The organism is Candidatus Bathyarchaeota archaeon, from assembly GCA_018396705.1.
Taxonomy (GTDB): Archaea; Thermoproteota; Bathyarchaeia; order Bathyarchaeales; family Bathycorpusculaceae; genus DRVP01.
The window spans coordinates 1-111,719 of record JAGTQZ010000001.1 but is presented as its reverse complement, the minus strand read 5'-3'; the positions used below and the strand labels follow the sequence as shown (position 1 = coordinate 111,719).

At 43.7% G+C, this 111,719-nt stretch carries 135 protein-coding genes, 2 tRNA genes and 1 pseudogene (1 of these 138 running past the window's edge); 70 read left to right on the top strand and 68 right to left on the bottom strand.

Annotated features, from left to right (window positions below):
- From KEJ24_00690 to KEJ24_00665, 6 genes and pseudogenes are all read right to left on the bottom strand, one after another.
- Positions 1-29 carry the 5' end (the start) of a helix-turn-helix transcriptional regulator gene (locus KEJ24_00690; protein ID MBS7646345.1) on the bottom strand. 340 nt of this gene lie to the left of the window's left edge, so only the first 29 of its 369 coding nucleotides appear in the window; its start codon is at positions 27-29; the stop codon falls past the left edge of the window.
- A gap of 97 nt (positions 30-126) precedes the next feature.
- Positions 127-717, bottom strand: coding sequence for a hypothetical protein (locus KEJ24_00685; protein ID MBS7646344.1), 591 nt, complete (start codon positions 715-717; stop codon positions 127-129).
- Between the two features lie 14 nt (positions 718-731).
- Positions 732-1,072 (bottom strand): annotated as a pseudogene (locus tag KEJ24_00680) (ferredoxin family protein).
- Complete coding sequence (locus KEJ24_00675) at positions 1,069-1,329, bottom strand: thioredoxin family protein (GenBank protein ID MBS7646343.1); 261 nt, start codon at positions 1,327-1,329, stop codon at positions 1,069-1,071. The pseudogene KEJ24_00680 and the gene KEJ24_00675 overlap by 4 nt, the downstream one beginning before the upstream one ends.
- Positions 1,330-1,332: 3 nt before the next feature.
- The gene (locus KEJ24_00670; GenBank protein MBS7646342.1) at positions 1,333-1,593 is read right to left on the bottom strand and encodes a thioredoxin family protein; all 261 of its coding nucleotides are present in this window, start codon (positions 1,591-1,593) and stop codon (positions 1,333-1,335) included.
- A 15-nt stretch (positions 1,594-1,608) separates the two neighbouring features.
- Entirely contained in the window at positions 1,609-1,920 is a 312-nt protein-coding gene (locus KEJ24_00665; GenBank protein MBS7646341.1) for a winged helix-turn-helix transcriptional regulator, read from the bottom strand.
- Positions 1,921-2,005: 85 nt separating this feature from the next.
- Here KEJ24_00665 and KEJ24_00660 point away from each other — a divergent pair, with 85 nt between their 5' ends.
- From KEJ24_00660 to KEJ24_00645, 4 genes are read left to right on the top strand one after another with little or no spacing between them, the layout of a single operon-like run.
- Positions 2,006-2,278, top strand: a complete 273-nt coding sequence (locus KEJ24_00660; protein MBS7646340.1) for a thioredoxin family protein — start codon at positions 2,006-2,008, stop codon at positions 2,276-2,278.
- A gap of 13 nt (positions 2,279-2,291) precedes the next feature.
- Positions 2,292-3,350: a permease gene (locus KEJ24_00655; GenBank protein MBS7646339.1), complete on the top strand. Its 1,059-nt coding sequence runs from the start codon at positions 2,292-2,294 to the stop codon at positions 3,348-3,350.
- Between the two features lie 2 nt (positions 3,351-3,352).
- On the top strand, positions 3,353-3,565 hold the full coding sequence (locus KEJ24_00650) for a hypothetical protein (protein MBS7646338.1): 213 nt from the start codon (positions 3,353-3,355) through the stop codon (positions 3,563-3,565).
- Positions 3,562-3,939: a ferredoxin family protein gene (locus KEJ24_00645; GenBank protein MBS7646337.1), complete on the top strand. Its 378-nt coding sequence runs from the start codon at positions 3,562-3,564 to the stop codon at positions 3,937-3,939. Before KEJ24_00650 ends, KEJ24_00645 begins: the two co-directional genes overlap by 4 nt.
- Before the next feature lie 115 nt (positions 3,940-4,054).
- On the opposite strand, the gene KEJ24_00640 is transcribed toward KEJ24_00645, so the two are convergent.
- The 6 genes from KEJ24_00640 to KEJ24_00615 form a co-directional block, all read right to left on the bottom strand.
- Positions 4,055-4,143 (bottom strand) — tRNA-Ser (locus KEJ24_00640).
- 156 nt (positions 4,144-4,299) lie between these two features.
- On the bottom strand, positions 4,300-4,767 hold the full coding sequence (locus KEJ24_00635; protein ID MBS7646336.1) for a response regulator: 468 nt from the start codon (positions 4,765-4,767) through the stop codon (positions 4,300-4,302).
- Positions 4,719-8,570, bottom strand: a complete 3,852-nt coding sequence (locus tag KEJ24_00630; GenBank protein ID MBS7646335.1) for a PAS domain S-box protein — start codon at positions 8,568-8,570, stop codon at positions 4,719-4,721. The genes KEJ24_00635 and KEJ24_00630 overlap by 49 nt, the downstream gene beginning before the upstream one ends.
- Before the next feature lies 1 nt (position 8,571).
- Entirely contained in the window at positions 8,572-8,892 is a 321-nt protein-coding gene (locus KEJ24_00625) for a hypothetical protein (protein MBS7646334.1), read from the bottom strand.
- A 103-nt stretch (positions 8,893-8,995) separates the two neighbouring features.
- Complete coding sequence (locus KEJ24_00620; protein MBS7646333.1) at positions 8,996-9,331, bottom strand: hypothetical protein; 336 nt, start codon at positions 9,329-9,331, stop codon at positions 8,996-8,998.
- 63 nt (positions 9,332-9,394) lie between these two features.
- Entirely contained in the window at positions 9,395-9,610 is a 216-nt protein-coding gene (locus tag KEJ24_00615; GenBank protein MBS7646332.1) for a ribbon-helix-helix protein, CopG family, read from the bottom strand.
- An 89-nt stretch (positions 9,611-9,699) separates the two neighbouring features.
- Here KEJ24_00615 and KEJ24_00610 point away from each other — a divergent pair, with 89 nt between their 5' ends.
- The 28 genes from KEJ24_00610 (at position 9,700) to KEJ24_00475 (ending at position 26,719) form a co-directional block, all read left to right on the top strand.
- The gene (locus KEJ24_00610) at positions 9,700-10,119 is read left to right on the top strand and encodes a hypothetical protein (protein ID MBS7646331.1); all 420 of its coding nucleotides are present in this window, start codon (positions 9,700-9,702) and stop codon (positions 10,117-10,119) included.
- 6 nt (positions 10,120-10,125) lie between these two features.
- On the top strand, positions 10,126-10,941 hold the full coding sequence (locus KEJ24_00605; protein ID MBS7646330.1) for a hypothetical protein: 816 nt from the start codon (positions 10,126-10,128) through the stop codon (positions 10,939-10,941).
- A 19-nt stretch (positions 10,942-10,960) separates the two neighbouring features.
- The gene (locus tag KEJ24_00600) at positions 10,961-11,206 is read left to right on the top strand and encodes a hypothetical protein (protein MBS7646329.1); all 246 of its coding nucleotides are present in this window, start codon (positions 10,961-10,963) and stop codon (positions 11,204-11,206) included.
- Between the two features lie 177 nt (positions 11,207-11,383).
- On the top strand, positions 11,384-12,583 hold the full coding sequence (locus tag KEJ24_00595) for a hypothetical protein (protein ID MBS7646328.1): 1,200 nt from the start codon (positions 11,384-11,386) through the stop codon (positions 12,581-12,583).
- Between the two features lie 15 nt (positions 12,584-12,598).
- On the top strand, positions 12,599-13,018 hold the full coding sequence (locus tag KEJ24_00590; GenBank protein MBS7646327.1) for a DUF2190 family protein: 420 nt from the start codon (positions 12,599-12,601) through the stop codon (positions 13,016-13,018).
- Positions 13,019-13,033: 15 nt separating this feature from the next.
- On the top strand, positions 13,034-13,990 hold the full coding sequence (locus tag KEJ24_00585; protein ID MBS7646326.1) for a phage major capsid protein: 957 nt from the start codon (positions 13,034-13,036) through the stop codon (positions 13,988-13,990).
- Positions 13,991-14,002: 12 nt separating this feature from the next.
- Complete coding sequence (locus tag KEJ24_00580; protein MBS7646325.1) at positions 14,003-14,260, top strand: hypothetical protein; 258 nt, start codon at positions 14,003-14,005, stop codon at positions 14,258-14,260.
- Positions 14,253-14,492 (top strand): hypothetical protein, encoded by a 240-nt coding sequence (locus tag KEJ24_00575; protein MBS7646324.1) that lies wholly within the window; start codon positions 14,253-14,255, stop codon positions 14,490-14,492. Before KEJ24_00580 ends, KEJ24_00575 begins: the two co-directional genes overlap by 8 nt.
- 1 nt (position 14,493) lies before the next feature.
- On the top strand, positions 14,494-15,717 hold the full coding sequence (locus KEJ24_00570) for a hypothetical protein (GenBank protein ID MBS7646323.1): 1,224 nt from the start codon (positions 14,494-14,496) through the stop codon (positions 15,715-15,717).
- A gap of 121 nt (positions 15,718-15,838) precedes the next feature.
- Positions 15,839-16,078: a hypothetical protein gene (locus KEJ24_00565; GenBank protein MBS7646322.1), complete on the top strand. Its 240-nt coding sequence runs from the start codon at positions 15,839-15,841 to the stop codon at positions 16,076-16,078.
- Between the two features lie 13 nt (positions 16,079-16,091).
- On the top strand, positions 16,092-16,328 hold the full coding sequence (locus KEJ24_00560) for a hypothetical protein (GenBank protein ID MBS7646321.1): 237 nt from the start codon (positions 16,092-16,094) through the stop codon (positions 16,326-16,328).
- A 53-nt stretch (positions 16,329-16,381) separates the two neighbouring features.
- Complete coding sequence (locus tag KEJ24_00555; GenBank protein ID MBS7646320.1) at positions 16,382-16,873, top strand: hypothetical protein; 492 nt, start codon at positions 16,382-16,384, stop codon at positions 16,871-16,873.
- Positions 16,874-16,890: 17 nt separating this feature from the next.
- Complete coding sequence (locus tag KEJ24_00550) at positions 16,891-17,250, top strand: hypothetical protein (GenBank protein MBS7646319.1); 360 nt, start codon at positions 16,891-16,893, stop codon at positions 17,248-17,250.
- The gene (locus KEJ24_00545; protein MBS7646318.1) at positions 17,241-17,528 is read left to right on the top strand and encodes a hypothetical protein; all 288 of its coding nucleotides are present in this window, start codon (positions 17,241-17,243) and stop codon (positions 17,526-17,528) included. The genes KEJ24_00550 and KEJ24_00545 overlap by 10 nt, the downstream gene beginning before the upstream one ends.
- On the top strand, positions 17,525-18,316 hold the full coding sequence (locus KEJ24_00540) for a hypothetical protein (GenBank protein MBS7646317.1): 792 nt from the start codon (positions 17,525-17,527) through the stop codon (positions 18,314-18,316). Before KEJ24_00545 ends, KEJ24_00540 begins: the two co-directional genes overlap by 4 nt.
- Before the next feature lie 2 nt (positions 18,317-18,318).
- Positions 18,319-18,678: a hypothetical protein gene (locus KEJ24_00535; protein MBS7646316.1), complete on the top strand. Its 360-nt coding sequence runs from the start codon at positions 18,319-18,321 to the stop codon at positions 18,676-18,678.
- Positions 18,679-18,728: 50 nt separating this feature from the next.
- Positions 18,729-19,640 (top strand): zinc dependent phospholipase C family protein, encoded by a 912-nt coding sequence (locus tag KEJ24_00530; protein MBS7646315.1) that lies wholly within the window; start codon positions 18,729-18,731, stop codon positions 19,638-19,640.
- Between the two features lie 139 nt (positions 19,641-19,779).
- Entirely contained in the window at positions 19,780-20,133 is a 354-nt protein-coding gene (locus KEJ24_00525; GenBank protein MBS7646314.1) for a hypothetical protein, read from the top strand.
- A 4-nt stretch (positions 20,134-20,137) separates the two neighbouring features.
- Positions 20,138-21,526: a hypothetical protein gene (locus KEJ24_00520; protein ID MBS7646313.1), complete on the top strand. Its 1,389-nt coding sequence runs from the start codon at positions 20,138-20,140 to the stop codon at positions 21,524-21,526.
- On the top strand, positions 21,526-21,969 hold the full coding sequence (locus KEJ24_00515) for a hypothetical protein (GenBank protein ID MBS7646312.1): 444 nt from the start codon (positions 21,526-21,528) through the stop codon (positions 21,967-21,969). Before KEJ24_00520 ends, KEJ24_00515 begins: the two co-directional genes overlap by 1 nt.
- Positions 21,970-21,975: 6 nt before the next feature.
- Positions 21,976-22,845 (top strand): hypothetical protein, encoded by an 870-nt coding sequence (locus KEJ24_00510; protein ID MBS7646311.1) that lies wholly within the window; start codon positions 21,976-21,978, stop codon positions 22,843-22,845.
- On the top strand, positions 22,845-23,315 hold the full coding sequence (locus tag KEJ24_00505) for a hypothetical protein (protein ID MBS7646310.1): 471 nt from the start codon (positions 22,845-22,847) through the stop codon (positions 23,313-23,315). The genes KEJ24_00510 and KEJ24_00505 overlap by 1 nt, the downstream gene beginning before the upstream one ends.
- A gap of 6 nt (positions 23,316-23,321) precedes the next feature.
- Positions 23,322-23,741, top strand: coding sequence for an HK97 gp10 family phage protein (locus KEJ24_00500; GenBank protein ID MBS7646309.1), 420 nt, complete (start codon positions 23,322-23,324; stop codon positions 23,739-23,741).
- Positions 23,738-24,283: a hypothetical protein gene (locus KEJ24_00495; protein ID MBS7646308.1), complete on the top strand. Its 546-nt coding sequence runs from the start codon at positions 23,738-23,740 to the stop codon at positions 24,281-24,283. Before KEJ24_00500 ends, KEJ24_00495 begins: the two co-directional genes overlap by 4 nt.
- Positions 24,280-25,890 carry a hypothetical protein gene (locus KEJ24_00490; protein ID MBS7646307.1) on the top strand — a complete coding sequence of 537 codons (1,611 nt, stop codon included), beginning with the start codon at positions 24,280-24,282 and terminating at the stop codon, positions 25,888-25,890. The genes KEJ24_00495 and KEJ24_00490 overlap by 4 nt, the downstream gene beginning before the upstream one ends.
- Positions 25,891-25,909: 19 nt before the next feature.
- The gene (locus KEJ24_00485) at positions 25,910-26,113 is read left to right on the top strand and encodes a hypothetical protein (protein ID MBS7646306.1); all 204 of its coding nucleotides are present in this window, start codon (positions 25,910-25,912) and stop codon (positions 26,111-26,113) included.
- 118 nt (positions 26,114-26,231) lie between these two features.
- Positions 26,232-26,450, top strand: a complete 219-nt coding sequence (locus KEJ24_00480; GenBank protein MBS7646305.1) for a ribbon-helix-helix protein, CopG family — start codon at positions 26,232-26,234, stop codon at positions 26,448-26,450.
- Positions 26,450-26,719, top strand: coding sequence for a type II toxin-antitoxin system RelE/ParE family toxin (locus tag KEJ24_00475; GenBank protein MBS7646304.1), 270 nt, complete (start codon positions 26,450-26,452; stop codon positions 26,717-26,719). The genes KEJ24_00480 and KEJ24_00475 overlap by 1 nt, the downstream gene beginning before the upstream one ends.
- Positions 26,720-26,812: 93 nt before the next feature.
- Here the strand turns inward: KEJ24_00475 and KEJ24_00470 are convergent, their stop codons facing one another.
- Both KEJ24_00470 and KEJ24_00465 read right to left on the bottom strand, forming a co-directional pair.
- The gene (locus tag KEJ24_00470) at positions 26,813-27,244 is read right to left on the bottom strand and encodes a PIN domain-containing protein (GenBank protein ID MBS7646303.1); all 432 of its coding nucleotides are present in this window, start codon (positions 27,242-27,244) and stop codon (positions 26,813-26,815) included.
- Complete coding sequence (locus KEJ24_00465; protein ID MBS7646302.1) at positions 27,210-27,437, bottom strand: VapB-type antitoxin; 228 nt, start codon at positions 27,435-27,437, stop codon at positions 27,210-27,212. The genes KEJ24_00470 and KEJ24_00465 overlap by 35 nt, the downstream gene beginning before the upstream one ends.
- A gap of 360 nt (positions 27,438-27,797) precedes the next feature.
- On the opposite strand from KEJ24_00465, the gene KEJ24_00460 reads away from it, so the two are divergent.
- The 6 genes from KEJ24_00460 to KEJ24_00435 all read left to right on the top strand — a co-directional run bounded on the left by KEJ24_00460 (position 27,798) and on the right by KEJ24_00435 (position 31,879).
- Positions 27,798-28,184, top strand: coding sequence for a hypothetical protein (locus KEJ24_00460; GenBank protein MBS7646301.1), 387 nt, complete (start codon positions 27,798-27,800; stop codon positions 28,182-28,184).
- Entirely contained in the window at positions 28,177-28,407 is a 231-nt protein-coding gene (locus tag KEJ24_00455; protein ID MBS7646300.1) for a hypothetical protein, read from the top strand. Before KEJ24_00460 ends, KEJ24_00455 begins: the two co-directional genes overlap by 8 nt.
- Positions 28,408-28,421: 14 nt before the next feature.
- Positions 28,422-28,820, top strand: coding sequence for a hypothetical protein (locus tag KEJ24_00450; GenBank protein MBS7646299.1), 399 nt, complete (start codon positions 28,422-28,424; stop codon positions 28,818-28,820).
- On the top strand, positions 28,768-30,126 hold the full coding sequence (locus KEJ24_00445) for a terminase family protein (protein ID MBS7646298.1): 1,359 nt from the start codon (positions 28,768-28,770) through the stop codon (positions 30,124-30,126). Before KEJ24_00450 ends, KEJ24_00445 begins: the two co-directional genes overlap by 53 nt.
- On the top strand, positions 30,123-31,586 hold the full coding sequence (locus KEJ24_00440) for an ATP-binding cassette domain-containing protein (GenBank protein MBS7646297.1): 1,464 nt from the start codon (positions 30,123-30,125) through the stop codon (positions 31,584-31,586). The genes KEJ24_00445 and KEJ24_00440 overlap by 4 nt, the downstream gene beginning before the upstream one ends.
- Before the next feature lie 80 nt (positions 31,587-31,666).
- Positions 31,667-31,879: a hypothetical protein gene (locus KEJ24_00435; protein MBS7646296.1), complete on the top strand. Its 213-nt coding sequence runs from the start codon at positions 31,667-31,669 to the stop codon at positions 31,877-31,879.
- A gap of 10 nt (positions 31,880-31,889) precedes the next feature.
- Here the strand turns inward: KEJ24_00435 and KEJ24_00430 are convergent, their stop codons facing one another.
- Complete coding sequence (locus tag KEJ24_00430; protein ID MBS7646295.1) at positions 31,890-32,555, bottom strand: dolichol kinase; 666 nt, start codon at positions 32,553-32,555, stop codon at positions 31,890-31,892.
- Positions 32,556-32,718: 163 nt separating this feature from the next.
- On the opposite strand from KEJ24_00430, the gene KEJ24_00425 reads away from it, so the two are divergent.
- The 9 genes from KEJ24_00425 (at position 32,719) to KEJ24_00385 (ending at position 39,759) form a co-directional block, all read left to right on the top strand.
- Positions 32,719-33,249 carry a hypothetical protein gene (locus tag KEJ24_00425; protein MBS7646294.1) on the top strand — a complete coding sequence of 177 codons (531 nt, stop codon included), beginning with the start codon at positions 32,719-32,721 and terminating at the stop codon, positions 33,247-33,249.
- On the top strand, positions 33,156-33,659 hold the full coding sequence (locus tag KEJ24_00420) for an SPFH domain-containing protein (GenBank protein ID MBS7646293.1): 504 nt from the start codon (positions 33,156-33,158) through the stop codon (positions 33,657-33,659). The genes KEJ24_00425 and KEJ24_00420 overlap by 94 nt, the downstream gene beginning before the upstream one ends.
- 89 nt (positions 33,660-33,748) lie before the next feature.
- Positions 33,749-34,090: a hypothetical protein gene (locus tag KEJ24_00415; GenBank protein ID MBS7646292.1), complete on the top strand. Its 342-nt coding sequence runs from the start codon at positions 33,749-33,751 to the stop codon at positions 34,088-34,090.
- Between the two features lie 74 nt (positions 34,091-34,164).
- Positions 34,165-34,239 (top strand) — tRNA-Pro (locus KEJ24_00410).
- 485 nt (positions 34,240-34,724) lie between these two features.
- Positions 34,725-34,952 (top strand): hypothetical protein, encoded by a 228-nt coding sequence (locus tag KEJ24_00405; protein ID MBS7646291.1) that lies wholly within the window; start codon positions 34,725-34,727, stop codon positions 34,950-34,952.
- Positions 34,953-35,500: 548 nt separating this feature from the next.
- Positions 35,501-36,025, top strand: a complete 525-nt coding sequence (gene nuoE / locus KEJ24_00400; protein ID MBS7646290.1) for an NADH-quinone oxidoreductase subunit NuoE — start codon at positions 35,501-35,503, stop codon at positions 36,023-36,025.
- An 18-nt stretch (positions 36,026-36,043) separates the two neighbouring features.
- Complete coding sequence (locus KEJ24_00395; protein MBS7646289.1) at positions 36,044-37,954, top strand: 4Fe-4S binding protein; 1,911 nt, start codon at positions 36,044-36,046, stop codon at positions 37,952-37,954.
- A gap of 11 nt (positions 37,955-37,965) precedes the next feature.
- Positions 37,966-38,523 (top strand): (2Fe-2S)-binding protein, encoded by a 558-nt coding sequence (locus tag KEJ24_00390; GenBank protein MBS7646288.1) that lies wholly within the window; start codon positions 37,966-37,968, stop codon positions 38,521-38,523.
- Positions 38,524-38,625: 102 nt separating this feature from the next.
- Entirely contained in the window at positions 38,626-39,759 is a 1,134-nt protein-coding gene (locus KEJ24_00385; GenBank protein ID MBS7646287.1) for a trypsin-like peptidase domain-containing protein, read from the top strand.
- Between the two features lie 11 nt (positions 39,760-39,770).
- On the opposite strand, the gene KEJ24_00380 is transcribed toward KEJ24_00385, so the two are convergent.
- From KEJ24_00380 to dapA, 14 genes are all read right to left on the bottom strand, one after another.
- Entirely contained in the window at positions 39,771-40,943 is a 1,173-nt protein-coding gene (locus tag KEJ24_00380; GenBank protein ID MBS7646286.1) for an MFS transporter, read from the bottom strand.
- Between the two features lie 105 nt (positions 40,944-41,048).
- Positions 41,049-42,047 carry an adenylosuccinate synthetase gene (locus tag KEJ24_00375; GenBank protein ID MBS7646285.1) on the bottom strand — a complete coding sequence of 333 codons (999 nt, stop codon included), beginning with the start codon at positions 42,045-42,047 and terminating at the stop codon, positions 41,049-41,051.
- Positions 42,048-42,382: 335 nt separating this feature from the next.
- Positions 42,383-42,520, bottom strand: coding sequence for a hypothetical protein (locus KEJ24_00370; GenBank protein ID MBS7646284.1), 138 nt, complete (start codon positions 42,518-42,520; stop codon positions 42,383-42,385).
- Between the two features lie 124 nt (positions 42,521-42,644).
- Positions 42,645-43,190, bottom strand: coding sequence for a metallophosphoesterase (locus KEJ24_00365; GenBank protein MBS7646283.1), 546 nt, complete (start codon positions 43,188-43,190; stop codon positions 42,645-42,647).
- A 290-nt stretch (positions 43,191-43,480) separates the two neighbouring features.
- Entirely contained in the window at positions 43,481-44,788 is a 1,308-nt protein-coding gene (locus tag KEJ24_00360) for an ABC transporter permease (GenBank protein ID MBS7646282.1), read from the bottom strand.
- Positions 44,781-45,512, bottom strand: coding sequence for an ABC transporter ATP-binding protein (locus KEJ24_00355; protein MBS7646281.1), 732 nt, complete (start codon positions 45,510-45,512; stop codon positions 44,781-44,783). Before KEJ24_00355 ends, KEJ24_00360 begins: the two co-directional genes overlap by 8 nt.
- 68 nt (positions 45,513-45,580) lie before the next feature.
- Complete coding sequence (locus tag KEJ24_00350) at positions 45,581-46,759, bottom strand: glycosyltransferase family 2 protein (GenBank protein MBS7646280.1); 1,179 nt, start codon at positions 46,757-46,759, stop codon at positions 45,581-45,583.
- Between the two features lie 81 nt (positions 46,760-46,840).
- On the bottom strand, positions 46,841-47,398 hold the full coding sequence (locus KEJ24_00345; GenBank protein MBS7646279.1) for a CBS domain-containing protein: 558 nt from the start codon (positions 47,396-47,398) through the stop codon (positions 46,841-46,843).
- Between the two features lie 97 nt (positions 47,399-47,495).
- The gene (locus KEJ24_00340) at positions 47,496-48,662 is read right to left on the bottom strand and encodes an aminotransferase class I/II-fold pyridoxal phosphate-dependent enzyme (GenBank protein ID MBS7646278.1); all 1,167 of its coding nucleotides are present in this window, start codon (positions 48,660-48,662) and stop codon (positions 47,496-47,498) included.
- A gap of 13 nt (positions 48,663-48,675) precedes the next feature.
- Complete coding sequence (locus KEJ24_00335) at positions 48,676-49,509, bottom strand: diaminopimelate epimerase (protein ID MBS7646277.1); 834 nt, start codon at positions 49,507-49,509, stop codon at positions 48,676-48,678.
- A complete protein-coding gene (gene lysA, locus KEJ24_00330) occupies positions 49,506-50,789 on the bottom strand; it encodes a diaminopimelate decarboxylase (protein MBS7646276.1) in 1,284 nt (427 codons plus the stop codon). The genes KEJ24_00335 and lysA overlap by 4 nt, the downstream gene beginning before the upstream one ends.
- Before the next feature lie 19 nt (positions 50,790-50,808).
- The gene (locus KEJ24_00325; GenBank protein ID MBS7646275.1) at positions 50,809-51,987 is read right to left on the bottom strand and encodes an aspartate kinase; all 1,179 of its coding nucleotides are present in this window, start codon (positions 51,985-51,987) and stop codon (positions 50,809-50,811) included.
- 31 nt (positions 51,988-52,018) lie between these two features.
- Positions 52,019-52,810 carry a 4-hydroxy-tetrahydrodipicolinate reductase gene (dapB, locus tag KEJ24_00320; GenBank protein MBS7646274.1) on the bottom strand — a complete coding sequence of 264 codons (792 nt, stop codon included), beginning with the start codon at positions 52,808-52,810 and terminating at the stop codon, positions 52,019-52,021.
- Entirely contained in the window at positions 52,803-53,834 is a 1,032-nt protein-coding gene (dapA, locus tag KEJ24_00315; GenBank protein MBS7646273.1) for a 4-hydroxy-tetrahydrodipicolinate synthase, read from the bottom strand. Before dapA ends, dapB begins: the two co-directional genes overlap by 8 nt.
- Positions 53,835-53,966: 132 nt before the next feature.
- Here dapA and KEJ24_00310 point away from each other — a divergent pair, with 132 nt between their 5' ends.
- The 4 genes from KEJ24_00310 (at position 53,967) to KEJ24_00295 (ending at position 57,977) form a co-directional block, all read left to right on the top strand.
- Positions 53,967-54,377: an Lrp/AsnC family transcriptional regulator gene (locus KEJ24_00310; protein MBS7646272.1), complete on the top strand. Its 411-nt coding sequence runs from the start codon at positions 53,967-53,969 to the stop codon at positions 54,375-54,377.
- Positions 54,378-54,456: 79 nt separating this feature from the next.
- Positions 54,457-55,509 carry an aspartate-semialdehyde dehydrogenase gene (asd, locus tag KEJ24_00305; protein MBS7646271.1) on the top strand — a complete coding sequence of 351 codons (1,053 nt, stop codon included), beginning with the start codon at positions 54,457-54,459 and terminating at the stop codon, positions 55,507-55,509.
- A 634-nt stretch (positions 55,510-56,143) separates the two neighbouring features.
- Positions 56,144-57,241: a DUF917 domain-containing protein gene (locus KEJ24_00300; protein ID MBS7646270.1), complete on the top strand. Its 1,098-nt coding sequence runs from the start codon at positions 56,144-56,146 to the stop codon at positions 57,239-57,241.
- A 25-nt stretch (positions 57,242-57,266) separates the two neighbouring features.
- Positions 57,267-57,977, top strand: a complete 711-nt coding sequence (locus KEJ24_00295; protein ID MBS7646269.1) for an aspartate/glutamate racemase family protein — start codon at positions 57,267-57,269, stop codon at positions 57,975-57,977.
- A 4-nt stretch (positions 57,978-57,981) separates the two neighbouring features.
- On the opposite strand, the gene KEJ24_00290 is transcribed toward KEJ24_00295, so the two are convergent.
- Together KEJ24_00290 and KEJ24_00285 are read right to left on the bottom strand one after the other, a co-directional pair.
- The gene (locus tag KEJ24_00290) at positions 57,982-58,632 is read right to left on the bottom strand and encodes a hypothetical protein (GenBank protein ID MBS7646268.1); all 651 of its coding nucleotides are present in this window, start codon (positions 58,630-58,632) and stop codon (positions 57,982-57,984) included.
- 67 nt (positions 58,633-58,699) lie between these two features.
- A complete protein-coding gene (locus KEJ24_00285; GenBank protein ID MBS7646267.1) occupies positions 58,700-59,446 on the bottom strand; it encodes a hypothetical protein in 747 nt (248 codons plus the stop codon).
- A gap of 175 nt (positions 59,447-59,621) precedes the next feature.
- Between KEJ24_00285 and KEJ24_00280 the strand changes: the two genes are divergently transcribed.
- A complete protein-coding gene (locus tag KEJ24_00280; GenBank protein ID MBS7646266.1) occupies positions 59,622-60,563 on the top strand; it encodes a metallophosphoesterase in 942 nt (313 codons plus the stop codon).
- An 8-nt stretch (positions 60,564-60,571) separates the two neighbouring features.
- Here the strand turns inward: KEJ24_00280 and KEJ24_00275 are convergent, their stop codons facing one another.
- Complete coding sequence (locus KEJ24_00275; protein ID MBS7646265.1) at positions 60,572-62,131, bottom strand: APC family permease; 1,560 nt, start codon at positions 62,129-62,131, stop codon at positions 60,572-60,574.
- 238 nt (positions 62,132-62,369) lie between these two features.
- On the opposite strand from KEJ24_00275, the gene KEJ24_00270 reads away from it, so the two are divergent.
- Positions 62,370-63,407 (top strand): aminopeptidase, encoded by a 1,038-nt coding sequence (locus KEJ24_00270; GenBank protein MBS7646264.1) that lies wholly within the window; start codon positions 62,370-62,372, stop codon positions 63,405-63,407.
- An 87-nt stretch (positions 63,408-63,494) separates the two neighbouring features.
- On the opposite strand, the gene KEJ24_00265 is transcribed toward KEJ24_00270, so the two are convergent.
- The 8 genes from KEJ24_00265 to KEJ24_00230 all read right to left on the bottom strand — a co-directional run bounded on the left by KEJ24_00265 (position 63,495) and on the right by KEJ24_00230 (position 68,218).
- The gene (locus KEJ24_00265; GenBank protein ID MBS7646263.1) at positions 63,495-63,806 is read right to left on the bottom strand and encodes a hypothetical protein; all 312 of its coding nucleotides are present in this window, start codon (positions 63,804-63,806) and stop codon (positions 63,495-63,497) included.
- A 1-nt stretch (position 63,807) separates the two neighbouring features.
- Complete coding sequence (locus tag KEJ24_00260) at positions 63,808-64,350, bottom strand: nitroreductase family protein (protein MBS7646262.1); 543 nt, start codon at positions 64,348-64,350, stop codon at positions 63,808-63,810.
- A gap of 314 nt (positions 64,351-64,664) precedes the next feature.
- Positions 64,665-65,237 (bottom strand): RNA-processing protein, encoded by a 573-nt coding sequence (locus KEJ24_00255; GenBank protein MBS7646261.1) that lies wholly within the window; start codon positions 65,235-65,237, stop codon positions 64,665-64,667.
- Complete coding sequence (locus tag KEJ24_00250; GenBank protein ID MBS7646260.1) at positions 65,224-65,952, bottom strand: serine protein kinase RIO; 729 nt, start codon at positions 65,950-65,952, stop codon at positions 65,224-65,226. The genes KEJ24_00255 and KEJ24_00250 overlap by 14 nt, the downstream gene beginning before the upstream one ends.
- Positions 65,953-66,039: 87 nt before the next feature.
- The gene (eif1A, locus tag KEJ24_00245; GenBank protein ID MBS7646259.1) at positions 66,040-66,345 is read right to left on the bottom strand and encodes a translation initiation factor eIF-1A; all 306 of its coding nucleotides are present in this window, start codon (positions 66,343-66,345) and stop codon (positions 66,040-66,042) included.
- A gap of 55 nt (positions 66,346-66,400) precedes the next feature.
- Positions 66,401-67,426 carry a radical SAM protein gene (locus tag KEJ24_00240; GenBank protein ID MBS7646258.1) on the bottom strand — a complete coding sequence of 342 codons (1,026 nt, stop codon included), beginning with the start codon at positions 67,424-67,426 and terminating at the stop codon, positions 66,401-66,403.
- A gap of 67 nt (positions 67,427-67,493) precedes the next feature.
- Positions 67,494-67,790 carry a DUF424 family protein gene (locus KEJ24_00235; GenBank protein ID MBS7646257.1) on the bottom strand — a complete coding sequence of 99 codons (297 nt, stop codon included), beginning with the start codon at positions 67,788-67,790 and terminating at the stop codon, positions 67,494-67,496.
- Positions 67,791-67,801: 11 nt separating this feature from the next.
- The gene (locus KEJ24_00230; protein ID MBS7646256.1) at positions 67,802-68,218 is read right to left on the bottom strand and encodes a translation initiation factor IF-2 subunit beta; all 417 of its coding nucleotides are present in this window, start codon (positions 68,216-68,218) and stop codon (positions 67,802-67,804) included.
- A gap of 274 nt (positions 68,219-68,492) precedes the next feature.
- Here KEJ24_00230 and KEJ24_00225 point away from each other — a divergent pair, with 274 nt between their 5' ends.
- Entirely contained in the window at positions 68,493-68,780 is a 288-nt protein-coding gene (locus KEJ24_00225; GenBank protein ID MBS7646255.1) for an iron-sulfur cluster assembly protein, read from the top strand.
- Between the two features lie 380 nt (positions 68,781-69,160).
- Positions 69,161-69,580, top strand: a complete 420-nt coding sequence (locus KEJ24_00220; GenBank protein ID MBS7646254.1) for a hypothetical protein — start codon at positions 69,161-69,163, stop codon at positions 69,578-69,580.
- Here KEJ24_00220 and KEJ24_00215 read toward each other — a convergent pair.
- On the bottom strand, positions 69,577-69,903 hold the full coding sequence (locus KEJ24_00215; GenBank protein MBS7646253.1) for a hypothetical protein: 327 nt from the start codon (positions 69,901-69,903) through the stop codon (positions 69,577-69,579). The two genes, KEJ24_00220 and KEJ24_00215, sit on opposite strands and share 4 nt — an antisense overlap.
- Before the next feature lie 10 nt (positions 69,904-69,913).
- Positions 69,914-70,669 (bottom strand): hypothetical protein, encoded by a 756-nt coding sequence (locus KEJ24_00210; GenBank protein MBS7646252.1) that lies wholly within the window; start codon positions 70,667-70,669, stop codon positions 69,914-69,916.
- 230 nt (positions 70,670-70,899) lie between these two features.
- Between KEJ24_00210 and KEJ24_00205 the strand changes: the two genes are divergently transcribed.
- A complete protein-coding gene (locus KEJ24_00205) occupies positions 70,900-72,285 on the top strand; it encodes an NADP-dependent malic enzyme (GenBank protein ID MBS7646251.1) in 1,386 nt (461 codons plus the stop codon).
- A 92-nt stretch (positions 72,286-72,377) separates the two neighbouring features.
- Positions 72,378-72,815 (top strand): helix-hairpin-helix domain-containing protein, encoded by a 438-nt coding sequence (locus KEJ24_00200; GenBank protein MBS7646250.1) that lies wholly within the window; start codon positions 72,378-72,380, stop codon positions 72,813-72,815.
- A 22-nt stretch (positions 72,816-72,837) separates the two neighbouring features.
- On the opposite strand, the gene KEJ24_00195 is transcribed toward KEJ24_00200, so the two are convergent.
- Positions 72,838-73,104 carry a hypothetical protein gene (locus tag KEJ24_00195; GenBank protein ID MBS7646249.1) on the bottom strand — a complete coding sequence of 89 codons (267 nt, stop codon included), beginning with the start codon at positions 73,102-73,104 and terminating at the stop codon, positions 72,838-72,840.
- Between the two features lie 107 nt (positions 73,105-73,211).
- On the opposite strand from KEJ24_00195, the gene KEJ24_00190 reads away from it, so the two are divergent.
- A complete protein-coding gene (locus tag KEJ24_00190) occupies positions 73,212-73,637 on the top strand; it encodes a DNA-binding protein (protein MBS7646248.1) in 426 nt (141 codons plus the stop codon).
- Here the strand turns inward: KEJ24_00190 and rimI are convergent.
- Together rimI and KEJ24_00180 are read right to left on the bottom strand one after the other, a co-directional pair.
- Positions 73,629-74,081, bottom strand: a complete 453-nt coding sequence (gene rimI, locus KEJ24_00185) for a ribosomal protein S18-alanine N-acetyltransferase (protein MBS7646247.1) — start codon at positions 74,079-74,081, stop codon at positions 73,629-73,631. The two genes, KEJ24_00190 and rimI, sit on opposite strands and share 9 nt — an antisense overlap.
- 33 nt (positions 74,082-74,114) lie before the next feature.
- The gene (locus KEJ24_00180; protein MBS7646246.1) at positions 74,115-75,194 is read right to left on the bottom strand and encodes a flippase-like domain-containing protein; all 1,080 of its coding nucleotides are present in this window, start codon (positions 75,192-75,194) and stop codon (positions 74,115-74,117) included.
- Between the two features lie 206 nt (positions 75,195-75,400).
- On the opposite strand from KEJ24_00180, the gene KEJ24_00175 reads away from it, so the two are divergent.
- Positions 75,401-75,952, top strand: a complete 552-nt coding sequence (locus tag KEJ24_00175; GenBank protein ID MBS7646245.1) for an HDIG domain-containing protein — start codon at positions 75,401-75,403, stop codon at positions 75,950-75,952.
- A 9-nt stretch (positions 75,953-75,961) separates the two neighbouring features.
- Here the strand turns inward: KEJ24_00175 and KEJ24_00170 are convergent, their stop codons facing one another.
- Positions 75,962-77,587 (bottom strand): CTP synthase, encoded by a 1,626-nt coding sequence (locus KEJ24_00170; GenBank protein MBS7646244.1) that lies wholly within the window; start codon positions 77,585-77,587, stop codon positions 75,962-75,964.
- A 229-nt stretch (positions 77,588-77,816) separates the two neighbouring features.
- Between KEJ24_00170 and KEJ24_00165 the strand changes: the two genes are divergently transcribed.
- The 4 genes from KEJ24_00165 to KEJ24_00150 all read left to right on the top strand — a co-directional run bounded on the left by KEJ24_00165 (position 77,817) and on the right by KEJ24_00150 (position 80,321).
- Positions 77,817-78,446 (top strand): TatD family nuclease-associated radical SAM protein, encoded by a 630-nt coding sequence (locus KEJ24_00165; GenBank protein MBS7646243.1) that lies wholly within the window; start codon positions 77,817-77,819, stop codon positions 78,444-78,446.
- A 345-nt stretch (positions 78,447-78,791) separates the two neighbouring features.
- Positions 78,792-79,103 (top strand): hypothetical protein, encoded by a 312-nt coding sequence (locus tag KEJ24_00160; GenBank protein MBS7646242.1) that lies wholly within the window; start codon positions 78,792-78,794, stop codon positions 79,101-79,103.
- A gap of 19 nt (positions 79,104-79,122) precedes the next feature.
- Positions 79,123-79,890: a hypothetical protein gene (locus KEJ24_00155; GenBank protein ID MBS7646241.1), complete on the top strand. Its 768-nt coding sequence runs from the start codon at positions 79,123-79,125 to the stop codon at positions 79,888-79,890.
- On the top strand, positions 79,887-80,321 hold the full coding sequence (locus KEJ24_00150) for a hypothetical protein (protein ID MBS7646240.1): 435 nt from the start codon (positions 79,887-79,889) through the stop codon (positions 80,319-80,321). Before KEJ24_00155 ends, KEJ24_00150 begins: the two co-directional genes overlap by 4 nt.
- Positions 80,322-80,381: 60 nt before the next feature.
- Here the strand turns inward: KEJ24_00150 and KEJ24_00145 are convergent, their stop codons facing one another.
- Positions 80,382-80,990, bottom strand: coding sequence for a class II aldolase/adducin family protein (locus tag KEJ24_00145; protein ID MBS7646239.1), 609 nt, complete (start codon positions 80,988-80,990; stop codon positions 80,382-80,384).
- Between the two features lie 134 nt (positions 80,991-81,124).
- On the opposite strand from KEJ24_00145, the gene KEJ24_00140 reads away from it, so the two are divergent.
- Positions 81,125-82,348: a redox-regulated ATPase YchF gene (locus KEJ24_00140; GenBank protein ID MBS7646238.1), complete on the top strand. Its 1,224-nt coding sequence runs from the start codon at positions 81,125-81,127 to the stop codon at positions 82,346-82,348.
- A gap of 5 nt (positions 82,349-82,353) precedes the next feature.
- Here the strand turns inward: KEJ24_00140 and uppS are convergent, their stop codons facing one another.
- The 8 genes from uppS to KEJ24_00100 all read right to left on the bottom strand — a co-directional run bounded on the left by uppS (position 82,354) and on the right by KEJ24_00100 (position 88,503).
- Positions 82,354-83,136: a di-trans,poly-cis-decaprenylcistransferase gene (gene uppS / locus KEJ24_00135; GenBank protein MBS7646237.1), complete on the bottom strand. Its 783-nt coding sequence runs from the start codon at positions 83,134-83,136 to the stop codon at positions 82,354-82,356.
- Positions 83,136-83,909 (bottom strand): S-methyl-5'-thioadenosine phosphorylase, encoded by a 774-nt coding sequence (mtnP, locus tag KEJ24_00130; protein ID MBS7646236.1) that lies wholly within the window; start codon positions 83,907-83,909, stop codon positions 83,136-83,138. Before mtnP ends, uppS begins: the two co-directional genes overlap by 1 nt.
- 1 nt (position 83,910) lies before the next feature.
- Positions 83,911-85,083, bottom strand: coding sequence for a DUF373 family protein (locus KEJ24_00125; GenBank protein ID MBS7646235.1), 1,173 nt, complete (start codon positions 85,081-85,083; stop codon positions 83,911-83,913).
- A gap of 44 nt (positions 85,084-85,127) precedes the next feature.
- Positions 85,128-85,994, bottom strand: a complete 867-nt coding sequence (locus tag KEJ24_00120) for a hypothetical protein (GenBank protein ID MBS7646234.1) — start codon at positions 85,992-85,994, stop codon at positions 85,128-85,130.
- Positions 85,981-86,346, bottom strand: a complete 366-nt coding sequence (locus KEJ24_00115; protein ID MBS7646233.1) for a hypothetical protein — start codon at positions 86,344-86,346, stop codon at positions 85,981-85,983. Before KEJ24_00115 ends, KEJ24_00120 begins: the two co-directional genes overlap by 14 nt.
- A 46-nt stretch (positions 86,347-86,392) precedes the next feature.
- Positions 86,393-86,764: a hypothetical protein gene (locus KEJ24_00110; GenBank protein MBS7646232.1), complete on the bottom strand. Its 372-nt coding sequence runs from the start codon at positions 86,762-86,764 to the stop codon at positions 86,393-86,395.
- Positions 86,757-87,452: an acetate--CoA ligase family protein gene (locus KEJ24_00105; GenBank protein ID MBS7646231.1), complete on the bottom strand. Its 696-nt coding sequence runs from the start codon at positions 87,450-87,452 to the stop codon at positions 86,757-86,759. Before KEJ24_00105 ends, KEJ24_00110 begins: the two co-directional genes overlap by 8 nt.
- 73 nt (positions 87,453-87,525) lie before the next feature.
- Positions 87,526-88,503, bottom strand: a complete 978-nt coding sequence (locus tag KEJ24_00100; protein MBS7646230.1) for a M48 family metalloprotease — start codon at positions 88,501-88,503, stop codon at positions 87,526-87,528.
- A 134-nt stretch (positions 88,504-88,637) separates the two neighbouring features.
- Here KEJ24_00100 and KEJ24_00095 point away from each other — a divergent pair, with 134 nt between their 5' ends.
- The 5 genes from KEJ24_00095 (at position 88,638) to KEJ24_00075 (ending at position 94,550) form a co-directional block, all read left to right on the top strand.
- Positions 88,638-89,648, top strand: coding sequence for a hypothetical protein (locus KEJ24_00095; GenBank protein ID MBS7646229.1), 1,011 nt, complete (start codon positions 88,638-88,640; stop codon positions 89,646-89,648).
- Positions 89,649-89,707: 59 nt separating this feature from the next.
- Positions 89,708-90,646, top strand: coding sequence for a hypothetical protein (locus tag KEJ24_00090; GenBank protein ID MBS7646228.1), 939 nt, complete (start codon positions 89,708-89,710; stop codon positions 90,644-90,646).
- Positions 90,647-90,846: 200 nt separating this feature from the next.
- On the top strand, positions 90,847-92,082 hold the full coding sequence (locus tag KEJ24_00085) for a threonine synthase (GenBank protein ID MBS7646227.1): 1,236 nt from the start codon (positions 90,847-90,849) through the stop codon (positions 92,080-92,082).
- A gap of 22 nt (positions 92,083-92,104) precedes the next feature.
- Complete coding sequence (locus KEJ24_00080) at positions 92,105-93,130, top strand: homoserine dehydrogenase (protein MBS7646226.1); 1,026 nt, start codon at positions 92,105-92,107, stop codon at positions 93,128-93,130.
- 13 nt (positions 93,131-93,143) lie between these two features.
- Entirely contained in the window at positions 93,144-94,550 is a 1,407-nt protein-coding gene (locus tag KEJ24_00075) for an aspartate kinase (GenBank protein MBS7646225.1), read from the top strand.
- A 2-nt stretch (positions 94,551-94,552) separates the two neighbouring features.
- Here KEJ24_00075 and KEJ24_00070 read toward each other — a convergent pair whose 3' ends face one another.
- The 6 genes from KEJ24_00070 to KEJ24_00045 form a co-directional block, all read right to left on the bottom strand.
- Positions 94,553-95,182, bottom strand: a complete 630-nt coding sequence (locus KEJ24_00070; GenBank protein ID MBS7646224.1) for a UPF0280 family protein — start codon at positions 95,180-95,182, stop codon at positions 94,553-94,555.
- Between the two features lie 52 nt (positions 95,183-95,234).
- A complete protein-coding gene (locus KEJ24_00065; protein ID MBS7646223.1) occupies positions 95,235-95,672 on the bottom strand; it encodes a 4Fe-4S binding protein in 438 nt (145 codons plus the stop codon).
- 4 nt (positions 95,673-95,676) lie between these two features.
- Complete coding sequence (locus KEJ24_00060; GenBank protein MBS7646222.1) at positions 95,677-97,173, bottom strand: homocysteine biosynthesis protein; 1,497 nt, start codon at positions 97,171-97,173, stop codon at positions 95,677-95,679.
- A 506-nt stretch (positions 97,174-97,679) separates the two neighbouring features.
- Complete coding sequence (locus KEJ24_00055; GenBank protein ID MBS7646221.1) at positions 97,680-97,946, bottom strand: hypothetical protein; 267 nt, start codon at positions 97,944-97,946, stop codon at positions 97,680-97,682.
- Between the two features lie 194 nt (positions 97,947-98,140).
- Positions 98,141-99,256: a hypothetical protein gene (locus KEJ24_00050; protein MBS7646220.1), complete on the bottom strand. Its 1,116-nt coding sequence runs from the start codon at positions 99,254-99,256 to the stop codon at positions 98,141-98,143.
- Positions 99,249-100,397 (bottom strand): hypothetical protein, encoded by a 1,149-nt coding sequence (locus tag KEJ24_00045; GenBank protein ID MBS7646219.1) that lies wholly within the window; start codon positions 100,395-100,397, stop codon positions 99,249-99,251. The genes KEJ24_00050 and KEJ24_00045 overlap by 8 nt, the downstream gene beginning before the upstream one ends.
- A gap of 234 nt (positions 100,398-100,631) precedes the next feature.
- Here KEJ24_00045 and KEJ24_00040 point away from each other — a divergent pair, with 234 nt between their 5' ends.
- Complete coding sequence (locus KEJ24_00040) at positions 100,632-100,841, top strand: hypothetical protein (GenBank protein ID MBS7646218.1); 210 nt, start codon at positions 100,632-100,634, stop codon at positions 100,839-100,841.
- Between the two features lie 795 nt (positions 100,842-101,636).
- Here the strand turns inward: KEJ24_00040 and KEJ24_00035 are convergent.
- The 7 genes from KEJ24_00035 to KEJ24_00005 form a co-directional block, all read right to left on the bottom strand.
- Positions 101,637-102,290 (bottom strand): HAD-IB family phosphatase, encoded by a 654-nt coding sequence (locus tag KEJ24_00035; GenBank protein ID MBS7646217.1) that lies wholly within the window; start codon positions 102,288-102,290, stop codon positions 101,637-101,639.
- Positions 102,291-102,335: 45 nt separating this feature from the next.
- Positions 102,336-103,532, bottom strand: coding sequence for a mannosyl-3-phosphoglycerate synthase (gene mpgS, locus KEJ24_00030; protein ID MBS7646216.1), 1,197 nt, complete (start codon positions 103,530-103,532; stop codon positions 102,336-102,338).
- A 109-nt stretch (positions 103,533-103,641) separates the two neighbouring features.
- Positions 103,642-104,664 carry a DUF91 domain-containing protein gene (locus KEJ24_00025; GenBank protein MBS7646215.1) on the bottom strand — a complete coding sequence of 341 codons (1,023 nt, stop codon included), beginning with the start codon at positions 104,662-104,664 and terminating at the stop codon, positions 103,642-103,644.
- Positions 104,665-104,789: 125 nt separating this feature from the next.
- Positions 104,790-108,410: a S8 family serine peptidase gene (locus tag KEJ24_00020; protein MBS7646214.1), complete on the bottom strand. Its 3,621-nt coding sequence runs from the start codon at positions 108,408-108,410 to the stop codon at positions 104,790-104,792.
- A 352-nt stretch (positions 108,411-108,762) separates the two neighbouring features.
- Entirely contained in the window at positions 108,763-110,439 is a 1,677-nt protein-coding gene (glgP, locus tag KEJ24_00015; protein MBS7646213.1) for an alpha-glucan family phosphorylase, read from the bottom strand.
- Between the two features lie 14 nt (positions 110,440-110,453).
- Positions 110,454-111,416 (bottom strand): 6-phosphofructokinase, encoded by a 963-nt coding sequence (gene pfkA / locus KEJ24_00010; protein ID MBS7646212.1) that lies wholly within the window; start codon positions 111,414-111,416, stop codon positions 110,454-110,456.
- 26 nt (positions 111,417-111,442) lie between these two features.
- Positions 111,443-111,719 (bottom strand): hypothetical protein (locus tag KEJ24_00005; GenBank protein ID MBS7646211.1); only part of this gene is annotated, 277 nt, incomplete at its 5' end.

Genomic DNA, 111,719 nt, shown 5'->3' with positions numbered 1-111,719 from the left:
GGGCAAAGTCCAGAAATCACCAGCCGCATGAGTCTTTCATTAATCTTTGGCTTGGACATTCTATTGAATCCCATGGCTGATTACGAAACAAAATATTTAAATATGTTTTGAAAGTTGCAGTTGCTTCTACTTCAACTTGATTGGGCTGAGCATTTTCTCTATTTGAAACTTGAGTTTGCTGTGCTCCTTATAGTCTAGTGGTGGGCAATCTTGCAGTGTTTTCTCTCCGTTTAAGAGTTTGGTTGCAAAGGCGAAGCAGCCTTGTTCTCTACACATTTTGCAGTTCGTTTTTGGCAGCATCTCGTAAATTTTTACTGGCGTCAGCTCTTTTTTGGCTTGAACGGTCTCGGGGCTTGGCTTTCCATGGGTTTTCAAGTATATTATGGCGCGGTTTATCAGCCGCCTAGCCTCTTCAACAAGCTGGTTTGCCTCGTCTCTATCTTTAACGTAAGTCATGCTGACTCTGCCATTAGCGAAGATGGTTATCAAGTGTTGCTGGTACATATAGCTTAATGCGCCAAGCTTTTCGGAGTATTTGGCGTTTGGAATAGCCAAATAGAGAATCGGCAAAACATCTTCCAGGAGCTTGTCAGCCTGCGCCAAAAACTTAATCCTTTCCGGGTCGGCGGTGCAAGGCGAAATCTCCTTGATCTTAATCTTTCTGACAATAACATCTGCAAAAAGAAGTTCAGCCAAATCCTCGGCGTTTTTCTCCAAAAGGCATCTCCAAACTACTTTTTAACCTCGTATTTTGTCCTGTTTGCTAGTAGTTCTTCTCTGCTACGTTGCACCACCATATTCTTCTTTATCAACTTGTGCAGGTAAGATAACGGCGGAAAACTTATTGCGTGTTGCGGGCAAGTGTTTTGGCATGTTGTGCAGCCCACCATGCAGTTCATTGGATTTGCAACAACAACCACATTTTCTCGTAGTCGAACCGGTAAACGTTTTTCCCGCAATTTAAGACGCATATACCGCATCCTATGCAAAGTTCCGGGTCAACGGTTGGATGCCAATCTATCTTCTCGCGGGGTATTCCACGCCAAGTCTGTTTGACAACCTCGGACACTATTGAACGCCTGCCTCTCTTAATGCTTCTTTGAAGGTTTCTTCACTTGGGCAAACCCCTATTATACGAATGTCCTTGTCGATGACTACCGCGGGGCTGGCGTTTATGCCATACTCGCTTAATTTCGGGTTCATTCCACGGTAAATTTCAACCTCTATCTTGTCCATATACTCCTCTTTGATTTTCTCTACGAGTTTGAGGAGCAGTCTTCCGCCGGAGCATGGCGGTTCAGAAGTGAAAACTTCAACTTTTACCGGCATGTTCTAAACCCCCATTTCCTTAAGCGCCGCCTCGATGGTTTGAAGGCTTGGGCAGACACCCATGATTTTTATTTTGCCTTCATTGAAGACTATGGCTGGAACCACTGTTAAGCCGTATTTGCTGAACTCCTCGCATGGCCCGATATGCTTTACCACTTCCACTCTATCGCCATATCTCGCCTTAATCAAATCCGCATACTCCAAAAGTTTTAGGCAACCCGCACATGGCGGTTCAGCCGTGAAAGTTTCAACCTTCACAACCATTTTTAACTCCCCCCTCTAGGCTATTTGTTCAACAACATGCTTCATAAGTGCATCCACAAAACTTGTGTCAACAGCGTCAATCACCCTGAAAACAGTCGGACTTGTCACCGAATAGAACCGCTTGTTTCCCTCTTTCCTATCCCTTACAAGTCCGCACCGCTTCAGGATCGCCAAGTGCCTAGAAACCAGTGGCTGAGCTATCCCAACATAAGGGACAATTTCGCAGACACAGCGCTCACCACTGCGCAAGAACTCGAGAATCTTAAGCCTAACAGGATCAGCAAGCGCGTTGAACACCCTAGCCCTAAACTTGTCTATGTTTTTCATTGTTGGATGCACGTTTTAAAGCAAAGTCTATAACAATATTTAAATATTGCTATATTCTCACTTCACTTTACAAGGTGAAACGGAGATGAAAGAGGTTAAAGTTGAAGTCATTGGGCCGGAGCCACCTTGCATGCGTTGTCAAGCAGCAAAAAAGGCTGTGGAGAAGGCGGCTGAAAAGCTTAGGCAAGCTGGTGTTATGGTGAACATTGAAAAGGCTAACATAATGTCAAAGGAAACTGTTCAAAAATACGGCGTACTGGTCTCACCTGCCATAGCCATAAACAACACGGTCAAAATCATGGGGCGGGTTCCAAGCCCAGAAGAAGTGGAAAAAATAATAATGGAAGCAGCCAAGTAAAAGGGCGAAAAACATGGAAGAGAAAACAAAGAGAACTGTTCGAACTGGTATTCTGTTAGCCTTCTTCATAATAGTTATAGGCCTCCTAATCTATAGTCGCGTCACAGCCCGGCCTACAAAAGAGACGTTCAGAAACAAGCTGGACGAGCTTGGTTTGTGGGGTACACCGCTTGTATATTTAGCCATTCCGGCGCTTTACATTGCCGACTACTTCAGCCACGCTTGGATATGCCTCCTTTTCGCGTTCAGCGTCGCAGGACTAATCTACGAGTTTGTGCCAAAAGAGACCATAACAAAATATATGGGGCGGGGTAAAGCCGTCGGATACTTGTTGGCTCTTGGAATGGCGCCCTTCCTAACTGTTTGCTCATGCACGATGGTTCCACTTTTCGGTGGAGTGCTGTACGCTGGGGCTGGAATAGGCCCAGCTATCGCGTTCCTTTTAATGGCACCGGCGGCGAACATCCTAACAATCCTAATGACTGGCGAAATGATTTCGTGGGAAATAGCTGTAGTGCGCATAATAGTGTCTGCAGCAGTGGCCCTGATTGCAGGCATAGTTGTTTCCAAGACACCGTGGGGCAAAGCTATCGAAAAAGAGTTTCAAGTAGCCAATTCCGCCGCGTCTTCAGCAAAAGTGGAAATTGTTAAGCCGCCTTTAGATGAGAGGCTTTGGGCAGCGCTTAAATTTGCGGGGTACTTAGCAAAACAGATTCTTTCATTCTTCATTATAGGGCTTATAGTTGTGGGCTACCTTTCAGCGTTCATCCCCGAAGAAATTGTTGAAGCATATTTAACGGGTGTTACTGGCGTTTTAATAGCATCAGTTTTGGGCGGGCCACTTTATACACCAACCCTTGTTGAAATTGCGTTGGGGCAAGAGTTATGGAGTAAGGGCATGTCAAAGGGCGCTTTGCTAAGTTGGCTTATGGGACAGCCATACGACTTCGCCAACGCCATGGCAGTTTCAAGAATAGCCAAATTGAAGGTTGTAGCCACTTATGTGGTAATAGCTTGGGCTGGAAGCGTAACCTTCGGGCTGTTATATGGCTTTTTAAGCGGGTCGCTGTAGGTATGACAAGCGAAAACGACTTTGGAGTAAAACGTCCATGCCCATGCGCCCAAGAAGCAATAGACGCCTTAAAAGCTGTTCAACCAATAAAAGAAGGCATGCTAAAGGAAGTGAAATGCAAGAGCTGCGGCAAAACCTTCCTAACAAACTTTGACGTAGAATACTGTTATGACTGTCGCAGAAACATGAAAAATGAAAATAGGCATGAAATATGACTAAAGCCTGTACACCATGGTATCCGACAATTTTTCCAGAAAAATGCGATGGCTGCACAACTTACGGCAAGCCCCGCTGCGTGGAATACTGCCCGAACAGTGTATTCGCCTTTATGAACGGCAAAGCATTGGTGGCTAACCCTCACAAATGCGTTAATGGCTGCACAGCCTGCGAACCAATCTGCCATAAAAAAGCCATAACCTTTCCAAAACCCCAACATATTTTTACATCGCCAGCAAAAAAGGATTTACTGCACAAGATTACTTGTAAGAAATGCGGTAAAACCTTCTGGACAAACCGCGAAAGCACCCTATGCTTCAGCTGCGAAACAGACACCAGTCACGCAATTCAACCAAACGAACCACAGGCTTAGCAAACTGCAAACCATCACTCTGGGACATGTACACTGCATCTTAAGGCAAATCTCCGATTATACGCATTGTTAAATCACGGGATAATTGGAGGTGTCGGAAACGGTGCTTCTGATTTGGCGCGGGGTGCGGGATTTGAACCCGCGCGGCCCAAATGGACCACAGGCTTAGCAGGCCTGCCCCCTACCAGGCTAGGGCAACCCCGCATTGTTTTCACTTGATCCCGTAGGTTTTTATTCATTGACCCGGCTATTTTCTTTTTCGGAAGAACCTCTGATAAGTCTTGTTTTCATGCCAGGATGACGGGCTCTGGAAAATTTGTGGAGAGAAGGACATTGAAAAATGGGTGTAGAGTGGGGGGTCTAGGGGCGTTTTTGGGCTATTTTTTCAGCTTCTAGTTCTCTTACACGGGTTTCTATGAATTCAGCTACTTTTTCTTGGCTGTATTGTCGTTCTTCTTCCTGTTTTCTGAGTTGTTCTTTGATGGTGGCTAGAACTTTGTTAACGTCGAAGGGTTTCAGTATGTAGGCGTCGGCTCCGCGGTTTACGGCTTCGATGGCGTTTTGCAATGTGGGATAACCTGTCACAATTATTTTCCGCATTCTGGGCACCGTGTCCTTTATCTTTGTTAGGAGTTCTATGCCTTCCATGTCTGGCAGCCGGATGTCAATGAGGGCTACGTTGTAAAAGTTTCTCCGCGTCTTTTCAATGGCTTGTTTGGCTGTTTCCGCTTGGTCAACGGTGTAGCCTTCATCCTCAAGAATCATTGCCAACACTTTTCTTATGTTTTCGTCGTCGTCGACAATGAGGATTCTAGCGTTTTCAACCATATTTTTTCACCTCCTTCTCCTTCTATTTTGGGTTCAATGGGAAGAGTAACCGTGAAGGTTGTACCCTTCCCGGGGGCGCTTTCAACAGTTATGGTGCCCCCGTGGGCCTCAACAAAACGTTTACATATGGCTAAGCCGAAGCCCATGCCTTTTGCTTTCGTGGTGAACAGGGGTGTCCAAAGCTTCTTTAACACTTCTTCAGTCATGCCTATGCCTGTGTCTGAAACCGTGAAAACAACGTTGCCGCCTTCTTTCATGCTTTTGATTGTTAAAGTTCCGCCATGTGGCATGGCGTCCACAGCGTTCTTTACAAGGTTTACGAAAACTCTTTTCATTTTCTCAAAATCAACTTTCACTTTCGGCTTTTCGTTCGCTAATTTTATAACCTTAATGTTTTGCGGAATCTCGACAGCGGCTAACGCTTCGTTTAGAAGGTTTTCTGGCGTTGTCTCGGCTACGTCGAGTTTTACTTCCCTAGAATAGTCGAGGAGATCGTTTATTATCTTGTTTGAGTATGCTATGTTTTTCTCAATGAGCTCAAGCATTTCCATGATTCTTTGGTCTCCTGTTTGGCTTAGCCGCCTCTTAAGGTAATAAGTGGCGCCGGCAATGCTTGTAAGCGGGTTACGTAGATCGTGGCCAATCATGCCCGCCAGTTCGCCTATAACTGCCAGTCTCTGGGCTTTAAGCAGTTGGTCATGCATCTCTCTTAGCTCACGGGTACGCTCCTCCACTTTCTCCTCAAGCTGATTCGCGTATGCCTCAAGCTCCTTCTGGGCCTTCTCAAGGTTTTCAAAGAGCTCTGCGTTCTCAAGAATCATAGCTACTTGGTGTAGGAAAATCTCAAGCGGCATGAGAAACTCCCTACTCAGCTTCATTATCTCTTTGGGATTGTGTAAGGATATTATGGCTACAATTTTTCCCTCTGGTGTACGGATAGGTGCATACAGCAACGTGTTAATCGGCCAATCAACGAAAAATTTGGAAAACACTTCCCTTGGAATCGTTGGGTCATCCTTCGATAGACAATAGAAATCGCCGATTTTGTATTTTTCAAACCGTGGGCCTAAGAACTCTCTCCAAACGCTTCCAGGGATAATATGTTTGGCTAAAGCCCTGGCTTCATTTCTCGTCAATCCAAAGGCAGCTAGGTCTTTCCGTTCAAGGTTTTCGTCTCTTAAAGAGATTACCGCCTTCTCAAATCCCAACTTCTGAAGAGCCTTTGCAATTTCTTTCAACTTCCTGTGTATATCCTTAGTTTGCATTATTCTCGTAGAGCTTCTTATAAGGTGCTGGAGGTTTCTTGAAAGATCTTCAAGATTCTCTCTTCTTTGGATGTTGCTTATGGCTATTGCAACATGGGAAGCTAATATCTCAAGGAAACGCCGGTCCTCATCATCGAAAGCGTCTAGTTTTTCGCTTTCAACGTTTAGGACGCCTAAAACCTTTTCGCCTAGCTTTATTGGCACCGCAAGTTCGGATAAGAGCCCCTTAACTCCAGCGTCTACGTAGGCTTCATCTTTCCTCACGTTTGGAAGATAAACTGCTTTCCCGATTTTAGCAGCTCTAACAGTTATGCCCTTATCACCATCTAACGGCAAAACTATCTGCAAGGGGCGTGACAGCCCAAGAGAGCCTATCAATCGTAAGGTTTTCCCTTGAACCAAGAAAAAGTCTATATATTTAAAGCCCAAAATTTTCTGCACAGCATGCAAAGTTTGCTTGCAGACTTCCCCTATGCTTTTCGCCTTGCTAAGGTTTCTTCCATAAGCATTTAAAGCCGCCAATTTTTCCTGCCTTTTCAAGTTGTTTATGGCAATGGCGGCGTGGGAGGCCAACACTTCAAGAAGTTTCCTATGCTCTTCATTGAAGGCGTCTATCTTTCGACTTTCAACGTTTAGTACTCCTAAAACTTTCCTACCAACTTTCATTGGCACCGCAAGTTCAGACCGCACTTCTTCTACATTTTTAATGTAGGCTTTTTCCTTTCTAATGTCTGGAACAGTTACTGACTTTCCGGCGTTGACGGCCTTGACAGCTATGGCCTCGTCTTCATCAGTGTATAGTTTAAGCGATAATGCTTTTGAATATCCGCGACAAGCAACTGGACGGAGAACTTCTCCCTCTTTTATGAAAATGCCAGTATACTCGAAACCTAAAGTTTTCTCCATAGCGTCCAAAATAAGCCTATAAATTTCTTTTAGACTTCGGGCTTGGTTGAGTTTCTGTGCATACCTGTTTAGCTCTGAAAGTCTTTTTTCGAAGAGGCATCTCTCCTCTTCAAGCTTTCTTCGTTGGGTTATATCAAGCACCTGGGCTATTGTCCGCATTTTTCCTTGAGCGTCTCGCAGTGTTGTGGTTTTAACAAAAACTATTTTTTCCTCGCTTTTTTCCCCTCTAATTTTCAGCTCATACTTCGAGAAAAAGCGTGTTCCCTTTTGCCGTTCAGCTTGTTTCGCTTGTTCACGCAGCCTTTTATCCGTAAAGAGGGGTTTAAAATCTTCTGCTAAGAATTTTCTAAAATCTTGCCCGATTATTTTGTCCATCGGGTATCCTAAAATTCCAGCTAACATTTCGTTTGCATAGATAATCCTATAGTTTTCGTCTATTATGGCTATGCCATCATGGGAGTTTTCTACAATGGAGCGGAAAAGCTCCTCGCTTTCTCTAAGTTTATCCTCTATAAGCTTCCTATCTGTAATGTCACGACATACGCCTATTAAACCCACGGTTTTTCCATCTTTGTCAAAAATGGGAACCTTTACCGTATCAAGAAATCTCTTTTCACCTTTTTCGTTTACAGTATATTCTATCACATGCACCGTTGCATTCTTCTGAAATACCATCTCGTCGCTATTCCTACATTGGCAAGCCAGCTCAGAGGGAAGAATCTCTTCAGCTCTCTTTCCTATGATATCTTCCTTCTTCAAACCTGCAAGTTTTTCGAAGGCACTGTTAACAATAAGATACCGCCTATTCACGTCCTTGAAAAATACCATGTCCGGAATAGCTTGGAGTAAAGCGTTTAGGAAGGTACAGATCTCTTGAATGCTTTCCTCGTATTTTTTGCGGTTTGTAATGTCGCGGGCTATTCCAAGCCCACCAAATATCTGGCCATTCTCAATTAGCGGCACGCTTATAAACTCGCCGATTAAATATTCGCCAGACCCAGTACGCACCCTAAGCTCGACTAGTTCAGGCTTACCAGCCAAAGTTTTCTGGAAATTTTCGACAGCCTTAGGAACATCTTCCGGATGGATGATCTCCACAAAGGGTTTGCCGATCCACTCTTCACGTTTCCATCCGGTGATTTTTTCGAAGGCTGGATTAAGCGAAATAATCTTTCCTTCAGATGAAATTGTGTATATTATATCTGGAGCCGCTTCAACAAGAGTGCGGTACCGCTTTTCGCTTTCAATTAGAGCGTTCTCCATCTCTTTGTATCTTGTTAGGTCTACAGCCATTCCGAATTTTACATACTTGCCTCCAGACCATGGGATGGCCTTGTCAAAACATTTGTACCATCGTCCAGTTTCATCGCATTTATACTCCCACGCACAGACTTTGCCAAGGTTTTCTCCAAAAATGCATGTATTGTTGCAGAAGGGACAAGGACTTTCAAGTTTGTGAAGAACTCTATAACATTTTTTGCCCTCAGCTTCCCCGTAGACCCGTTTAAATGCATCATTTGCCAAAAGTATTTCATTTGTTTCCGGATCTATTATGCAAACGAGCTCTTCTAAACCGTCAAACAACGCGTGAAAAACTTCCAAAAAGCAGGTTGCTTCTTGTTTTTCCACCATGTTAGGTATCACCTGAGGAAAGTAGACGCTTTTTAAGGTTCTCTACGTTGCTCAATAAGTCTGAATTTTCTGCTTCAAGTTTCAAGTTTAGCTTATTGCAGAGTTTTTCCAGTATAAGCTTTTCAAGATAGGGTGCGCCGGGGCCGAAGATTGTTTCAAGGGCCTTCTTAAATTCCGTCAAGTTTTGGGGTATTTCCTCCTTTTGCAGTTTAAAGGTGTTTTCTACATGAAATAGTATGGCTTGTTTCGGTGATTCGCCAAGGGTCTCCAGTCCCTCTTCGATAGCTTCTAGGATTGTTTTTTGGAAGTCTTTGAGCGTCAATGGTTTTTCGCCTGACAAACATATTGAATATTACGATATTATACGTAAAAACTTTTTCGGACACCAATTAAATCATTATGAATTCAGAATCAATAAGAAAAGATTATTTCACCTTTGCCTTCTGAAAACTACGCCTTGCAGCTTTAACATAATTAACAAAAACAAATTCTTCACGATCATCCCATTCAAGGGGCTGCCCTAGGTGGGCATATAGCCTCTTCATTATCATGATTTCTAGAAAACGCGCACCCGCACCGAAAATTTTCTCAAGGCCCTCAGCAAACTCATCTATGCGTTTTGGAATTTCTTCCCTTGAAATTTTAAACTTGTCCTGAAGATGGAAATATATGGACTGTCTTGCAGATTCACCCAAAGAAGACAACGCCTCGTCAACAGCCTTCAGCAGAAGTTCGTCAAAAGCTTTTCCAGTCAACTTCATCTTTCTCTCTCTCTCAAAGTTAGTGTCTTCTAGTGTATAAAAGTTGCTAAGCGTTTAATTCTTTTAAGTTATTGATTTGACCGAGTTAGAATCGAACTTTGAAAAAGAATGAGCTTGCCTTCTGACACGTTCCTCCATGAGGCTTAGAGATTTCACATAGTCCATCAGAGCCATCCTCATGGTTTCGCTTTCGCTAGTTCCAAGTCTTCGCGCCAACTCTTGCAACATTTCTTTTTGTTCTTTGCTTAGGATTACCTTAACTATGCACTTGCGTGGCATTGTTTAAACCCTTCTTTGCATTTTGTATATTTGGTATATCAGAAACATTTAAAAGACTTACGCTATAAAAATATAAACGGTGCAGACCAATGAAAACCTTAAGAGTTTCAGACGACGTCCACCAAAAACTCACGGCCCTTTTAGGCGAACTTATGGCCCAAACAAGCAAAATGCAAACCTATCAAGACGCTATCGAAGCCATGCTTCACCAATCTGTAATTTTACCGGCAGAACTCCTCCGCGAAGTTGAAGAATTTGTCGAAAAACATAGACATAAGGGCTACACGCGTCGAGAGGAGTTTATACGTCAAGCAATACGCTTCTTCCTACGATGGGAATCCGAAGAATACGAGTACTTCGAAATTCCAAGAGAGAAATATGAAAGACTTAAAAAAGCCATCAAAGCCTTAAGCATGCCCCACACGACACCATGGGACTTCCTCGAGGACCAAATAGATAGAGTCTTAGAACAATATGAAAAATATGTAGAAAAACCGGCGGAGGAGTAAAAACCGGTGTCTGCAACTGTTAAAGGTGTTGAACATATCGTGAAACTTCAAACTTTTGGAAATGTTAACAAAGATTTAGCTGAAAAGTTGTTAGGCATCATCGCCGAGTGCTATGAAAGACTAGGCCCGCCAATGACATTCTCCGTAAACCTAAACATTTTTGAAACATCAAGCAGTCAAGGATTTTTCGCCACCCACGACGCCCTACAAGGAAAACCCACAATAAACATTTACCTGGACAGAGTTTCAAGCCTGCCGCCAGACGTTGCTGAAGCCGGAGTTAGACGCCAAGCAGCCCACTCCATTCTTCACGGCTCGCCAGAATACTATAAAATCAAGTTTCCAGCCGAACTGCGGCAAGTCATGCGCGATTATGGTTTGCCGGAAAATGTTGCCACAGAAATTCTTTACGGGGCAGCCATGGCTGCCAAGGAATACGACGTAACAAAATTTCTAGTAGAAGGCGGATACATCGAAGACCAAGTAGCCTACGTCCGATACATGCTTGAACCAACAGCTGAAGAGCTTCAAGCATGGGAGATGGCGAAACCCAATCCCACAGCCAGAATAGTCTATCTCACAATGGCTATCCGAGACATTTCATGCGCCATCCCAATGCTCAAAAAGCCAGAAATCAGCGGCGAAATCAAAAAGCACTTAGAAAAAAGAATCAACCACCTGCCAGACGCTTACAAAGCAACAATACAGAAAATAGTAGATGAAATAATCCAAAAATTTTCAGAAGACACATTCAAAAACATAAACCTTATAGTGAAAGCCATCACCGAATATATAATCCGCAAAGAACTAACAACTACATAAAAAGAGGGGCAACAAAAGAGTGAGCAGAATAGTATTAGACGCAATCCTCAGCGCCATGCAGGTTTGGCTAAACGAACACGAGAAAGAACAGCTATACCATGAGCTTATCGCCTATTTTGGACTTATAGGCGCCCTAAACGAGTGCCAAGCCCTAGAACACGCATGGCAGGATCCATACAACCGCCATGAAATAGAACAATTCATCAAAACATGGCTCATATGGAGACGCAAACGCAGAAAAGAAGCCATAATCGGCGTAGTTTAGCTTTCTACAGGTCAAAAGTTGTTTGAAACTTTTTAGTCAAGTTTAAGCTGTTTAGCTGTTTGGCCAATTCTGTCGGTCTCTTGTTGGCCATTGGGCTGGCCAGTGGATTGTCCAGTTCGGCTTTTCATTTTCTTTGGCGCTTTACTCTTTTGCTGTGCGCTGTGCATGTGGAGGCGTATGAAGTTGCCTTGGGAGGTGACTGCCAACTATATTCGGAGCGGCCACCGCAGTGTTGACGAGTTCGAGCCCGAAAGCCTTCGCACCATTGTGATTTCTGAGGAGGATGGGATTAAGGCGGTTGTCGGCAAGCCTAAGGGCAAACATTCCATGGAGGTTGTCAGCTATCTCTTTGACATTTATAAGGGTTGGACTTTGGAGAAGGCTAAAGACTGGTTTAAGCGGCACCAGCAGAAGCGTCAAAGCGGAGCCGAGCATTTCATTGCTGTTTTGCCCTTCAAGGTTGTTGAGAAGATTGTTGACAAGCCGCTGCGGATTAGAGGCATCGCTTTAACGGCTGGCATAAGCCGAAACCTGAACATTTACCTGCCGGAGGAGCTGGAAGCATTCGCCAGTCGGCTTGTTTCCGCGCCCGTTTATATTGAGCATGTGTCTGTGCCGAACGCTGTTGGCAAAGTCGTAAACGCCCACTGGGACGGTGAAAACCTATGGTATGAGGCTGAAATATACGATGATGAGGTGGCTGAGAAAATTCGTAAGGGCTTGATTAGGCATGTGAGTATAGGCGCCGACTACGAGCGATTGGATGTTGTGGATGGCAAAATTCCAAGAGGCTTACACAACGCTGAGTTAAGCCTTGTGGCCGTGCCCGGCATTCCGGAGGCGAACATCCAAATCGTGGAAAAGCTGACGGAGCAGGGCGGCGAACCAATTGCCGCTGGCGAGTATATTTTGGGCTTTTATCAGGACTTGGAGGCTTTTCTGCCGGATCATTTCAGCACTGTTTGGCTTGACAGGGAGAACGGCGTCTTCGCCATCATGGGCAAGCCTAAAGCCGAGCCGGAGACAAGCCGCGTTCAGAGCATTTTCTTTGCCAAAAGCAAGCTTTGGGATCAGCAGAAAATCCGAGACTGGCTTGCCATGCATCCAGCATACATGGCTCCAGTTAAGCAGCCAGACGGTTTAGGCGGAGCCCTAACTGAGGGCGTGTTTGTGAAAAATGCCAAGCGATTGGTTAGCGTGAACGCTGTTGTCAAGATGTTGAGGGCTGTTTTGCCAAGCCCCATGGTTGAGCGTAGCTGGGGTTTTGGGCCGCAGCGCATGTGCCAAGAACTACGCAGAGTCATCTATAAACTCGAAAGGTTTGGCGCTTCCATGGGAGTAGGTCAGGACGAACTGGCCGAAACTGTAAGAAAATGAGTGGAGTGATGGTTTATGGCTGATTTGACTGGAAAGCCTTGGATGGCGGCGGGTGAAACAGACGATCCAACGGCGGTTATTGAAACCTTTGAGGCTGCAACCGCCATCAACAAGGGCGACCCGGTTTATTTAAGCGCTGATGACAAGGTTAGCCCAGCCACTTCGGCGCAGGACTGCATTGGCATAGCCCTAAAAAGCGTCTCTGCAGGTCAGCCTTGCCCAGTGCTTGTTCGCGGCAGGGTTAAGGTTGTGGCCGGCGGCGCCATAGCTCGTGGCAAAGCTGTTTACGGAGCGGACTCTTCCAAGCGGGTTTTGGCTTTAGCCGACATAAACGAGGCTGGCTCGGCAACCCATTCTTGGACGAGGAAGCTTGGATGGGCTCTGGAAAGTGCATCGGCTGCCGGCGACCTCATCTTCATCTACGTTGACAAGTAGCGGAGGCAGTTATGCATGGTGAAGCCTAAGCTTTTTGAGAGTTTAATGCAGTCTGACAGCGAATTCCGCCAGCTCATGGAAAACCTAAGCCAGAGAGCGGCGTCGCATCCGTTTTTGAGGCGCTACTGCGAAGTTGCCTTGAAAGAAAGGCTTTTCAGCGACACTGTCAGCGCTTTGGGACACATGCATGACACGTTGGTTGAGGCTGCCTACCCTGAAATGATTGGCAGAGAAATCATCATGGTCAGGCCCACCACGGAAGCCATGGAAAGATTCCCATTGGATGAGAAGGCTGTGGCCTATCGCTATGCTGAGGGCGCCTACACGCGGTTGAGCGGCAAAAAAGTCAGCACCGTGGACATTTACATGAACATTGTGGCTGAAGCTTCTGAAGTTTGGACCCGCGAGTTTCTCGAAGATGCCACGTGGAATGTCATGGAGGCTATGACTGAGAAGGTTGGCAGGGCCCTAGGCGAGGCGGAGACAAACCATATTCTATCCATGTATGGGAGTATTGCCAACGCCGACTTGGCTGGAGGAGGCCCCATGGACAATAATGGCCAAGCATTGAACTGGAGTGGCGTTGTGAAGCTGCATAATGCTGTTCGGGGCGAAAACTGGAGGCCCACAGTGCTTGTCTTAAATGAGGTGCAGTTGCATCAGCTTCTAAACGATGACAAGTTCATCCATGCGCAGTACTTGCCATCCGAGCATGTGGATCTTGAGCGGGGAGTTGTGGGCAGTGTTTTGGGCATGAAGGTATTGGCGAGCACTCTGGTGCCTAATGGAACAGCATATGCCATTGATACGCGGGTCGCCGCAGTAATGCTGTTGCGCAGAGACATAACCGTTGAGGATTGGGAGGATCCGCGAACAGGCGAGTTCGGCGTAAGGGCGACAACCCGATTTGGCTTGGGCGTACTCCGCAGCAAAGCCGTCGCAAAAATGATCAACATAAGCACTTCGCTGTAGGCGGCCAATAGCATGGAAAAAATAGCCGTCAAATGCCCCAAATGTGGAAAAATCCATCACCTGAAAAGCCGAAGCGACGTAGTGATATGCGACTGCTGGCAGATCTGCCCCATCTGCGGGGCGGAGATGACGCCCTACACGCCGGACACTACGCCGAAAACCTACGCACTAGATGGCGTGCGGGAGCTGCAGGTGCTGATGGTTTGCACGAGGCATTATCCACCTTTTTATGGCGTGCAAAAGCCCGTGGAGGTTGGGGTTGATGCGTAGGCTTCAGGAGCGTTTAAGGTTGGCGAAAATAGTGTTGGCCGAGCTTAAAAAGAGGCCTTTGGGCAGAACGGAGCTTGAAAAGCGCACTATACGGCAGTTTGGGACTCACAGCGCCTTCGAGGGGATTTTCCGCTGGCTTGTTCAGGGCGGATATGTGGCTAAAAGCGAGCATCGCCACCGGGCGCCCTACGTGATCACCGAGAAGGGCCTGAAACTTCTGGAGGGCTTGTAGCATGGCGAATGTTTTAAGGCGCCTACTCGAGGCCTTCACGGCGGGGCGACGTCAAAGCGGCTACGCCTACACGCAGTCCACATTAGCCTATGAAATGCCAACCATACCTTTAGCGGATGTATTGCGGCTTTATGAGCGGGATCCCGCATGCAAGGCCAGCGTGGATCTGCTGGCGGCCTCAGCCGTCGGCATGGGCTTCTACACGACGGTTAATGAGAACTATTCGAGGGCGGAGGAAGCCAAACACCTCGTAGACCAGTTTAACGAGGAAGCCAACCTTGACACGCTTTTGTGGGAGATGGCCCGCGTCCTAATCGCCTGTGGAAACGATTTCTGGCTGAAGATTACCCCTGAAAGGCTTACGAGGCTTTATAGACTGCCAGTGGATGCCATAGAGAAAATCGAGTACAGCCACCTCCAGGAGGGCTGGCTTAAAATCCCATATCGGGTGGAAGGCTACAGGCTAAGGCTCGCCTATGGTGGTGAAACGCTTAATCCGGAGGCTGTTATCCACTGGCGCATAAACTGTTTGGGCTCTTCGGGCTTTGGAACGGGAGTTCTCCAGGTGCTATTGCACACGTTGACGTTTTATGCTGACCGCAGACCAGCCTACGCCTGGATGAAGGCCAAAATAGAGCGTATAATGCCAAAAATCTTCGAGAAATATGCTGGGCCGGATGTTTTGGCGCTTCTGGAAAGGGCTGACGAGGCGACCATCCAAAAGTTTGAGAAGGCCATCAAAAGCCGTCCGGAAGAGGGCGTTTGGCTATTTTACAGCGGCAAGGGCGACGTTAAGCCTTTAACCATTGACCCCCGCGCCCGATTTGAGTATTACATCGACTACATTGTGAACCAGTTTTATCTTGGCTGTGAAACACCATTGCCGAGGCTTTTCAGCACGCCGGGCTTCACGGAGGCCAGTGCACGAGCCGCCTTGGAGCTGCAGGATATGCTCATAAAGCCCATACAGCGCTACATTAAGCGGCAGGTTGAACGCTCCATTTTTGCGCCTTTGCTTGTTCAGGCGGGCTTAAACCCGTATGAGGCTAGGGTTCGCCTAAACTGGGGTGCGCCCAAAACGCCACAGGTTAGCATTGCCGACATGCTGAAGGCTGCCGAGTTGGGGCTCATCCGCCCAGAAGAGTTTCGCAAGAATGCGGTTAAATGGGGTTGGGAGTTGTGGGACAAGCCCTCCGAAACCGCCTTGGAGGAGGCGAAGTCATAATGCCGCTAAGCTGTTTTTGGCTCTCCTTTCTCCCCTCGGAAAACGCCGTGCCAGTGCCACAGCCTCTCCATGGCGGCGGAAAACGGCTCAATAAAACCCAAGTTGGAGGTGAACGATTGAATTGAACCTTATGCATATCAGTTTAGGCGTGGGTGCCGCTATAGTCTACGCTTTTCTAGGGTATGCAGCTCAAGACAAGCCTTTCAACTGGCGCAAGTTTCTGCGAACAGTGGCTATCGCCGCTTTTTCAGCGCTTGGTCTTGACTTGTCTGGGATGACCTTTGACGTTTACACCGCACTAGTAGGTCCTACAGCCATAACCGTTTGGATTCAGAAGCTTTTGGACACTGCTAATCATTGAGGGGGATAAGCCTGTGACAAGTCAAGAGGTGCCCTACTGGCGCTATGAAGAAGCCTACAAGGCTATTCACAGCGCCCTAAGTGGACTTATGGCTCCACCAGCGGGTAAAAGAATTACAAGGCTTACGTTTAAGTGGAACGCTGACGGCACAGTGCAAACGTTAAAGGCGTTTATGGGCGACGAGCTACTTTTCACCCTCACCTTTTCTTGGAATTTAGATGGCACCCTACGGGAGGTGACTCGAACATAGGCTGGGCGTGCAGCCTATGCGGGAAACACCTGAAAGGAAAGGAGTGATGTAATATGCCTGAAGTGAATGTTGGAGGTCTTGTAAGGTACCGTGTAATTAAGCGGCGGGTTGGCGAGTCTGAACCATACAGCATAGACGAGACAGAGCACAGCTGTTTCCTAGTTGAGGGCATGAATTACATGTGGCGTTTGATTTTGGGTGAGTCTGGGTTGACGCCTTTCAATGCGGCTAACGCCCATATCGGTGTGGGCGACGGGACAACGGCTGAAAACGAGTCGCAAACGGGATTGCAGGGCACAAACAAGTATTATAAGGGTATGGCAAGCGGTTATCCACAAGGCCCTTCACAGGCAGGTGACAAGAAAGCCGTGTTTAGGGCTGTTTTCGCCAGTAACGAGGCGAACTTTGCTTGGAACGAGGTTACTGTGGCGAATGGCAACAGCGACGCTGCCGTAAACATGCTCCGCATAGTGGCAAGTAAAGGCACAAAGAGCAGCGGTGAAGAGTGGACGGCTGAAGTGGAAGTGCAGTTCCAGAACCCGTAAACTAGAGGGGGCTAGAAATGTCGGAGATTTCGAGGGACATGATTCTCGACAAGTTTAAGGCTGTCAAGAAAGATGTAGATGTTATTTTGTTTAAACAGTTGGAGGGCGGCGGCTATATTGGCATAACTGCCAAAGACTTTGCCGGCATGTTGAATTGGATTTTGAGGGGCAAGGTTGTCGAGGAAACTGTGAAGGGTTATGCGGAGGACGGATCGCCTATTATAGAGCGGAAAGAGCGGGACCCGACGTTTGAAGAGATTAAACAGCGGTTCAAGGATAGCGGTTATGCCCAGCTTTTTGAAGAATGGCTTGCTAAGGGCGTTGTTAGTTTGAAGGATTTACAAGAGTTGTTTGGGGGTAAACTGCCATGGCGGTAGGCGACGTTAAAAGCGACCTGCAAAGCATTCCAGCTGGAAGTTTCTTGGCTATTCAGCCGCCCAGCGGCGAGGAATGGGTGGTTCACAACATTTACCACGAGCATGATGTTGAACTCCACTTTACTGATGGAACAAACAGCTTAGCCTTTGACACAGATGCTGGAGCTGGCGTCTACGCGAAATATGCCTTTCACTGCACCTACAGCCGATACATTCGAGTGAAAAACACGAACGCCTCAGCCCGCCTGATAGGTTTTGATGGTGTGCAGACTAAATGACAAGGCTGACGCCGTTGCTTGGCAGTTTGAGGCTGTTCACAATTAATTATGCTACACCACGTGAGGAGCTGCTGTCGACGCCTATAACTTTGCCTACAAGTGAGCCGACTGACCCGCAGGCAACCTTCACGTTGCAGTCTTCCGACTTTCCAACGTGGAGCGTTAAGCCATACAGCGTAAAGTATATTGCGTGTTTGTATGCGGCTGGAAGGTTTCCAACTGCTGGAACACTGTATTGGCGTATGGTGAAAAACGGAGCCAGCGTTAACAATGGCAACGCATCTATCAGCGCCGGCTACTATTACACTGTGAACGCCTTTTTCTTGGATGTTGCGCCGGGCGACGTTTTAGGCGTGAAACTCTGGAGCAGTGTAAGCGACAGCAACTACGACTATAAGGCGATTTTCGTGTATCCAACCAGGTTCTTTCCATTTCCAACGCTGGGCTATAAACAGCTATATGCACAGGTGAAAATCTGGAACACTGACTCGCCTACACTGTTTCCAACGCTAATGTTAGGTAACCCAACACCATGGTTGCCTTACTATCCATGGCATGGATTCATTGAAAATGGAGGCAGTTATGCTTGGAATATTGGCATAGTAGGAACTATAACATTCTCATACTATAGTCCACATGCAACCTACGGATTGTGGCGGATATGGTATTATGGAGATGCAACCAACGCTAACGCTGCAAGCGTGCAGACAGATGCAACTTATCGCCCGAAATATTACCGCAACTACTTGAACATTAAAGTTCAATGCAGACCTTTAAGGCTGGAGTAGAAATGCCAGAGCTAACAGAGTACGGCGACGTAATGCTAAACGATTACGTGGACGAATGGGGAAGACGCCGAATAAACGGCCTACTGGAAGACGGCGTCAAAATCTTCATTGCCGCTCCTAGAATAATAATCAAGACTTGGAGTACAATGTTAAATGTTAGTTATATTTTTTCAAGATCGTATTGCAGTTTTAGGCTTACCCAAACCTTAAGCTTAGCTCATACCCTGGTCCGCCACCGTTGTATACGGTTAACCCAAGCCCTACGGACGCTTCGTGAGTTCTATGTTGCTAAGCCAACGGCTAAGAAGACAAAGCTTCTCCTCGTTTTTGGCGATCTCGCCATTCAGCTTTCAAACGATTAGGAAAGAGCTTAAAATCAAAATTCACAAGTAATATGAAGAAGCGTGATTGCATGGCGAATGGTAAAGCACTTGCACTTGCTATTGTTATTTTTACATGCATGTTACTTTTGACTGCGACGGGCGAAGCAAAATTAAGGGTTTATGGCTGGAGTAACAGCGGATATAGCACAGATCCCAAAAATCCGAGGTACGGTACCCATGACTGGATTGCGGAGCATGCCCTAGACTGGCTTCCATCGACTGAGAAACAGCTCATCCTCGAAAATCTCGCCATATACCTCTATGGAACAGAACTTCCAGACAACGGGGACGCCGCAGACGGCATAGGCGACGCCGCCAAACATCACGTTTACTTTTTCGCCAACGGCTCCTTACAAGACGACATCGGAGCAGTGCGCGCCCAACAAGAATTCGAGAACGCCTTGAATCATTACAATGCCGGACGGGTGGAAGACGCCGTTAAACATCTTGGAATCATGACCCACTATATTGCGGATTTAGCCGTCTTCGGCCACGTTATGGGCGCTGGAACAGATTGGGGTGAGGAAAAGCATCACAGCGACTACGAGGATTATGTACTGCAGAGAACTAACAGTCGCCAAGATGATTTCAACGTCTTCCTCCAGTTCGACGGGAGTCTTGAAACAATTACAGCCTATGAGGCGGCTAAGAAGCTGGCATACGACACAACCTTCGATCCAGACGGCGGCTTAACATGCACATGGATGGATAAAAATTATGATTGGAGCAACCCCACATTCAAAAACCGATGTGGAGAATCCCTAAATCTGGCGGTAAACCTAATCGCAGATGTCCTGCACACATTCGCCATACAAGCCCAAATAGGCCCAGATATAAGGCCGGTTCACATGATAATCGGGCTTTCCACAACTTTTGTAATCATATCCATTGTGATTCGTTATAGGTCCAGAAGAGGCAGCACCCGCGTCCAGCGCTTTTAAATGGCGTTTTTTAAACGCTATTTTCAGAAATTATTTGTTTTTAACGCTTTAATTTAAATAATTTAAAAAATTTTCTGTTTAAACGTGAAAATTGCTTAAATTTTGCTTTTATCTCTTGTAATGGTTGGAGGATTGGCTGTTGGCAAGTGTTTCCATCGAGGACGTGCGGGACGTCTTAAACATTGGCGAAGCGGACATTCCGGATGAAAAAATTGCCAAAATGATTAAGCGGGCTGAGGTTGCCCTTGAACTTGAGCTTGGCAAGGAAATAGACTATGTGAACTGCACAGACGCTGAAAAGGAAGCTATGACGGTTTTAGCCGCCATATACGCTATCTGCTATCTAACAGGCGGTTCAGCCGTCGGCTTAAGCTTCAGCCTAGGCGACAAAAATGTAAGTGTGCTGGGCAACGCTCCACCCTTAACCGTTTTGCAGTCTGAACTTGAACGCATCCTCTCCCATCTAAAACAGCCTTACGTGGGGAGGGCTTAACACCATGGGAAAATTGCCAGAGGCTTATTTCCAGTTCGTCATGGATTACGCGCCATACGTTTATGTGGTTCCGCCGGGCACGCCTGACCAAACATGGGGTAGGGCGGCTTTTGCCGCTGCTTTCGCCATAGACTTCCTCTATGAGGCTTATGGAGCGGAGCAGTTCAGTAGCCGCAAAGACATAATTTACGACAAGATTGCGAATCTCGCCGACTGGATTTTGACTCAGCAGTACACAGACAACGCGAAAAAGGCTTATGGTGGGTTCAAGTCCACAGAAAACAGCAACCATTACTATGCGATGGACGCTTGTCGCGTTATTCCATCCCTCTTGAAGGCTTACAAGCTGACCGGCGACGGCGACTATTTGGAGGCTGCGAAGCTGGCGGGAGGCACCTTTCTAAAAACCATGCAGGACCAGCAGCCCCATGGCGGTTTTGCAAGAGCCGTTGATGAAGGCGATAACTGGCTTCTGGAGTTGGATGTAGAATGCCTGTATGGGCTTATAGGCTTGAAAATGCTGGCTGAAAAATACGACGTGGCAAACGCTGAACTATACCGGGACATGATGGAGCGAGCGGTTGGCTTTCTCCGAGAAGGCTTTGAAGGCTTGTGGCTTTGGTATAGCCCAGCCGACGGCAAGTGGCATCGGGTTGGATTGAGGGAAAACCATATTTACGATGATTGTTTGGCTTACGCGCTTTTGGGCTTATATGAATATGAGGGCTGGAGCAGCACATGCCAAAAGGTCTACGGTTTCATCAACTCGATTGGGGCTTCGGCGCAGTTTCCCGCCTACAACCAGGCGGTCTGCTGGGCTGGCTACTTGGACGTGGTTTCACGTAGCCCAGCCTGCGACTATTATGATGCAGTTACAGCCGGAATCCTGTGGAGGGTTAGGCAGAACCATGACAAGCCAAGCCTAGCCTTCAGCAAAAGAGTCATCGAAAAACATTGGGATGCCTTCATGTATTGGGGTGTCCGCCACGCCGACTACACGCCGGTGGAAGACAGGTGGGCGATGGCGACGGTCTGCTGGCTTGCGAGGCTCCTCCTAAACTATCGAGAGCCGCTGACGCGGTTCATGCAGGTTTTGAGGGCTATAGGCGAAACCCTCACGCTTTATCCGGCTATAGCTGCGGGCGAAACAGTTGCTTATGGCGAAGGCTTAGACATTCAAGCCGTCGTCAATCCAGCCCGCGTTGACGAGGTTCTGCTCGAACCCGGCTACGTTCTGAACGATTACATTGCCGTTTACTCCTTCGCCCCAATCAGGCGCCACGACAAGGTTAGATGGAGAGGCGTTGACTACGAGGTTTTGACGGTTCAACCCTTCAGTTGGAAGGGTGAAGCAGCCTACTATAAGGCGGTTTGTAGGAGGATGCTTGGCTGATGAGTGTAAACGCAGACCTCGTTGAAGCCATCATCGAGCTTTTGCGGGCGAACATGCATGTTGTCAGAGAGGATGGAAGCTTAGCCAACATCCAAGTCAGCCGCGAGTGGCTGAGCCAAGAGGCTTTGCCAAGCGGTGTGGATGGACAGGTAACCGTCGGTTTAGCTGAGTGCACAAGCACAAAGGTTGAGTTAAGCGGTAGGCTTCGCAGACAAGTCTACACAATCCGCGTTAACGTGTGGAGTCACGAAAACGGCACACGCAACAAAATGGTGGAGGAGGTTAATCGCATTGTTGGACAGAACCGCAACGCTCCGGCTGAAGGCATCGCCTACTTGGATGTAGCTGGCTTCCGCAACCTTGACCGCATTGACGTTAAACCCTTCATTTACAGGACTGAGCTTGTCCTAAAATCATGGTCCTTCGTGGATATGGGGGTGTAAATGGAAATGCCTGAAACCTATGGATCCCACGAGTGCCGCGTGTATTTTGTGCAGGAAACAGCCTACGGTCAGATGCCAGCCAACCCAACCATGATTGGCGTTAACGCCGAAAACGTGGACGCCGCCATAAACCCAAGCCTCGTGAAGGTGCGGGGCGTCGGAAGCAGAGACCCCACCGCCATAAAAAGGGGACTGCGAAAGCCCATATTGAGATTAAGCCATATCCTACCAAGCGACGCGCCGATAGGCTTCATTCAGCATGTGCAAACCCTAAACAGCCTAAGCGTTCAAGTGCTGTGGTTTAAAGGCTTATTCAGCTCCGCCACAAACATCATCAGCCTCCTATACAGGGGCATGCGCATCGACAAGCTCACCGTGGAATGCGGCATAGACGAACTCGTTAAAGCGGACGTGGAGCTTGTGGGACAAGACGTGGAGGTTGGCACGGGCAAGATAGCTGGTGCCACCTACGCCGACTATGCAGGAGCAGTTGCCTACACAGAAAGCTTTGTCCAGCGGGGCAACGCCGACGGATCAGAATTGACAGATTTAACCCGCATAACCGACTGGAAATTCACCATCGAAAACAATCTGAAGCCCGTGCCTGTTATCCGCAGTGCAAACGCCTACTTGGCGAAGTATCTGCCAGCCCGCCACCGCGAGTTGGGCGGCGAATTAACCTTTGAGTTCGAGGACAAAAGCGAATTCGAGGATGTGATAAACGACGCGGAGTTCAGCCTAAAATTTGGCTTAGGCGGCTCTCACTACGCCCTCTTCAAGTACTGCAAGTGGGAAAATGTGCAAACGCCAGTGCGCATCGAAGACCTTGTCAGCCTAAAAGCCCGTTTTGCGGCGCGAGACGTGGTGATAGCCTAATGCATACCGAAACCGTCATCATAGGCGAGGAATACGGCGAAGAGTATGCCGGCAAATACGTTTTCCAAGAATTGACATGGGCGAAGAGAAGCCGCATAATCCAAAAACACACAAAATACCATCCGCTAACTGGGCAGGTAGTGGCAGCCGACTACGTGGCTATTCAAGCAGAAACCATAATAGCCAGCCTAAAGGAGCAGCCGCCACACAAGCCCATAACCCTTGAAAAACTGTTGAGCGAGGACCCTGCTAACGGCGTGCCAATAGCCCTTGGCGAACTGTTCAGCCAAATCGTGAACCGCCTAAACAATCTCAGCCATGAAGAAACAGCTTTTTTATACGGGCAATCCGACGGCAAAAGCCATGCGCAGCCCTCACAGAGTTCCGCCTCTGTAAAGAGTTCGGATGGACGCCAAAACAGCTTGCCCAACAACCAGCCAAAACAATACAGCAATTCATCGCCATCCTAAACGAGCTTGACCGAATGGCTGAAGAGGAAAAAGCCAAAATGGAGCGGCAAACCCATGGCGGCTGAAATAACCATAACAATGGAGGGCGCAGAAAACCTTCAACAGGCATTGCGGCGCCTCGACGACGCCATGCAACACAACATTCAGGAAAATCTGGAAAGATGGGCTGTGGAAGTCCACGAGTACGCCAAAATCCTAGCCCCGGCTAGAACTGGGAGACTGCGGAGTAGCATATACTCGAAAGCAAGCGGCTGGACTGTTGAGGTGGGCGCCTCAGCCGAATACGCCGCCTACGTCGAGTTCGGCACTCGCTATATGCAGGCTAAACCCTTCCTCCGCCCAGCCATAGAAGAACATCTGCCAGTCCTTGAAACATTGATTCTCGAGGCTTTTGACAAAGCCCATATGAAGGCTGGACTGCCATGAGCTTCCGCGAAATAGCCATAACAGTGCGAGCCATAAACCGCGCCAGCAGCGAATTCGCCAGAATTCAGTCGGACGCTGAGGCGCTGGCAACACGTATCCGAAACCTTGGCTCCACCATTGCAGGGTTAGGCGCCACCGGGACAGCCATAGCCCATATAGCCCATCAGTTCGGCCTTTTAAACTCTGAGCAGACCCGCGTGTTAAGCAGTGCCATGCAGGTTATAACCGCCATGGGCATGTTTATGCGAACAAGCCTCGGCGCTGCCATAGCCCAGAAAGTGTATGCGGCAGCCTGCTGGATAGCCACAGCCGCCCAAAACGCCCTAAACATAAGCTATGCAACCTTCCTAGCATTGACAGGCGTGGGCATAGCCGCCATTATAGCGGCTGCAGCCGCCATAAGCTATTTTGCCAGCCGAATGAACGCCGCCACAGCAAGCCTCCGCGAATACAACGAGGCGGCTGCCGAAACCTCAGCCCGTACAAGGGGCATCATACGGGCAGGTGAGGAGGAGCTTTACAGGCGGGGTGTTGAACGTTGAGTTTTGAGCCGCCACCACCAGTTGTAGCTGTAGCCTTCGGCGGCTATGGTGTCCCTCAAAGCGACGTTGTCGAATGCCGTGTGCACCTGGGCTGCACGAAAGAGGTTAGCAGCTTCACGCTTACCCTGCAGAACTGGGGTGGCAAGTATGGTCCAAGCGGCTCTATTCCGCTGAGCGTGGGCATGGACGGGGTAATAGGCATTGGCAGGGGCAACCGCTGCCCCCAAATAATAACATGCCGCATTGAAGGCCTCCGATACGAGTCAAAGCCCACGGAGCATTATGTGCACTTGAGCGGCAGATGCTGGGGCGAGCGGCTCTTCCGCCGAGTCTTCACAGGCGTCTTCGAAAACATGAAGGGCGAGGAGATCGTCAAACATCTATTGGACTATTATGTGGGGCTAAGCCATAATCGCGGCGGAACAGAGCTTGTGGAGGCCACGGACACCACTTATACGAGGCTGGAGTATGAGAACACACCTGTCTGGGACGTAATCCGGTATATTGCGGACTCCGCCGACAAAAACGGCGTCATAGGCTTTGATTTCCGCGTGGCTCCAGACGGCGAATTCGAGTTTTTCCCACGCAACAGCAAAACCTCGCCGGTCAACCTAATCGACGCCATCGAGGAGTATGAGTATTGCAGGGATATCCACAGCGTCCGCAACAAAATCACCGTTTACGGAACCAGCGTGAAGAAGCTGCCAGAAGACGCCAATGACGATGGTTATACGGAAAGCACTGCTGGCTGGATTTCAAATGGAAACTTAACCCTAAACAGTGGACACGTGGCTGAGGATGGCCAGAAAAAGTATTCGGATAGCTGGAGCGTGGAGGCGAATATTGCCAATGCGGCAGTGCTTTGGATGCAGCGTAGCTTTCCATCCATGCGGTTCGGCGGGGCAGACGGCTTTAAGGCTGTTTCTTGGTGGATGAACCTCTACTATGCGCCAGCCTATTATAGCGGTTTTAGGGTGCGCCTTCAAACCGACACAAACAACTATTTTGAGGCGGACTTAACGAGCCTTGTTTCCAGCGGTTCTGGTTGGAGGAAGTATACGCTTGACCCGACTAAGCCCACTTGGACGAGGGTGGGTAATCCAAGCTGGAACAGCATAAACGGCATAAGGTTCATAGTCAGCCACACACAGGCTGTTCAAGCCATCCAAATGCTGATTGACCATCTAGTTTTCTCGGGTGCACGCTACTCGGCGGTGCAGGAGGACACAGCCAGCCAAAGCCTTCATGGCTTGCGGGAGCTTGTGGAGGTGGATGAGGAGCTTTACAGCGACAATGAATGCTTGTTGAGGGCTAAGGCTCTCCTAGACCACTATAGGAATCCAGCTGAATCCCTAATCGTGAAAAGCACAGTCATAGATTATGGGGATACGCCGATCCTCGCCGGGGACCGCGTTTACGTGGAACTGCCCGACATTGGCGTCAGCGGCTACTTCCGCGTTGAAAGCGTGGAATATCATGTGGATGCCGGAGCCCAGACGCTGTGGTTGACGCTTAAGCTTGGACGGGAGGCGCGGCTTCTGGCGGACTACCTATACGCGTTGAAGGCTAAAACTGAGCATTTGAGCCGCCGCAAGGCTCCAGCATAAAAGCCTGATGGAGGATGGCATGTTGGCTAGGGGCTGTTGTAGGCGCACTGTTGTTGAGGTTCGGGAGGATTTACACCGGGAGATTCGGAAGTTGGCTTTGCTTAACGATTTACGGATTTATGTTTTGGCAAACGCCATAATAGAGGATTATCTTCGAGACGAGCAGCGGGTTAAGGCGCTCATTAAGCGCTTAAGGGTTGAGGCTGGAAGCACAATCTGCTAACATGCAACAGACTAGGCTGTTTTGGGCATCCCAGTGTTTGGCGGTCTGCTGGGTGCTGATTGGAGTTGGGCCGAAATGCTTAAGTGTTTTGTAAACGTTTTTGTTTACGTAAAGGGTTATGACTCAAGTTCAGCTTAGATTGCCGGAGAAAGTTGTTGAGGAGATTGACCGTTGGGTTGCTGAGGGTCGCTTCAAGAGTAGAAGCGATGCTATTAAGGCTATGATAGAGTTTTATCAAGAGCGAGAGAATACCCGCGAGTTTTTTAGGATGCTTGTTAGGCGTAGCGAAGAAGCCCGGCGGCATCCTGAAAAGCTTATTCCACTAGAGGACTTATAGTGGGTTTTAGGGTTTTTCTGCATCCTAAAGCGGTTAAAGAGCTCTCCAGACTGGATGAGGCTGTTAGAAACCGCGTTGTCGAGGCGCTTAAAAGGTTGGAGGTTAATCCGGAGAAGGCTGGGAAACGCCTAAAACCTTCGGCTTTCTGGAGTTTACGCGTAGGCGATTACAGAGCCATATATGAAATAGACAAAAACAACAGTAAAGTAATCGTCTTGTTTGTTGGGTATAGAAGCAAAGTCTACGAAGACCTAACAAAAATGCTTTAGACATTTTTATCTTAGCCTGGCAAGAGGCGCTTCACTTCTTCTCGGGTTGCGTGTTTCGCTCCTGAACCCGCCAAGTCTATGGTGGATTTTGGCTTAAGTTTCGCCTATCCAAATGGTTTGGTTTAAGTCCTTAAAGTGTTGGTCCCCTGTTATGAGTTTCGCGTTTAGGGTTTTCGCTGTCGCCAGTATTATGGCGTCGAAGAGGCTGGGAGCCGTTAAGCCTTCTTTTTTGGCTTTTTCTGTTAGCTGCATATAGCATTTGGCGGATTCTATGGCTGTTTGCGTGTTTATTGGGGTTATTTCTGTGGTCTCTTCTATGGTTTTTAGGCGTTGTTGGATGAGGGTTTCTTTTGCACCTTCGCGCATGTATTTTCGGGCTATTTCTGCCAAAACAATGTCTGGAGTGTAAGCCTCTTCAGCTTCTTGAATGGCTTCTAGGGCTTTTTCGCCTTGGCTGCTGCCTATGAAAATTTCAATCCAAGCGTAAGAGTCAACAACCACCGCCGCTGCTGCCGCCATTTTCACCGCGATCTTCCTCCATGAAAGGCTTAATTTTGCCCTTGTCAATGCCAAAGACTTCACTTAGGCGTTGTCTGCGTTGCTGGGCGATGAAAACTCTAATGGTTTCGTCTAGGGTTTGGACTCCAAGCTTTCGGCGCAGCTTTTCAAGCATTTTAAGTGTGGATTTCGAAACCCTAATGGTGGTCGTCTCAACCATATTGTTTCACGTATACAAGTATACAATATACAAGCATATAAGCATACCGCAAAATTTGAAACACTCTGAACAAATTGTGCTTCATCGAAGTTTTGCCGCGACGTTTGATAATTACGTCTCCATAGGTCTTCATTAGGAACAATTAACCCCTTAATTATGAAAGAAACTTGCCAATTCTTTTTATTCAAGTGGTTCACCAAGCGTAGTGAGATTGCGGTGCTTATTTTGTTTTGCTTCATTTGCCATCAATAATTAGAACGAAACTTGATTTGAGGAGAATCAACAGGCAAATTTATGAATTTCTAAATTTCGTTTTTCTTTATATTCGGTTTGCTTTTCGTTTCTGTTTGATGATGGTGTATGAGGGATGTTGTTAGGTGGGTTAAGGAGTTAAGCTTCGGTGATTTGGTTCGTGTTGAGTGGTTTGACGCTAGCATCGGCAAGAGTCTCAGCGGCGGCTTGAATGGCATTGATGTTCCGGTGGTTAGTTGGGGCGTGTTTTTGGGTGTTTTGGGCGCTAAGAACCGGCATGTTATCTTGGCGCAGAACTGTTTTCGTTATGCTGATGGCTTCTATGACATTGATTATACGGCTGTGCCTTTGGCTTGGGCGTGTAATGCCACCGTAGTCGCTAAGGCGCATGTGCCGCCTGAAGAGGCTAAACAGCTCTTGAACAGCTTCTTGGTTGGTGGAAAACGCGCCTCAGCCGAGGGCAAAAAGCAGCAGAAGGCTGTTAGCCATGGATGACTGGATTAAACGGGCTTTGACGAGGCGTGTGCGGAACCGCGAAATCCCACCAGACTCGCGTCTAGTCTACGGCGTAAAATTCGCCATTGCCATGACCATGTGCCTATCAGCGCTTGAAGTCGCCCATTTAGCTTTTCTTGGCAAGTGGAACAGCGAAATCTTCGCCGCCATAACGGGCTTAACGGGCACCGTAAGCGGCATCCTCATAGCGCAAAAAACCTAGAGGGGGTATCAATTTTGCAATCCGCCGCCAACAACAAAATTGACCGTTCCAAGGCTTCCCGCACATCCATGGTGAAGCGCCGCATAGCCCAGCTCAAAGAAGAGTTGAAAGCAGACACCCAGAAAATCCGATTAAAAACCATAGAACAGCTTCAGGAAATCTTCAACATGGCATCCGCCCTTGCAAAGGGCGAAGTGAAATACCAAACAGAAGATGGCAAACCCCAAAAACTAACCCTAAGCCAAAGGCAAAAATGGGCACGCGTCGCCGCCTACATAGCCCAAATAATAAACAGCGTCTCCAACACCTTCGACGAACGCCAAATAGACGAAGACTTGGCTAAACTAGAGGAGCTCATAAATGAAGCCGCGGCAAAAACAAAAACTCAAAAGGCTGGAACAAGCGCTAACTGAAGCCACAGCGCCGCCCATCCCCGCCGACCCAATAGAATTCTGCACAAACGTGTTGGGCTTCCAGCCAACCCAGTACCAAGCAGACCTAATCCGCAAGTTCCAAACAAGTCAGTTTACGGCTGCCAGATGGTGCCGCCAAAGCGGAAAAACCCAAACCGTATCCGCCCTACTACTGCACTATGCGCTAACAAATCCAAACACGCAAATAGGCATCGTTGGACCAAGCTGGCGCCAAACAAAACACGTCATACGCCGAATAAACACGCTCCTAAAAAGGCTGCCGCCATCCTTATACGAGAAACCCCAGCAAACAGCCATACGCCTAAAAAACGGAAGCATAATAGAGGCTTTTCCGAATAATCCTGAAACCATCCGCGGACCCACACTCCATGTGGTCTACGCCGACGAGTTCAACTTCATCCCAAACGACAAAGACCTGTATGATGCGATACTGTTCACGCTTAGCGCAACAAACGGCAAATTCATATGCACAAGCACGCCATGGCACACAGACAGCATTTTCTGGCGAATATGGCATGACCCAGCCTACAGCGACTACGCCAAAAGCCACGTCACCCATCAACAAGCCACAGAACCAAACGGACCACTAAAACGCGAAATCCTCCAAAAAATAAGGCGGCAACTGGAAAACGACCAATGGCGATGGCAACGCGAAATGCAAGCCGAATGGGCAGAAGACCAAAACACATGGCTAACCCAACAGCTAATAGTAGCCTGCATAGACCCCACCCTAGAATACACAAGCTTCAACACGCCAATGCAAGGCGAACTCTACGCAGGACTAGACCTAGGCAAACACCAAGACCACACCGCACTGGCAGTGCTAAAAGCGGAGGAAAACACGCTAAAGCTTGTGCACATGCACCGGTTCCCGCTTAAAACACCATACGCCACAGTAATAGGCTACGTCAAAACGCTTTGCGGGAGATGGCAAACCATCCACAAAATCCTCGTGGACATGACAGGAGTAGGCGAATACACCCTAGAAGACATGCAAAACACCGGCATAAAAGCGGCTGAAGGCATAAAATTCACAATGGAAACCAAAGAACAACTCGCCAATAACCTAAAACAGTTGATGACGGAAAAACGCCTCAAAATCCCCTACGATCCAGAACTCATAGCGGAACTAAACACGGAACGCTACCAACTAACAAAAGAAGGCAGAATACGCCTAACTCACCCAGAAGGCACAAAAGACGACTGCTTCTGGAGCCTAGCATTAGCCGCATACGCAGCAAAAACCAAACCACAAACGCCAAACCTCTGGATAGTGCCAAAATGAAACACCCAAGCGAACTCTTCAAAATCCAAGCCGTAAAACGCCGATACGACCAAAAAACCGGCAAATACATCATAAACATAGCCTACACGACAGCCCCACCAAAACCAACAGAACGCGTCCTAGCAGTGGCAGAAGCCTTCGGACTAGGCATAGACCAACAACAAAAATTCACAGTCTACGACAACATGGAACTGAAAATCGAGAAAGGCGACATAGTCTACATTACAGGCGAAAGCGGAAGCGGAAAAAGCACCCTTCTAAAAGCCCTAGAAAAGGACCTCCGCAGACACACAAGCCAAACGTGCATAAACATAAAAGCCATCAAACCCCCACCAAACAAACCTATAATAGAAACCGTCGGCAAAAACCTTCAAGAAGCCATCGAACTCCTAAGCCTTGTAGGCTTAAACGACGCCTTTCTGTTTCTGCGCCCATACCGCCAACTAAGCGACGGACAAAAATATCGCTACAAAATCGCCAAACTCATAGAAAGCCAAGCCCAAGTCTGGATACTAGACGAGTTCGCATCAACCCTAGACCGGGACACAGCCAAAATAGTCGCCTACAACCTCCAAAAACTAGCCAGAAAAACCGGCAAAACCGTCCTAGCCGCCACAACCCACACAGACCTCTTTGAAGACTTAAACCCATCAGTGCACATTCACAAACGCTACGGCAAAGAAATAACAGTCCAATATTACCCAAACACGCCAACCTTGGAATGCAGTCTCACCCGTGAAATGCGTATAGAAGAGGGCACAACCGTCGACTACAAGGCTTTAAGCATTTTCCACTACCGCTCAGCCCACCTACCCCCACCAAGAAAAATCTTCACCCTAAAACGCGGAAAAGAAACATGCGGAGTAATCGTCTACAGCTATCCACCGCCAACAATGTTTGGAAGAAACCGCGTCTGGAAAGGCACTCTAAAACAACTCCAAAGGGAAGTAAGCACCATAACCCGCGTAATAATCCACCCGAAATACCGAAGCATAGGACTCGGCACAAAAATCGTCAAGGAAACACTGCCCTTAGCCGGAACACCCTACGTGGAGACATTAGCCGTCATGGCAAAATACAACCCCTTCTTCGAAAGAGCTGGAATGCAGAAAATCGCCGAGACAAAACCCAACAAACACCTACAAGAAGCCGTAGAAAAGCTAAACGCGCTAGGCTTCAAACTAATCATGCTTCAAAGCCAAAAAAACAACATCGAAAAAATCATGAAAATCGGAAAAGAAAAAGTCATAGAAATCCTCGCAGAACTCTCAGAAAAAGGCGGCATCTCAAGAAAAAGGATAATAGCCATAAGCAAAGCCTACCCAAATCACGAGGAGTTCCAAGAAAAACTTAAAAAACTCGACGCCAAAGAATTGGCAGCCGCATTGAAACGGTTAGCCTTCCTCGCACAGACAAAAGTCTATCTTTTCTGGAAGCGAAATCCAAACGCTAAACCATAGCACAAATCTTTACCGAGAATCCACAAAACCTTTCTGAAGCGGCACAATAAGCTTAATCAAAACATGTCGGTGCACCTTAATTGAAGATTGAATCAGTCATAATAATCGCGGTAGCCATATGCTCCTTCCTATCTTTCTATTTTTCATTCTTATCCTTCACAGCAACCGAAGACCTATTAAAGAAACAATTTGTTTCACTAGCTGTCTACTCCCTCTTATCGGGAGCCATCATCTTTGGTTGCCTAATAATCTATATAACAATGAAAAAAATTTTTGCAAAGACAGCCTATTAGCTCAAGAATCTTAAATTGACAACAACCAAGGTGCATAAAACCTTACCGCAACCAGTATTAGAAAAGCAGACAAGGGCACAGTAACATTGTCATCTATTGGATTTGACTCAAAATGCTCTACTAAAGAGGCGACAGCACCAGCAACGGCTCCGGCTATGCCTAAAAACGCCGCGCCGACTGGTACAGAGAAAATAGCCATGGCAAGATTCCCCCACCATGATTTAGTTCTTTTCTTGTATAGCATGTTGCGCATTATCCCAGTTAATGCATCCCCAACAGACATAAACAACACCGGCAGCACTCCAAGCCAAAAGCTTCCAGAAACAATCCAACCTAATGTTATTATAATCCCCCACATGACACAAAATGAAACTTCATAAGCGTTTTCTTCCACTTGAAACCAATGCATCAGCCTTCCCCTCTTGTGAGGTATATATAAGAAAATAGCTAAAAGAATAGCCATGACAAACGGAAAGATAGGCGTCTTAAAAGTGTAAGGAACCAGAAAAGCTACAAAACCACCGGTCAAAACATGGATGACTTTCCTGTTATAATAGACTGCAACGTTATTGGGCACACCATCTCTAACCATTTTGCAATAAATCTTCCGCGTTAAAACCCCAGCCACAAAAATAACCCAGGTGAAAAGCAACGCGGTAACAACTACTTCTTGCATAAAAACGGGTATTGACACACTAGACCCAAATAGTAAGATCATCACCAAAACCATTTAAGCCTTTGCATTCAATGCACATACAAAGCCAAATTTAGCGAAAAATGTGGTAGATAATTTTATGAATATAAACAATAACAATGAACAATAATTTGGGATTGAGACCATGGAAGAATCAAAAGTGAAAAGCGAAAGAACAAGCTCAGAATATAAAAGATCATTAACACCATTTGTCTCCTTCCTAGTTATAGCTATAGTGACAACGATAATTGCGGTGCTTTTATTTTCCTCACCAGCGGCTGCTGTGCCCTCGCTTATCGCCGTGTTTTCTTGGTGTGTGTTGCCAATAACAATCGCTATTAACAAAGAGTGGGAGGAAGCTGTCATACTTCGTTTCGGCAAGTTTCAAAGACTTGTCGGTCCAAGACTTTTCTTCAAATGGCCATTCGTTGAAAGTTTTCTTAAACAGGACAAACGCATTGTGGCTTTAGATGTCCCGAGACAAGAGGTCATGACGAAAGATAATATAAGCGTGAGCGTAGATGCCGTCGTGTTTGCGAAAGTTGTGAACACCAAAGACAGCCTAATCAACATTAGAAACCTATGGGACAGCGTCATGAAACATGCACAGGCAACCATGCGGGATGTAGTGGGCAGCATCGAGCTAGACGACTGCTTGCCCATCGTGAGGAAATAGCCAACAGAATTGAAAGGGTTGTTGAAGAAGAAACCCAAAACTGGGGCGTCGAAATAATATCTGTAAAGCTGCAGAACATAGAGCTACCGGAAGATATGAAACGCGTCATTGCAAGACAAGCAGAAGCTGAACGTGAAAAGAGGGCAGTTATAATCAAGAGCGAAGGCGAACTAACCGCCGCCGCAAACCTAGATAAAGCTGTGCAACAAATGAGCAACCGAGCGTTATACCTCCGCACACTAGCAAGCCTAGAAGACATAAGCTATGATCCAAGCAACACCATCGTCTTCGCAATACCCCTCGACATTACAAGAGGCGAAATATTTGGATTAACTGCTCTAGCGAAAAGTCGAACAATCACAAGGCAAAATGAAAAGAAAACAGAGACACGAGAAAAACAAAATGTCTAAACACCAGTCGTATTTTTGTTGTACATATGAACAGAAATCTTTATTAATTATTAATATTACAGACATGTCTGAACATCGTAGGGAAAGAAATGTCACCCCCATCGTTATTTCATCATCATGAGGAAAAGCTTAGATGCCCTTACAGGGGATGCGGGAAAACCTTTGAAAAACCCGCCGTTTTAACAGACAACTCAACGATCCCCCGACAGACGTACTATGCCTGTCCTTACTGCATGTCCAAAATAGACATAATTGTAGAAAACATGAAAATCGTAAGCGTCAAATCCACAGACTACCCCAAGGTTTTTGATTCGCCAGCAAAATGCGCCTACTATTTCGGATTTCTAAACTCTATTCCAAAGGATATGCCAATTCCAGACGAATGTCTTGTCTGCCCAAAAGTCCTGCAATGTTCGGCTAGGAATCGTTAGAACTATAACTAAACACTTTATTTCCATAGAGAAACATTTTAAACCATCCGCTCAAAATTCTATTAGAAATTATTGGGGCTGTCGGCTAGCTTGGTCTAGGCTTGGAGACTTGGGCTCTCTAGACCCCGGTTCAAATCCGGGCAGCCCCACTACATTTCGGGTTTATAGGTTTAGACTTTACGTTGGCATGGATTGCCACTTGTTTGTAAAATCTTTTTTCAATAGGGTGAGAGACCATCTGAAGCAAGCTTTCGTACTTCCCTATAGTAAATACTTTGGCTTTCTTTTTTATTTCCTCATCTGCAGCTTTGATGGCTTCTATTATAGAGGCTTCATCTTTTAGGGTTAATTGAAACGCTTGAGGGAAATGCTTATTTATCTCTCTTTGATGGATAATTAATGTTACTTTTTCATTATTTTTCTAGTGAATAATTTACTTAATTTGCATTTTGCAATCTTTTTATGCAACTTTATAACTAAACGCGTAAATAATGTATGAAGGCCATAGCTGCTGGGGGCGTTCGCAATGAGAACTATTAAGGTTGTTAGGAGTGCAACTACGGAAATTTTGCCCACCAACGGAATGTAAGCGTTGTTGAACTATTCCTCTCCTTTCTTCTCGATGGTTATTATTTTGCGTGATTTTGCTCCGGATGTTACGGGCAAAGCGATGAAAACGAGGGCGCTTATGGCTATGAATCCCAAGCTACTGGAATGCCGCTTACTCCGAGGTATATTGCCGCTAGAGGAGTACAAGAAAAGCATAAAGCGTTTTATCGCCGTGCACAGTTATGGTTATGTAGTGGACGTTTCTGGCGAAGGAGGCATGGCGCAGATATTTATAAACACGGTGATAAATTAAGCAATATCACCCCAGCCTTATGGAAGGGGTCGGTTAGTATTAGGTTTGCATAGAAAGTGATTAAAGGCGGAGTTATAACCCAGTTTGCAATTCAATTAACGTAACAATAAGGGCTTTGATCTCTTGCTGCTTGCTTTATGTCGCTGAGCCTTGTTTTCCACACCTTTGCTGTTAGTTGTTGCACACAAATGGAGGAAGCTTTCAAAACGTCACTGAAAAGAGCACAATAACACCGGAGGCCATTTTTGGTATTCTTTGCTGCTGTATCATATTTGCTTCCGAGATTTATACAAAAAATTTATATGATGTGGAATTTTCCTATGTTAAACATGTTTAACCAAAATTATCCCCAGAAGAAGAAAGAACGTAAATCGCAGTTTGTAGGTTTGCGAATAGGTGAAAAGGAAAGAGAAAGGTTATTTAAACTTAAGGAAGCTACGGGATTAAGTAAAACGCAGCTTCTATTGAAAGGTTTAGAGTTACTTGGTGAATATTACTCGCTTGATCTTGATCAGCCACCATTGAGCATCGAACTTAAGAGGCTTGAGATGGAGGCTTTACGTTATGCCGAGGCTATAAAACAAATAAGACAGAGAGGTCAAGCTATAAAACTCATTGTTCAAGAGCTACGGGATGTCGACGCAATTGTAGATAAGCATAAAAGCGATAGAAGTCGCCTGATTCAAATTCTGCTGGATGTTCAAAAGAAATATGGCTGGCTTCCCAAACTTGCCTTAATATGGATATCAGAAAGGTTGAATGTTTCTATGGCTCAAATATATAGTATTGCCACATTTTACAAAGCTTTCTCGCTAATTCCCAGAGGACGGCATACTATTAGAGTTTGTATGGGAACATCATGTAAAGTTCGAGGAGCACCAGAACTTCTTAATAACCTACAGAGAATTTTAGGAATAGAACCTGGACAAACCACACCCGACGGGAAGTTTACCCTAACAACTGTGAACTGTCTGGGCTGTTGCGCCATCAGCCCAGTATTAACTATTGACGGCGAGTATTATGGGCACTTAAAACTAACAGACGTAAAGAAAATTCTTGCGAAATATAATTAGGTGAATTTCATGTCAAATATTAAGCCTATACGTTCGCCTGAAGATCTTGAGCGTCTCCGTAAGGAAATCTTAGCGAAAAGAGAGCCAAGTAAACCGTGTATCACAGTATGTGTCAGCACAGGCTGCGTTGCGCAAGGAAGCATAAAACTTGTTGAAGCCTTCAAAGCTGAACTTGAAAAACAGGGGCTAACAGACAGAGTGGAAGTTAAGGAAACTGGATGCGTAGGTTTCTGCGAACAGGGACCCAGAGTAACAATTTATCCACAAGAAATTTACTATTTTAAGGTCAAGCCTGAAGATGTCCCCGAAATTGTTTCTAAAACAGTCCTTAAGAATGAGATCGTAGAACGTTTGCTCTACAAAGATCCAATCACCGGAAAAACTGCGCAAATTCTTGAGGAAATACCCTTCTATAAATATCAGCTCAGGCTTCTACTCGAAAATAACGCAAAAATAAATCCCAAAAACATTGAAGACTACATTGCCATCGGGGGATACAGCGCCCTTGCCAAAGCCCTATTCAAAATGACACCTGAGCAAATTATTGAGGAAGTAAAGAAGTCAAACCTGCGAGGTCGGGGCGGAGGAGGTTTTCCAACAGGAATAAAATGGGAGACTACACGAAATGCGCCTGGTGAACCCAAGTATGTCATTGTAAACTGCGATCAAGGCGATCCCGGAGCATTTATGGACAGAACGGTTATGGAGGGTAATCCTCACAGCGTCTTAGAGGGCCTTATAATTGGAGCTTATGCCATCGGTGCTCATCGAGGCTTTGTTTACGTTCGAGAAGAGTACCCAATAGCCGCAGAGAACATATCAATTGCGATTGAACAAGCTGAAGAATACGGTTTACTCGGCGGAAACATTCTGGGTTCCGGCTTTAGCTTCAATGTTGAAGTTTACAGAGGCGCAGGTGCCTTTGTCTCCGGAGAGTCAAGCGCGCTTATGACGGCTATTGAAGGCAAAGTCGGCGAGCCGAGGCCAAAATATATTCACACAGCTGTTAAGGGTTTATGGGATAAGCCAAGTTGCCTTAACAACACCAAGACATGGGCCACCATCCCGCTTATAATCCTTAAAGGTGCCGAGTGGTTTAGAAACATTGGAACTAAAGGTAGCAGTGGAACCATGATATTTTCTCTAGTGGGGAAAGTCAACAATACTGGTCTGGTCGAGGTTCCAATGGGTATAACACTTCGCGACTTAATCTTTAAGATAGGCGGAGGGATAAGAGGAGGCAAGAAGTTTAAAGCAGTTCAAACAGGCGGGCCCTCGGGCGGCTTCATTCCAGAACAGTACCTTGACACTCCCGTGGACTTCGACGAGCTAACTAAGCTAGGTTCTATGATGGGTTCAGGAGGTATGATTGTTATGGACGAGGATGCATGTATGGTGGATATGGCGCGCTATTTTATTGACTTCCTCCTTGATGAGTCCTGTGGGAAATGTGTGCCGTGCCGTGAAGGATTAAGGGCGATGTCTAAAATTCTAAACGATATCTGCGAAGGTAAAGGAAAAGACGGTGATATCGAAAAAATTGAAGATTTAGCTGAAGTTATGAAAGAGGCATCGCTATGCGCGTTAGGAAGAACAGCAGTCAACCCTGTTTTAACATCGCTCAAATACTTTAGAAATGAATGGGAAGAACACATAAAAGAGAAGAAATGCCAAGCTAAAGCATGTAAGGCATTAATAAACTACTATATCGATCCAGAAAAATGCCAAGCATGTATGCTTTGCCTAAGAGAGTGCCCGGCGGGAGCTGTCATAGGCGGCAAAGACCAAGTTCACTGGATCGATCAAAAGAAGTGTGTGAAGTGTGGAACATGTTACGAACTCTGCCGATTTGGGGCAGTAGTTAAACTTACAGGAGAACCAATCCCCCCTCCGCCAATGGGGGTGAAACCGATCAGAAAAAAGAAGTAGAGAGGTGAACAATTGTGATTGTAACATTAAACATCGACGGGAAAGAAGTTAAAGCAAAAGAAGGCATGACTATTCTAGAAGCTGCAAAGCAAGCTGGTATAGAAATACCCACACTCTGCTATGATGAGAAGCTAGAACCTTATGGGGCATGTCGAATTTGCAGTGTAGAAATTGAAAAGAGAGGTAAAACCCAAATAGTAGCTTCATGTTGCTATCCTGTAGAAGATGGCTTAAAAGTGAAGACGACTTCCGATAAAATTATAAAAATTCGGAAGATCATCTTAGAACTGCTTCTCCCTTTAAGCCCCACTGGGCCCATACTAAGCTTAGCTCAAAAGTATGGTGTTGAAAAGTCCCGTTTCCCTTCCCAGCGAACTGACTGTATCCTTTGCGGTCTTTGTACGAGGTATTGCGCAGAAGTTAAAGGGGAAAAAGCCGTAACATTTATCGGAAGAGGTGCAGACAAAAAAATTGCTCTTGTCCCAGAGAAAGCTGGCGTTTGCGCCACTTGTAGGGAGTGCTACAATCTCTGTCCAAGCGGAAAAATCATTGATGAAACTGCAGTCTAGCCACACGCGACGCGCACGCATACTTTTATCCTACAGATCATAATAAGTCTTTTCATAATAAGTCTTTCAGACTGCACACTACGCAGTTTGTGAGGTGATTCCATGGAGCAGAAATACACCCCGGCAATAGATAAAAAGTTCATAATATCGCTATTTCTCGTTGCAATAGCTTTAGGTGGAGTTCTCTCGCTCGTATACTTGCACTTGGATTTGAGAACGAATTTGAAGGTTTTGCAGGATAGGTATGCCGACCTGTCAGCCCGGCTTGAAACTATTCAAGAGTTCATAGAACAGCTTCATTACGTTCAGAAACTCAATCTTACAGCAGTTCAGATATATAACATGACAAGAAACTCCGTTGTGTTAGTTCTAGCGGGTGATAAGTCTGGCTCAGGATTTGTTTATAGCGTTGGAACAAATGGCAAAGGATACATTGTCACAAACTATCATGTTGTGGAAGGTTCCGAAAACAGCGTTAAAGTAACGTTTTTTGTTAACGGCAAACCCATTCAAATCCATGCAACGTTAAAGGGAAAAGACATATACAGTGACTTGGCAGTTTTAGAAGTGTATAACATTCCAGAAGAGGCTAAGCCACTGTCTATAGGTGATTCCACAGAGCTTTTGGTGGGTGAACCTGTCTACGCCATTGGAAACCCATTCGGCTTAGAAGGCTCAATGACCGCTGGTATAGTAAGCCAGGTTGGCAGAGTTTTAAAGCTAAGCGAGTTGGGTGTACCTGAGCCTTGGGGAGTATACTCCATAGTTGACGTAATTCAATTTGATGCAGCTATCAACCCGGGGAATTCTGGCGGACCATTACTTAATGGTCTAGGCCAAGTTATAGGCGTAACCTTCGCTATAGAAACAACAGGGGGGGTGGCCGCCTTCATAGGCATAGGCTACGCCATCCCATCCATAATAATGCAGAGGGTAGCCAATGCAATAATAGAGAAAGGAATCTACGATCATCCATGGGTTGGTATAGAATGTGACGCCACATACATAGGCGGAGTGTCAATTTCACATGTAGTTAAAGGTAGCCCTGCCTACAACGCGGGCTTACAAGTTGGCGACGTAATTGTGGAGGTTGATAGCCGTTCGGTTAACCGTTACGATGACTTGATGATTTATCTGGAGCGATACAAAAGCCCCGGAGATGTTATACAATTAAAAGTTAAAAGGGATGGCCAGGATTTGTCGATAAGTTTAACCCTAGAGAAGAGGCCGAAATGAAGAGCCCACTCCTAAAACTTCTGGTTTAAAGCGACTGCCGCCAGAATAATGGTCATTGTAATTGCAGTGACAAAGAGTATGTTTGGCTCCATATTGTATAGTATTCCACCAAAGTATGGTGCTAGCGTTGAAATGAACATACTTATCGTTTGCGGGATGGAAATCCACCTAGCCCTTATGAGTTCTGGTGCCATGGGCCCTACAACAGCGCTCATCAACGACCATATTGTGTAGGAGGCCCCACTCAAGAAAGATGTAAGCACCAGAATGTAGAAGTTTCCAGTTAGAAGCATAACAGCCAAGGAAAAGCTACACAGCATCATCAAGGCTGTGATGGCGAATTTTTTCCCATACCTGTCTCCAAGTCTGCCTAATGCAATGCCTAAAATAGCTGAGCCGGCGAAGGCTATGGAGCCTAGAACACCAATTTCAAAGTCTCCGTAGCGGTGTATGTCTGCTAAAAACTTTGGCACGAAAGGGCGATACATCATCAGAACGAACATTACCGCCGCGAAAAAGGCTGAAAGCACCATAAGCTCCCTCGTCTTTAAAAGCTGAAGTGTTGACGGATAATCTTTGAAGTTTACTTGTTCCAGCGGTTTGGCATATTGGCTTCTGATGAACACCAGAGTCAGCGCCGCTAAACTATATAGGACGAACGATGCAAGGAAGACGGTTTGCATGCCAACTTTTCCAGCCATGTATCCGCCAAGGGCTGGCGAAAAAACATAGCCAAGAGACCAAGCTGAGGATATAACCGTAAACGTTAACGTAAGCCTATTCCTGTCAGCCGCTGTTACAATGTAGGCTGTGCTTGCAGATCCGCCGAGCCAAAAACCCCAAAGTATCATACCTGGAGCCAGCTGCATCCAGTTTCTTGCAAAAGCAAAAATTAGTGGTGCCGGAATCCATGCAGCCCATCCGGCTATCATAATCTTTTTTCTGTCATATTTATCAGCAAACGTCCCGGCGACAAGCAGCGTTAAAGCAGCCGAGAGGCTTGCCAACGCATATAACGCGCCGATTTCAACAGAACCCGCCCCCAAACCTTCAGCCATATAATAGGGCAAGAGATAAGCATAAAGACCGTCTCCGAAAGCGCCCACAAGGTTTGAGATAAAAATCAGTTTTAAGTCTCTGTTTAAAACTTCGAAAGCCAAGCTGAATCGTGAAGTCTTTCGCATATAACTATCGCCAAGCATTTCCTTGCTTAAGATTGAAGGCCTTACCACAGCAATTATCAGCTTTAACGCGTAAATGGATGTCGAGGAAACGTTGAAGCTAAGGATTTAGGTTCTTCGATCAATTATGTCTAATGCATCTGGACCTGTTCCTATTAAGATCACGGGTATACCTACTTGCCGTTCAATTTCTCTCACAAATTCTTTTGCTTCAACCGGCAAGTCCTCATATTTTCTAACACCTTTACACTTTGGATACAAAGCGTCCAGCTTTGTCAATGCTGCTTGAGTTGCACCGTTTACAGTTGCAGACTTTTTGGCGATTTCAAAGCTAAACGGGGCTGAGCGTCTTTCACGGCCTGTTCCAGCAGCAATCTCAAACCATCCGCGTTTAATAGCCTCCTCTCTTGGAAGCTCTCCCGGTAATGGTCCAGCTCCAACACGGGTCATGAAAGACTTGAACACTATTAAGACGTCATCAACCTTTGTCGGGCCTACACCTGCCTCCGAGCATACTCCTGAAGCGCTTGTGTCCCTTCCAGTTACATATGGATAAGTTCCAAAGAAAAGTGAAAGCATAAATCCTTGCGTTCCTTCCAAAATTACTTTTTTGCCAGAATCTATGGCGTTATTAACTTCTAATGCCGCATCCGTTAAGTAAGGTTGCAGCTCGGGAACTTCTTTAGCCAGTTTGGCAGTTCTGCGGACGCGTTCCTCTATGGCTGGTCCAACACCCCAGCCTGTTGTACCTATACCCTTCAGGTGGGCACTCGTTCTATCTTGTTCAGAATGCTTCTCCTCAATTATTGAAGCCTGATAATCAACGCCTATGCGGTTTTTCACATTTGTCAATTCCACTTCTTCAAGGAACTTTGCAACATGAATATTTGCACCGGCACCAATTAGCAAGCGACACTTTTCATAGACAAAAGTGGCTGGAACCATGTGAAGCGCATAACGTCTTCCTTCAAACCAGACAGTGTGCGCCGCATTAACGGAACCTGTTCGCACACAAACATCTATTTTATCCTTTAAAGCGAGGTAAGAAATTATTTTACCTTTCCCCTCGTCTCCCCAGAAACCTCCGATTATAACTGTGCACGGCATATGTGATCACGAGTTCAGAAAATCTGCTAAACCCTATTTAAGGCTATTTTAAACTTTTATGCATAAAAGCCAACATGACTAGCTACTTTGCCTATCGCCAGCTTCTATTAGATTTAGGTTTAAAAGCTTCGCCCACGCGATGTTTCTTAAGGGTATTTGAAGCACTCTGGTCCTTCCGTAAGGGATGCATTTAACCAAAATCTCGCCTTTCAACACGTCTTTCCGGATTTCAGCCCATCACACATTAACTATTACGGAGCCATCTTTAAGGTGAAGGTTAACGTTTTTCCAGATAAAAGACTTGGCAACATTTACCTTAAAGCCTTGCACCGTTCTCACCATTCCAAGTCTTTTTCGGCTATCTCACTCCAACAACGCCTACAAATGGGAAGCTTCTCACCCTTGAAAACTATATAAACTTCGATGTCTTCATTCTTGCATTCTTTACCCCATGGGTTTCTACAACGTTCCATGAATGGTACACCTCGCCGAATCAGTAAGCTCAGTGAAAAATTCAGGCTCGCATAACCTTTTAAATCATATTCTGAATTGGTAACCTCAACCAGTAGAGAGATAAGTTAAAGTGAAAAAGCGAAACTATGAAAGCACAACGATTTCTGGCAAAATTTTCTCCCTAGTTACCGTAAGCAATCCAACGGTAGGCTTTGCAACAAAAGGCGGAAGAGGGTTTGTCGGGCTTCCAGGATTTATAAAGAGAATTTCACCTTCCCACTTTATAGTTGGATGATGAGTGTGCCCATAAACAAGAACATTGAAACCGTTTTGTTTCGCTATCTCCCGCATCTTCCCCATACCAAAAAAGGTTCCGGGATCATGCATGACTCCGATCTTCCAATCGAAAATCTTGAGAGAGTTCATTTTCGGCAGTTTCCCACGGGTTTCCGGGCCGTCCATGTTTCCGTAAACTGCTAAAACTGGGGCAATCTGCTCCAACTTGTCTATCACGGTTAGGTCCACAAGATCACCAGCATGAATGATATAATCGACTTTTTCGAAGGTCTCGAAAACTTTTTTGGGGATTTCACGGGCGCGGACAGGCACATGAGTGTCTGAAATTAGCCCTAAAGTTTTTGCTAGACCCTTTTCATGCATTTTTTTCAAGGCAGCTTCTTGACTGAGCATCTCTTAAGAGCCTCTTTTCACACAATTTTTAGCAGCGTCTTATTAAAATATTTTAACAAGTCCACACTGCTTAGAAGTCAGCACAACGCAAGTGACGCGTAAGTTTAAACTTGTGGGACCTGCAGCGACGCCCTTTATAGTTTGCTAAGCTCGACTAGATTGACGTAGACCTAAGCTTCGTGTACGCAAACGGGCAAATAAAGGGCAAGTTTTGTTGTTCTGTTGTAAATGCTAGGACATTTTGGGCAGCCTCTGACAAAGTGGTGTCTAGAAACTTTTGCATTTAAACGCTAGGATTCCTCAAGAGGTGTTTCTTTCCGCTTCCTTAGTCCCTTGAATTTTAGTTTTGCTGTTAGTATTTTCTCGGTGGCGAAAAGTCTTGAAGCCGCGTACATAACGACTACGGTGAAGGCGAAAACATAAATTATACCAAAAATAACGGTCCAATAGTCGCCCATTACGATGGCTTTCGAGGCTATTATTGGATGACTGAAGGGGATGGCGAACAATACAAGTTTAAATACAAAAGGCAGCGTGTTAATGTCCAAGTATATTAGGGCGATGGATGGGAAGAAAACCAGTGGGTATATGTTGCTGACAAGAGCTTGGGCGCCTCTAACATCTCCAGCGAAAGCTGACAGAATGACGGCCAATGCTAAAGCTGAGATTAAAGTAACAAAAAGCGACAAACCCAAGAGTAAATAACCGAAAGCCGACGGTACAAGTCCTAAAGCAGCTAAATCCAAGTTTGAGCTAACGGGAATTCCAGTCGTAATTGAGCTAAACATGTAACTGTAGCCAGCCATGTAGGCAATAGCGCCGATTGCCGCAACAATAATGGAGCTAGAGAGTTTCCCCCATAGAATTGCAAGACGATCCATAGGTAACGTCAAAAGGGTTTCGAGAGTTTTCTCCTCCTTTTCCATAGCCATGGAAGCAGCGGCAACCTGAGGAGCGTAAGAAAGCAAAATAAGCACGGTTACTGGCAGAGCTATAGACTGCATCATCAAAAGCCCGGAAACAGCTGCAGGATCCACGTATTTAATTTCACCCTTAATTACGGTTGCTTTCTCGGAGTATAAAACATCTGGAGCGTAATACCGGTTAAACAGGTTTATCAAAGCGTCAACCGTCGAGGAACCGACGCTTTCGAAGATGCTTGTCCCACGTAAGACGCCATAAAACCTCACGTAGGCCTTTGTGCTGGGATTGTTGAAATGGGCGGTTACGTTTTGGCTGAACCCCTCTGGAATTTCCAGAATTTGGGTTGCATTATATTTGGAGAGAAGCTCTAGAACTTTCCCGCTGTCTAATGGCTTTATGTTATTTTCAGGATAAATCGTGAGATTGAAGCCGAAGGCGTTCAAGCTTTCTAAGAAATTGATGAAAGCGTGGGACCAGTTTCCACCGTCGTTGTTCACTATGATTAATGCAGCTTTTATGGCTTGTTCTTGAGCTGTCTGCATTGCATAGCCCATTACCGCGCCCAGAACTGGAAACAACACCAGCGGCACAATGACCATAGGCAGTAGGATTTTTGGGTCTCTCATTAGCTCTTTAAGCTCTTTTAGGAGAAACGTTTCAAACCCTTTAAGCAATCTTCACCACCTTAGCGAAAACCTCTTCAAGGTTTGCGCATCCAAACTTTTCCTTAAGCTTTTGAGGGGCGCCTTCAGCCACAAGCCTACCCTTATCCATAAGGGCGACTCTATCGCAGAGATGTTCAACCTCTAACATGTTGTGGCTTGAGAGAAGAACGGTCACATCATGCAGCTTAACATATTTTTTTATGATTTCCCTAATATGGAAGGAGTGAATGACATCCAAGCCGCTTGTTGGTTCGTCTAAAATCGCCAGTTTAGGCTTGGGCATAAGCGCCCTGGCCACCAGAAGCCGTCGCTTCATACCTTTACTGTAAGTTTTGGTTTTATCCTTTAGGCGTTCACCTAAACCGCAAATTTCGGCAGCCTCTTTAACCATAATGTGAACTTCGTCCTTATTTTTGGCATTAAACTTTGCCATAAACTCGAGATATTCCCATCCGGAAAGATAACGGTAAGCTCCGGCCTCCTCTGGAAGGTAAGAAATAATCTTGCGAACTTCCGCGGCTTTTTCAACAACATCCAATCCAAAAACCTTCACGGTGCCTGTTGAAGGCAAAAGCAAAGTCGAAATAATTCTTAATGCAGTTGTTTTCCCAGCACCGTTGGGACCAATAAGCCCATAAATTTCGCCAGGTTTAACCGCGAAGCTTAAATCATCTAAAGCTCGGATGTTTCCAAAAACTTTAACAACATTTGTAGCCTCCACAGCCAAGCTCATTGAAATAACACCCTTTCCAACGGTTTAACCGAACCAAAATGGATTAAATTATTTAAAGGTTTTCGCAGTTAAACCTTCCAGTCTAGCTCATAATTTTGAGAAACAAAAGCCCTTAATATACCGATAAAAAGCACAATGACCGCTATGGGCTGATAAACAAGATAATAAACTAAAAACTCTGCAAGGTTAAAGTGGAGCCCAAACCTCCGCGAAACCACGTAAAAAAGGGTTGAAAATGCTAGAAATCCTATGAAGGAGTTTGTCAAACCCGTTAGGATTATGGATAAAAGTGAGGGGTGAACCACCTGAGGGAATGCAAAGCCTAGCTGTGCTGCCAAAACCACTGGAACAAAATGGTGAAATTGCACCTCTAGAACAGTAGAAAAAACGTAACTGAGTAAAAGAGGTATTACGGCTGGGAAAATCATAATTGCACATGGAAGCGCAACATGAGGATATTTCACAATATGTGCGACTAGTTTTCTCCAATGCGTCTTAATCCATAAACCAGTGCCGATGCCCCAACGCTTCCTCTGGTTTAGCCAGCTTTTCCAATTAGAGGGGGCCTTAGTGTAGACGCAAACCTTTTCAGCATATTTAAACCTCTTATTCCTCAGAAAAGTCTTAACAGCCAAGTCTAAATCCTCAGAAACAACTTTTGAAAAGCCTCCAACCTCTTCGAAAACTTCCCTTTTTATCGCAAAGGCTGTTCCGCTCACCCCAAAAAATTTGCCCACAAGTCTTGAGAAGAAATAGCTTGCAAAATTTGAGCTCAAATACTCGTAATTGACCATCCTCGAAATGAAAGAATCTTTAATAATCTTTTTCTTAAAGTCGATAAGGTCGGCATCGCACATTGCATCCCTTACAACTTGCCAAAGATTGATATCACCGTCAACCTTAACGTCAGCATCGATGAAAACCAGAATTTGACCGCTAGATAATTTAACAGCGCTGTTTAGAGCTTCCACTTTCCCCTTACGTTCATTATTCAAAATAAAGCAAACTTTGCCATGATAGCGCTCCACAATTCTAAGCGACTCTTTGTTTGGTTCGTCCACAACAACAAAAATTTCCCCATAGTCAGGCATGGTGCATGTTAACTTTTCCAGTAAAGGCTCTAACAGTTCAGAACCTTTATAGACAGGTATGAAGACGCTAATTCTGGAATCCCCTAGAACTGGTGAATTCCACCCCTCAGCTTTTACAGAAACGGTAGACTGCAGAGACGTTTCTGAAAGTTTCATAATCAATGCACGCTAACAAATTCCGAATTACATGCAAATAAGCTTTTATAAAAATAGTTTCTAGAGAGGAGTGGTCATGTTTTAGATGATCACCTTAAAGAGATCTGCTTTCGTTATTATCCCGACAATCCTACCCTTCCTTGTGACTAGAACCGCTGGGTAGAAATGCAACAGATTTGAAACTAGAGGGACTGGAGCATTTTCGTCTATTTGAGGCGGGGCTTCTTCCATAATTTCTTCAACAAACTTTTTCGAAACCTCTGAAAAGTCCTTGGCGGCGGTCACCTGGCTTAGTATGGTCTTTTCGGATATGCAGCCGACGCATTTTTCGCCATCGAAAACTGGAATTTGTGAAAAACCATGTTCCATCATTAGGCTTATGGCTTTTGCAACATTATCACGTTTCTGAACGCCTACGACACCTTCATGAAAAATCTCCTTGGCGGTGTGATTTTCCTTGAATTCCATTCTTTCTAACACATCGAAAATAGATTTAACTTTACCATATGAAGGATCTATTTTGCCAGACTCTATTTTAGCGATAAAAGATTGGCTAACACCGGCAATTTTCGCCAACTGTTTTTGAGTTAAACCAAGCATCTTTCTTCTTTTCGCTATTTCATCTAAAGATGGCAGCATATAATGGCATGTATAAACTCATGTAAATATTCTTTTTGGAATAACTTTCTATAAAAACATTTTAGGCATTAGAATCTGCTAAAGATTTTTCGACATGCTAGAGAATTTTTCTCAATCTATCACAAGCTTCTTTTATTCTTTCTTCGGAACATGTTGCTGAAAAGCGAATGTACCCTTCACCTTGAGCGCCGAATCCCACGCCCGGCGTGGCGACAACGTTAACCTCAAGCATTTTCTTGACAAGTTCCATGGAGCTTGTGCCACACTTAGCCCAAACGTAGAATGTAGCCCTCGGCGTTTGGCATTTCAGCCCCATGGAATTTAGTTCCTTTGCAAGAATTTTTACTCGTCTATAATACGTTTGGCAAGCCTCTTTCACCGGTTTCGGAGGGTTTTCTTCCTCATACATTTTCAAGGCCTTTGCCGCCGCCAACTGTATGTACTTAGGCGGCCCCGAGTCCACCTGTGACTTAATTTTCTTCAAACCGGCGATTAATTTTTCATTGCCAACGGCGAAGCCTATTCGGCTTCCAGTCATGCCGAACGTTTTTGAACATGAATGGAATTCAACAGCCACTTCCCGCGCCTTGTCCACTTGCAGGACGCTTGGAGCTCGATAATCGCCAAAGGCTATTTCCGAGTAGGCGTTGTCATAGCATAGGATTATTCTGTTTTCAAAGGCAAAGTCCACTATCTCCTTAAGTTCTTCAAGGGACACTGTAGCACCGGTAGGGTTGTTTGGGTAGTTAACAAACATCATTCTAACGCCATTAACATCAACATCCTCGAAACACGGGAGAAAACCATCATCTTCACGGAGGGGAAAATAGACTGGTACGCCACCATTTAAAACGGTGCCTCCATTAGCGTACACTGGGTAAGCAGGATCCGGCACTAGTACGCGGTCCCCTTCATCGAGGAAAGCTCTTGCAATGTTGCATAAGCCCTCCTTTGATCCTATGAGAGTGACGACTTCCTTATTTGGGTCTAAATCAACATTAAATCTTCTTTTGTACCATTGTGAAACAGCCAGTCGGAATTCGTATTCTCCTTCGCTAGAGGAATAGCCATGGTTTTCAGGCTTAGCTATTTCCTCCCTCAGGGCATCTATAACAATCTTCGGCGGTGGAAGGTCCGGGTCTCCTATGCTGAGGGAAATTAAATCCGCGCCTTCCAGTCTTTTTTGCCTAACTATTTTTTCCAATTCAGCGAACAAATATGGCGGAATAGCCTTAAGTTTTTTAGACAAATTGAAATCCAACATGTTTGCCTCCTCCTTAAAGGTTTATAACACCCTCAAAAACTTTTTCAGCAGGACCCTCCATGAAAACAACACCGCCGTGGTATTCAACAGTCAACTCACCCCCTAAAAGTTCAACAACTACTGTTTCACCCACCTTCCCAAGAATGTTTGCAGCTACAACACTTGCACATGCACCCGTTCCACAAGCGAGGGTTTCACCTACACTTCTCTCCCAAACTCTAACTTTCAACTTTTTATTTGAGACTACTTGAACAAATTCAACATTGGTTCTCCTTGGAAAAAGTTCATGTTTTTCCAATATTGGTCCAATGTCCGCAACAGGATAGCTTTTAACATCCTCAACGAAGATTACACAGTGAGGGTTTCCCATGGATAGGGCTGTCACATAAAATGTTTTATCTCCTACGTTGAGTGGCTTATTTATGAAGGCGCCATTCCATTTTATGGGAATTTTATCAGCTTCAAAGTTTGGAGAACCCATGTCAACCTTTACGTACTCTACAACATTATTATTTCCTATTTTTAGATTTAATGTTCTAACACCCGCGAGCGTCTCAACGAGAAATGACGTTCTTTGCACTAAGCTGTTCTCGAAGCAATATTTGGCAAGGCATCGGATTCCATTTCCACACATTTCAGCTTCCGTGCCATCCGGATTGAAGATTCTCATTTTCACCTCAGCCTTTTGTGAAGGATAAATAAGCAGTAAGCCGTCTGCACCTATTCCAAACCTTCTTTCGCATAGTCTTACAGCGAGGCTGGACAACTCTCCCTCATTGAGCAATCCGCTTCTATTATCGATAACTACGTAATCGTTTCCAAGGCCATGCATTTTCCAAAAACTTATCCTTCTAGCCATTCTGCAACCCTTTGTCTCCTAGTTAAATCATCAAAAGTTTCAGCTTCCCTTATGAGGGTGTATTTACCGCCCTTAACGAGCACTTCAGCCGGTCTAGGCCTAGAGTTATATTGCGAACTCATAGAGAAACCGTATGCCCCAGCATTTAAAACAGCAAGCAAGTCGCCCTCACATATTTTCGGCAAGAGGCGGTCTCTAGCAAGGACATCACCGGATTCGCAAATTGGACCGACGACATCGTAAACTTCTGTCGGCTGGTCATCAAGTCTATTCGCGACGAGAATATGGTGATAGGCCCCGTACATGGCTGGCCTTATAAGCGTGTTAAACCCTGCATCCACTCCGACAAACTTTCTGTAGGGTGTGTGTTTTACCGTGGTAACCGTTGTTAGAAGAATGCCAGCTTCGGCAACTATAAATCTTCCAGGCTCGATCCAAAGCTCCGGTTGTCCCAGTGCATACTCATCTAGTTTGCTCTTGAACATTTCCACAAGTTTGCTGCAAAAAGCATCCAGATTAACTTCTTTATCTTCCGGTTTGTAGGGAACCCCGATTCCTCCGCCAAGGTCGATGAAGTCAAAACTTATCCCAATCTTAGCGTTGATTTTCGAGGCTATTTCAAGGAGACGTTCTCCAGATTTAAGGTAGGGTGTCACGTCCATTATTCCTGAGCCGATGTGCATATGAATGCCAAACCTTTTGACGCCGGCTTTTTTGGCAATTTCGTAAGCTTTAAGGGCGGAATCTCCATCTATTCCAAACTTTGCGATTTTGCTGGCTGTGACGACATATTCATGATGGCCAGCACCATATTCCGGGTTAATTCTGAAAGACAAAATTTCTGGAACGCCAAGCTTAAGAAGCCTATTAAGCTGTGACAAAGAGTCAAGGTTAATCATGACCTTTTCGTTTAAAACATACTTTAGCTCTTTGTCTCCAACATTTACTCCGGTGTACAAAATCTCATTAGGATGAAAACCTGCTGACAAGGCTAGGTAAACTTCGCCTGCGCTTACGGTGTCCACATATGCTCCTTCGCTGTGGAGAATTTTTAACACTGAAATGTTAGTGTTTGCCTTCGCAGAGTAAAGTATTCTAAACTTGGGGTATCTTTTTGAAAAGGCCTCCCGCAGTTTTTTATAGTTCTCCCTTATTTTGTTCTCGCTGATCACATAGAGAGGTGTTCCGAAAGTTTCCGCTAACTTAACAGCTGAAACACTATCTATATAGAGTTTGCCGCCAACATTTTCCAATGGGCTTTTTAGGATCCCCAAATTTAGACCTCCATTAATGATTAACCGCTTTAATGGAATCCATAGCCTTTTCCAAGTCTTTTTCTTCTAGAAAAACGGTGATTGTAGCCTTGCTTGAGGAAATCTCCACTATGTTTATTCCCTTTTCAGCGAGAGCGCTAGATATTTTAGCAACCCATCCTGGAGACTCGATGAAGTCTGGGCTTAGAACTTCGATGGCGCCAATGTTTTCTTTAATGCTTACGCCTTTGACACCTTCTATTTGACATAGCTGCGAAAGTAAAGCTTTCTGATCTGTCGTTACATTTGCAAAGATTGTTACTGATTTTCTGCCAGTGCTTAGACCGACAACCTTTTCATTAGCAAAGGTCATTAGGGCCCTTCCAAGGCTTGTTGCATTAAGTTCTCCAACAAGAGTTACGGCACATAGGCCGTTATGTCTCCTGATCTCGAACAAGTTGGAAAAAGCTCCTACAATTTCGGTTCCTTCAGAAGATAACCCGTTATTAAAACTGGCGACCTTTAATTTCTGGTGAGGGAGCTTATATTTGAGGGCTTTTGGGTGGACTATTTTTGCTCCACCTTGGGCTAACGAAAACATTTCTTCGACAGACACTTTTTTTAACGGTCTGGCTTCTGGAACGAGTTTTGGATCAGCAGACAAGACTCCTTCAGTATTCTTTACAAGAATAACCTCGTCAGCGTTTAAACAGTTGCCTAGCAAAGTTGCGGTTATGTCGCTCCCCCCTCTACCGAGAAGCGTTACACGCCCCTCTGGATCTCTACCCAAAAAGCCACATACAACTGGAACGCAGCTTCCCAAAAGCGGTTCTACATACAGTTTGACTCTTCTTCTTGTTTCTTCAAGGTTTGGCTCCGCCTCTAAAAAGTTTGAGTTCGTTATTACCGGCCAATTTTGGCTTTGCGGATCGAAACATACAGAGTTTATGCCGAGCGCCTTAAGGGCTGCGCTGAAAATTCTGGCACTAATTCTTTCCCCCATCGACACAATGTCTGCGTAGTCTGCATCGCTGATTCCTCCAATGCTCTTGACACAGTTAATCAGATTGTCTGTTGATTTTTCCATTGCAGAAACGACAACGACCACTTCTTCAAAGTCAGCAGTCTTAATCATTTCCGCCGCTTGCCTAAAGGATTCTCCGGAACGCAGTTCTGCTCCACCAAATTTTACAACAACTCTTTTCTCGGCCATAGATGCTTGCCTCCAACTGAAAGATTAACATTTAATTGCTTAGCACGTCTTCCATTGAATATACTCCAGGCTGCTTTTGTTTCATTACCCATTCAACAGCGCGAAGGGCGCCCAACGCAAACGCGTTCCTAGAGAATGAAATGTGGCTTATAGTAATCATGTCGTATGGTCCAGCGATTATCACTTCATGAATGCCTGGTATCCCACCGGCTCTTATGGATAAAACCTCAAGTTCTTCACGTGACCGTGAAGCTAATCTTTCCCGAGCTTGCACTATTTTGCGGTATCCCCTTATATCAGAGATCAGTCTGGCTATGTTCAAAGCGGTTCCACTTGGAGAGTCTCTTTTCTTGGAGTGATGAGCCTCCAAAATGCTGATTTCGTATTCTTCCGGCAGATAAGCCAACTGATGGAGCATTTTAATCATGAAGTTCATACCTATCGAAAAGTTAGGAGCAAAAACTGCTGGAACTTTCGACGAGACAAGGATCTTAAGCTGATTTAGCTGATCTTCTGTAAACCCGGTTGTACCCATAACTATCCTTTTACCCATTTCTACAGCTTCGGGAATATTGATAAGCTCAGCCTCCGGTGTAGTGAAGCTCAAGTAAACATCAGCCTTTCCCAAAGCCTCTTTAAGCTTCGAAGACCCCTGAAGCGGTACGTCCAAATCACATATTCCCAGTTCACGTAGGGTTTTACCCAATAAGGGATTATTTGGAGACTCTATCGCCCCAACTATTTCGAAGTTCCTACTTACCGCTTCTGAGATAATTACACGACCCATTTTTCCAGCAGCACCAACCACGCAGATTTTAGTCATAAGCTAACTCCCTCCAGTATCGTTCATTATAAAGTCTGTTGGATAAATCCACGTCAAAAAAACTTTCAATTGGAGCTAGGAGCTCAGGGCTTTTTTCGTAAACTTCCCGTGCTGCATTCAAAACCACATTCAGACCTTTCCGCGTCATCCTTCCAAGAGGGGGCCTTAAGGGACCAGCTGGCATTCCGAGAACATTCATAAGAGTCTTGCATGGAAGAGGATTTCTAGCTTTAACCATAATTTCGCCGAAAGCTGTCTCCTCAACAGTTTTCACGGTTACTATCTGGAATAGGGGAGTCAACTTCTTGCAAATATCTGCAGCTTCATCCAACTTCTTTTCCAACAAAAGTTTCGTCATCTTTTGCACAGCAGCTGGAGCTATGTTCGAAATTACAGAAATCACCCCAGAAGCTTTAATCGCATCATCTGCCATCATTCTAAAGGTTTTGTCGTCGTCCCCAGATAGTATGTCAAAGTCTTCTCCGCAAAGTTTCCTCGTCAATTTCATGTTATCGAAGTCTCCAGTAGCCTCTTTAACAGCCCTAACATTGGGATAATCTCTATGAAGAATAGCGAGATCATGAGGCAGCAACTGAGTCCCAGTTCTTCCAGGAATAACATACGGGATTATTTGGGCGTCTTGAAAATTTTCAGCCACTGGGGCGATGTATTCCCGTCTAATCTCTAAGGAGCTAGGGCCATTATAATATGGGTCCACTAGCAGAAATGCCCTTACACCCATATCGTAAGCTTTCCGGGTGTTCTCTAACGTTTTATGGGTACAGTTACACCCTGTTCCGGCTATAGTTAATAACTTATCGGAACAAAATTCGTAAACTTTCCCGATAACAAGGAGTTGTTCATTTTGATCTAATGTTGGGTTCTCACCAGTTGTTCCAACTGCTAAGATGCCGCTAACTCCTTGTGACATTTGAAACTCTACTAGGCTTCGAAGACCTTCAACGTCTATTTGCCTGTTCTTAAGCATGGGAGTTATTAACGCTGTGTAACAGTTCTTGAACACCCTTTCCATGATTGCCCATTCCAGCTTTGTATTAAAGAATCAGCTAAGTTTATAAGAATTTCGGAAAAATACTTAAATATTATAATAATGTTTTGTTAAAATAAATACGAAAAACGTATCAAAAGGATAAAAATGGATGAAATTGATAGAAAAATCATTCAAATTCTAAAGCAAAACGGACGAGCTACCTACAATGAGATTGGAAAAGTTGTAGGGCTCTCCGAGGGAGCTGTGAGGAGAAGGATCAAGGATTTAGTGAATTCTGGAATCATTAAGAGATTTACGTTGAAGCTTTCACTTTCTGAAGGAGCGGAGGCGATAGTACTGGTTTCAATAAACCCCTTAATTCCAACCTCTGAAATATCCGCTAAACTGTTGGAAATACCCAATGTTGACACAGTTTACGAGGTTACAGGCGAATACGACATTGCGACCATAGTGTCCGCCATGAGCATAGCCGAAGTCAATGAATGCATTGAAAAAATCCGCAAAATAGATGGAGTGATTAAAACCAACACTATGATAATTTTGAGAAGTTGGTGAAACATGACATGTTTAGGTTTGTGAAAGAACAAAAAGCTAAAATAAAACCCGCTTGCTCCATTGATGGGGCGTGCTTAAAATGAAGTGGAAAGTAGCCATTCTCGGAGCAACTGGCGCCGTGGGACAGAGGTTCATTCAACTGCTACATAACCATCCATGGTTTGAAATTGAAGTGCTCGCGGCCTCTGAGAAGTCTGCTGGAAAACCATATCGCGAAGTATGCAACTGGATCTTAGAATCTAAGATGCCACGTGAAGTAGCCGAAATGCCCGTGGTACACTCTGATGTTAAATCTGTTGAAAAAGCCGGAAACATTGATTTTGTTTTTTCAGCCTTGCCTTCAGATGTTGCAGGTCCGGTGGAGGAAGAATTCGCTAAGACATATCCAGTTTTCAGCAAAGCAAGTACTCATAGGCTTAAAGAAGACGTGCCGCTTTTGATTCCAGAGGTTAACCCGGAGCATTTGGAGCTTGTGGAGACTCAAAAAAAGAGAAGAGGGTGGGATGGCTTTATATCAACGGATCCAAACTGCTCCACCATTCAATTGGCGATAACTTTAAAACCGTTGATGGATTTTGGCCTAAAGACAGTAATAGTGTCCACGATGCAAGCCCTCAGCGGGGCAGGTTTTCCAGGAGTACCGTCTCTCAGCATAATTGACAATGTTGTGCCATATATTTCCGGAGAAGAGGAAAAAATAGAGCTTGAAACATTAAAAATTCTTGGAAAACTTGAAAACGGCAAAGTCCAACCAGCAAACATTAAAGTGAGTGCGAGCTGTAACAGAGTTGACGTTAAAGATGGTCACCTAGAATGCGTTTTTGTCGAACTTGAAAAAGACGTTTCCTTAGAAGAGATTAAAGATGCATTTAGAAACTTTAGGGGTGAACCGCAAAGGCTAAAGCTTCCATCTGCCCCTCAAAACCCAATAGTGGTGCGGGAAGAGAAAGATCGCCCTCAACCGAGATTTGACAGAGACGAAGGAAACGGAATGAGCGTAGTTGTTGGGAGAATTAGGCGAGACCCAGTCTTAACAATTAAGTATCTATGCTTAGGCCACAACACTATAAGGGGCGCCGCTGGAGCTGGACTTTTAAGCGCAGAACTAGCCGCAAAAAAGGGCTACATTTAAGCCATCACCCTCTATTCAATTTTCCACAAAAAGCTTCTTATTGTTGGACCTATTGTTCAATGGTATTTAGCTTCAATTGTTAGGGATTAGAATAAAGATTAAAACAGGTAAATGTAACCAAAACAAAAGAAACATAATCGCCTTTAAACCATTGTCACGTCTTTATTCGCTATGGGGATTATTCTAATTGTTTACTCGGTAATACATAGAATATTCTGTTCTGTATAGCGCCAGCCACAAAACGGTGAGAAACAAATAAGACTAGAAAACCCCCATGAAAACGCCTTAAAAGCCGCTCCAGTTCCCATGAAAGTCTCTCATTTCAGAGAAAACTACCAGAAAAGGCTTCCTCGTTGAAAAGTTTTTAATTGTTTAGTCCTGTTTCATAATCCTAGAATTTAAACTTAATTAGAAGCTTTTGTATTTCCGTGGTTTAGGGCTTTTCTTTTTCCTAGGTGGTCTGTAGAATGTCCTTCAGCGTTAACCGTGAAGTTTCTACAGCATAAGTTCTGCAGAATTCTATTGGGAAATCATCCATCAAATAACAGTATTTGATGACGTTATCATAAGTTTTATATGATTACAAATAAGCAATACGATTGGCGAAGGCAGTTTAACTGCTTTGGGTGGTTGCATGCGAGTCCTTAACAGAGAAAGTTTGGAAAACATCGTAACGGGTGCCACTTTCTTAGGTGCTGGAGGTGGTGGTTCTCCATTAGACGGGCTTAGGCTTGTCGATAAAATTTTCGAAGTAGCTAATGGCGTTAAACTTGTCAGTCCAGAAGAGGTTGCCGACAATGATTATGTGGCCATGATTGCGGGTATAGGTGCACCAAGAGCTCTTAGGGAGAAAGGCTTTGATGTAGAAGCTGTTTATGCTTTTGAAGCTTTAGAAAGAATATACGCGTTAGTAGGCATAAAACTTTCCTACCTGATGGCAGGCGAACTCGGTGGCTTTAACACTATAACACCCATGTATGTTGCCGCTTGCAAAAATCTTCCGGTGGTAGACTGTGACGGCAACGGCAGAGCTGTTCCAGAATTGGGCACTGGTTTGTATCCGCTATATGAAATACCTGCATCACCATTGGTTTTAGCTGACAGAAAAGGCAACGTCGTCATAGGATATCCTAAAGACCCAATGGATACAAATGCAAGCGAAAATATAGCACGGAGTTTCGCTGTTGTGTCAGGCATGGTCGCGGCCTTTGGAACATGGACGGTAAATGGACGCACATTGAGAGAAAAACTGGTCCTTAACAGTGTCAGCAAGTGCGAGAACATCGGCAAAGCCATCAAAAAAGCCGTCAAGGAAGGAAAAGACCCCGTGAAAGAAGCAGCCACGGTTTCTGGTGGGCAAGAACTGATAAGGGGAACAATTTCTGACATAGCAACCAAAACGGTCGGAGGCTTCGACTTTGGCAGAACAACGATAGAAGGTACAGGAACATACGTTGGTAAAAAACTCTTCATAGACTTCAAAAATGAAAATATGATTGCTTGGAGTGGAGAAAACGAACCCGTTGCAATGGTGCCCGACTTAATATGCCTCATAACAAAAAATGGGGAGCCGTTGACGAACGCTGACACAAAAACCGGCATGGAAGTGGCGGTGATAGCCGTTCCAGCCCCTGATAAATGGAAGGCGCACCCAAGAGGATTTGACATCTGGCGACACATATTAGAGAGGATAGGATACACTGGACCCTACAAGCCCATATCAAATCTATAATGGTAAAGGATTGAGGAAGAATTTCATGAAAATTCAAGTTATAATACCCATATTGAAAAATGAAGTTTTCGAAAAAACCACATATAAAGAACTAAGTTTGGCTAAAAGGAAAGATGTTGAACTAAGCGTCGTAAGCATCGAAAAAGGTCCAGCGTCAATAGAATCCGCATACGACGAAGAGTTGGCAGCCCCATGGATACTGGAAAAAGTAATGGAGGCTGAAAAAAGCGGGTTTGACGCTGTCATAATTGACTGTATGGGAGACCCCGCTCTAAACGCAGCGAGAGAAATAGTTAAAATCCCTGTCATCGGGCCATGCCAAGCCTCCATGGCCATAGCTTCAACACTTTGCGAAAAGTTTTCAGTGGTAACAGTGTTAAAGAGACTCCTACCGTTATTCTGGAGAAAAGTGAAAGAGTACGGATTTGACGCCAAAGTAGCCTCAGTAAGATCTGTTGAAGTACCCGTGCTGGAGCTTGAAGAAAAAAGAAGTGAAGTTAAGGCTAAACTGCTAGCTGAATCGAAAAAGGCGGTGAATGAAGACGGAGCTGGTGCTATTATACTTGGCTGCACAGGGATGGTAGGAATGGCTGCGGAACTACAAGAAGCGATAGGCATCCCTGTGATCGATCCGGCAGTAGCTTCGATTAAGCTGGCCGAATGCCTAGTTGACATGAAGATCGCACACAGCAAGTTAGAATATCCAGAACCTCCAGCGAAAAAGAGGATACTTTAAATGTTCACTCAATAGTGACTGTATAATACTTCCTGAAACGACTTGGCTCCTCAAGCACCCTAATTTTTCTATAATCAGTCTTATATAACTGCATTATACATCTTTCCGGCTCAAAGCGGATCTTTTTAGCTTGAGTGGAAAGAATATTAATAAAATTTTGGATGCATTCTTTCAATTGTGCATCGTCACTGTCTAGTTCTCTAGATTTTTTCTCGGCGTAGAAATTTTCAATTTTGAATCCAATTTTACGGTTGATGATGACTCTTGCTATTAGCGCTATCAGCATTGACGCGAGAGCACTTGGGAAAATTAACCCTTCCCAAAACTCAAAACCAGGATTTGGAACGCTTCTAAAGAGGAGACGCATTGCAATCAAGGCAAACGCCGAAGTTAGAAAAACTAACGACAAGAAGTTTATTAAATCTCGGATTTTCACCAATTTTGTAACACTAGGTATGGATGCTGTTGCACTTGCCATTTTAATCAGGGTCGGCTGAACCTTCTCCCACTTTGAAGCAATCTCTTTTTTCAGTTTCCCCTCCTTAATCGCACCGTTCACAGGGCGTATGTCTACGTATCTGTGCACTCGGTAACTGTCAAGGATTTCAATAAGCTCCATTAGAATTCGAAGGTCCTTTTGACTCCAACCGCTCACTTTGCTCATCTCATAAACTCATGATAAATCACTGGTGTTTTAATTAAATTATTAAACTACCCAGAAACTAAAAAACTTCGTTATACCACTTTTTCTTTGTTCCGATTTTTGCACGCATCTTCCATCTAAATGATTTTGGTTTCTTTTCAATTTCCTCTAACAAAATGTTAATCTTCCGTTCTATGTCCTCTTTATTCTCCTTCAGTCCGTTTTGGGCTGAAAGGAGTGTAAGGATCTTCTTAAGGTTTGTAGTGGCGGTGTAGTAAAATCCCCAATCCTCAGACAGAACCTTGGATATCAACTCAGAATTAATTGTTTCCTCATCACCTTCTCCAACGTTATGCTCCATAAATAAGATCGCAACATCTTTGAAATCTTTTTCAGTAAAGTTTACAATTTGTAGCTTCGTCAACAATAATTCAGCCAGCGGAATTGTTGGATAATCGATTTCTAAACGATTCCTAAAATCAACAGTGTGACACATTATAAGTTTGTCCAAAAAAATGTCTACAATGCATCCACTTGTATTGCTTATGTATTTGTGCCGCATCTCCAAGCCATAAGAGGGGCGCAACGGCCTTTTTTCATAGCCAATCTCATGCATAAAATTTGATATTTTAGACCCTTGAGAGGCATATCCAACAAGGTCTAAGTCGGATAGTTCTCTTTCCATTTCCATATGGAGATGGGCATATTTTGGGCAATGCAACCTAACAGCAACCGCACCCATTAGCCTAAGCGCTAAATTTCGTTGTTTAGCCATGTTTACGATCCTTAATCCTTCAGCAACTAAGTCGATTTTTGGGTTTTCCATAGACCATTTACCTTTCAAAAGGGATTGAGGAACCTTTAAATATATTTTCCGGTTGACAGCAGCAATGTTTAAAAGAGTTAGACTTTGCTTGAAATAGCCTTTAAGCTAAAAAGCGCCATAACAACAGAAACGTAAATAAACAATAAAGGATTAAGATCATGGCCGGGAAGTTAAAATGACTAGAATCTTCGCCGCCGTCGACATTCACGGAAGTGAAGTAATTTGGAGGAAGTTCATTAGAATGCATGAAATTCACAAAGTTGACGTGTTAATGATGCTTGGCGACTTAACGGGCAAAGCTATTGTCCCAATAGTTAAGCGGACGGAGAATGAATGGTACTATGCACCGTGGGGTAAAACAAAAGTTTTGCATTCCAGAAGAGAAGTCGATGAGGTCATAAAAACTTACCGTAATCAAGGCTACTACGTGTTTGAGACAACTCCACAAGAAGTAGAGGAGTTACAAGCGGATTCGAGAAAAATGGACGAGTTGTTTGTAAAGCTTATGTCAGAAGTCCTTCAGTCATGGTTTAAGTTAGCCGAGGAGAAAGTGCCGAAAAACGTGAAGATAATTGTGAGTCCGGGAAACGATGATCCCTTCGAGATTGATAAAGTTATTGAGGAAAATGACAGAGTGATTAACCCCGTTGGAAAAGTTGTAGACTTAGACAGTAGACACGAACTGATAAGTTGCCCGTGGACTAATCCAACTCCGTGGGGAACTCATCGGGAGTGTTCAGAGAAAGAACTTAAGAAAAAGCTGGAAGATGAGTTTAAGAAGGTTAAAAACTACGAAAACTTGATATGCAATTTCCACGCCCCCCCATATAACACAGGGTTAGATATTTGCCCAAAACTTGACAAAAACCTTAAACAAGTCTGGGAAATGGGTTCACCAGTAACTTACCCAGCTGGAAGCAAGGCGGTCAGAGAAGCTATAGAAAAGTATCAACCATTGTTATGCTTACATGGTCACATTCACGAATCTCCAGGCACTATACGTCTGGGCAGAACTCTCTGCTTAAACCCGGGCTCTGAATACGAGTCCGGGGTTTTAAGGGGCTTCGTTGTCGACTTACCGCCGAAAGAGTTCCAGTTCATGCGTGTTGAAGCATAAAAAAGGGGTTATTCTGGCGGGACTTCAGCAAAGATTGCATTGATGTCTATGCCTCTCTTCTTGTTTATGTAAGACATGACAGCGTACATTCCTATTCCCCAAGCCATTATGATCAGTGTTATAACTATGGATAATAGATTCACTGTCGCAACTCCCGTGAACAAAACATAGTATTCCAGTATTGTGGATATTAGGCTTAACGAAATCATTAGTGGAAGCGGGACGTAGACTCCCCTCTCCCATATATGCGGTCGAGTAAATGGTAAAGTTACTCCGGTAATGGACCACCAGATAACAAGCATTGTACCCAAGATAAACAGGCTAACTGATAGGATTATTGGGAAGGTTGCGGCAAGGAATACGAAGATCAGTTGCATTACGAAACAGTATAGCCAACTATAAATCGGAATGTGCCACCTGTCTGATACATGTGAGAATATTTTTGGAGCATATCGGTCAAGGGCCATGGCGAAAAACGGCCTCGTAGTCCAGAAGTAGCCGTGGGGTATAAGACCTATTATTGAGAAGAACGGTATCATGAGCATGAAACCGGATAGCGCCGCATTAGTAGTTAAGGAGGCTGCAAATATTGCCAGATTTGGGCCTAATCCTGGATTAATTGTTAGCTGACTTGCATAGCCACCCATCACAACATAGTCGTATGCGGACACAAAGTCGCCAAAAGCATACATTAGCGATGCAGATGCACCCATAGCGAAGGCTGCTAAGATCACACCAGCGAAACCTATGCCCACCATTATGGTCTTTCTTGGTTTAGACATCTCTCCTGCCAAGGGGGATACATTATCTGGATATAGGAAGCCTCTGCATGTAAGTATGGCAGCGCTTGTTGAAGCCCAACTGAAGCTTGCAGGCTTCCAGCCGTTTGCCCTAGCTACATTTAATATCTCGTTGTATGCGCCTTTACCCCAAACAGCATCCCACATTGAAGGTGTACCATTCGGTCCTGTTGCTACCAGAATGGCTATCATGACTAATGTGCCTATTATGGTTATACCGCTAAATATCACCATGGATCGTTTTAATGTGCCTGGACCGAAGAAGTCGATGAGCCCACCAACAATTATCAGAATGATTGCTATTATTAGGCTCCCTTGCACTGTTGCGAAATAGCTGCCAGCATCGATTAACCCACGTGAGCCGGTGAAAATTCCGATAGCCTTAAGTCCATCTGCAAAGGAGCTTGCCGCCAAGAATGAGCATGTAGCGTTTGCTATAGGATTCCAGATAACGGAACGCCAGCCCTCCATCATACCGTAAACCGGATGTAATCCTCTAGCGATGACCACATAGTTCCCGCCAGCCCTTGGCATACAGACAAGCTCAAATGCTAAGACCAACCCATAGATAATTACCAGAATCCCTGCTAGGGCAAAGGACAACACCATGTTAACCCCTGGGTAAAGGAAGGGTAAAATGCCGATCATAAGGAAAAACCATGGATTAAGAGAGGCTTTCAATGGAAAGAAGAGAACCGACCAAGGGCCTATTTCCCTCGAAAGTCCTGAAGCCTTTCTGACAAATAGCAACGGTTTTTCTTCGGACATTTCTCCTTTCCCCTTTTATAATTTTCCAATCTTTTGAAGCTTTAAAGTTTTTAAAAAACTTTCGGTGAAAGTGTAACTCGAATTCACCCTCATTTGCTTGCATAATGTAACCATATTTTCACGTTACATGGTGGCCAAAGACAAATAAACTAACATATGGATCTCACGGCATTTCTATCCAACATTGCACAACTTTTAATAACCAATTTAAGACATTACTCTTCGATTGGTGAGTATCATGATTGAAAGAGAGAAAATAGTCAATGGTGTTATAAACATGTTTAATGTGAATATGGGTGTCAGAGAAGGTGAAAAAATTTTAGTGGTTACAGATATTCCCACCGTGGAAGAGTGGAGGTTAAAGAACAGCGGCAAACTTTTAGATGCATTAAAGAGGGCACTTCTAGCTAAAATTGTAAGTGAAATCGCCGCTGAAAGTTTTCCAAAATGCAAAGTTGAATTTTTTGCGTATCCATCTGTTGGTAAGCATGGAGCATATCCTGGAAAAGAGGTTGAGGAACGGATGAAAGCTGCAGACGTCGTCGTTGCAATTACGACCTATTCGTTAACACATACGGATGCAAGAGTCAACGCCTGCAAAGCTGGGGCGCGAATCGCAAGCATGCCAATGTTCTTGGCTGAAATGTTTTATCCAGGAGGCCCTATGGCTGCAGATTACCGTGAAATAGAAAGGGAAACTAGGAAAATCGCAGATTTGCTGACGAAAGCAAATGAGGCTAAGGTTATATCGCCCGGTGGGACAGACATAACCTTGAGCATCAAAGGTAGAAATGGAACAGTTGATGCCGGAATCTTCACAGAAAAAGGATCTTTTGGAAATCTTCCTTCCGGAGAAGCTTTTTGCGCCCCGGTTGAAGGAACAGCTAACGGAAAAATTGTTGTTGAACCGGGCTGGTATCCTGACTTAAAAGAAAAAATGACCTTGGTTTTTAAAGACGGCTATGTGGCTGAAATCATCGGAGGTGGTGCAATCGGCGACTATTTAAGGAACTTACTGGACTTCAGTAAGAATGTCGAGCCATTTATCTCTCGCAGAAATCTAGCGGAGCTAGGAGTTGGAACAAATCCATTTGCAAGACGACCTGATAACGTCCTTGAGGCGGAGAAAATTAAAGGCACCGTACACTTGGCGATTGGAGATAACTCCCATATTGGAGGGAAAGTCTCATCAGATATTCATCTGGATTTTATAATTCCAAAGCCAACATTGACGCTTGATGGAAAAACGATAATAAAAGATGGCAATATTCACTGATCCTTTGTTGCTTCTAAAACTACGCGTACCTTCTTTATCCAAGACTTGATGAAAATAAAAGGAGAGGTAATCATTTCTTTTCATCAGTTATTTTAGATATCTTTTTTTAAGTTCTTCTGCGAACATTTTTACAATTTCGTTCAATGCTTTTCTGAACTCCTCCACGTTATACATTACGAGAAACTTTTTCTCGTCTACAATAGCCTTTATCTTCTGAAGAAACGGGTCCTCCTTTAAACATGGTGCATACTTTGGTAAGTCCGCGATTTTGCTTAATGCGTCTAGCAGTCTGAATGGCCCATAAAGGTGAGGTTCGTCCATGCAATTTAAAGCGCTCGTAGCAAGGAAAACTGCAATCTCAAATAAGTAATCGTTCCCGCTTATTTGAGGGTTGTCCATTTTACTCCTCCAAATCTGAAAACTTTTTGCCATAACCGTTTAGGTGAACTATTTCCTTCAGTGGCAGTTTAGGTGGTGGTTTGGGCGTTTGGTCAGGGTAACCTACTATTACTAAAAGTTCTGGTTCTATACCTTCTGGAATTGCCAGTAACTCCTTTATCGCCGGATGAGAAAATGATTTCACAACACATGTTCCTAAGCCAAGGGCATACGCCGCCAAGAGCATATTTTGCACAGCCATTGCGCAGTCACATATCGTGAGGTAATCTCTTGCAAGAGGACCTCCGACTTTGTAGGATCTCTCCCTATTCGAGCAGACAAGTATTGCAAGAGGGGCTTCTCCAAAATATCCCGGAGAAACTTTTCGCACTAAATCAAGCAACTTTGGATCTTCAATCACTATAAATACCCATGGTTGAATGTTTCCTCCAGAAGGCGCCCATCGAGCAGCCTCTAACAATTTTTTGATGAGTTCCCTGTCGACTTTTTTACTTTTATACTTTCTAACACTTCTTCTACCTTTTATCGCTTCGAACACGTCCATATTTTCAACCAGCGAAGCATTAACTGAACCATAGCGGTGAAGTTTTCTAAAAAGGTTTTCTCGGGTTCATACTTTTCTCTAAACTAAATTTTCCAAACTACAAGTGGGCTTGTGCATTATTTATAAAGCGCTTCATATTATGATCACATTTCATGCCACCTTACAATTAATTACACGTAAAGGTTGCTAGAACAAAAAGAAGAAAATATTGCCGCCGAAATCCGCGTATTTGAAGAATATATATTATCCCTAAGGAGAAGCATACCTCCAGAAAATAGAGAGTCTTATCCAGCCATATTCTGATTTCTCCGAATTTACTCTGGTTTCTCCCAAAGTTCGAGCATGCTTTTTTTGAGCTCTCTGCGTTTTTTGTGGAGGAACTTGTAGACTGTGGCGTGTTGGCTTCCTTGAATAAGCATCTGAATTGCTTCCCTTGCGATTTGGGCGTTTTCGATTTTTCCAATGATGCTAGCCGTGTGGCCGTAAACAGCTATGTGGGTATCCGTTAACTCTTCTATTATCCTTCTTGTTTTTCCTTCCATCCCGATAATTCGTCCCTTGACGCGTCTAATGTCAGATTCGGATCTTCCAAAAATTGTCCTTAAGTCTATTATGTCTAAGATGGCTTCTTCATCGTGAATGAGTTTAAACGCATGTTCAGGAGAGAAACCTCTTCCAATGGCGGTCACTACATCTTTAGCCCTCAAAAGCACAGAGGGGTCTTCTGCCTTCTCTGAAAGTATTATTGTTACGCCGCCTGTGTCACTCTCTACTTGGAGAGTAACTGAAAGCATGTTTTCAATAGCTTTCTTTGTTTCGCCACCTTGCCCGATCAGTACGCCGATCCGCTCTTTAGGTATCCTTACAAAAGTGCTAGGTTGAGCCATGGCCTGTAACTCTCCTGTAAACTTCTTCAGCTGACAAGGTGTTCACGCCTAAACGATTGAAAAATCTGTTTAAGTTAGCGATATCCCTATTCAAGAGGAAGTTTGCTAGTGGATGCGAAATCGGAACGGCCTGCGCCATGTCAAAAAGCACAGGTAAACCTCTCCAGATCATGATGTTGTATTCGCTTAAGTCTCCGTGAACAAGCCCCGCCTTCCTGTAAAGTCTTTCAAGGTAAGTTATTAGGATTTTGTAAATTCTCTCCGGGTTGGATGGAGGTTGCTCCTTCATGGAAGGTGCGCTTACCCCATCTTTCCCGATGAACTCCATGATAAGTACGTTGTTTCTGACTGCGATAGGTTTCGGTACTCTGACTTCCGCTGCCAACGCTTGTTCAAGATTTTTGAACTCTTTTTGAGCCCACGCAAAAATCAGCGATCGAGTGTCATGTTTCACATTTCTAAACCTCGGGTCTCCTTCGATGTATTTTAGCATCCCCTTACGGAATTCCGCAGAAACAGTTAGGTAAATTTTTATGGCAAGCCCTTTGCCTTCTTTATCTTTGCCCCAGTACACTCGGGCTTCTTTGCCGGCTTTCACGACGCCATAAATTCGGTCGATTACCCCGCTATTCATGAAGTCGTATATGATCATTAGAGTTGAACGGTCAAAAACCTCCTCTAAAACCTCGTATTCCTCGCTTCGCTTCTCTTTCATCAACTGTTCAACTTCATATTCCTTTTCTTCCTCGCGAAGCCTTTTTTCAACACGTTCCCGAAAAGACAAAAAGTTTCCTCGCCATTTTTAGATGGTTAAGTAGCCCTTTTTGCGAAGCCACTCTGCCTGTGCATGGGTATAGCGCCAAATGACGTCCCCACGTTTGTCAGACTGAAAGTCCCAAGGCGAAACGAGAACAACGTCGCCTTCTCTTATCCATACCCGTCTCTTCATTTTACCTCTTATACGACACAAACGCTCGTTTCCATCTTGACATTTAACAAGAACACGATCAAAACCGAGAAGCTTTACAGCTACGCCTAAAACATCATTCTCCGTAGGATAAACCATCTCGCTTAATTCTTCTTCGCTTATGACCTTCTTCTTGCCCAAGTAAGCACCTCATCATTTCCTTTTAAAAGATGAAGCCACTTACTTAAAAGCATGTTTATGCTCTAAAACATTGAAAGCCTTTTAACAATCTTGCCATCTGAATAGTTTCCTTAAGATTTCTGACAGCAACAGAGACGCCGACGGTGCATTCAAGCCAGCACCCATCGCATGAAGCAACCTTAGCCCATGCTCTTTTTGTAGTTTCGCTATCGCTTGTCAAAATATTCTCAGCAGAACTTTCTAAAAGGTTTCCAAGCACAATGTCTCCGCTAGCGGCGCAGGCCAAAAGGTTTCCGGCGGGGTCTATTGCAACGTAAAGCTTTCCGGCATCGCAAATTTTAGGCGTTTTCTCCTCAAAGAAAAGCCGTAAGCCCCGGAGAAAATCTGTAGGTACTGCCAAAAACTTGGGGTCCTTCTTTTTCAAGTCTAGCAAATACTCTTGAATAGCCGCTACTTTATCGATTGGAGGCTTATTCTTTGAAGGCGGCGGATATGGATGAACCGGCTGAACTTGCAAAAAATCTGCTATAGGGCGAATCTCTTCAACAAACCCTGGAAAAACGTCAATGTTGTATGGCGAAATAACGCTGTTTATGCCGACTTCTACACCTAAACTCCTCAAAACTTTTATGCTTTCGACAGCTCGTTGAAAAGCTCCAGCTACCCCTCTTATTTTGTCATGACATTCCTTTGGGCCGTCAATGGACACCACAACAATGTCAAACGCATCTGCGATTCTTGACGCGTTTTCACGTTTCAAAAGGGTAGCGTTTGTATTTATACTCACGAGGCAGTTGTGGGATGCCGCCTTTTTAGCCAGTGTTGTTAGGTCATTGCGTAGCATGGGTTCACCTCCGCTGAAATCAAAAAAGCTTACGTCCAAACTGCAAACCTCGTCTATAACGGTTAATGCTTTATTCGTTGGCAACTCCAGCTTTTCCATTTTCCACCAGTTGCAGTAGACACACCGCATGTTACAGCGTCCAGTCACATTATAGGAAGCGAAAAGGGGCGAGACTTTTCCAGTCTTAAACTTAAGAAAGTTCCTGAAAGTTTTGAGGGCAAACCTGCCGATGCTCACATTCTTAACCCATCAAGTTAGCTCTACTTTCCAATTAACCGTGCTTTTTAAAAAGCATTGCTTACTTTCACAGCTTTACAATCTGAGCGTGAGGTATGCCCTCAATTTTTAGGATCGCTTCCGGATGCACGTAGCCTTTTTCAACAGCTTTTTCCACGACATTTTTGCCAACCATGTTCACGATGGTTGAGGTTTCAATCATGGCTATGGCTTCTTCAACCTCGACCTCTTCGCCTTTGTAGAACTCTTCAGTAATACGGAAAACTATTTTGCCCTCGCGGAGAGTTCTCCCAAGAACCTCAGCGTCACAGATGGAAAGCAAAATGTTGTTGCCGATTTTTCTCAGCTTCATGTAACACTTCAATTTTCAGCCTCTCACAGTTGCCTTACCGAGGACTTGGCGCCACAAGCCGTGCAAACGAGGAAGGATAGACGCTTTTCCTTCACAATTTTCGTGTCCGGACGCTTGCACACTGGACATGTGACAAACGTGTCCATGTATCTTTGTAAAAGTCTTTCAAGGGTTTCCCTTGGAAACTTGCCTTGAAAAATAACTCTTGACTCTTGCATGAGAGCTGCTGTGGCCAACTCTCCGGTCAAAAACTTTAACAAGTGCTGCGGGTCGCGGTTTAAAACTTCAGCGATTTCCATGAAATTATGGATTATCGTGCGTGTTCCAACAACTACATATTGAAGCTTTGGAATTTCCAGTCTCTCCCGCTTTAGGGCAGTTTCAGGCAGCTGGGAACGCGCTCGTTTGAGCAATGCTTCATAGTCGTATTTCATTGACATGGCTCCAAGATAATGAATAGAATCCATTGTATTTAAAAGTTAATATGCAAAATTTTGGTGTATTAATTACGGGTTAGACGGTTCTGGGCGGGATGATTGAGTTTATTTTGAAGAAAACGGCCGAACTTGCTGAAAGAGTTTGTTCGAGTTTAAAGCAAAGCTTCTGTAGGCCATGACTTCGAGCTATGGATGCATTTGAAAGCATACTGGTACAAACCGTAACTTTTTATACTTTATACAAGCCTTTATTCTAGAAGATTTGGAAGTGTGTGAATTGAACGAGTTAGAAAGTAAAGTGTTTGAAGCGGTTGGCAAAGTTGTTGATCCAGAAACGGGCTTGACTTTTGCTGAAATGCAGATGATTAAAAGTGTTAAAGAGGAGGAACCGGGTGTTGTCAAGATCGAATTTATTCCATCTAGTCCTTTCTGCCCCATAGCCTTCAAGCTAGCCGTAGACATTAAACGCGAAGCGTTAAAAGTTGCCGGTGTTAAAAAGGCGCTAGTCTACTGTCGTGGACACATGATGGAGAAGCAAATCAACGAAGCGACTAACAAAGAATAGCTGAAAATAAATATACTTTGAGTTACGAGCGGTCAACGGTTGAATGTAGTCATTCCTGTTTATGTTTTAACGGAAAAGGCAAAAGATTCGTTTTAGCATACTCTGGGGCTTTTAGGGGCAAATTCGTCGTTTTCAGAATACGAAACTTTCATGTGAAACTGAGGGCAAAGGACCCAAAACTCAATAGTGGAAAGCGTGAACACTGTATAAAACTAGAGGGAGAGGGAGCAGGGAAAATAAAGCCTAGAGTAGAGTATCTTGGCTGAATATTTAACCAAAAGCCTTAAGTGAGTAGCCGCCATATTTTTCTTGCAAACAACATGGGTGTTGATTCAGTCTTGGCTATTGAAAGTTTTCACGGAAACAGAAAACCTATAGACGTGAAAATCGGCGAGTTAACACCTACTTCGAGGGCGGTGAACGTTAGGGCAAAGGTTGGCTCAAAAAGCGAGGTCAGAAGTATAGCTTCCGGAAAAAACGGTGCGTCTCACACAGTTTGTGACGCATTGATAGGTGACGAAACCGGGTGCATATACTTGACTTTATGGGATGACAATATAACTAAAGTCAAGGAAGGCGAAACCATAAGCATAGGAAATGGCTACGTAACTCTATTCAAAGGAAGTATGCGTCTAAATATTGGAAGATACGGCACGCTAGAAACAGCAAAAGAAGCCTTAACATGCGAAGTTAACACACAAAACAACTTATCATCAAAAGTTTATGAACAACAAAGACGCCCCTTCAGAGGAAGAGGTTTCAGCGGACGAAGAGGCGGAGCCCGGCAAAGAAGATATTAAAACTTCCCAGCTTTCGTCAACATTTTTGCTTCTTTTAGATATTCAAGGAACTCAAAATTTTTCTTTTCCACGTATTCCAATCCGAGTTTGCGGTACAAGATTTTTGCTATGTTTTTTTCGATAACTTTTGCTCCTGAACCGAAAATTTTCCGTATACATTCAATAAAAATTTCCGGATGCGAGGGTATGTTTTCCTTGTTTATGGCGTAAGAATGTCGAAGGCGGAAATAGACCACTTCTCTCCCGCTTTCCCCAAGCATAAGTAGGCCCTCATCAACCGCTTCGATTAAAGCCCTCTCAAACTCTAACGTTTTTTTATTCATGATTTTAACCTCAAAGTTCTTTTATATGTATGTAAAAGGCCAATATGAAGAATAGATAGCCAAAATGGTAGAGTAGTTCAAGCACATGTCCACAATAATATGCGCCGTTGGCGGTTACATAGCTAAAAAGTACGTCGGCGCAAGTATCCATAGTCATGGCGGCGTTAATGAAAAGCCATGGTCTTCCAAGTTTTCCCTTCCAGAAAATGATAAGCCCTAAATGTGCAACAGAAAAGAGTGCGAGGTCAAAGAGGGGATAGGCAAAGTCTGTAACCAGCGTCATTAAATCTTCTTCAGCATTTAAAAGTGGGATAAGCAGCGCACCGACAACAATTACCGTCAAAATTACAGTAGCAACCATAGACGCGGCTAAAGTTTTCTTTGTCAATGCACCGCTGAAGAGCTTAACATATAGGTATAGCGCTATAAAGAAAGGAACATACCCGGCCAGCCAAAAAACATCGGCTACGGATGGATAGGGAGTCTCAACGCCTAATATTAGCGTGTAGCCAGCCCAAATGGCTTCTCCCATAAACCAAAGGAACAATCCAGCCGTGAAATAAAGCCAAGCAGTCGAAAACCGCCCCCTAGCTTTATGCCAGTATTTTTCTAAGGAAAGCCCCGAAAAAACAACGGCCGCACCAGAAACCAACGGCGGAAAAGCATTTGAAAAGAAATACATGAAATCCGGGTAGTGGCCTTGAAAAGCGTATAACAGCGCCAAACCGACCGTTATTGATAGCCATATACCGTAAATCTTCAGCATCCCAGCCCCTCCGAGAACCTCTGCTAGCTTCGGCGCGCGTCGTGTGGTATATTTGACAAGTAGGGCCATCTTTAATATGAATTATGAACAGCGAATATGAATTACCAAAATTGTTTGGTTAAATGATTGAAGCTAAAAGGGCTTGTTGTAATTTTCCGTTAAAATTCACCGCAATCTTTAAAGGCTAATACGCAAAACAACATCATCCTTACAAAAAGGAGACATTAATGATGTGCTCACCAAAAAAGGAGGAAAAAAGAAAACCCACAGTTGAAGAGCTTCTCGCAAAAGCTAAAAAGCCTTCCCAACTTGCCCCGCCCATGCACAAATTTTACGAAGGCAAAGTTCAAGTCATGCCAAAATGTGTTATAAGAAGCTATGAAGACTTTGCCATATGGTACACGCCGGGAGTCGCAGCTCCATGCCGAGAAATCAATGCAAACCCTGAAAAAGTATTCGAATTAACAAATCGTTGGAATTATGTAGCAGTCGTTTCAGATGGCACTCGTGTTTTAGGCTTAGGAGACATAGGTCCAGAGGCAGCTATGCCTGTTATGGAAGGAAAAGCACTGCTTTTCAAGTATTTAGGTGGAGTTGACGCTTTCCCCATATGCCTAAAAACCAAAGACCCAGACGAAATCGTCAGAGCATGCGAGCTGATTGAACCTTCCTTTGGCGGGATAAATCTTGAAGACATTGAAAAACCGAAATGCTTCTACATCTTAGAAGAAGCCCGTAAAAGATTGCAAATCCCAGTTTGGCATGATGACCAGCAGGGAACAGCCACAGTTATATTGGCCGGATTGATAAACGCCTTCAAAATAGTGGGTAAAAAGCCTCAAGAAAGCTTAATAACGCTTATTGGTGCCGGAGCAGCTAACATCCGAACAGCCTACGTTCTAATAAAATGGGGAATAAAGCCTGGAAACATTATCATGGTAGACACAAAGGGCATAATATACCCTGGAAGAAAGGATATCTCAAAAGAGGAAGATCCATGGAAGTATGAGTTAGCCCAGATAACGAACGCTGAAGGCAGAACAGGAGACATAGCGGACGCATTTAAAGGTGTAGATGCTGTTGTCGCCGCATCAAAGCCAGGGCCAGGCACAATAAAGAAGGAGTGGATATCCACAATGGCAAACGACGCCATAGTCTTTGCCTGTGCAAATCCAATTCCTGAAATTTGGCCTTGGGAAGCTAAAGAAGCTGGAGCCAGAATAGTGGCTACTGGAAGAAGCGACTTTCCAAACCAAGTCAACAACAGTTTGGGCTTTCCAGGTATTTTCCGCGGAGTTTTAGATGTCAAAGCCAAAACTATTACAGATGATATGTGCGTTGCCGCCGCAGAAGAGCTAGCAAAGTTCGCAGAGGAAAGAGGCATACATGAAGATGACATCCTACCACGAATGGAGGAGTGGGAAGTTTTCCCCCGCGAGGCAGTAGCCTGCGCCTTAAAGTCGATTGAACAAGGAGTAGCCAGAGTAAAGCTAAGCAGACAGGAACTCTACGAAAGAGCTGTTGCAATAATAAAGAACGCTAGGGAAAGCGCGCAAATCCTAATGAGGGAAGGCTTAATAAAACAACCACCCCCAGAGGAAGAGTTGCTCAAATAGACGGCTGAAACACCCAAAAACCTCTTTTTCTGAATTTTCGGAAAATTATTTAAGCTATTTGCTAAAATATTTTAGGCTGGGAGAAAGATAAAATGCGGTCAGATTATGCTCTATATACAGTAGCAGTAATATTTTTTATAATAACTGGGATAATTTGCTTCTATCAAGTAAATTACAGAGAACTTTGGATAGTTACAACGACAGTCTTGGGATTGTTTTTCATAGGGGTCGGATACACTCAAAGGCCAAAAAACACAAAAGCTAAAACACCCTTACCAGCAGCACCTGTTATAACAATTAAAGAAGAGGAGAAAACTTCGATAGAAGCCACCCCAATTTCGACGCTAGAGTTAACTGAGATTAAGGGTATTGGCGCAAAGCGGGCGGAGCATCTAAAAGCATTAGGCATTGCAAATGTTGGAGATTTAGCAAAGGCTTCGGCAGAAGACTTAGCCTCCAAACTTAAGATTTCGCCAAAAATAACTAGAAGATGGGTTGAAGACGCAAAAAAGCTCCTTGAAAAAACTTAGGAAGCTCCTCTAACAAAAAGGCCTAAAGTTTCAAAATTTTTATTATGTTCCTTCTCTCCAGCCTTTTTAACGCATCTAAAAACTCGTTCTTTTTCTTACCGGTTACGTTGAAATTTTGTAGCATTTCATTTAGAGGCATTTCGGATGCGCCAAACCCCACGTTTTTTCTGTGAATGAGATGTTTAACTATTAGGCGTTCAAGTTTTCCACAACGCCACGTAGTGCTCCTTAATAAAACTATTATGATCTGCCCGAACCCTTTCTCCCCTTTTACCTTAAACCTAGACATACAATCGTTTAAATTGTACTTGATGTTTTTAGGGTTTGCGTTTGAAAAAGTTCTCGGAAGATTGAAATATTCACAGCTGTAGTTTAACCTATATAAGTGGTGAAGTCATGGCTGAGGGAAAAATTGGGAGAATCATTTTTTCCAAAATAAAAACGGGTGAAGACTTGATTGAGGCCATTAAAGAGAAAGCTGAAAAATGCGGAGTTAAGGCTGGGTTGTTGATTGTTATAGGTACTCTTGAAAATGCTACACTGGGCTACTACAAAGGTGGCGAGTACAAATACATTCGCATAGATGAGCCTCTAGAGATAGCTTCATGCATGGGAAACATCGCCGTTGAAGAGAACGGTGAGACAGCAATTCACGTCCACATTGTAGTTACAACTAATGAAGGTAAAGCGTTTGGCGGTCACTTAATGAATGGTTCCCGAGTTGGAGCCACAGCAGAGCTTGTAATAATTGAAGCTTTAGATGTAAACCTAAAAAGAGCTTTTGATGAAACGACAAAGCTTAAACTCTTGAATTTAGAGTAGCGGTTTCTCTAGAAGAATCCCGTGAGCGTTTCCGTAGTAATATTCTAACTTCAAGGTCTTTCTATATCCAAGTTTATGGTAGAGGTTTAACGCAGCAATGTTGTCCTCCCTTACTTCAAGGCGGCAAACTCCGGCATGCTTGTTTTTGAAGATTTTTTCTATTTCTTGCAAAAGTTTTATTCCGATCCCTTTTCGACGGTGGCTTTGCGCTACATCTATCGTTAAAATATGCCCAATGGGTTTGCTGTCTTCGATAAATAACATGCCAATAACAAAGCCAACGATATGCTCATCCTCTTTTGCAATTAAGCTTATGGAATTTGGACTTTTAAGTAGTTGGGCTATTTGCTGTTTAGTGAAAGCTTCTTTTTTAAAACATTCCATTTCAATTTCGTAAAGCCTATCTAAGTGTTTGATTGACGCGTCTTCTATTATTATCGGCATAAACTTCATTACTAAAAAGTTTCACGGCGAAATTTAGCCTTTCTCTATTAGACCAGCGTTTAGCGAGGCTTTCACAGCCTTAATTTCAATCCACTCTTGGACGGCAAACCCTACGAAAAATCTCAACCACACTGTTAAGAGCCTGCTTAGTATGGTTGCTGTCGCACTTACACCCATAGGCACTCCTAAAACTACATAGATGGTTGTCATGGTTATCTCCGGCAAACCAACCTCAAATGGAATACCCACTGGAATAGACTTTATAGCTGCCACTATGGCTTGTGTTACCAAAATTACACTCCAAAGGCGAAAACTTGTGGGAAATCTTATTGCCACGAAAACCATATATGAGATAGCTAAATAAGAAAGCCATGAAAGACTTGACAAAAAAATGGACAAGAATACTATCTCTGGAGCGCGCCCAAATTCCCGCATGGAATCATGGAACATTTCAGCAGTTCTAAGGATGTCTCCCCTAACTTTTGCAAGGTTCCATTTCCCTTTAATGATATGACCAACAATCTCTAACAAGCGGTCAATAATCCTTAAGGTCCAGTCTTTCTTTATACACAAAAATAGAAGGAAAACTAGAAAGAACGCAGTTGCACTTATTAAAAATAGGCTTAAGTTAAAAATTAGACTGCTAAGATGGGATTCTGCCAAAAGTAAGCTTATCCCAACAATAAGTGTTGCCAAACCGACGCCCATACTTATAAGTCTATGAGCTACAAGAGAGGCAACAACTTTACCGCTCACGTCGCTTCCATGTTCTCTCGTGATCAAATAGATTCTTGAAATTTCTCCGCTTATGGATTCAGCTGGAATAATTAAGTCCATAAATGTTCCATACCAAACGTATAGGTAGGACTTTAAAACTGAAAGTTTCACGGACAAGTGTAATAGAAGACTACGCCAAGCCATTGCGTAAAGAAAAGTGTCAACAAAGATTAGTAAAGCGGCCAAAAAATATATGAGCGTGTCAGCTGTTCGAATAGTTGCAACAATTTCAGGCATATCCGCTCGGAAAAAGTATAGATACGCAAGGAAGGCCGCTATGCCCACCAGCGGCAAGACCACAGTTTTCCAAGTGAGTTTAGGCTTGGCTGAAACCATGTTCACCTACATCTCACATCGACCCAGAAAATTCTTAAAAGCCAAATTATATACTTTGTCCAATTCACGATTTCCTTAATTTTCCATACCTTATACACATCGAGCGTTTCTGTTTACGCTCCAGTGGACAGTCAAATTTTGGAGAATGCACTCGAAAAGACTAAATGGTTAAAAATTAGAAAGACGAGCTGAAGGGGCAACTCATGCTGACAAGAGAAGAAGCCTTAAACATTGTTAGAAAGCATGTATCGAAAAGGAACATTCTCTATCACATGCTTGCAGTGGAAGCGATAATGCGGAGTCTAGCAAGACAATTCGAGGAAAATGAAGAAAAATGGGGTCTAGTAGGCCTACTACACGACGTGGACTATGAGAAGACAGAAACTTCACCAGAAAAGCACTCCCTAATTGCAGAGGAAATCCTCAAGGAAGCAGTGCCTAAAGAACTTTTGAGGGCGATAAAAGCGCACAATTTCAAACATACAGGTGTCGAGCCGAAAAGCAGAATGGAGAAGGCATTAATCGCCAGTGACGCAGTTTCAGGTTTGCTGGTGGCATGTGCTCTCGTGATGCCTTCTAAAAAATTGGCAGAAGTAAAGGTAGAGACGGTGGTGAAAAAGTTCAAAGACAAAGACTTTGCAAGGGGGGTCGAAAGGGAAAGAATTCTCCTATGCGAGGAAATTGGAATTCCTAAGGAGAGATTTTTTGAGATAGCCTTAAACAGTTTAAGAGGAATTGCCCAAGAGATAGGCTTATAAACATTAGCTTTAAAATTCTAGTTTTGTTTTTCCAAGCTTACGATCTAAGCAAGCCTTCACAAAACCGTAATATTCTGGATTAGGCTTACCGGGTCGACTTTTAAACTCACCATGGAATTGAGATGCTAGAAAGAAATAGTGATTCGGCAACTCTAGGATTTCCATCCTTTTGCCATCTGGGCTTCTGCCGGAAAACATGAGACCGTTCTCTTCAAATTTTTTTAGGTAGTCTATGTTCACTTCAAATCTGTGGCGGTGACGCTCAAAGATTTCCTCGCTTCGGTAAAGTTTATACGCCAAAGTGCCCGGCTTTATGAGTACTTTGTGCGCGCCCAGTCGCATCGTGGCTCCTTTGAGTTCTATGCCCCTCTGCTCAGGCATAAGGTCAATGACTGGATGTGGTGAGTCAGGGTCTATTTCAGTGCTGTTGGCTCCTTCTAAACTGCACACGTTGCGGGCGAACTCCACCACAGCCAACTGAAAGCCAAAGCATATCCCCAAGAAAGGTATATTGTTTTCCCTTGCAAATTTTATGGCCGCAATTTTTCCTTCAGCTCCTCTTGGACCGAAACCATAGGGAACAAAGATTCCATCAAAATCTTTTAGTATCTCAACATTGTTTGGGTTCTTCTCGAAAATTTCAGCTTCAATGTAGTGAATGCAAACTTTTGTTCTACATGCTGCTCCTGCATGGCGGAGCGCCTCGTTCATACTTACGTAACTGTCGACTAAACCCGCATATTTTCCAACAAGCGCTATTTTAATTTCATGCTCCGGATTGAGTATGGCGTTAATAAATTTTTTCCAGTCGTTATAGTCTGGTATGCGTTCCAGAAGCCCGAGTCGCCTACAAATGAAATTGCCCATTCCTTGCTCGTCAAGGATAAGCGGAACTTGGTAAATAGATTCGACGTTGTAAGAGCAGAAAACGGCGTTTTCCGGTATTGTTCCAAATAATGCTATTTTTCTTAAAGTTTCAGAGTCTATCATTTGTGAGCACCGTGCAACAATTATATCTGGCTGAATGCCAATGCGGCGAAGCTCGTTAACGCTGTGCTGCAGTGGTTTCGTTTTCATTTCTTTTGTAACATCTAGAATCGGGACTAGAGCCACATGAACATACAAAGTGTTTTCAAATCCTTCCTCCAAACGCATTTGGCGTATAGCTTCTAGAAAAGGCAATCCTTCAATGTCACCAACCGTCCCACCAACTTCTGTTAATACAACGTCTGCGCTTGAGTTCGCCGCAACGCTCCTTATGCGACTCTTAATCTCGTTGGTAACGTGTGGGACTATTTGGACACATCTTCCAAGAAAGTCTCCACGGCGTTCCTTCTCTATAACAGCCTTATAAACTATTCCAGTTGTAATGTTATTCTCTTTTTTCAAGCTTAGATCGAGAAAACGTTCATACCAGCCAAGATCCAAATCAGTTTCGCCACCGTCTTCTGTCACGTAGACTTCGCCGTGCATGTAAGGATTCATGGTTCCAGCGTCAACATTCACGTAAGGATCTATTTTTATAGCCGTTACATTATAGCCCCTTGCCTGGAGCATTTTACCGATGGAAGAGGTTACAATACCCTTACCTACAGAGCTTAAAACACCGCCAGTAACGAAAACATACTTTGTCACGTTTCTCCCTCGCCGGAATAACAGAAACCTAGAAGCTTTCAGCATTTAAACTTATTCTAACCTTCATCTTAATGATATACTTGCGAGATATTATTGACAGCTTCCATGTGACAATAGGTTATATATCCACGACAAGTCAAAGAGCATTATCGAAAAAGCTCAAAGGCTAAATTCGCCAATTTTTAAGATTTTTATTGAAACAGTCTAAATCGAGGGAGAGGCAACTAAAATGTCCAGCAAGAAAAAGGCTAGTTTAGTCTATTGGCTTGGGGAAAATCTCTATTTTAACATAACCAACAGATGCTCAAACAACTGTTACTTTTGCTTAAGGAACTTTCGGGATGGTGTTGGCGGTTTCAGCTTAAAACTTGAAAGAGAGCCGACGATTGCTGAGGTGATCGCAGAACTTGAGAATGTTATGAATAGGAGAAACTGGAGGGAGATGGTTTTCTGCGGGTTTGGTGAGCCATTAGAACGGCTGGACTGCGTACTAGAGGTTAGTAGGTGGATAAAAAGTCATTACGGGAAAATTGTGACATTGAGAATAGACACAAACGGGCAAGCTTTCCTGCTTAACAAGGGACGAGCCGTCGTAGAAGAATTGAAAACCGCCGGCATAGACAAGGTGAGCGTAAGCCTAAACGCCCACAGCAAGGAAACATACAGTCAAGTCTGCAGACCAGCCTTCGAGAACGCTTTCGAGAGCATTTTAGAATTCATTGAAAAAGCCAAGAAACTTTTGGACGTAGAGGTAACAGCTGTGCGGATTCCAGAAGTTAACATCAACGCAATAGAGGAAATCGCAAAAAAACTGGGTGTCAAGTTTAGGGTTAGAGACTACATACAGCCTTTTTGGTGAGAAATAGGTTAACAATGTTTTGCAGTATTACGCTTACAAACTATGTTTGTGAAAAACGGTGAAACTAAAAGTGGAAATGTTATGCAACATCTATATAGGTTAAGGTTTAACAAAACAATGTGGCAGAGTGGCTAAATTACTTAACTTGAGGCTATTTTAATCGTTTTGAAGTGCAAGAACCTCGAAGGCTTCCTGATTTTTCGGACGCGTTCCGCGTAGTAATCAGGGGCGTACATACGATCTTGGAGTTGTAAGTTTTAGAGCTTTTCTAAACCGGGACATAGTGTTTTTATACAAGTTTATAGAGAAGTTAGGTCATAAAACTTGATCAGGTGCGATGGTAAAATGAAAATTGAAAAGGCAGAGTTAATGGCTTACGTCATGATAATTGTGGGTTTGCTGCTGCTGATTTTCACGTTCATCACAGCTTTTCTTATGCTGACATCTGTATTGAACATTAAGACGGGCATGGACCTTTCGAAAGCCCTTGGAGAGATACTTGGACCGATAGCTGAAGCCATTATAAGGATAATGTTCCTTGGAATCATGGGATGGACTGGTTCCATCGCAACAATAAGGGGAATACAACTTTACAGAGAGTCTAAACTTGTGGCGCAGCCGCCAAAGCTCGGAGAAAAACCAGCGGAAAAAGCCTAGACTTCACGGTGGTCATGTTTTGCGTCCAACTATTAAGGCTCTTGGATGGATGATTATCCTCCTATGGATTATCACTTTGGCTTTACCGATCTCGGTGGCTTTCTCTTTGTTCAAGTTGGCTGAAGGAGGAAATGTGGGTGTTCAAGAGCCTACATTCACGGTTACTAATGGGAACATCTCCATAAACATGCCCATATACGTGAATAACACAGGCTTTTACGATATTTCAGACGTGAACATAGAAATTAGGATCAGAAAGATAGGCACAATCATAGCAACTATGTCAAAAAACTTACCCAGCATACCAGCGGGTCAAATAGTTAACACAAGTTGCAGCTTTACTGCAAACATAGTGGAAATTTTTCAAAAAGACCATACATTATTGACAGAGGATGCCGATTTAGATTTAAACATAATGCTACATTTTAGAGTAGCGTATACACTAGCCTTTAATATAGCCTACAATTCGTCCATGCGCTGGGGCGCACCCTTCCACGATTTAACATACACGGTGGATTACAACGAGATAACACATGTTTTTTCATTTTACATGAGCTTCAATAACCATGCCTCTTTTTCTATAAGTGGTCCCTTCACAATTGAATTATACAACTCCAACAATGAAAGGATTGGGATAGCCTCGCTAGATTTGAATGTTCCCGCTGGGGAGGCTTTCCAAGAATCTGTTGATGTAGTTGTTGATTTTTCAAAAATGACTGATAGGGTTTTAGTTTGCCTGTCCTTTGCTGAATTGAAAATTCTTGAAGAATGGTGGACTAAACCATGAGCGAGCTTGAGCCTAAGCCAAGAGGTCAGAAGTTTAGCTCGAGAATTGCCAGGGCGGTTCTTATAACCGCGGCCTCCGCAGTTTTATGGCTTATAGTATGGTTTTTAACATCTATGTTTTTGGCAGGTTTTCCAGAATACCCAAAACTTTTTTCAACAATAGCTTGGGGTTTACTATTTTTCACCTTCACTATTGCACTAGCCGAAGGCACAATTTACAAGTATATTTTAATAATTGCAAGGGCTTTCTTTTTAATGATATATTTAACCTACGCGACAAACTGGGGAGTCTTAACGGCAAATTTTGGGAATTTAATGTTTACTGTTGAGTTTACATCATTAATTGCCTTAATAATTGCAATAAATCTCCTGGAAGTGGCCAGGGGACTGTTACTAGCGATAGAGTTTGCAGCGCAAAGTCCAAAAGACTAACCCTGCAAAAGTTGGAAGCCTATATACAATGTTTTACACTTTTAAGCTCTCAGCTTTCTTCTAAAATTTATTTAGCAGCCCTTCAACAACCTTCTTCTTTTCTAAGGTAAGTCTTCCTGCTTCTTCCATTGAGGTACCGATTGATATAAAACCATGCTTTTTCATAATTAAGAAGTTGTTCTTGTTTAACACTTCTTCAACGCTTCTAACAAGCTCTAGACTACCATAGGGCTTCCACTCTTTGGTTTCAACAACCCCCAATTCTTTCGCATGCTCGGTTATTGCCGTGTCGTGACCGTGGAAAACTGCTTGAGCGTCTCGTCTCAGAAAATAAATCCTGTAATGTAGAAAGCTTTCAGACGAGGGTTCTCTAACTCCGTGAACATAGACTGTTCGACTATCCATGTCACAGCTAACTACTTTAACAAAACATTCTGGGCTGAGCGAATCTTTAGGGCCAAGCCCAGACGCGGTAATTATAAACTCGTTTGATCCTTCCATGAGTCTAAAACTCAAGTTTCCCATAGATTTGCCATTAACAACCGGTGCAAGCCCATGCAAATGGAACATCTTGCACCATTTAGCCAACTCTGCAATTCTTTTATCTTCAGGCGGCTCTTTCCGCAAAAATTTCGTTTTAAACTTAACTCCAGTGTACCTTTCCATCATACATAATGGCTTTTGCTATCCCAATAACCCTTTTGCTGATGGTTTCTAAAATTGCAATTTATTTTTACAACCAGTATCCAGATATAAGGCATAGGCATATACTTTAACTTAAACATCAAGCAGACGGGAGGCTAATGCAAAAAACTTATTCGAGGCTGCTTGGCATAGTTGGAAAACCCAATGTGGGAAAATCAACATTTTTCAGCGCTGCAACTTTGGCACCTGCTGAAATCGCCAATTACCCTTTCACGACGATAAAGCCGAATAGGGGGGTAGGCTATGTACGGACGCCTTGCGTCTGCAAAGAATTCAACGTAAAAGACACACCGGTAAACTCAATATGCATTGAGGGAGAAAGGCTTATTCCAGTAGAATTCATAGACTGCGCTGGCCTCGTGCCCGGCGCGTGGCAGGGTAGAGGGTTAGGCAACCAGTTTCTAGATGAAATAAGAAAAGCTGATGTTCTGATCCACGTTGTCGACGCTTCTGGTGGAACAGACTCTGAAGGCAGGATTTGCAAGCCGGGCGAGCATGACCCTTTGGAGGATGTGAAGTTTCTTGAGCATGAAATAACTATGTGGATTGCAAACATGCTTAAGAAAGACTGGCCGAGGATCGCCAGAACCGCGGAATCTGCTTCAAAGGATCTCCTTTCAATCTTGGAGGAGAGACTTAGCGGACTAGCCATCAAACGAGCTCACATTTTTGAGGCGGTTAGAAGAACAGGGTTAAATGCGGATAAACCAACGGCTTGGAGCGAGGAGGACTTCCTTAGATTTATTGACACGCTTAGGCAGATAGCCAAACCCATGCTAATCGCGGCTAACAAGATGGACATACCAACAGCTGAAGAAAACTTCGAGAAAATGAAGAAAATGAACTATTTAGTGGTTCCATGCTGCGCCGAAGCTGAATTGGCATTGCGAAGGGCTGCGGAGAAAAAGCTAATAGAGTACAGACCTGGAGACAGCACTTTCAGAATACTGGACCGTGGAAGATTAACTGAAAATCAAGTTAAAGCCCTAGAAACTATAAGAGAGAAAGTCCTGCTGAAGTTTGGCTCCACCGGGGTTCAGGACGCTATAAATATGGCCTACTTCAAACTCTTAAACATGATCACGGTTTATCCTGTAGAAGATTTGGAACATTTATCAGATCACAGCGGAAGAGTTTTGCCTGACGCATATCTAGTGCCTTACGGGACGACGGCTCGGGAACTTGCCTACCTGATCCACACGGAGCTCGGCGAAAGCTTCATTTACGCCGTGGAGGCCAGAGAACGCAAAAGAGTCGGCGAAAACTACATCCTTAAAGATAGAGATATAATCTCAATAGTAAGTGCCAAGAAAAGAGCTTAGAAAGCTTAAGCACCGAACCGTCTTTTACGCTTTTGAAAAGTACGTACTGCTCTAAGTAAATCGATTAATCTAAAATCAGGCCAGTAAACATCTAAGAAACAGAGTTCGCTGTAGGCAGACTGCCAAAGGAGAAAGCCGCTTAACCGTTCCTCGCCGGAAGTCCTGATAATGAGGTCTGGGTCTTGTTTGGGCAGGTGCGACGTGTACAAGTATCTCTCGAATAATTCTTCAGTGACCTCTTCTGGCTTCAGCTCTTTACTGTACACTTTTTCAGCGATTTTCCTTGCAGCGTCAACTATTTCAGCCCTTCCTCCATAGGCAAATGCAACATTTAAAAAATGTTTGTCATAGTTTTGAGTGGCTTTTTCCACGTCTTCTATAAGTTTTTGCAGATGCTCCGGCAGAAGGTGTCTTCTGCCAATCACCTTTACGCATACCTTGTTTTTGTGAATTCTTTCATCCGTCAAAATTTTTTGCAATTTCTCGCTTGCAATCCGCATGATTTCTTCAACTTCCTCTTTTGGGCGTCGGAAGTTTTCCGTTGAGAAAGCATAAAGGGTTATAGACTTTATGTTAAGTTTTAAACACCAGTCTAGGAGTTGTTCAACTTTCTCAGCACCCTCTTTGTGGCCACGCCACGGGGCAAGTTCCTTTTCTGAAGCCCATCGCCTATTGCCGTCAAGAATTATTGCTATATGTTCTGGTTTCTCGTTGTTTTTGACTTGATGCCAAAGCCACTTCTCATAAAGTTTGTAGGCACCAATAACTGAAAGAAAGGATTTCAGCATCATTTAATCCTCGCGTTCTTTAAGGCATCCATGCATGAACACTTGCCTTTACGTTCTACTGGTAAAGCTTTAATGGCCTCAATTAAGAGTTGCTCTATTTTAGGCTGAACTTTTCTGGAAATATCATAGACCTCCTTTGGCGTTAGACGTTCCTGCATGCCGGCAGCCATATTAGATACAAAGCAGACCGTTGCATAGCATATTTCTAACTCTCGGGCAAGCACGGTCTCTGGAACACCAGTCATGCCAACAATGTCAAAGCCTAAACGCTTAAACATTTCAATCTCAGCTGGGGTCTCGAAGCGTGGGCCTTCCGTACAAACGAGCACAGCGCGGCTCCACAGGTTTAAGCCAATCCCTTCAGCGCATTTAATCAGCGTGTCACGTATCTCTGGACAGTATGGTTGAGACATGTCAACATGTGTGACCGGGGCTTCGTCATAGAAAGTTGTAGGCCTTTGTTTGGTAAAATCGACGAAATCATGTGGAACTACAAGGTCGCCTGGTTTGAAGTCCTTGTTTATGGCACCTACAGCGTTTACTGCTATGATCCTTTCGACACCAAGCTGATACAATGCGTAAATGTTCGCTTTATAATTCACCTTATGAGGAGGAATTGAGTGTTCTGGTCCGTGTCTTGGAATGAAGGCAACGTTTTTGCCACCTATCTTCCCAAATGAAACTGAAGGGAGAATGCCGTAGGGTGTTCCGATGCGAAGTTTTTCTGTTTCTGCAAAAAGTTTTTCGAATCCTGTCCCACCTATGACTGCAATTTCAGCTTTCGTCAAGCTCTTTATGTTCCCCCAACATTTTCTTGAAGAAACCCTTAGCCGACCTGTGAATAACGAGTATAACCAAAATCGAGGCTATACCTATCAGGACGCCAATCACTATGGAGAATATTAATGTTTCATAGCCTCCTTGAGGATTGATTAGAATGCGTGATACTTCCTCAAGAATCTGTCTAGTCCACCCAATTAAAACTATTAAGGCAACGTTACGTAAAAGTCGCGCGTCTCTCTCAAAATACCATCTTATGGCCCTTCCAGTTAGGGCTAAACATACACCTATAACCACAAGGTCTTTAGAAGTCGTGATAAAAACGCCCACTGTTTTAGGTAGAAGGCTCAGCCAGTTGGACCAATCTAAACCCAAATCGGCCACAGCGCTTAACCCAACGTATATGCTTATTCCGATGCATAAAAGGCCTGCAAGGGTTGAGAAAGCTGAAATTTGTACTGGAAGGGGTGGAGGTGAATACTCCTTTATCCAAACGTATAGCCGTTTCGCCAACCGGTCAGCTCCAAACCCTTTCACAAATAAGTAGGCTCCTAAAACAATAACAAAAGCCATCAAATAATAATGAACCATCCCAAATATGGCTAATACGCCTAAAATTAATAGAAGAATTCCAGGTAATCCCAAAGCTATGCGGGAGTAGCGCGGATTCTCCATAATCATCTTGAGGTATCTTGTAAACAAAGCCGCTGTTTCTTCTATCGATTCGCTGTGCTTCACGATAACCCTTCTAACCGAGGAAACAGGCACCCTTGATTCTATGAGAGGCAAAACAGCTTCGTCTGAATAGCCATCAGTAACCAGAATGACTTCATTGGCTGGGAAAACCTTTAAAACATCACTTAACTCCGCAACTATTTTTCTGTCGGCGCCAACTCCGCCTAACTCTAACCCAGATATCGTGGCTATTTCGAAAACTTCTTCAGGTTTGTTTTCGCCGATTAAACGATCGTAGAGGCGGATAGCTTCGAACATGGCGTTTGCGTCTGGTTCCTCCGGATCTTTCAAAGCTAGGGCCACTGCGGCATTAAGGTTTTCCTCCTTGCCAATCAATGGTGTTTTAATCTCAGTTTTTGTTCCTATATCGCCATCTCTGTCAACGCATAGAATTAGAATTCTTCTCTGCTCTTTTTTGTCCCTTGATGTCATTCGTCTCTGTTCCAAATCAATAAATATGTGAAGCTACTTTAATTTTATGCCAAACCTTTTTCCGCTAGAATCTTAAATTCTTGCCATGACAATTTTTCGCCACGTTTCAGCTTTTCTATAGCACTTTTTGCAACATTTTCTTGGAGGCTTTCTTCCCTTTTCTTCCGTTCCTCCTCTGTTTCCACAGCCATCTCCTCTTTTAGTTTTCTCATCTCTTCGACCGTTTTCTTTAGCTCCTCTTTAACTGGCGCAATTTTTTCTTTTACCTGCAGGAAGAGTTTATGGACGTTATCAGCTTTGTCCTTAAGTTTTTTCGCCTCCTCGTGTTTTCTTATCATTTCTTCGCGGATTCTCCGGCTTTTTTCAACCTCTTTCACCATGCTTTCATGAATTCTTCTTGCCCTTGCTTCAAGGGCTTTAAGCTCTGTTGTTAACTCAAGCTTTCGTTGGTTTAATTGTTCAATTTTTTTATGAATGCTTATCTGGGCTTCCAAGCGTTTAACTTGATCAATAAGCCGTTTTTCCTCTTGAAGGCTTAGCGGTGTTGTCTGAATTTTCCATTCAATAGCTTCAACCTCCTTTTGAAGATTGCTGAAACTTTTTGAAGGTTTCTTTGCCATTAAACCTTTGATTTTAACCGTTAAGATTTTCAATTCCCCTGCTTTCTGGTTGATTTCTGTTTTTATTTGGTTCCTTTGCTGTTTTAGTTTTTTGACTTCCGCGTTTATTTCATCCCTAGCCTTTTTTAGGTCTAGAGCTTCAGTCCTTAAACGTTTAAACTCACTGTTAAGCTTGTCTCTTTCTTCAGCGAATTTTTTTGCTTCAGCGTCTAATTTTTCCTTTTGTTCTTTTAGAGCTGCAAGTCTTTGGCTTAATTCTTCAATTTTTTTTAGTTTCTCATTCCTTGACAATTGAGCCCTCCTTTCTTCTTGCCCATTCAAGGATTTGATGGATTAATTTCACTCCGTCTCTTGTTGTGAATAGGGGTAAGTTCCAGTCTTCCTTAACCTTCCACCGAGTGACTTCTAGCCCTTTAACTTTCTTTGTAATGGGTTCCTTGTATAGGAGGATTCCTCTTTTTTGCCATAGAGGTGTCTCATCCAAATTTATTCCATGTCTAAATAGGGTTCTATGAATTTCTTCTGTTTTCATTCCTTTCAATATCCTAGCTGTTTCTGATGGTTTGTAACCCATTTTTCTTAGACACCAATAGGCATACGCGTTATTGTGATTTCTCCAAGCGTTATTTTGCCTCCAAGCCATATATTTTACTACAGTGTCTTCGTCTGGTACTAGAACAATCCTTGAATCAAAGGCTACGATCTCTGTCTTGCCAAACAGACTCTGTAAGTATAATGGCAAAGGCTGATGAAACTAAACTTGACGTAATTGAGTCTATTTTCTCGATTCGACCGTTAAAGGGTGCACTACTCATGAATAGAATATTCAGTTCATCACTGACCGCGTAAACTAAAGCTGGATTAAACCCTACTTTAAAAAGTAACTTCTCCGAAGAGACTAGGCATCTGACAAACTTTTTATCAAAGGGTTTTTCAGCACCGACAGCCTCTGAAAGCCTTCTAGATTTCCAACCATCAAGCCTTACGAAGAAACATGTTCCAAGCGGAACTGAGGCCTTTGAGAAGACTTCATTTTTAGCTAGGTATACGTAGTTATTCAAGGATAATCCTTGCGTCAACCGTTTTTGCGCCTTTCTCATAAACCATTACGGGGTTTAAGTCCAGTTCTTTAATTTCCAGATGCTCCGTTACAAGCCTTGAAGTGTTTAGCAAAATTTTAACTATCGCTTCAGTGTCTGCTGGTGGCAGGTTTCTATAACCCTTAAGGAGTGGATAGGCCTTTATTTCGGTCAGCATCTCGCGGGCTTCTTCTTCGGTTATTGGTACCACTCTGAAGGTAACATCTTTCAGGATTTCAACAAAAACACCTCCAAGCCCAAACATTAAGGTTGGGCCAAACTGGAGATCTTTTATGGCGCCGACGATGACTTCCGTTGATGGTGGAGCCATTTCTTGGACTATTACGCCAATTATTTTTGCATCTCTTTTATGTTTTTTAACGTTTTCCATTATCCGTTTGTAGGCAGTTTTAACTTCTTTGGCGTTTTTTAAGTTTAACATTACTCCGCCGACGTCTGACTTGTGAATTATATCGGGTGAAACTATTTTCAAAACAACCGGGAAGCCTATTTCCTCTGCGGCTTTAACGGCTTCGGCTTCGCTTTCGGCTAGTTTAAAAGCTGTTACAGGTATGTCATATTCCATGCATATTGTTTTCGCCTCTGTTTCATAGAGGTGCTTTCTTCCTTCTTTAACAGCATTCGCGATTATTTGTGGAGTTTGCCTCATTCAACCGCCTCATAAAATGTTTAGTAGTTTTATGCTGTGATTATTTAAGGAATTTCCCCTTTAGAAGCAAAGTCTAACTTGATTGTTGTAATGCTTTGATTCTTTTAACTACGTGGGGGTGGGTTGAGAAGATTTCGTTTATTTTGTCAATCCATGTTAACTTTTGAGATAATATTTCCTCTACCAATTTCTGGTCGCTGGTAGACGCCAAAGTTGAAAGCGTCATAGACTCTGCTTCCGCTCTGTCCGGATCTGCTATAAACAGGGCTTTAAAGGCGTTGAGATGTTGTGTTTCTTTTCTAGTTCTTCTCAAGTTCTTGGTTGTACGTACTATTTTTGCTAGTCCTAGGGAAAGTTTCTGTGCGCCGTCTTCAACTATGGTGGCACTGTGTCTGTCAGCGTAATATTCACGGACACGACTTAGGAAGGAGACGCAAACATATGTTAAGAAAAGCGAGAAGGCGACAAGAACCATGCCTAGTAACGTCATTCCACCACTCTCTTCTCTTCGGTTTCTGCTATACATGGAGGAAACCATTATCATGTAGCCTACATAATAGAATAAGGCAGGTAGAAGTGAAACAATCATCATAACTTGGACGTCTCGATGCTTTAAGTGGCCAAGTTCGTGGCCTATAACTGCCTCAACTTCGCCTTCATTTAAAGTCTCCAGCAAGCCTTCAGTGACCGCCACGCGATTTCCGGCTATAGGTGAGCCATATGCGAAAGCGTTTGGTATCGGGATACGAGCTAACATAAGCTTCGGTTTTTTAATGCCACTTTTTTTGCTTAAGTTTTCCACTATTGCGTGAAGCTTTGGATTTTTGTTTTCAGGTATTTCTTTTACTCGGTATAAGGTGTCAATGGCGTATGGTGCTATAAGCCACTGGAGAATGTTGAAGGCCACGACAAATATCCCAATATAGATTAAGCCAACTTGAAGGAGACTCAAAATAATAGCCAGTACAAGCGTCGACAAAGTGAAGATTATGGCCAAAGCGGCCACCATTGATAGGCGTAACTTCCAAAGGCTTAGCATTTTTATCCTCATGTTCCAAGCAATAAAAACGCGCTTATATATGTTGCGCGAGCCTCATGCGAAAACGTGATAAGGTAACTTTATTATTGTACGCCTTCCTAATTTTTTCCATGCAAACGTTGGTTGATGACATAGGAAGTTTCCCCTTGCCTCAGTTTGTTGAGCGGAAAAACTTTGAGAAAGCTTATGCCATGGCAAGAGATCGAGTGATTGAGGGTGGAGCCTTAACAGATGATGAATTCTTGTTTAGGAACTTCTATACCGTGGTTAAGGCTTCTTTCAAGATGAAATGCGAAGCAGGCTTAGACGTTGTTAATTATCCACAGCATTATGATATACACCGGCAGTTTATTGAGTCAATTCATAGAGCCATGGAAAAAGGCACGTATATTGTTGAAAAGGAAGAAGCAGTCATCCCGGAACTTTATGTCATTAACAGCGAAGCAAAGAAATTGTGCGAGGAGCTGGGTATAGAAAGAATCGCCCTTCGTGTCTGTGTAACGGGTCCATTTGAGCTTTACATTAAAGAGGTTGGAACTGCTGCTTATACGGATGTCTTATTGATGTTTGCTGAGACTGTGCGAAGGTTTGCTGTTAATTCGCTTTTAAACTCTAAACATGTTAAAACTGAAGTGGTTTCTTTGGATGAGCCCAGTTTCGGGTTTCAGGACGTGGCGGCTGCGAAAGATGTGGTTTTGGAAGTTTTTGAGAAAGCCTTCAGCTTCAGCGGAGCAACAAAACAAATCCACCTCCACTCCACGGCGAGGATTGCTGAACTTCTTGGGGTTAAAAACTTGGACGTGGTTTCGGTGGAATGCGCTGCCTCTCCTAAAAATTTGGAAGCCGTATCAAAAAGCATGTTGGAAAAAGCGGATAAACAAATTCGGGTAGGTGTGTCTAGAACAGATATAGACGCTATCTTGGCTGAGCTTTACGAGATGGGAGTTAAAGAACCGCAAATATGGCAAATTGTGGAAGACGAAGAAACCATAAAAAGACGATTTAAAAGTGCGAAGGAGAAGTTTGGAGAAAGATTAACCTTCACTGGACCGGATTGCGGATTAGGCGGGTGGCCAACTCAAGAAGCAGCTCAATTGGTTTTGAAGAGAACCGTTAATGCTGTGAAAGCTGTTCAGTCATTCTTTCGCGAAAATTAGGTTGGCAAAACTTAAATATCAGAGTTTTTAAAGGCGGAGATTTCCGATGGGGGGCGATCATGCGACTGAAAAGTTTGATTATAATTGCCTTACTTTCAGCTTTCGCCTTTACGCTACTGTTTTGTGGAAGAGTTGGAGCGCAACAGGCTACCGCAAACCAAAACCGTACAGAGGTTCACGTGGGTATCTGGCTTATAAATGTAGAAAAAATTGACTTAACCGCCAGCAGTTACCGCCTAGACTTTTATCTATGGTTCAAATTTAATTCCTCAGAAATTAGTTCAGCTGAAGTGAAAGAGTTTGAAATCGTTAACGGTGCTCCAACAAAAACGCCGGAAACGGTTGCTGAAGAGGAAAACCGTGTTGAATATCGCATAAGAGGAGAGTTCATGAAAACCTTTGACTTCACTCGATATCCATTTGAAACTCACATGCTTACCATTGAACTTGAGCATAAGAGTCGTAATGCTTCACTTCTGATTTTTAGGCCAGACTCGGAGTCAGCCGTGGACGAGACGGTTAATGTTGCTGGTTGGGAGATAGGCGGCTTTGAACAGATGGTTGTGGAGCACTCTTATGGCGATGAAACCTATTCGAGGTTTGTCTTTATCTTATACCTAAAGCGGCCAGTGTTCTCAGCTTTTGTTAAAAGCGTGCTGCCAATATCGGTTATAACAACCATATCGCTTTTAACGTTCTTCATTTCTCCACAGAACTTCGGGCAGCGGATAGGCTTGGCGGTTTCAACTTTGATGTCTGCTTCAGCGTTTCACCTTTCACTACTTAGTGGTATACCACCCATAGGCTACTTGACATTGGCGGATAGAATGATGATTTCTGTTTACGCCATCTTTCTCTACAACCTCTCTGTGTCAGTCTATATCATGAAGCTTGTGGACGCCAAAAAAGCTGAAGAAGCCCAAAGATTCAACAGCAAAGCCTTAAAGATACTAGTGATACTGATCGTCATACTTATAATAATTCAGCTGGTTGTATAAAAGCCCGTAAAATAAATAATGTGATGGTTTTATTTTCACTTCCCTCCTATTCGATTTTACATAGGCCAATAACAATTTCCCCTCTAATTTTTGACTAAGGTTGAAGCCCTACGCAAAGTGTTTCAACTTTGCGAGTGCAATTGCAGAAACCTTTTATATAAAGCCGGGAAGGGTGTTACTTTGCTGGAGCATGACGATTAATGTACCAAGTATGCATTAACTGTAATGACCAATACGATATAGAAAAAGTAATTTACAATTGTGCGAAATGCGGCGACATTCTCGAAATAAGATATGATTACTCCTTTCTCAAAGAGAAGCTTGAAAAAAGTAATTGGCAAAGCTTACCCTTGTCGGTTTGGCGTTACCGCGATTTTATGCCAATCCGCTATTTCTCAAATGTTATCTCACTCAACGAAGGGGGCACTTCCCTTTATTCATGCCACCGTCTAGGAAAAATCTTGGGACTAGAAACTCTATACGTTAAGAACGAGGGAGAAAATCCCACCGGATCTTTCAAGGATAGAGGGATGACTGTCGGCGTAACTAAGGCCGTGGAGCTTGGGGTTAAAATGGTTGCTTGCGCATCAACAGGCAACACGTCTGCGTCATTGGCTGCTTACGCCGCAAAGGCAGGGTTATCTTGCATAATACTGATACCCTCCGGCGCCATCGCTTTTGGGAAATTAGCTCAAGCAATAGCGTACGGAGCGAAAGTTGTACAAATTCGAGGCAACTTTGACAAAGCCTTGGAGATGGTTTTGAAGCTCTCAGAAGAACATAGGGAGATATACTTGCTAAACTCCATTAACCCCTTCAGAATAGAGGGACAGAAGACAATTGCTTATGAAATTTGCGACCAACTGAACCGAGAGGCCCCGGATGCTGTTGTACTGCCAGTTGGCAACGCTGGAAACATAAGCGCTATATGGAAGGGGTTCACCGAATTTTACGAACTTGGATTGATAAATAAGCTTCCGCGAATGATAGGTATTCAAGCTGAGGGCGCCGCTCCGATAGCGAAAGCCGTTAAAACGGGAGTAGATAAAATTGTTCCAGTCGAGAAACCAGAAACAGTAGCTACCGCTATAAGAATAGGGGCGCCCGTAAGCTGGAAAAAGGCTTTACGCGCCATAAGAGAATCAAAAGGAACCGCTGAAACAGTTAGCGATCACGAGATTCTAGAAGCCCAAAAAATGCTTGCCAGATCCGAAGGCATATTCGTAGAGCCAGCAAGCGCGGCGTCAATAGCTGGACTAAAAAAGCTTGTTGAGGGGGGAGAAATAGATAAGGATGAAGTCGTTGTCTGCGTTACGACGGGACATGGCCTTAAGGATCCAGAGGTTGTTGTAAAGACTTTTGAGAAACCATACGAGGTTGATGCTGAATTAAGCGCAATCGAAAAGCTATTGGGATTAACTGTACAATTAACATAAGTTGCCGTTGGAGGCTTTAGATGTGCGCATAATTCTTGTCGGGTTCGGTGTTGTCGGGCAAAGTCTTGCCAAACTCTTCATTAAACGCGAGTTGGAACTATCTAATGTCTATGGATTTCGGCCAAGAGTTGTCGCTATTGCCGATAAAGGCGGTGTTGCCGTAAACCTGAAGGGTTTAGACTTGCAAAGGATGTTATCAGTAAAAGCGGAGAAGGGCACTGTAGCTGCTGATGAAGCGTACGGAAAATTGGGGATACCCATCTTAGACCTAATTGAGTCCTTGGACGCTGAGGCTCTCGTCGAGGTTTCACCAACCAACATCAAGGATGGAGAGCCAGCTCTTTCATACATAAAAAGCGCTTTTAAGGCTGGTAAAAATGTTGTAACTTCAAATAAGGGGCCGTTAGCTTTAGCCTTGCCCGCTCTTACAGAACTGGCTGAACATAATCAAGTTTATTTTAGGTTCAGCGGCTCCGTGGGCGCTGGGACTCCGATACTTGAATTCGCCAAAAGATGTTTATACGGTGACAAGATTCTATCGTTAAAGGGCATTCTTAACGGGACAACAAATTATATACTGACAGAAATGACTGAGCGGCGCATTCCCTTTGAAGAGGCTCTTCAGAAGGCTAGACAGCTTGGCTATGCTGAGGCTGACCCATCCATGGATGTTGACGGAATAGACGCTGCATGTAAGCTTGTGATTTTAGCTAACTGGGTTATGAACAAAAAAGTTACGTTAAAAGACGTAAACATTAAAGGCATTCGAGGCATTTCCATGAAACATATTGAAGACGCTGCAAAGGACAATTGCACAATTAAGTTAATAGGCTCAGTTAACGGAAAGTTAGAGGTTAAACCGGAGAAAATCCCTAAAACCAGCCCCTTATCCGTCAGCGGAACTCTTAACGCGGTGACTTTCTATTCAGAATTTGCAGGCGAACAGACCATCATTGGGCGAGGCGCTGGTGGAGTTGAAACCGCCAGTGCTATATTGCGGGACCTTCTAGATATAAAGCAAGAGCTTGCTGCAAAATTGCTTGCATAATTAGGTGACTTTGATGAGAATAGTAATGAAGTTTGGAGGAACCTCCGTAGCCACTGGATTAAACATCCACAGAATAGCAAAGCTGATAGCCTCGAACATAAACATGGGACGTCAAGTTGTCGCTGTCGTCTCCGCTCTTGACGGCATAACCGAAAAACTTATTGAAGCTGCTGAACAAGCTGAGAAACGTGACAAAGGCTTTATCCACCAGTTCAAACAGAATCTTTTAGATAGGCATCTAAAGGTTGCCGAGGAAGCCATATCCAATGCTTTCATACTAAAGGAAGTTCAAGTGACGATTGCAGCTACGCTAGAAGAGCTTGAAAAAGTTTTGACTGGAATAGTGTATGTGGGCGAGCTTACGCCAAGATCTAGAGATTACATTCTATCTTTTGGCGAAAGGCTCTCTGCCCCAATAGTATATGGCGCCCTAAAGGATATTGGACTGAACGCATGTTTCCTAACAGGGGCAGAAGCCGGCATAGTCACCGATGACAATTTTGGTGAGGCTAATCCGCTGATGAAGGTTACTCAGCTTCAAGTTAAGGAGCGCTTGGAACCAATTCTACAAAGGGGCATGGTTCCCGTAGTAACCGGTTTCATAGCCGCCACTCAGGATGGTGTTACAACCACTTTGGGCCGCGGAGGCTCAGACTACACCGCCACCATAATAGGCGCTGCCTTAGAAGCTGAAGAGATTTGGATATGGACAGACGTAGACGGACTAATGACTTCCGACCCGAAAATAGTGCCAAACGCGAAAACCTTGCCTGAAATTTCCTTTAAAGAGGCTTTAGAGATGGCTGTTTTCGGGGCCAAGGCTATGCATCCAAGGGCTTTAGAGCCCATCATGGACAGAGATACAATAGTCAGAATAAAGAACATCTTTAACCCCGGGGGTCCTGAAACAATCCTCATTAGAGAAGTAAAGTCTAAACCCGGAACCACTGTTAAGGCAGTAACGTTACTTAAAGATGTTGCATTAATAAACATCAGTGGTGCTGGCATGGTGGGAGCCCCTGGAACGGCAGCCAAAGTCTTTGAAGTTCTCGGTAAAAACAGGATCAACATTCTTATGATTTCACAAGGTGCCTCTGAGGCTAATATATCCCTCATTGTTCGCAGAAATGCTTTAGAAAAGGCTGTTAATGCCTTAGAATTAGCCCTTCTCGGAGGGGGACCTATCAGGGAAATAAACGCTGAAGATGATGTATGCGTGATATCGGTTGTCGGCGCGGGAATGCGGAACACCCCAGGTATAGCTTCTAGAATATTCACGGCGGTCGCGCGTAGAGGCATTAACGTGAGAATGATTGCTCAAGGATCCTCCGAGCTAAATATATCGTTTGTCGTTAAAGAAACAGACGGCCCGGCTGCCGTGCAAGCAATCCACGAAGAATTTAAACTGGGAGAAAATTAAGCTTACCTTATCTTTATTAATTCGGGAATCCGTCCACCCATGCTTATGTAGTTTCTGTAAATCACTATGGCTCCTTTAACTCCGTCTATGCCTAAAGCTTTCTTCACTCCATTCTCAGCCACCTGTCGGTAGTCATCTCCCTTTATTACGTTGCATATAGCCGTTGCAACAGCGTCAGCGAGTCCAGCGTTTATTGCGAATATTGTTACTGCCTCAGCTTGTCCAAAGCTTAATGCGTGACTGAAAAGCCCGGAGCTGGTGGCAACCCCTATTGGAAACTCGGTCAATCTAAAGCCAAAACTCTTCGAGAGGACATGATCCCCCGCAAGTAGAGCAGTGTCGATGGGGGTATTTGAAATCGCTGAGATTTCTCCTCCGTTTTCAACAACCGCTACATTGCATCCCGTTTTAATCATTTCTTCCACCGCTAGATCCGCTAATACTCCCGCAACCGCAGCCATAGGTCCAACGTTCGCCTTCTCCGCAACCTCCGCCATCCGCTTAACCACCTCTGGTCCATCTTCAACGTGAACAGGCTTCAGCGAATAAAGAAAAATAGGGTTGTTTCTCACGTAGGACTCAACAATTCTCCTGTTTTTTATGATTGATGCGATTGCAGCATTCACCGCCATTATTTGATCCGATATAATAGTACACACTGTTTCCTTTAGCTGAAATCTTCTTTTAATTAGATCCCCTTTCTTCATCGCTCAACACTGACAAGTTCAGCTCCTTCGTCAGTTTTATAACTCTGGCTGGACAAGCGTCAACGCATAATCCACAAGGACTGCCTATGCATTTTTCCTTGTCAAAGGATATGGAATAGTCCTCTCCGATGCTTATTGCTCCAACGGGGCATAATGAATAGCATGCTCCACAGTTTAGGCATCTATCCTTGTCAACCTCTATCAGCTTTGGGAATGATACAAAAACTCCTCTTTCTTTAAAGGCATTTACTGCTTTTTCCACATGCTCCTTCGGGACTTCTATTAAGACGTTTCCTCCATGAAAATCTACGTGAGCCGCTATTATGTTAAGGGTTATCCGATGCTGAAGTAACACTTGAGCAATTATAGGCTGGTTCACTATTTTTTCTGGAAATCTCAAGAGAACTCTAACCATTTAGCTACCTCCCTAAAATTTTTGTTACATCCTCTGATGTTACGATTCCCAGCACTTTTCTTTGATGATCTATTACGGGTAAGGCAGATATTTGATATTGAACCATTCTTCTAGCTGCAGCCTCTATTGGTTCTTCCAAACGTGCCGTTATCACCTTCCTAGTTATTATATCTGAGAGTTTGCTTTTGCCATCAGCCACAGCCTTCGTCACGTCCCATGAAGTAACTATGCCTGTTAACTCTCCCTTATCGTTCACGACTACAACATGATTTACAGAGTATTCTATTATTTTTTTGGCAACTTCTTTGATTTCTTCGTCTTCCCGGCAGGTGACAGCCTTCTGCACTATATCTCTAACTAGGAAGGCTTTCTCCCTCTGCTTCATAGGCTTAAACTCTGTATCACCCGGTAATCTTTCAACAGGAGCCGTAAGATAGAAGAGGCCTTCTTCAATCCATTTCTTCAACGTTTCTGCGATTTCCACTGCAGTTTTAAGACTTGACAGTGGGCTTACTTTAACTTTTTTACCGTTTATCGTTATTGTTCCCGATCTCAACTCTTTATAGCTGACGACGCCGAGTTTAGGCCTATCCCTAACCGGCACTCCATAGTCAACTATAGGCACCTTAATATCCTCGTCTCTCACGGCTGTCTTTTTAGCCAGGCCTATGTTAAGTATCGGTATGGGTATCCCGATTCCAACGTACAGCGTTGTTCCATATTTTGTAAAGGCAGCGCCTCTGATGAATTTAGGATTCATTTTTTTACAGTCTCCCCTGACCATGATGGTGCCCAGCTGGTTTTTTGGGTCATGCTGGGTTCCCTCGCCTATTACATAGCCCTGGGTGCCTCCTAGAAATATTCGAGTGCCTATTCCAATGGTTTCATAATCCGGATCATTCATCAGAGGATTTAATTCGCCAGCACCTGAGAAAGTTGCATTGCCGAATCTTGGCAAGAGTTTACCCATGTAAGTGTAGATTGTTTCGTCCCGACTGTTGGTTGCGCAAACGTATCGTTGATAGCAGTTTCTAAAATTAATGAGGTAAAACTGGTTTAAGTCATCCTTAGTTATCGTTGTCCTAAGCTGGGTTCGTGGATAACAGTCTGTGCCGTAAGCCGTTGCTCTAAGCTCAACCTCCTTACCGCTGATTAGATCTTCGATGACATGCCCTCCTCCATATTCAAAAGGTCGAGTTTCAGACATCAACGTGGCTCCTATGTAAAGGTCGACAGCAGCCCCTGGATGGCAAACCGGTACATCATTTATCCACGCATTTTGGATTTTTATCGGCGGGTCTGAATGGCCCAAGTTTATCACTGCCCCTGAAGAACACATGGCACCGAAGGTTCCTGTCGTAACAACGTCAACCTCTTTAAAGGCGACTTCCACGCCGCTACTTTCAACAAGCTTTTTCATTTCTAGGGCTGTCAAAACCTGCACATCGCCCTTTTTAATTTTCTCGTTAATTTCTTCGACTGTCCGTTTCTTTTCCAGCAAAGATCCCTCCGATTTTGTTGATTTGCTATTAAGACGTTATTCCATACTTAATAAGTTATTTGAAAATTTTATTCCAAAAAGAATTCAAACTGAAAGAGAATTTCAAGTTAACACACCACTCAGCCTCAAAACCTCATCAAAAGCAGACACAACACCCATAATAAATTCCCCATGCCAAGTATGGGCGCTTTTTAACTTTGCGTGTGGGGCCGAGGCCGGGCTTTATACCCCTAGTTCTAGTGCCCTTCTTTTCATCTTTAGTTTCATTTTTCATCTAGGGCACCATGCATATTTTTGGTTATATAATAAAAAGTTAAAGTTTTCTCATGATCTTCTGTGGGTTTTATGGGCTTAGTGATTGCAACATGCTGGAACAGCTACGCCTACATAAATAAGAACAGAAAAGCTGGGACAAACATATCGCTAATAAGAGAATCGCATCCAACGCTCACCACGAACATTCCAATTTTAAACACGACAAAGATAATTGATCTATTTCGAGCCTTTCATATCAATAGTCGAAGCGGTATTGTAAGTTTTTCTTTTATTTCACCTAAGTACATTGTTCTAACATGTTTGAAAACAAGTACCGGTTCAGGAATTTTTAATACGTGATACTCTTGAATCCTATATATTCTCTTTTTAACTAACCATAAAATTTTCTCTAAATCTTTCTCTTCAATTTTACCATCTTCAGGCCACATTAGTTTGATAAATAAAGATGAAAGATTTGCGTAGATTCTAATATCTGTTGACGGTTTCAAAAATGCCACGGTATTGCCTATTATTAAGTACGGATGAAGACATCTATATTGGAACCCTTCAACCAGACAGCTGTCTACGTATCGAGAAGTCTTACTAGAAACATAATAAACTCTGTTTGTTTTAATCCCGTTCCTATTTAAATTCTCAACCAAACTCTTTAAAGAGTCTTTATTCCATTCCATAGTTAGTAGAATATCAATCGTTAACCTTTCCCAATCAATTTAGAAATTTTCTCAGAAAGCAAACCAATATCCTTTGCAGGTATCTCGAGAGTGCCTTCATGGATGCTAAACTCAACATCTTGATAAATCTGCACTTCCTCTTCGATTTCAAGACCTTCTTTTGCATATGTGAAAAGAGCGCCAAAAAGTCTACGCGTAGTACTTTCAATACTCGATAAGCATAGGAAACCATCGCTATCAATTATATTCTCAGGTGGACGAAGTTGGATGGGCTTTAGTCCTAATTTAGTCATCACTTCAAGAATGAAGTTCGCTTGAATGCCTGGAAGTTTAATTTTCTCGTATATTGTCCTGTCCATTACATATTGGGTTGCAATACGGTTGCTATCAAAGAATATTTTTAGATTTTTGTACCATGCTTCAAGCATCTTTTCATTTTCTACAAAGATAAATATGGTATTTTCTTTATCGTAGATTTTTTCTCCAAGTTCTCTTGCTGTAATTAACGACTTAGGCCCTTCAACTTTACCAAACCTTCGAAGGAATTGCTTTAATAATTCTATAGGTCCTCTATCCCTAAGATACGTTTGCGTAAAAATTTGAAAATTCTTTCCTTTTGGAACTTTTTCAATAACGTAATTATAGCCGCTTCTTCGCAATTCTTCTAAAACTGATTTTAAATCTCTTTTTTCAGGTGGGTTGATGGACGAAAAACTTACGTCCCAGTCAGATATATCTATAACATGTTTTGAATCTAAATATTGTCTATTAAAATGGAGGATCCCCTCTTCTACAATAACATCCAATTCGTTCCCTAAAACATCACAAAAATTGATGACATCATTCATCGCTTTGATATTATCTCTTTTGGTCCAGATTGATGTGTTTTCACCATAGGGAAAGAATGATACTAAATAATATTTTTCCTCAGGAATCTCTCTAACGCTGAACGCAATGATAGTGTCGTTGAAAATAACGTTTTGCGTTTTTTCTATAAACTTGATGCTCTCTTGGACATTCTCTGATAATTTTATTTCCTTCAAGCTTTCCCATACTCCTTTTCTGACACTCGCTCTCGTCGGAAAAATAGGCAATTCAACTTTTGACACGTATAGACTAGTTTTATAACTACTCATCTCTCTCGCCTTTTCTAATTCTATTCAGAGTATCTTCTTTAAACTTTAGAGCCTTATAAAATAAAACTATCAGTAGTACGATAGAGAAAACTAGGAAAAGGGGTATTCGAGGAAGATCGAAGCTTATAATTCCTATGCCGATTGATGCAGGCGTGTAAACTTCAATAAAAACATGAAGAAGAAGTAGAGTGATTATGCATAATGTCATGAACCAAAGTGGTAATTCGAAGTGCAAAATTTTAACTTTAGATGCATAATCTAGGCTTTTTTCAACTTCATGCTCGATGAAGGGCTCTTTAATTGTCTCTCGAATGTAATTTAACTTTTCTTCATGAGGCAATCGTAACGATTTATAATAACCGCAAAGGAATAGCACAATTGAAGTGGCGAATAGTTTCTGGAGTATTGGATCATCAAGTTGGTGATACTCTTTAATTTTTTCATATACCTCGGCCAATTTTCTAAGGGTATAATAGTGAGCAAACAAAAGCTCAGATTTTAAGTCCGGGAAACGTAAAGCTAAAAGAAAAGAAATTAACAATGTGCTTTCTACAAGAGAGGGCTCTTTTATGTAAAGAAAGGAATTAATAATCTTTTTAATTTCTGTCCGATTAGCTTCCTTTTCTTCTAGTAACCTCAAAGAAGAGAGAACTGTTCCGATTTCAACTTCAGAGCCTAAGTATTTCATGCAAAGTTCGATGGTTTCAGCAGATAAAATCGGGACCTTAAGTATTTCTAACGAAACCAAATGCAAGTAAGTACAATCAACTACAAGGTTTTTAAGCGCTGAAAATGCAGAAGTGCTTTTTGTATTTTCAAATTGTTCAACATACTCTTTGATTTTGTCATTTAATCCCCTAGAAATTTTTCTTAGTCTTAATCTCGATCTTTTATGAAGATATAGCAACGCCAACAAATAAGGTTCGTTTTTTACGTCGACCTCTAAATCGACTTGCTGACTTCGCATAGAAAGACATAAAGCAGCAAAAATTTTAGTCCGGTTTCTATATGAACCTTTTAGAACATCCTCAGCTTTTTTGAAAGATAGGGTTAATAACTCGTGCGGATATCCGAGTTCTTCCTTAAATTCTTTAACATTACCTATCTTTTCGTCGTTCTCGTATGATTTTGTTTCATTCATTATTGTGCCTTCTTTGAGCTCCTTAAGGCGCTTCATTATCACATTTTAAAATTTACAGGTTATTACACTTTACACTAGAGATAGCTATGAAGGCTATTTTAAATATTTTAACCAGTTTTGCCTCATTTATAATTTGATCCTGAAGATAGTTGTCGATACCGTATAGCCAAAGTTTCTGATAGATCGGCAAAAAGGACGTATTGTTTTCAGCCTGTTTTACACATACCTGTTTTGATGAGCGGTGGTTGTGTAGGTGATCCAATTTACACCTATAAAAAGCGCCATTTAATTGCTGGGCTAAGCACATCACCTATTCGTAATGTTCATGGTCGAGGATTAAGACTGTCCCAGCAGTTTTTACGTTGGTCAAGGGGGGCTTTGAAGGATTTTCTGGACGCTGTTAATAGAGACAGACTCTTGCCTAGGGTGAAAGGAGACGTATAGCCACTGAGGTCTTGAATGGTTTTTGTTGTTTGGATTCAAAGTCTTGGCTATGTGCCAAAGACTATTAGAGTTTACGTGAATCTTCCACCAGTCAACCGGTAAGTAAGAAGCATCCTTTGAACTTTAGCGGAGATGGGCGAGTTTATAACCGCCATGGACAGGCCAATGTATAGGAGTATTGCGCCTCTATCCTTCAAAGCGGCCTAAGCCTATCCGACCTCCTAGCCTTAACATACCGCGACATTAAAGAGGAATTTGAAAAAGGAATAACGCCATTTCGTCTTGACTTAGCTAGGAGGAAAATAGGGTCCGTTTCGTCACATTCTTTGGTGCTTGGGCTGTCAAACTCCTTAAAGAGCATTTGTCAAGCCAAAGGCTCGAGAATGCATCGCCGATCTACAACGTGACCGCAAGACCGCCCAGAAATACGCAGGTGCGTTTGAAGGCAGAAATCCCTACAGTCCCCACTCGTTGAGGGCGGCCTTCCGCACGTTCCTAAGCGACCATAAAGTGGATCCGCTATACATAGAATATTGGATGGGCCATAAGCTGCCGGAACAGCTACGCGCCTACATAAACAAAAGCAGAGAAAGCTGGAGACAAACATACCAACAACAAGCAGAACCACACCTAACACCACCACAATAACAAAAACAACATTTAGCTGCAACTAATGGAAGATAATGCTAAAGTGATCGTTTTTACGCGCTCTAAAGTCGCTTTAAATTCAGCATTAACAAGCTGGTCGAACCTAACTCAAAAAGCAAATTTAAAAAATAATCGATAAGGCTGCGCTCAAAGCCTTAAAGTTGGGGAGGGCTCCTTGGGGGTGTTTAAATAACCTAATATCAGCTGAAGGTCTTTGCCGTGTATTATATAATTTACATTCGTTGGCATATTGTTGTCTTTGGGGTTGAATAGCATTCCGATTCCGGCGCTTTCTAACATGCAAAGGTCAGCGATGGAATCGCCTACTGCAACGGTTTTAGATAGATCCAAGTTGTATTCCTTTGCGAGACGGATTAAGTGGTAACGTTTACAAACTGATTGCTTGCAATGGCAGCCTATTTTTTCCCAGCCCATGGGCATTTCTAAAAAGCCTGTTATGACATTGTTCTTCACTTTTAGCATGTTTGCTACGTGGAAATCCATTTTTAGCCTACGAGCAACAATCTCCGTTGCTAGTGTGTAGCTGTCGCTTATTATCCCAACTTTGTAGTTTTTGTCTTTCAACTGTTTAACGGTTTTCGATGCACCCTTCATAAGGGGTATCGCTTTAACTATTTCAGTAAACTCGGAAACAGTCAAGCCTCTGAGGAGCTTTGCAATCTTTCGTGATCTCTCGTATGGAATCTTTGAGGACTTGGCGATTTTTTCGATTTCAGATGTGAATCCAAGCTTGTGGCCTATGGTGTAAATGACTCTTCCATCAAGGAGGGTTCCATCCATGTCAAAAGCTACAAGCCCTGATATGGCTTTCTAAACCTCCAGTCGCTATTTCAACTCTATTAATGTTTGGGAATTTTTCTGTACTTCGACAGCAAATTTATTCATGTCTAACTCGCAGGGAGGCCTAATCTTTGCTGGGCATGGAATTTCTTCTTCCTTAACTTTGAAGCCATGTCTTGTGCAGATGGAAACAATATTGTCTTTCAACTGTGGTGGGCAGATTTGGGAGTGATATATGGCGCCTATGGATGAAAGAAGCATTTCTTTGATGTGGCTTTCTCCCTTTTCTTCGTGCAAATGGGGATTTCGGCTCTCTATTTGAAAAACATCAACCCCTAAAGATGCAGCTTGGGAGGTAGCTTGAGAAGGGGCGGGGATTACTCCTCCAAACTGTTCCATGAGGTTAACTATCTCATATGTTTCAGCAGCAAATCCAGACGCGTAATACAGGAGTTCAGCTAACTTTATGCTCATGGCATGCTCGCCTGAGTTAGCGGTCTTTATAACATCTGTCTCGAAGCCAGTGTAACTTGACATCAATAAATTAAGGCACTCATTAGAAACCGCCGAAACCCTTCCAAATTTGGCGAAGAACAGTCCATTCTCTGTAATTTTGGGCTTGTGAACCCATGAAACTCTTACCATGGAAAATGGGCTTTCGGCTTGGCTGAAGCCAGCTGCATAAATCTCAACGTACTCGTGGACAGCGCCCGGCAAATAATTATCGGCATCTATGAAACCAACATATTCTTTACCAAGCATCTTTGCCAGAAGTACGCCTATCACCATGGCTTCAGCCTTACCGCTTCTAATAGACCCAGTTTTGTTAAGGATAGAATCAAAACCAGCGCTTCTGAAAGTTTCCGATAGTCCTGGATCCTGTTGGTGTATTATGAGGATCTCGTCGCCCACGAAGTGATTAAACCGTTTAAGTAGTTGCACTTCCATCATAAACCTGTCAACGGGAGATCTTCTGCTACCCGAAACCACGATCACATGGCAATCGTGGGGGATTCCACTTAGAACACCTTCCAAAAGTCTAAGCCTCTCGTCTTTGACGGGAACCACTATCGCCATTTTCTGATTAATCTTCTCTATATCCTCACTTGATATAGTTGCCACAGCCTCTCTAGCCTTAGTGGGAAATTTCCTCATACCAGAATCCAGCTCGTAAACTCTCTGCACATCATAAAATCGAACAGAGCCAAAATGCTCCATACGCCTAGCTAATTCCAAGATCATGAGGAATATTGTGTTCAAAATAATTTAAAAACGTTTTAGATTAATTGCTATATGCCTTTTTCTGATTATTTTTTCTGTTAACAGCGACTAGCAGAGGTGGTGCGCGTTTTTAAGCCATAACTTTTGTTTTTAATTCTCGCAATTTGTTTAGGAATCTTTCGATCTCTTCTTTATTTTTGAAGAAGCCTTCATATCCTGTATACTCTGGTGGGGCGTTTTTGTAGAATTTCCATTCTCTTTTGTTTTGAGGCAGTATGTTTTCAGCTTCAGCCTCGGGTATATTAAAGTATCTTGCAAATCTCTTCAGGTATACTTGGAATTTTAATCCATCTTGCTGGCTGCTTTGACCTGGCACTATGCTAAATATTGTGTTCATTCTTCCATTTTGTCGTCCAATAAAAGCTACTGAACTTAAGGTTGTCCCCCAATCGTCAAACAGCAACTCAAGACCCTTAACTAAGATGGAATACAGTTCACCAACACCATTTTCTTGGGCTATCTTTCTTAACTCCTCCTCTGTTAGATAGTACCTCCTTTTTGTTTTCCGTACTTCTTCAGCACTTTTCGGAATTAACATAGCTCTTGCTACGAACTCCTGTTCGCCTTTCTTAAAGTAATTGAATGTCACGGCGTTGATTCGAATTCCATATTCAGAAAGATAGCGGATTACCCTTTCCCCTTGATCGTCTAAATCCGAAGCCACTATAAGCATTTCATGGGACTCATTTAAAACATCTGGAAGCTGTTCCTCAAATTTCCTTTCAAAAGCCTCTTCAAAAGTAATTCCCTCCTTATCTTTAAGATAATTATTTGCAATGTCAACAATTTCATCATAGGATAAGTCGTCAACCCATGACGCGTATTCCAGAATTTGGGCGATCACTTCCCGCGGAGCCTTATCCCTCTTTAACTCTACTATGACCAAATCGCCGTTTCGTTTGATACATAAAAGATCAATGTATTTCTCAAAAGCCGTCTTTACTTGCCGGCCGATAACAAGCAAATCATCAGATATTATTGAAATGTCATTCTCAAGCCATTCCTCCAAACGCTCCTCAAAACTGAGCCTATCCCTCGGAATCTCCACCAATCCCCTATCCTTCACTTCCCATAACCGAATTTCCTGAGGCATAATTACAACTAAAATACCTACTACAGATAAAAATTTTCATCAACTAATCTTTTCTGTTAACGATGACTAACAGTATTTCCTTTTATTACAGGGAAGCGAGGTTTGCTTGTTTATAAAATGGTGGTTCATTTACGGTTTTTACTGAAGGTTATGGCTATAAATGAAAGAGCTATGAAAATCGGTAGGTATAGTGCCATGGGGAATTCTGGGATTACTGATGTTCCGACGATTTTTATTGTCTTTTCGCTGTGGTTGTAGGTGAATTTGATGAATGTGTGGGTGCTGTTGCTTGTTATTGTGGGCGTTATTGGAGTGTCGTTGACAAATACCGTGTATGGTCCTCCTAGAAGCCTGTTTGGAATCGACACATTGCAGAAGCCTGTTGTTCCATCAATGCCGGCAACCTTGAAGCTTATTTGCATATGTTCGAGGCTAAAGTTGAAGTCTGAAACAGTGGAATTTGTTGTAACGGCAACAGGATAGGTTTCTCCATCTACAATCACGTCGAAAACGACTGTTGCTTCACCGTAACCTTCAAGTCTTCTCATGCTTATGCTTGATTCAAAAGCCTGCGCTGCCCCAACGCTTTCAAACCATGTTACGGTTTCATAGCCCTCCTTTGATATTTTGATTACATATTCTCCGGGCAGCAGTCCATCGATCATAAAGTATCCGGTGCCGTTGCTGTAGCTGTAAACGTAGATTGGACCTTCTGCTTCTATAGTGGCGTTCGCTATTGAAAATCCTGTTGCAAAGTCTGTTAAGTATCCAAACACTGAAGCCCTAGTGGACATATTAAGGAACGGCATGTAAACTACCCTTTCCAAGCTGAAGTCATCGTAGAAATCCCATATCTTCTGGCTTATTTCGTTAGCACTTAGAGTCCCCCAATAATTATAAGTTGCATTGTACTTTCGATCCCCGGTATTCAATATTTCAAGGTCATAGTACGCATTAGAGTGAATGTCGTTAAAGAAGATTGTTGGGATGTGTTCAGGGACATCCGATGCAGCCCCTCTATAAACTACGATGCCATAAGCATTTCGTGTAATGTAGTTTTGCGTTATCAAAGGTGTTGTATCTCCACCAAAAGTTGTTCCAGGTATTGACATGAATATTCCTGCTCCGCTGTTGTAAGCTATGTGATTTCTGGTTATGGGCATAGGTGGAAAATTATACCAGCAAATTCGTAAGCCATCTCCACCGTTAGATCTTATGGTGTTTCCAGCTATTTCAAGCACACCACTTATCCCATAAACCCAAAATACAATTCCATTACCATCGTTTGAAACAATAGTATTATTCACTATGCGAATTTCATTGAATGATAATCCCCCGCCAGATCCTATTTTTATTGCGTCACCGTAATTCTCTACTATCTTATTGTTAACTATGTAAAACGAGACGGTAGCGACAGGTATATTGATCACCTCCATGGATATGGCTTTGCCATTTTTCGTAAAGACGGAGTTTTCAATTGATATGTTTACGTTTACAAGCCGGCATGGCGTGGATGGAGCATAGAATCCATATTGAGCCTTGGTGATTATACAGTTTTTAATAGTTATGCTAGCGTTTTCTGCGACATCTCGAAGTTGAATTCCAGTACCGTTAAAGATTATTGGTTCAGACGGCGTTCCGGTTGCGTTAAGTTTGGCGTTTGAATTAACCCATATTCTATAACCGTTTGCCTTTATCTCAACCCCTGGCTCTATGGTTAATGATGCAAACTCGTCAATAATTAGGTGTCCTGTTAGATTATAGGGGCTGCCGTATTTTGTCCATGTGGTGTTTTCGCTTATTACTCCGCTTACCGGTGTAACCTTCAATATGTGAATTAATTTTTGGGTTGCAAATTCAGTTTCATTCCATATACTGATATAGTGTATGCCCGCGCTTGCATCTAGCGGAATAGTTATTGACGTTTTGAATATCCCACTAGAATCTGTTGAAACGTCAGCAGCAAGGATTGTTGTGTTATCCCATTTTACTGTTACAGAACCATTGGGGTCATAGTATTCTCCCCTCGCCCATATTGTTACTCCCGGTCTTCCGAAGTCAATCGTTGTCTGGAAAAGTTCCGACGCTGAAAATGCAAGAGTTGGTCTGAGGATTTCGTAAACATGCTGCGTTATGAAGTTTTCTGACCTCCAAACGCTTACATAGTGAATGCCCCATGTTGAACGTGGAATTGTAACGTTCACCGCAAAGACTCTATTTTCATCTACTTGAACGTTCTCGGCAAGAATCGTTGTATTATCCCATTTTAAAGTAAGCAGTGAATTCGGCGTAAACCACGTTCCCCTCACCAGAACGTAAGGCTCTGGGCTTCTTTGTCCATAGGCTCTTGCTTCTGCGAATGTTGGCACACCGTTAATAAACTTCCACGTGTTTATCGTCAAAGTTGGCTTAGGCCCTTGTAAGGCTTCGAATACATTCGCGATTCCATAGCCGTAGTCATTGTTTATGCCACCTCCTTTTTGAACAGTTCGGGTCAGTAAAGCCGCCTTAACTTTTTCCGGAGGCCAGTCTGGGTGAGCTTGTCTTAGTAGGGCTGCAGCTCCGGCTATCATGGGTGCTGCTGCTGATGTTCCACTCACGGATCGGTAAATTTGCCATTGCATCTCCGGATATTTTAGGTATGGTAGCGAACCCGCTGTTACGGCTACACCCACGGCACATATGTCTGGCTTAAACCTATCGTCTAGTGTTGGCCCTCTGCTAGAGAAGCTCGCTATATCTGAGGATCTGTCAACTGCTCCAACAGCTATGACTTTTTCCGCTGCAGCTGGAGAGCCAACCGTGTATGGTCTTGGTCCGAAGTTGCCAGCCGCAACCACAACTACTATTCCTTCATCAACAAGATAGTTGCAGGCCAAGCTTAGGGCGTCCTTGCCGTCTGATGGACCTATGGAGCCTAGGCTTAGATTAGTAACCGTAATATTGTATGTGTTTCTTTTCGCTGCAACCCATTCAAGTCCCATAATTATTGTGCTTGTGTAGCCTCTGCCCTTAGCATCTAACACTTTAACGGCAACTATGTTAGCCATGTAAGCAACGCCCTTATATGTCCCGTTAGAACCAGCGCCGGCTCCGGCCGCTATGCTAGCAACCATAGTGCCATGTCCATTATCGTCGTATGGCGTTGGATTGCTATTAATGAAGTCAACCCACCCGACAATTTTGCCTTGAAAGTCTGGGTGTTCAGGCCAAATACCCGTATCCAAAATTGCTATTGTCTGGCTTTCGCCATGAAAGCCATAATCAGTCCAAACCCTATCCGCGTTAATCACTGGCACAGCAGTATCCAAAGTGATCTGAACTTGAGTATCCGGTTCAATACGCAAAACACTCGAAAGCTTTGCTATTTGAGAAACAGCTTCAGCTGGCACATCTACAACAATTGCGCTCACTAAGGTATACCTATATTTAACATTCACAGTGGGGAAGAGGCTGTTTAACTCGCTGATAAAATTGCTGAAGCCTCCTTCCTTGCGATACTGTATTAGAACTCGAATAATCTGCGAAGGCTTCTCCTGGATTTCCCGTTCCAGAGAATCAACAATCTTATTGCCATTGGCATCTAGAAGCAAGACAGCTCCAGAATGGCTCAAGTCCTCTGCGTCACTCACTAATTTTGATACATTGGGAATATTCTTTAACCCGAGTAAAACTTGGCTGCAAACAGCTAACATTAGAAAGACTACCACAAACGAACAAAAGGCCCGCTTGAACTTTTTCCTCATTTAAACTCCTTCCAAAAGTTATTGATTTTTGCTTCCAAAGTCAAATTTTAAAATTATGAAACAACAATCAGAATTAGCAATCTAAGCCGTAAAACGAACAAACCTAAAACAATCGCCACCCAAATTTCCGTTAGGAGACACTAACAGAAAGCCGTTTAGCTTTAAAACTGGGTTGAGGAAGTTTTTCTTTGGTATTTGCAAAGAATAAGATAAGCAACTCAATGGAATTAATGTAGTATAGGGCGCGCTCGATAGAGCACACTCCTAAAAGCATAATTCTTTCAGCGATGTTGTTTTCTGTCCCCTCCACTGTTAAAGAGTCAAAAAAGGTACTTGAAAATGAAAAGCGTTTTTACAAATATGCCTCGGTCACGTATCTGTGCATCATTCGGTGGCTGTTGAAGTGGCTTGCGATTTTTCCTATTGAGTTTTTCATCATTCTTATCCATTCTCCTCTACGTTGGTAATACAATGGAATAATTACATACTCCAATTTTCCATAAAGATCCTCAAGCTCTTTGGTTTTCCGCTCTTCCATCGGCATGTATTCTTCGGGAGCCGGCCCTATCGCCCATCCGGTAACGCCTTCTATCCATCCTTCGATCCACCATCCATCTAGTACGCTGAAGTTTATTACTCCGTTGTGGGCTGCTTTCATTCCGCTCGTTCCTGATGCTTCCATGGGCGGCAGAGGTGTGTTTAGCCAAACGTCAACTCCTGATACTAGTTTGGCTGCAAGGTGCATATCATAATTTTCCAGATAAGCGATTTTGATGGTATCTTTTAAAATTTCTTTATAGTCAAATATTTGTTTAATCAGCATTTTTCCAGCATAATCTTTGGGATGTGCTTTCCCAGCGAAAATTAGCTGAATCCTGCCTCTTCTAGTGACTTTCTTTAACTTTTCTAGATCTGAAAACAATAAAGTATGCCTTTTATATTCTGTGGCTCTTCGTGCAAATCCTATTGTTAACGTGTCATAATCCATGCCAGCGTTTGTCGCTGAATTAACATAATTGATTAGATTCTTTTTCGCTTCAAGGTGAGCTTGCCAAATTTCATCGTCAGGAATAATGTCTACCCTCACAAGCAGTTCTGGTTCATGTGCCCATCCTGGAAGATACTTGTCATATAATCGCTTGAAGCTTTCACAAGTCCAAGTGTAAGAGTGAATCCCGTTTGTTATTGCATGAATTTCATAGCTTGGAAACATTTCTTTGGAAACCATTTTATGCCTTTTCGCTACACCGTTGATGTAATTGCTTAGATTTAATGCAAGAAGAGTCATGTTTAATCTGTCATGCCCACCCAAACTTCGCAAAACGCTAAACGGAATAAATTCTCCCAAAACCTCTTGGACAAGGTTGTATGAAAATTTGTCATGCCCAGCTTCAACGGGTGTGTGCGTAGTAAAGATACACATATTCCTGACCTTATCGACGTTCATTTCATGCTTCCGTAAGAGTTCGAGTGCCAAGAAACTGGAGTGCCCCTCGTTCATGTGGTATTTGCGGACGTCGATTCGTAGTTTCTCTAGCATCCTAACACCGCCTATTCCTAAAACAATCTCTTGTTTAATGCGGTATCTCTCATCACCACCATATAGAAATGAAGTAATTTCTCTGTCTTCGGGACTGTTTCCCTCCACATCAGTATCGAGGAAATATACTGGGATGGATCCACCTATTGGACTTTTTACAGTGTATAGCCAAGCCTTAATGTGGACATTTCTGCCTTCAATTTGAACGGTAACTTCCTCAGGTAATTGTTGCATAAATCGCGAGGGATCCCATGGTTCTGGATGTTCTATCTGTCTTCCATCGCATGTTAGCTCTTGTCGAAAGTATCCCTTTTTACTTATCAGCGTAACTGCAACTAAGGGAATGTTCAGATCCGCGCTTGACCGTATAGTGTCGCCTGCAAGAACCCCTAAGCCTCCGCTGTAGGTATGGATATCATTAGATAAGGCGATCTCCATAGAAAAGTAAGCAATTCTCTGTTTTAGCAGACTTCCTCCCATTTGAGTCATTTTCCTTCACATCTTTAAAATGATAGAATTTCAGCTAAACGATACAACTTTTCATCTATTTCCTTTGTCTTCTGCCAAGAGTATTCCAAATCTACTGAAATTATTTTTCCTCCTTTAATGCCAACCATCCTCTTCTTAGTTCCCCTCAATAGAAGCTCCACAGCATAAGCTCCAAACTGATTAGCGAGAACCCTACTTTGCGCTGTGGGCGGCCCGCCCCTTAATGCGTGGCCGAGAACCGTCAAACGGACATCATATCTTGTTCGCTCCTTTATTTCTTTAACAATTTGTGAAGAATCCCCTGCACCTTCAGCCATAACGATTATTTCTGAAGTTTTTCCTTTTTTGCGCCCTTGTTTTAGCTTTTTACAGATGGCTTCTATGTCAAATTTTATTTCCGGAATGAGAATAAATTCAGCTCCTTCGGCAAATCCAACTGCAAGGGCGAGGAATCCTCTTTTTCGTCCCATGACTTCGACAAGGAACACTCTTTCATGAGAGGTTGCGGTGTCACGGATTCTGTCAATGGTGAACAAAGCGGTGTTGACGGCTGTGTCAAAGCCTATGGTGGTATCGGTGCCAGCGACGTCGTTATCAATGGTTGCAGGAACTCCCACCACTGGTATCCCGCTGGCTTTGTAGATTTCGCTTGCTCCTCTAAAGGAACCGTCTCCCCCGATTACTATGAGACCGTCAATTTTGTTAGATTTTAAAGTGTCAGCAGCTTTTCTAATTCCTTCTTCTGTTTTTATTTTTTCGCATCGTGCAGTCTTCAGCATTGTTCCTCCGAGGTTAATTATCCCGCTCACGGAACGCGCATCCAAAGAACGGATCTTTCCTTTAATAAGTCCAGCATAACCTCGCTCTACTCCTACTACCTTCAGTCCATGGAATATGGCAGTTCTAACAATAGAGCGGATCGCTGCATTCATCCCTGGAGCGTCGCCGCCCGCTGTTATAACACCAATTTTTTCCATATAGAGCCGTCCTATTGGCAATTAGCCTATAGTCCTAAAATTTCTTCTTTTACGGCTTTATGGCTTTGGATTATTGGAGCAGCAGTGTTCACAATGTAGATTTCAAGAGAATTAAATAACTCTTTGAAAAACTGTTTTCTTAAATTTGTCTTTCGTTCGTCTTTCACAAGCATGTGGGGATTGCAAAAGTCAACAGATTCTATGTAGCGGGAGGCTTCTTCCGGTGAAAGCTTGTTTAGAACTGACTTGTCTTCCGGGTTCCGTTTTAATAATATCGCCTTTTTCAAAGTTGTCATGGGTAAA

What these genes read in the sequence shown, in the direction of transcription:
- KEJ24_00675 (MBS7646343.1), bottom strand. Translation starts at nt 1,329, where the DNA reads ATGCCGGTAAAAGTTGAAGTTTTCACTTCTGAACCGCCATGCTCCGGC.
- KEJ24_00670 (MBS7646342.1), bottom strand. Translation starts at nt 1,593, where the DNA reads ATGGTTGTGAAGGTTGAAACTTTCACGGCTGAACCGCCATGTGCGGGT.
- KEJ24_00665 (MBS7646341.1), bottom strand. Translation starts at nt 1,920, where the DNA reads ATGAAAAACATAGACAAGTTTAGGGCTAGGGTGTTCAACGCGCTTGCT.
- KEJ24_00660 (MBS7646340.1), top strand. Translation starts at nt 2,006, where the DNA reads ATGAAAGAGGTTAAAGTTGAAGTCATTGGGCCGGAGCCACCTTGCATG.
- KEJ24_00655 (MBS7646339.1), top strand. Translation starts at nt 2,292, where the DNA reads ATGGAAGAGAAAACAAAGAGAACTGTTCGAACTGGTATTCTGTTAGCC.
- KEJ24_00650 (MBS7646338.1), top strand. Translation starts at nt 3,353, where the DNA reads ATGACAAGCGAAAACGACTTTGGAGTAAAACGTCCATGCCCATGCGCC.
- KEJ24_00645 (MBS7646337.1), top strand. Translation starts at nt 3,562, where the DNA reads ATGACTAAAGCCTGTACACCATGGTATCCGACAATTTTTCCAGAAAAA.
- KEJ24_00635 (MBS7646336.1), bottom strand. Translation starts at nt 4,767, where the DNA reads ATGGTTGAAAACGCTAGAATCCTCATTGTCGACGACGACGAAAACATA.
- KEJ24_00630 (MBS7646335.1), bottom strand. Translation starts at nt 8,570, where the DNA reads ATGGTGGAAAAACAAGAAGCAACCTGCTTTTTGGAAGTTTTTCACGCG.
- KEJ24_00620 (MBS7646333.1), bottom strand. Translation starts at nt 9,331, where the DNA reads ATGAAGTTGACTGGAAAAGCTTTTGACGAACTTCTGCTGAAGGCTGTT.
- KEJ24_00615 (MBS7646332.1), bottom strand. Translation starts at nt 9,610, where the DNA reads ATGCCACGCAAGTGCATAGTTAAGGTAATCCTAAGCAAAGAACAAAAA.
- KEJ24_00610 (MBS7646331.1), top strand. Translation starts at nt 9,700, where the DNA reads ATGAAAACCTTAAGAGTTTCAGACGACGTCCACCAAAAACTCACGGCC.
- KEJ24_00595 (MBS7646328.1), top strand. Translation starts at nt 11,384, where the DNA reads ATGAAGTTGCCTTGGGAGGTGACTGCCAACTATATTCGGAGCGGCCAC.
- KEJ24_00590 (MBS7646327.1), top strand. Translation starts at nt 12,599, where the DNA reads ATGGCTGATTTGACTGGAAAGCCTTGGATGGCGGCGGGTGAAACAGAC.
- KEJ24_00585 (MBS7646326.1), top strand. Translation starts at nt 13,034, where the DNA reads ATGGTGAAGCCTAAGCTTTTTGAGAGTTTAATGCAGTCTGACAGCGAA.
- KEJ24_00580 (MBS7646325.1), top strand. Translation starts at nt 14,003, where the DNA reads ATGGAAAAAATAGCCGTCAAATGCCCCAAATGTGGAAAAATCCATCAC.
- KEJ24_00575 (MBS7646324.1), top strand. Translation starts at nt 14,253, where the DNA reads ATGCGTAGGCTTCAGGAGCGTTTAAGGTTGGCGAAAATAGTGTTGGCC.
- KEJ24_00570 (MBS7646323.1), top strand. Translation starts at nt 14,494, where the DNA reads ATGGCGAATGTTTTAAGGCGCCTACTCGAGGCCTTCACGGCGGGGCGA.
- KEJ24_00555 (MBS7646320.1), top strand. Translation starts at nt 16,382, where the DNA reads ATGCCTGAAGTGAATGTTGGAGGTCTTGTAAGGTACCGTGTAATTAAG.
- KEJ24_00550 (MBS7646319.1), top strand. Translation starts at nt 16,891, where the DNA reads ATGTCGGAGATTTCGAGGGACATGATTCTCGACAAGTTTAAGGCTGTC.
- KEJ24_00545 (MBS7646318.1), top strand. Translation starts at nt 17,241, where the DNA reads ATGGCGGTAGGCGACGTTAAAAGCGACCTGCAAAGCATTCCAGCTGGA.
- KEJ24_00540 (MBS7646317.1), top strand. Translation starts at nt 17,525, where the DNA reads ATGACAAGGCTGACGCCGTTGCTTGGCAGTTTGAGGCTGTTCACAATT.
- KEJ24_00535 (MBS7646316.1), top strand. Translation starts at nt 18,319, where the DNA reads ATGCCAGAGCTAACAGAGTACGGCGACGTAATGCTAAACGATTACGTG.
- KEJ24_00530 (MBS7646315.1), top strand. Translation starts at nt 18,729, where the DNA reads ATGGCGAATGGTAAAGCACTTGCACTTGCTATTGTTATTTTTACATGC.
- KEJ24_00520 (MBS7646313.1), top strand. Translation starts at nt 20,138, where the DNA reads ATGGGAAAATTGCCAGAGGCTTATTTCCAGTTCGTCATGGATTACGCG.
- KEJ24_00515 (MBS7646312.1), top strand. Translation starts at nt 21,526, where the DNA reads ATGAGTGTAAACGCAGACCTCGTTGAAGCCATCATCGAGCTTTTGCGG.
- KEJ24_00510 (MBS7646311.1), top strand. Translation starts at nt 21,976, where the DNA reads ATGCCTGAAACCTATGGATCCCACGAGTGCCGCGTGTATTTTGTGCAG.
- KEJ24_00505 (MBS7646310.1), top strand. Translation starts at nt 22,845, where the DNA reads ATGCATACCGAAACCGTCATCATAGGCGAGGAATACGGCGAAGAGTAT.
- KEJ24_00495 (MBS7646308.1), top strand. Translation starts at nt 23,738, where the DNA reads ATGAGCTTCCGCGAAATAGCCATAACAGTGCGAGCCATAAACCGCGCC.
- KEJ24_00485 (MBS7646306.1), top strand. Translation starts at nt 25,910, where the DNA reads ATGTTGGCTAGGGGCTGTTGTAGGCGCACTGTTGTTGAGGTTCGGGAG.
- KEJ24_00480 (MBS7646305.1), top strand. Translation starts at nt 26,232, where the DNA reads ATGACTCAAGTTCAGCTTAGATTGCCGGAGAAAGTTGTTGAGGAGATT.
- KEJ24_00465 (MBS7646302.1), bottom strand. Translation starts at nt 27,437, where the DNA reads ATGGTTGAGACGACCACCATTAGGGTTTCGAAATCCACACTTAAAATG.
- KEJ24_00460 (MBS7646301.1), top strand. Translation starts at nt 27,798, where the DNA reads ATGAGGGATGTTGTTAGGTGGGTTAAGGAGTTAAGCTTCGGTGATTTG.
- KEJ24_00455 (MBS7646300.1), top strand. Translation starts at nt 28,177, where the DNA reads ATGGATGACTGGATTAAACGGGCTTTGACGAGGCGTGTGCGGAACCGC.
- KEJ24_00445 (MBS7646298.1), top strand. Translation starts at nt 28,768, where the DNA reads ATGAAGCCGCGGCAAAAACAAAAACTCAAAAGGCTGGAACAAGCGCTA.
- KEJ24_00440 (MBS7646297.1), top strand. Translation starts at nt 30,123, where the DNA reads ATGAAACACCCAAGCGAACTCTTCAAAATCCAAGCCGTAAAACGCCGA.
- KEJ24_00430 (MBS7646295.1), bottom strand. Translation starts at nt 32,555, where the DNA reads ATGCAAGAAGTAGTTGTTACCGCGTTGCTTTTCACCTGGGTTATTTTT.
- KEJ24_00425 (MBS7646294.1), top strand. Translation starts at nt 32,719, where the DNA reads ATGGAAGAATCAAAAGTGAAAAGCGAAAGAACAAGCTCAGAATATAAA.
- KEJ24_00420 (MBS7646293.1), top strand. Translation starts at nt 33,156, where the DNA reads ATGGGACAGCGTCATGAAACATGCACAGGCAACCATGCGGGATGTAGT.
- KEJ24_00415 (MBS7646292.1), top strand. Translation starts at nt 33,749, where the DNA reads ATGTCACCCCCATCGTTATTTCATCATCATGAGGAAAAGCTTAGATGC.
- nuoE (MBS7646290.1), top strand. Translation starts at nt 35,501, where the DNA reads ATGGAGGCTTTACGTTATGCCGAGGCTATAAAACAAATAAGACAGAGA.
- KEJ24_00385 (MBS7646287.1), top strand. Translation starts at nt 38,626, where the DNA reads ATGGAGCAGAAATACACCCCGGCAATAGATAAAAAGTTCATAATATCG.
- KEJ24_00380 (MBS7646286.1), bottom strand. Translation starts at nt 40,943, where the DNA reads ATGCGAAAGACTTCACGATTCAGCTTGGCTTTCGAAGTTTTAAACAGA.
- KEJ24_00375 (MBS7646285.1), bottom strand. Translation starts at nt 42,047, where the DNA reads ATGCCGTGCACAGTTATAATCGGAGGTTTCTGGGGAGACGAGGGGAAA.
- KEJ24_00370 (MBS7646284.1), bottom strand. Translation starts at nt 42,520, where the DNA reads ATGGAACGTTGTAGAAACCCATGGGGTAAAGAATGCAAGAATGAAGAC.
- KEJ24_00365 (MBS7646283.1), bottom strand. Translation starts at nt 43,190, where the DNA reads ATGCTCAGTCAAGAAGCTGCCTTGAAAAAAATGCATGAAAAGGGTCTA.
- KEJ24_00355 (MBS7646281.1), bottom strand. Translation starts at nt 45,512, where the DNA reads ATGAGCTTGGCTGTGGAGGCTACAAATGTTGTTAAAGTTTTTGGAAAC.
- KEJ24_00350 (MBS7646280.1), bottom strand. Translation starts at nt 46,759, where the DNA reads ATGAAACTTTCAGAAACGTCTCTGCAGTCTACCGTTTCTGTAAAAGCT.
- KEJ24_00345 (MBS7646279.1), bottom strand. Translation starts at nt 47,398, where the DNA reads ATGCTGCCATCTTTAGATGAAATAGCGAAAAGAAGAAAGATGCTTGGT.
- KEJ24_00340 (MBS7646278.1), bottom strand. Translation starts at nt 48,662, where the DNA reads ATGTTGGATTTCAATTTGTCTAAAAAACTTAAGGCTATTCCGCCATAT.
- KEJ24_00325 (MBS7646275.1), bottom strand. Translation starts at nt 51,987, where the DNA reads ATGGCCGAGAAAAGAGTTGTTGTAAAATTTGGTGGAGCAGAACTGCGT.
- dapB (MBS7646274.1), bottom strand. Translation starts at nt 52,810, where the DNA reads ATGACTAAAATCTGCGTGGTTGGTGCTGCTGGAAAAATGGGTCGTGTA.
- KEJ24_00310 (MBS7646272.1), top strand. Translation starts at nt 53,967, where the DNA reads ATGGATGAAATTGATAGAAAAATCATTCAAATTCTAAAGCAAAACGGA.
- asd (MBS7646271.1), top strand. Translation starts at nt 54,457, where the DNA reads ATGAAGTGGAAAGTAGCCATTCTCGGAGCAACTGGCGCCGTGGGACAG.
- KEJ24_00300 (MBS7646270.1), top strand. Translation starts at nt 56,144, where the DNA reads ATGCGAGTCCTTAACAGAGAAAGTTTGGAAAACATCGTAACGGGTGCC.
- KEJ24_00295 (MBS7646269.1), top strand. Translation starts at nt 57,267, where the DNA reads ATGAAAATTCAAGTTATAATACCCATATTGAAAAATGAAGTTTTCGAA.
- KEJ24_00285 (MBS7646267.1), bottom strand. Translation starts at nt 59,446, where the DNA reads ATGGAAAACCCAAAAATCGACTTAGTTGCTGAAGGATTAAGGATCGTA.
- KEJ24_00280 (MBS7646266.1), top strand. Translation starts at nt 59,622, where the DNA reads ATGACTAGAATCTTCGCCGCCGTCGACATTCACGGAAGTGAAGTAATT.
- KEJ24_00275 (MBS7646265.1), bottom strand. Translation starts at nt 62,131, where the DNA reads ATGTCCGAAGAAAAACCGTTGCTATTTGTCAGAAAGGCTTCAGGACTT.
- KEJ24_00270 (MBS7646264.1), top strand. Translation starts at nt 62,370, where the DNA reads ATGATTGAAAGAGAGAAAATAGTCAATGGTGTTATAAACATGTTTAAT.
- KEJ24_00265 (MBS7646263.1), bottom strand. Translation starts at nt 63,806, where the DNA reads ATGGACAACCCTCAAATAAGCGGGAACGATTACTTATTTGAGATTGCA.
- KEJ24_00260 (MBS7646262.1), bottom strand. Translation starts at nt 64,350, where the DNA reads ATGGACGTGTTCGAAGCGATAAAAGGTAGAAGAAGTGTTAGAAAGTAT.
- KEJ24_00255 (MBS7646261.1), bottom strand. Translation starts at nt 65,237, where the DNA reads ATGGCTCAACCTAGCACTTTTGTAAGGATACCTAAAGAGCGGATCGGC.
- KEJ24_00250 (MBS7646260.1), bottom strand. Translation starts at nt 65,952, where the DNA reads ATGAAAGAGAAGCGAAGCGAGGAATACGAGGTTTTAGAGGAGGTTTTT.
- KEJ24_00230 (MBS7646256.1), bottom strand. Translation starts at nt 68,218, where the DNA reads ATGTCAATGAAATACGACTATGAAGCATTGCTCAAACGAGCGCGTTCC.
- KEJ24_00215 (MBS7646253.1), bottom strand. Translation starts at nt 69,903, where the DNA reads ATGAATAAAAAAACGTTAGAGTTTGAGAGGGCTTTAATCGAAGCGGTT.
- KEJ24_00210 (MBS7646252.1), bottom strand. Translation starts at nt 70,669, where the DNA reads ATGCTGAAGATTTACGGTATATGGCTATCAATAACGGTCGGTTTGGCG.
- KEJ24_00205 (MBS7646251.1), top strand. Translation starts at nt 70,900, where the DNA reads ATGTGCTCACCAAAAAAGGAGGAAAAAAGAAAACCCACAGTTGAAGAG.
- KEJ24_00200 (MBS7646250.1), top strand. Translation starts at nt 72,378, where the DNA reads ATGCGGTCAGATTATGCTCTATATACAGTAGCAGTAATATTTTTTATA.
- KEJ24_00195 (MBS7646249.1), bottom strand. Translation starts at nt 73,104, where the DNA reads ATGTCTAGGTTTAAGGTAAAAGGGGAGAAAGGGTTCGGGCAGATCATA.
- KEJ24_00190 (MBS7646248.1), top strand. Translation starts at nt 73,212, where the DNA reads ATGGCTGAGGGAAAAATTGGGAGAATCATTTTTTCCAAAATAAAAACG.
- rimI (MBS7646247.1), bottom strand. Translation starts at nt 74,081, where the DNA reads ATGCCGATAATAATAGAAGACGCGTCAATCAAACACTTAGATAGGCTT.
- KEJ24_00180 (MBS7646246.1), bottom strand. Translation starts at nt 75,194, where the DNA reads ATGGTTTCAGCCAAGCCTAAACTCACTTGGAAAACTGTGGTCTTGCCG.
- KEJ24_00165 (MBS7646243.1), top strand. Translation starts at nt 77,817, where the DNA reads ATGTCCAGCAAGAAAAAGGCTAGTTTAGTCTATTGGCTTGGGGAAAAT.
- KEJ24_00160 (MBS7646242.1), top strand. Translation starts at nt 78,792, where the DNA reads ATGAAAATTGAAAAGGCAGAGTTAATGGCTTACGTCATGATAATTGTG.
- KEJ24_00150 (MBS7646240.1), top strand. Translation starts at nt 79,887, where the DNA reads ATGAGCGAGCTTGAGCCTAAGCCAAGAGGTCAGAAGTTTAGCTCGAGA.
- KEJ24_00145 (MBS7646239.1), bottom strand. Translation starts at nt 80,990, where the DNA reads ATGATGGAAAGGTACACTGGAGTTAAGTTTAAAACGAAATTTTTGCGG.
- KEJ24_00140 (MBS7646238.1), top strand. Translation starts at nt 81,125, where the DNA reads ATGCAAAAAACTTATTCGAGGCTGCTTGGCATAGTTGGAAAACCCAAT.
- uppS (MBS7646237.1), bottom strand. Translation starts at nt 83,136, where the DNA reads ATGCTGAAATCCTTTCTTTCAGTTATTGGTGCCTACAAACTTTATGAG.
- KEJ24_00125 (MBS7646235.1), bottom strand. Translation starts at nt 85,083, where the DNA reads ATGACATCAAGGGACAAAAAAGAGCAGAGAAGAATTCTAATTCTATGC.
- KEJ24_00115 (MBS7646233.1), bottom strand. Translation starts at nt 86,346, where the DNA reads ATGGCTTGGAGGCAAAATAACGCTTGGAGAAATCACAATAACGCGTAT.
- KEJ24_00105 (MBS7646231.1), bottom strand. Translation starts at nt 87,452, where the DNA reads ATGAGGCAAACTCCACAAATAATCGCGAATGCTGTTAAAGAAGGAAGA.
- KEJ24_00100 (MBS7646230.1), bottom strand. Translation starts at nt 88,503, where the DNA reads ATGAGGATAAAAATGCTAAGCCTTTGGAAGTTACGCCTATCAATGGTG.
- KEJ24_00090 (MBS7646228.1), top strand. Translation starts at nt 89,708, where the DNA reads ATGCGACTGAAAAGTTTGATTATAATTGCCTTACTTTCAGCTTTCGCC.
- KEJ24_00085 (MBS7646227.1), top strand. Translation starts at nt 90,847, where the DNA reads ATGTACCAAGTATGCATTAACTGTAATGACCAATACGATATAGAAAAA.
- KEJ24_00075 (MBS7646225.1), top strand. Translation starts at nt 93,144, where the DNA reads ATGAGAATAGTAATGAAGTTTGGAGGAACCTCCGTAGCCACTGGATTA.
- KEJ24_00070 (MBS7646224.1), bottom strand. Translation starts at nt 95,182, where the DNA reads ATGGCGGTGAATGCTGCAATCGCATCAATCATAAAAAACAGGAGAATT.
- KEJ24_00065 (MBS7646223.1), bottom strand. Translation starts at nt 95,672, where the DNA reads ATGGTTAGAGTTCTCTTGAGATTTCCAGAAAAAATAGTGAACCAGCCT.
- KEJ24_00050 (MBS7646220.1), bottom strand. Translation starts at nt 99,256, where the DNA reads ATGAGTAGTTATAAAACTAGTCTATACGTGTCAAAAGTTGAATTGCCT.
- KEJ24_00045 (MBS7646219.1), bottom strand. Translation starts at nt 100,397, where the DNA reads ATGAATGAAACAAAATCATACGAGAACGACGAAAAGATAGGTAATGTT.
- KEJ24_00040 (MBS7646218.1), top strand. Translation starts at nt 100,632, where the DNA reads ATGAGCGGTGGTTGTGTAGGTGATCCAATTTACACCTATAAAAAGCGC.
- KEJ24_00035 (MBS7646217.1), bottom strand. Translation starts at nt 102,290, where the DNA reads ATGGATGGAACCCTCCTTGATGGAAGAGTCATTTACACCATAGGCCAC.
- mpgS (MBS7646216.1), bottom strand. Translation starts at nt 103,532, where the DNA reads ATGATCTTGGAATTAGCTAGGCGTATGGAGCATTTTGGCTCTGTTCGA.
- KEJ24_00025 (MBS7646215.1), bottom strand. Translation starts at nt 104,664, where the DNA reads ATGCCTCAGGAAATTCGGTTATGGGAAGTGAAGGATAGGGGATTGGTG.
- KEJ24_00020 (MBS7646214.1), bottom strand. Translation starts at nt 108,410, where the DNA reads ATGAGGAAAAAGTTCAAGCGGGCCTTTTGTTCGTTTGTGGTAGTCTTT.
- glgP (MBS7646213.1), bottom strand. Translation starts at nt 110,439, where the DNA reads ATGACTCAAATGGGAGGAAGTCTGCTAAAACAGAGAATTGCTTACTTT.
- pfkA (MBS7646212.1), bottom strand. Translation starts at nt 111,416, where the DNA reads ATGGAAAAAATTGGTGTTATAACAGCGGGCGGCGACGCTCCAGGGATG.